Here is a 115,343-nt window from a genome sequence, read left to right as displayed (position 1 = left end):
GGTTTGCACAACAAGAAGCGGTGTTAAAAACATTAAACGAATCACAAAAATTAGAATTATATTTAGAGCATTTAGCAAAGTAGTCAATAATTTTTGTTAAATTTGCAGGATTAGGTATTTTACGGATTGGTATCATAGCCTATCGGTAAATGCCGCATAAAAAAGGGAGCTATTGCTCTAATGCCGTTCACTTAAGGTGAGCGGCATTGTTTTTTCGAGGGTATCGGCTTGGTTTTTTCTTAACGACTCTAGGGAAGGATCTTTCTCGCCTGGGCTCAAGTATTAAACTCTCACTCATTGAGTAGAAGTTTTGGAGTTGCCTCGGGATTGCTCCCGGTGACGAGTATGGAAGCCCTACTATTAGGCGCATGATATGAGCCAACGCCCCATTGAAGCTAAGTTGATACGGCAAGTAGTCTCCATTTAAAGTATTACACATCTGCACCATTTGATACCTGACCAAGTTATAGGTCAGCAGTATTCCCCAAAGCTCCTGTCTCACTAATTCAGGGAGTCGACTTCTTAGAGTGAGTCGGTTACCAAGCATGTACTGCTTTTGCTCACGATAGCCAAGTTCAATTTCCCAGCGATATCCGTATAAGTCTACGATATCTGACTTTGGGTAGAGCATTGGGTCAAGCATTGAGGTGAGGACATTGTATTGCTTACCATCTTTAACTCTCGTAACTAAACGCACAACGACTTCTTGCCCTAGCTCTGGCCACTTCTTACGTGCTTGCGGGTTACTCTTCAGTTTTATTAGTTTATCTTGACGACCGAAGGACTGAACAACTTCATAATTGAGTCCTTTTCTCATTGGGATAAGCCAATGTCGATTTATGCCTTTCGAGCTCCACGCTTGAAGTAGGCCAAGGGAGTAAAAGCCTTTATCGAAAAGGGTTAAGCTGTTATCTGGTGTGGTTTCTATCAGTTGCTCTGCCAGCTTCATTTCATTCACTGTGTAACAATCAAAAGCACTTCCAGTGATTAAATGGCTACTCAGTTCCATCTGGCATACCATGCGTACCTGTGGGTACTGTGTTTCTTTACCGTCACGGTTGGTAGGCTTTGCAAACGCTTCAGCGTTGTCTTTTGAATCCTCAGTTCGCCATACGACACCATCAACACCCAGAAGAGTGAGGCCGTTCCAGTTTGGTAAATTAGCCTGCTTAAACCAATGGTTTTGTGTGCACTCAAAAAGCGCTTTAGCGGCAGACTCACCGAGATTTTTTCTTCGCTGTGTTAATGCGCTTGGAGCCACAAATGGCTTGCCTGTGCGATCGACAATATCGAGCATATTTACAATGTCAGCCATGGACTTATCGTTATAGATTGCCATTCCAACCAGTAGCCATGCCATCGACTCTAAAGTGAGCTTTCGCTTTCTTAGAGTAACCGTATCAGTGAGTTCGTAAGCACTATTGATAAGTTCAATGGGCAAAAGGTCTGCGAGTGTTTCAACTTGATTTGGTTTGTAACTGTTAGTGATGTTGAGGGCTTGAGATACGTGCATAAAAAAATCCGATAAACAGGGTCTATCGGATTTTTACATATAGAGGGGATCATTCAACTGATCCGCCGATTAAAGTCTTAACTGATCGGCATTAGAGCTATTGCTCCCTTTTTTAAGTTATAAGCATGATTTAAAAACGTCTTTTTGGCACTCTTAGTTGCGAGTCAAATTCGTCAGGGAATAAAATAGTACCGTCATCTTGTTCAGTTGGAAAAACGGCAATCAGTAAGTCATCTTGTTCAAGACCTGGCGTCCAGCGGCTCAACCAATCTTTGACGGGTATCGCTTTGGGCTCGCAATCTTGCCACTCTCCGGTTGCCCAACTTTGTGCAAACTCACGGCTAGGCCAAACGGGTACGCAGTCATCGTCTTCATTGGTAAGCATTACACAGCCGTGCTCATCATTAAGGATCCAAATCTGTTTAAATTCGTGAACCATTTCAAACATATAAGCGAGTCGTTTTTTTGTACCAAGGGCAAGGATTTCGTCTAATTCTGTTTCAACACGTTTTGCAGTTGCATTATTCATGACAGGCTCACTCTTTTTAATTATACACAGCATTATCTTAATCATAAGGTGATAAATTAATATGACAAGTAATAAAGCGATTATCTCTGTGCAATGAATTTTGGTTAATGCGCCTTCACGGCTATTAACGTAAGCGGCAAGCCATTGGTGCATTCGCTGTTTATAAATTAGATAGTTGTTGGTTCGGTATGTGTTGATTTTGCACTTATCGATTTAGATTTAAGTAACTGAAATCGTTCACTGGAAGGTGGCACCAATGCAAAAGATAAATCATTTATCCACGAAGAATTAATATTAACAGTGACATAAGCAGGGTACACGTGCACTTTTTCTACAATAGTAATCGTGCTGATAACGCTGTGAGTTGGGTTGTCAGGAAGGGGCAAATTTTCGAGATGAGTAAACCTACAAGGTGGGATTATGGGGCAGGACAGTTAATTTAACACTGAGCTGTTCAATGAAGTCATGGTTACTTGCTGTGATTGTAAATATATATTTTCCAGGCTCAGTTGCTTTATGTGTATGTGTAATAAGAGAAAAGTGGTCTCCTAAATTGATCTGCTTTTTTGTAAGATAACTATTCGCTATTGGTGTGGCGACATAGTAGTTATTAATAGTGCGAGTGCCGTGAGTTAATTAAGAAGGGCACAATATAAATCATCGGCAAGCAGCTGTAGCGCTTTCGGATCGCTATTAGTGAGCGCATAAGTACGGATACCATAAATACCCATAACTAAAAAGCGCGCCAATTGCTGCGCGGTTTTACTGCTTTTAAATTCGTTGTTATCAAGGGCTTTTTGAATTTGTTCGGCAAGCGTATTTTCGTAGGCATTTAAGTTGCCACGTAGCACGCTGCAAATTTGTGGATCGTTGCCTTCTACCTCTGAAATACTCTTGGTGAGTAAGCACACTTTTGCTACTTCGCCTTTGATACACTCATCAACAATGAGGGACAGATAATTTTTAAGTGTCTCTAAAATAGGCTGTTTATTATGAAATAACGCTGTGAACTGTTGATTACGATCTTTTTGATATTGTTCTATTGCTCTTAAAAATATTGCTTTTTTATTGCCAAAGGCGCCGTACAGCGAACCGGGGTGAAGGCCAGTAACGTGCGTTAGTTTTTGCATGCTGGTTTTAGCATACCCAAACTCCATGAAGGCTAGCATGGCTTGTCTTAACACATAGTCATTATCAAATTCAGCGGTTCTCATTACGTCAACTTTTTGAGGTCATTATTTGCAGTCTACTTAATCTTGAACAAATATTCAAAAATAGCCTTGAATAATGATTCAAGAATCCCTATCTTGAATGTACATTCAAAAATAATTGAGACATCTATGGCTACTGATTTATTAACTCCCTTTAGGTTAAACGACACAATTGAACTGCAAAACCGTGTATTAATGGCGCCGCTTACGCGCTGTATGAGTGATGATGATTTAGTCCCCACTCAAGCAATGGTTGACTACTATGCACGCCGTGCTGATGCCGGTTTAATCATTAGTGAAGCGACAATTATTCGCCCTGATGCACAGGGTTACCCAAATACCCCAGGGCTATTTACCAGCGAACAGATTCAAGGCTGGAAAAAAGTCACCGATGCAGTGCATGCGAAAGGCGGCAAAATGTTTGCTCAGCTTTGGCATGTAGGGCGTGTGGCTCACCCTCATTTTTTTGGTGGTGATGTACTTGCTCCTTCGGCAATCGGTGTAGAAGGGTCTGTGCCACGCATGCGTGAATTAACTTACGTGACACCAAAAGCAGCAACCATTGAAGACATTCAAGGTTTAATTGCTGATTACGCTAAAGCGGCTGAAAACGCTATAGAAGCGGGCTTTGACGGAGTTGAAATCCATGGTGCAAATGGGTATTTAATTGATCAATTCTTACACTTTGCTGCCAACCAACGCGATGACCAATACGGTCAAACACCAGAAAATATGTCACGTTTCGCCTTAGAGGTGGTAGATGCTGTAATCGCAGCCATTGGCGCAGATAAAACAGCATTACGTTTATCTCCGGGTGCATATTTTAATATGAGTGAAGATAACCGCGATAAGGCCGTGTTTGATTATTTATTAACAGCGCTTGAAAGTCGCAATCTTGCCTATCTTCATGCGGGTATTTTTGATGACAGCATGCGTTTTGCAAGCCTTGAAAATAAAACGACATCTGAATACTTACGTAGTGCATATAAAGGTACATTAGTGGGTGTAGGTAGTTATACGTTTGAGTCAGCTAATCAGGCAATCGATAACAACCAATTTGACTTAATCGCGATTGGGCGCCCCTTTATCGCAAACCCAGATTACATTAGTAAAGTTACCCATGGTGAAGCATTAACACCTTACAGCGAAGAAATGCTGGCAGAACTTATCTAATCTGCAGATCGCTTAAATTGTCACCTAAGAGCGTACTTAGGTGACTCTTATACCTATCCCATCTAATTAAAATATCTTACACTGTGTCAATTAGTTAGTTTCAAGCAAGGACAGTGTAAAGTGCTGAATATAATTCAATCAAATCGCATGGAAGCACTGCAAGCGCGGTTTCACGCTCTTCTTAAAGTTAATCCGTTAACGAGTCCATTCAAAAAAGAAATTGTGCTTGTGCAGTCACCCGGTATGTCGCAGTGGCTAAAAATAGGCTTAAGTGAACATTTAGGCATTGCCGCACAGGTTGATTTTCCACTGCCATCTAGTTTTATTTGGCAGCTGTATCAGCAACTATTGCCCGATGTGCCCAGTGAATCTCCCTATAATAAAGCAAACCTTGCGTGGAAGCTGTTTGCTATTCTGCCTGATTGTATTGACGAGCCGTTGTATTTACCTCTAAAAACGTATTTAGATGGCGATACTGATGGCCAAAAGACCTTCGCATTATGTGAAAAAATCGCCGATGTGTATGACCAATACCTAATGTATCGTCCACATTGGATTGCCACGTGGGAGCAGGGCACAGATCAACTTGATGATGTTGATATAGGCATAGCACCTTGGCAGCCTGATCTTTGGCGTAGGCTGGTGGCGCACAGTAAACAACTTGGCCAAAGCCATTATCATCGTGCCAATATGCAAGACCAATTACTCGCTGCGCTTGAAACGATGGATAGCAGCTTATTACCCGAGCGTATTAGCTTATTTGGTATTTCGGCGATTGCCAGTAGTCAGCTTGAAGTGTTCCAAGCCATTGCGAAAAAAACGCAGGTGTTTCTGTTTTTCTTCAACCCAAGCGAGCACTATTGGGGTGACACTTTAGATGAAAAAACGGCTGCTAAAATTGCTGCAAAATATGCCAAACGTCCGCACCTAGATGCGCTTGAAGACCATGCAAAAAATCCCGACCATGAGTACTTTTTTATTGGCAATCCGCTGCTATCATCGTGGGGGAAATTAGGCCGAGATTACTTTGAGCAATTATTGCAGCTAGACGCGCAGTGGTTAGATGGTTTTGAGAATGAATTTGATGACACTTTATTATCGCAAATTCACGCTGAGATTTATCAATTAGCGTTTAAAGGCGAATCGCTTACACCCGATAAAGAATGGTTTATTAACGATGAAGGTAAACTGCCAATTAAAGCAGGCGATACCAGTATTGTGCTCAGTGACTGTCACACGCCACTGCGTGAAGTAGAGCGGCTTCATGATTACTTATTAAATTTGTTTAACCAAAACCCACACTTAACGCCGAAAGATATTATTGTGATGATGCCCGATGTTGGCACTTACAGCCCGTATATCGAGGCCGTTTTTGGTGGTGCAGAAGGTCGTCGTTTTATTCCTTATGCGTTAGCCGATTTAGCCATTGAACAAGAAAAGCCTGTACTGAGTTCATTTGCAAGTTTGGCCGATTTACCTTACTCACGGTTTGGTGTGTCTGACATTCTTGATTTACTGCAAGTCACACAAATCGCCGAAAAGTTTAACTTAGAGGCTCATGAATACGAACAAATTGGCTTTTGGCTTGAGCGAGTGGGTGTTAAATGGGGTTTAGATGCCGCGCATAAAGACAGTTTTGGTCTTCCTGCTATTGATTTAAATACCTGGCAGCATGGGTTAAACCGGTTACTGCTAGGGGTGGCACAACGTGATGAACACATGCCATTTTCGGGAATTTACAGTGCCGATGAAGTCGAAGGCATGGCGTTAAATACCCTTAATAAATTAATTGAATTTATTGATGTATTGGCTCGTTATAAAGAAAAACTACACGATGATGCACCATTAAACGAAAAAGCCGCGATTTTAAAAGCCCTGCTTGGCGAAATTTACAGTGATGAGGGCGAGCAAAGCTGGGATTTACTGGTACTGCAAAAAGTGCTTGATACGCTCATTAAGCATTACGAAAACGGTGATTACCAAGGGGATGTTTCGCAGCGTATTGTTAGCTATTTAGTGAAGCAAGGTATTCAAGAGAAAGGCGTAGGACAGCGCTTTTTAGTTGGGCAAGTGAACTTTTGTACGCTGATGCCAATGCGTGCCGTGCCCTTTAAAGTGGTGTGTATGCTGGGTCTGAACGATGCTGATTACCCTCGTACCGTGCAGCCCATTGGTTTTGACTTAGTGCCGTATTCAAAACGCCAAAAAGGCGACCGTTCGCGTAAACTAGATGACAGGTATCTGTTTTTAGAAGCCATTTTAAGCGCCCGTGAAAACTTATATATCAGTTATATTGGGCGCTCGTGTTTTGATAACCAACCAAGAATGCCCTCAACACTCGTCAGTGAGCTGTTAGAATACATCGCCCGTAGCTTTAAATTTGACGATGAAAAAGACTGTCACGCAGCACTGCCCGAGGCGCTGATTAATTATCAGCACTTGCAACCGTTTAATCCTGCCTATTATCTTAAGGCTAAGCAGCCTGCGGTAACGCAATTGCACAGCTATAACCCGGTGTGGATACCCGCTCAAAGTATTACGCCAGAGCCACAGCAAGACCTGTGTGTATCACCCGATCAAATTGTTGAGCTAAACCAGTTTATTCGTAGTGTGTGTCAGCCGCACGAAAGCTTTTATCAGCAGAGTTTGGGCTTAAGGTTGCCGCAATTTAATGATATTGCGAAAGATGAAGAGCCATTTAGCCTTGATGCACTGCGTCGCTATTTCTACTTAGATGAAATTTTAGAGGCCAGCATTCTTGAAACGCCACTTAATAAAGCGCAAATCATGCAACGCGGTGAGTTGCCCCAAGCGCATGTTGGCGATTTGGTGTTTGAAAGTATGCAGCACCGTGTTGATGCGTTAGCAGGGCAGGTGAAAGCCCATATTCAAGATGATGAGTTGCTGCCAATTGAAGTCAAAATAACTCTTGAAAATACCACCTTAGAGGGCTGGCTTAACCACATTTACGGGCAAAAACAGGTATTTTATCGTACCGCAAGCATTAAAGCCAAAGACGTGATTAAGGGCTTTATTCAGCATTTAGCTGCACAGATCATGGGCCAACATGTTGAAACCTTAATACTTGGTTTAGATAAACAAATTAGGTTTTCAGCGCTTTCACAAGACGATGCACGTGGTTATTTGAACGATTGGTTTATGCTCTATAAAGCATTACTTACACGGCCAGTGGCATTTTTTCCAGTAAGTGGCTACGAGTACATTAAAACAAATAAAGACATGGCAAAAGCGAATAATAAATTTGCCCCGCAATATATCGGGGTGGGTGAAGGAGAAAACCCCTATATTCGCCTAACCATTCGGAATCTAAAAGACTGCGAAGACGAGTTTATTCATTGGAGTGAGCTGCTTTTATCGCCGCTGGTTGAATTAGCGCAGGAGGCTGACCATGCAAACGCTTAATCCTATTAGCATGGAGCTTTGTGGGCAAAGCCTGATTGAAGCCAGTGCCGGTACAGGTAAAACGTACACTATAACGGGGTTGTATTTACGTTATTTATTGGGCTTACAAAAAGCGACGGACGAAGATGGCACTGCGCTTTTAAATACCCCGCTCAGTGTTGAACAAATATTGGTTGTTACTTTCACTGAGGCGGCTACTCAAGAAATAAAAGACCGTGTGCGCGCACGTATAATCAATGCCAGAGATGCACTGCTGGGCAAAAATCCTGAAGATGAATTAATTAGTCAAATTATCAATGAAGTTAATGACAAACACGCGGCGTTTGATTTACTCGACGCTGCGGCCAAATCAATGGACGAAGCGGCTATTTTTACTATTCATGGCTTTTGTCAGCGCATGCTCAAACAGCACGCGTTTGAGTCGGGTGTAGCGTTTAACTTAGAATTTATTTTAGATGAGCGAGAGCTCATTCAAGAAACACTCAATGATTTTTGGCGTGCCTTTGTATACCCACAGTCAAAAGCGCGCACAGAAGCGATTATTGATATTTTCCCGGTGCCAGCGTCGATGTATTCGCACGTGGTCAGCTTGCTCAGCAAACAAGGGGCGATTATTACCCCTGAATACAACCTTGATGAAATATGGCAAGCACGCGATAACTTTGTCGCAAAAGTACCTGCTTTTAAAAAGGCATGCCGTGACAGTGAATTTATCAATGCTGTAAAAGCGTCTGATCTGAGTGGTTCTAAAACGCCAGGCCGCAAAAACAGCCTTGCAGCGCTTGAAGAATATCTAAACAATGACGACACCTTTTTTGTATTTGGCACCAGCAAGTATTCGTTTGAAGTTTGGAGCACAGAGAATTTAAGCGACCCTGCGAATTATAAGAAAAACGGCAGTTTGCTTAGTCACGCAATGACGGCACAGTTTGATGAAATGGCCAAACTGAGTAGCCTTATTAATAACGGCTTGAATATTGCGATAGTGCAATATGCAACAAAATGGGTTGCGAATGCACTTATAAAACGTAAGCAGGAGCAAGGGGTTATCACCCCTGATGATTTGCTAACTAACTTGCATCAGGCACTTTGTAGCGACCAAGGAGACGTGCTAAGCGAAAAAATAGCGGCCTTATTTCCTGTTGCCATGATAGACGAATTCCAAGATACCGACCCAGTGCAATACGGTATTTTTAGCCGCATTTATAACGCCAAAAATACCACACTCGCTATGATAGGCGACCCAAAGCAGGCTATTTATGGTTTTCGTGGTGCAGATATTTTTACCTATATTGGTGCCAAAAAAGCGGTTGTTGCGCAAAAACAATACACATTAGACACTAACTTTCGCTCAAGTGAAGGGGTGGTCGAGAGTGTAAATCGCATTTTTTCTAAAAACGCTAATAGCTTTATTTATAACGATGCGATTCCGTTTCAAGCAGTTCATGCAAAGGGGAAGCCTGAAAACAAAGCGTTTTTAATCAATGGCGAAACCACCAATGCATTTGAGTTTTCAGTGTTTGTTGATGAATACGCTCAGGCTAATAATAAGCCAACCAGCAAAGGGGTTGCCCAGCAGGCGCTTGCCCAGCACTACACACAAAAAATCACACGCTTACTTAAGCAGGCGCATTCAGGTGAAGCCACAATTGCTGGCAAAGCGGTCACCGCTGCCGATATTTGTGTATTAGTGCGAGATAGAAACGAAGCACAACTGATGAAGTCGGCGTTGAGTGAGGCAGCCATTGCCAGCGTGTATTTGTCTCGCGATAGCGTTTTTCAGCAAGAGCTTAGTCATCATTTATTAAACTTTTTAACAGCGCTTCATGGTCAGTACGATGAATCATTATTGCGCGGCGTACTGGCAGGCCCCTTGTTTTGCTTAAGCTATAACCGTATTTATGCGTTACATGAAAACGAAAGCGAATGGCAAGAACATTTAAACTTTTTCGCTCAGCTTTCACATATTTGGCATAAGCAAGGTGCGATGGCGATGCTTGAGCGCTTACTGAGCCACAATCAACTCGCTGCACGCTGGCAGGGGCTTGGTTATAACGTGGAACGTTGGCTGACAGATTTTCGCCATTTAGGTGAAATCTTGCAGCAAAAGCAAATTGAACTAGAAGGCACTCATCGATTATTGCGCTGGTTTGCGCAAAAGGTCAGCCAACAAGAGGGTGAAGCGGTGCAAGTTCGTCTTGAAAGCGATGCCAATTTAGTAAAAATCGTCACGATGCATGCTTCAAAGGGCTTGGAATATCCGATAGTGTTTATGCCGTTTGCTTGTGGCTACCGTGAAACCAAAGAAGCGCTTTATCATCATAACGGAAAACTGGTTTACGACCTTGCTAACGGTGATGAGGCCTTACAAAAAGCAGAGCAAGAACGTTTAGCTGAAGACTTGCGTTTATTGTATGTGGCGTTGACCCGTGCTGTACATTTTTGCTCAGTCGGTGTGTATAACATCGCACAAGGGCGCAGTAATCGCCCTGGTATACAAAGTACCAGTATTGGTCATGTACTGTTTGCAGGGGAAGAAATTAAATCGGCTGATGAGTGGCACAGGTTATTAAGCGATTTTTGTGCTCAGTCAGCGCATATGCATTTTGAAGCTTTTACGCAACCCGATGAGGTCACTGTGCTTGACCTAACAAGCACAGATGCTGAGCAGTCATATCAAGTCAACACACTCGAAACCCACATTGAACGAGATTGGCGTTCAACCAGCTTTAGTGCATTAACCTTTAAAAAGCAGACTGATCATATTGAACTGGGGCGCAGTGATGAAGATCACGAAAAAGATGAATTTTTAGCGCAGCAAGCAGTGCAACTAACCCCCTATAGTTTCCCGAAAGGTGCGAAGCCGGGCAGTTGTTTACACGAAATATTTGAGCAATTGGACTTTACGGATCCCTATGCATTGAAACGACCTGACAACGAGCGTGACGACCATGCTCTTGATAAGGTAATAACAAAACTGTTTGCCAAGTATCACATTGATGATAGTTGGGAGGCAATGACCGAAAGCTGGATCAATGCCGCTTTAAAGTGTCCACTAAACGATAAAGGGCTTTGTTTATCGGCGCTTTCGCCTGAAGTGTGTTTAGTCGAAATGGAGTTTAATTTACCGTTATTATCGCTTTCAAGTGATAAGTTAAATCAAATTTTGGTAAAGCATTTTGGTTTACCGGGCAAACTCGACTTTACTGATGTGCAAGGTTTACTAAAAGGCTTCATCGATTTAATTTTTTGTTGGCAGGATAAGTATTACATTCTTGATTATAAGTCGAACTTTTTAGGCAACAGCGCAGCTGATTATCAACATGATCAGCTTGAGCAAGCGATGAGCAGTCACCAATATCATTTACAGTATTTGATTTACACTGTTGCACTGCATCGCTTATTACAACAACGTGTTAAAAATTACGACATAGAGACCCATTTAGGCGGCGTGTATTACACCTTTTTACGGGGCATGAGTGATGGCCAAGGGGTGTACTTTAATCAGCTTACAAAGCAGCAAGTACTTGAGCTGGATAGTTTATTTGCACGAGGAGCAATGTTATGAGTCAGATGACATTTGGCTTTGATGAACGTGAACCAGAGCAACCTCGCAAACACAAAGAACCGTTAAAGGAGCCTGTACAGGCATTAGAGGGGACTGAGGTTGAAATGAAAACACAGCCCTTACTGGACTTTTTGTTAGAGACGAAACGTATTCGCTTAGTGGATGTAAAACTTGCTGAGCTTTTAATAGGCACTGATACCTCCCAGAAAAATGAGGTGTTCTACCTTATTTTGTTGCTTGCCGTCGCTCAGCAAAGCCAGCATAGTTGCTTAGATTTAAACGCTATTAATTGGCAAAATCCGTTTGCAATTAGAGAACAGGCAGTATCGGAGGCAAGCATTGCTGCACCTGATATTATTTCGCCGTTTTCAGAAAACTATGACGCGCAGCAAGCTGAAACACAGCTCATGGCTGCAGCTTGTGTGGGTGATGACAAGCCACTGCTGCTGTTTGCTAATAAGTTATATTTTGCGCGATTAGCTCAGTATGAAACTGTGTTAGCGTCACGTTTGAGTCATTTGGCAGCAAAACCACTAAACATCGATGAAACGGCGTTAACTGCGCTTTTGACAGAGTATTTCCCTGATGAAGCTCACCGTGAAGACCCCGCAGATCCTATTAAAACGTTAAATTGGCAAAAAGTAGCGTGTGCCATAGCCGCCACCAAAGGCTTTAGTGTGATTACCGGAGGGCCAGGCACCGGTAAAACCACAACTGTCACCAAATTATTAGCTATTATGCAGTCGTTGTATGCCAGTGCACCGTTGACAATTAAGTTGGTTGCACCCACGGGTAAGGCCGCGGCTCGTTTAAGTGAGTCAATTTTGGGAGCGAAGCAAAAACTCAGTATGATCCCAAAAGACATCGCACCGCTTATTCCTGAAACGGCACAAACGATTCACCGCTTACTTGGCGTGATTCCGCACACGAATAAATTTCGCCATAACAAACGTAATCCACTGCATTTAGATGTGTTGATCATTGATGAAGCCTCCATGGTTGATTTATCGTTAATGGCAAAATTAATTGAGGCGCTGCCAAGTCATGCTCGGTTAATTCTGCTGGGAGATAAAGACCAATTAGCCTCAGTTGATACTGGCAGTATTCTCAGCGATTTATGCCAAGGATTAACACTTGAAAAAATGCCCGCCTACAGCCAAGCGCGGGCAGAGCAACTCAATCGGGTGTGTTTTAATAATCGCGCCGTGCTTTCACACAGTGAAGACAGTTACTTGTTAAGCGACTGTATTGCGTTTTTACAGCAAAGCTACCGTTTTGACGGCAAAAGCGGCATAGGTCAATTAGCGCAAGCTGTTAATACCAATAGCCAAGGGTTACTTGGGTATGTTGAGCAAACGGTGAACGAGGGCGGCTTTAGCGACCTTAAACTTAATTACAATGTGATTAACAAACCGATTGAGCATTTTGTTCAGTTAGCAGCCCAGCATTATCAGGCGTATTTAACACTGATACGCGAAGGTGCTGGGGTGGCTAAAGTGCACAATGCTTTTTCTGACTATCAATTACTGGCAGCGGTGAAAGAGGGCGATTATGGCGTAAACAGCCTTAATCTTAGAATTGAAAAAGCACTGTCACAACAAGGGCTTATTTCACCGTATCAGCGCCATTATCTGGGCATGCCCATTATGATCAGCCAAAATGATTATCAGTTAAAACTGTTCAATGGTGATATTGGTATTTTAATGCACGATGAGCAAGGTCAACTAAAAGCAATGTTTATTGATGAGCAAGAAAACATTCGTGCTTTTTCGCCAGCTCGTTTACCCGCTCACGATAAAGTGTATGCCATGACTATTCATAAATCGCAGGGCTCTGAGTTTGCGTATACAGCGATGATTTTACCGCCAATAAATCAAGCAAACCAAGGGATCAACAGACAGCTTGTGTACACGGGGATCACTCGTGCAAAAAACACCTTTGAGCTGGTGGCAGATAAAAACGTGTTACTAATGGCAATGAATAAATCAGTTACCCGAGCATCGGGTTTATTCGATAGGTTAAAACATGCAGCTAGTTAGCGTGACTGATGAGCATTTAACTAAGCTAATGGGTTGGTTTAACACAGAGGCGGACCTGCGTATTTGGTCTGGGCCATTTTTTAACTTCCCATTTGATGCACACAGCTTTAAACAAGATTTAAATCTTGATGAACTGAACTCATACGCGCTGGTAAATAATGAGGGCCAGATGTTGGCTTTTGGCCAATATTACTTACGTGAAGGATGCTGTCATTTAGGACGTTTGGTCGTGGCTTTGAATATGCGGGGGCAAGGGCTTGCAAAAATACTGATTAATTTATTAAGCGAGCAGGGCAAACAGCAATTGCACTGTAATACAGTGTCGTTGTTCGTATATACCCACAATACCTTGGCCATTGCAGCTTATAAAAAATTAGGTTTTCAAGAATCCAAGTACCCAGCCCTAATGCCTTTGGCAGATTGTATCTACATGGTTAAATAAAAAGAGCCGATTAGTTCGGCTCTTTTCACAAGATTATTATTTAATGTAATCAACTATTTAAGGTAATCAACCACTAATTGCGTCATGGCGTTGACACCCAGTTGTAATGCTTTCTCGTCTGCAAAAAAGTGTGGTGAATGGTTACTCGGCGCTGTTACGGCATCTTGACCTTTTGGCGTAACTCCTAAGAAAAAGAACATTCCTGGTGTTTCTAAGGCATAGTAACTAAAGTCTTCTGCCCCTGTTATTAATGGCGTTGTGATCAGGTTTTCTTTGCCAACCACACCTGCAAGTGTTGGTGTCATTTTCTTGGTTAATTCAACATCGTTCACGGTGACTGGGTAACCGTGATCAATGTGAACATGCGCTTCTGCGCCACCTGATTCAGCCACCATTTCGGCGGTTTTAGCTAAGCGTTTTTTAATATCAGCACGCATGTCTTGATCAAAAGTACGAATTGTACCGACCATTTCAACTTGATCAGGGATTATATTATTACGTACACCCCCATTAATGGCACCAAAGGAGACAACAGAAGGGGCTTTCGTTACATCAACTTGGCGTGATGCAATGGTTTGCGTTGCCATAATAATTTGTGATGACGCGACAATGGGGTCAACCCCATTCCAAGGACGCGAGCCATGAGTTTGGCGACCTTTTACAGTAATCGTAAACTTATCGGCGCTGGCCATTAGCGGCCCTTCACGAAAACCAATTTGCCCTGTGTTTAGTGAGCTGGTGACATGTAAACCAAAGATGGCTTCGGGTTTTTCTTTAAATAAGCCTTCTTTTAGCATTAGTTCAGCACCCCCTTCTTCGCCATCGGGTGCACCTTCTTCTGCAGGTTGGAATACAAATAGAATATCGCCAGCGAGATTATCTTTAATTTTTACCAAAGACTCAGCAGCAGCCATTAAGATTGCAACATGATTATCGTGGCCACAGGCATGCATAACACCCACGGTATTACCTTTATATTCAGTTGTTTGTGTTGATGCAAAAGGTAAATCAACTTGCTCTTTAACTGGCAGGGCATCCATATCTGCACGAAGCGCGATAAGTGGCCCTTTTTTGCCGCCTTTTAATTTGGCCACCACACCGGTGTGAGCTACGCCTGTTTGCACTTCTAGTCCTAATGAGCGAAGGTGTTTAGCAACATACTTTGCCGTTTCAAATTCACGATTGCTCAGTTCTGGATATTGATGCAGATGGCGGCGCCATTTTATGACCTTTTCACTGACACTTTTGTTGGCTGATTTAAGTTCTGTCTCTATATCACTGGCAAATGCAGGAGCAGACATAGCACTGAGCAGTAAGCTGGTCGAAAGTAGTTTGTTAAACATCCTGTATCCTCTTATTATAAGTAATTGCACTCATAACAATGTAAGTATAAATAATTGAATGAACAAGACCTTTCGATAATTAACCACGATAAATGGTTTAAAAATCGCAGCCAAGAGTTTAAGCAACACTTACTTAAAAACGCTAAATTAATCACGTGTAATGCAGGTGATGCCTTATTTTTGCGCGGTGATGAAAATACGGGTTTGTATTGTGTAATAAGTGGGGTGTTACGTGTATCGGGCGTAAACAAACAAGGTAAAGAAGCGGTGCTTAGTTTTGTAACAAGTGCCATGTGGTTTGGTGAAGTGGCGCTTTTTGATGGCGGCAAACGAACCCACGATGTGTATGCCCATACTTCAGTGCGCCTTATACATGTGTCTGAACGAGCACTCACTCAATTGCTGAACGAACACCCGATATACTGGCATGATTTTGGGGTGTTATTAACCGAGAAAGTGAGAAGTTTGTTTGATTCTTTAGAAGATCATGCGTTACTTACGGCAAAGCAAAAAGTCAGTAAGCGACTGTATATGTTGTGCCACTCATCGGGGCAAACTAGGTTGCCACTTTCTCAGCAACAACTTGCCGATATGACTTATTTAACACGGCAAACAGTGAATCAAATATTACAATCATTGCAAACAGAGTCAGTTATTAGTCTTAAATATCAGATAGTTGAAATAGAAAATTTAGATAAACTCTTAGCTCAATGTTAGCTTGGAACTAAAATTGCTACATCTTTTCAGACAAGTTTAAAGGACGATTACGTGTGGCTATTACTTTTCATAACCAATATAAAGCTTATCATTACTCAGGCACTAATAAACTTGAGCGAGCACTGGATGTATCAGAATCAAAATTGATGCCTCAAACGTCTTCTGATGCACAAAGTCTATTAAGAAAACAACCCGAACCAAGTTCATTTTTAGAGACAGCAAACGAAGCTTTTGTTTATCAGCGCTTAGGGGTAGATAAAGAGAAAATCGATGAAATCAAAGCGCAAATAGAAAAGCTTGCGGAACAAATGCAACAACAAGGTGCAGATACCAAAGCACTGCAAGAAAAAATGAATGAGTTGCAAGGCATGCTTGATGAAGAATATCAAAAAGGACGCGAGCGCATGGATATGCAGCCCGAAGCCGAAAAAGGCAAGGTCATCGATGCGCTAGTTTAATGCAGTTACTTTAAAATGTCGGCTAGATGACATTCTTAGTGGTAAATTTTCTGCTAATCTGAGTTTTGAACACAGTTTTGGCAGGAATAATAATGAAAACTCTCAAACAACAGCTGAGCAATTACGCCCTTTATCACCGTTCAAAACGCAATATCTATACACATTTTATTGGTATTCCCTTGATTGTGTTTGCCATTATTTGTTTATTACAACGCGCAACAATCATGCTTGAACCCGTTACGTTAACAGTGGCAAGCATTGTTATTGCGATTACGTGCCTGTATTACTTAATGCTCAGTGTTTCTATGGGGCTAATTATGGCTGTGTGCTTTGCTTTATTAAGCATTATTGCACAGCCTGTCGTTGTGCTTTCAACATCAATGTGGCTGGCTGTGAGTGTGGGCTGCTTTGTGGTGGGTTGGCTATTTCAATTTATGGGTCATTACTATGAAGGTAAAAAACCCGCCTTTGTTGATGACATTATTGGCCTCGTTATTGGACCCTTATTTGTTGTCGTAGAAGCCTTAATCATACTTGGTTTTTATAAAGATGTTGCTTATTACATTGAGCAACATGCAGGTCCACATAAAGCGTAATAACAGCAATAATAACAATAAGAAAAGGAACACACATGAATTTAAAAGATAAAATAGTTTGGGTTACGGGGGCATCATCAGGTATTGGTGAAGCACTGTGTGAACAATTGGCTGCAAAAGGGGCAATCTTGGTTTTATCTGCCCGTAATGAAGATAAATTAAAAGCACTAAATGCACGTTTAGGCGGAATGCATCATGTTGTGCCACTCGATTTAGCAGAGCCTGAGGCGCTGCTTAAAGAGATGCCTGCGGTTGTTGAACGTATTAAGCGTATTGATGTGCTAATTAATAACGGCGGGGTGTCGCAGCGCAGTTTGTTTTTAGAAAACGATTTCAGTGTGTATCGCCAGTTAATGGAGGTGAACTACTTTGGCCTTATTGCATTAACGAAAGTGGTCGTGCCGCAGATGGTTAAACAAGGTATGGGCATGGTGGTATCGATAAGCAGTGTGGCGGGTAAAGTTGGCTCTAAATTCAGAACCGGTTACTCGGGCTCAAAATATGCGGTTGTGGGGTTTATGGATTGTTTGCGTGCTGAACTGGCAGATAAAAATGTCAATTGTTTAACAATCTGTCCCGGATCAATCAAAACAGCCATTGCGCATAATTCGTTGGATGGACAAGGTAAACCACAAAATAAACCCGAAGAATCGATTGAAAATGGGATGGATGTTGGCAGAGCTGCTGCGAAAATGATCAAAGCCATAGAAGCGGAAAAGGATGAGGTTGTCGTTGGTGAAGGGATCAGCGGTTTAGCGCCGACAATTAAACGCTTTTTCCCTCGCTTTTTTAATCGACTAACGGCACGAATGAATTACCGGTAAAAGCAAAAACGTGACCGTGAATGATTATTAATAAAAAACACGCAATTAAATTGCGTGTTTTTTATACTGTGAGGTGAAATTATTTGCACTTTAATCGATAAAAGGCATGCGTTAGCTATGGTTAAACGGGGAGGTATTAGCATACAATGGAGAAAAAGTAGTCCAAACAAGAGAGAACAACAATGGCCGCATTTGGTACTGTATTTATGCCACACATGATCCAAGCACGCTTTGCAGACAACACATGGAGTGAAAGCGCGCTGGTCCCATCTGATAAAATCGAATTACACGCAGGTGCTCACGTATTACATTATTCAAGCACGTGTTTTGAAGGATTAAAAGCATTTCGTCACGAAGATGGCTCGGTCTATATCTTTCGTATGGACGCAAATATTGCCCGAATGAAGCAAAGCTCAAAGCTATTAAACTTGCCTGATTTTGATGAAAGTATGCTTGAGCAAATGATCAAAGACATTGTTAAAGAGTACGCAGACGAAACGCCAGCCCCTCCGGGTTCAATGTATATTCGCCCAACTCATATTGGTACAGAAGCGGCAATTGGTAAAGCGGCTGCGCCTTCAATGAGTTCATTACTGTATGTGCTTCTTTCGCCTGTAGGTGATTATTTTGCAGGGGGTGCAACAGCACTTCGTGTATTACTTGAAGAAGACGGCATGCGCTGTGCGCCTCATATGGGTATGGTAAAAAGTGGTGGTAACTACGCCAGTGCATTAGGGCCTATTTTACAAGCACGCTCTGAGCATCAGGCTGACCAAATATTGTTCTGCCCAGGTGGTGACGTACAAGAAACGGGTGCTGCCAACTTCATTCTTATTGATGGTAATGAAATTATCACCAAGGCACTTGATAGCACTTTCTTACACGGTGTTACGCGTAATAGTATTTTAACTATTGCCAGAGATTTAGGTATGACGGTGTCTGAACGCAACTTTACCGTAAGTGAATTACTAGAGCGTGCCGCTAAGCCTGGTACTGAAGCTGCGCTTTCAGGCACTGCTGCAGTGCTGACGTCTGTTGGTACACTTATTCATAACGACCAAGAGTTTAAAGTAGGCTCGGGCGAGCCGGGTGAGAAAGTGGTGAAGTTACGCCAAGCATTGAATAATATTCAATGGGGTAAATCACCGGACAACCACGGTTGGTTGACTAAAGTATAGGCACCCTTTTTATTGCAGGGCCACGCACTTGCGTGGCTTTTTTATTGGTATTTTACATTGGTTTACAGCCTAGGCTGTGTTTAACCGCAAATTGCTAGACTTTCTATTTCATTAACTCTATTTTCTGTTTGTTAACAATAACTAAAAAGTATGAAGATTATGATTAAGAAGACGCTTGCATGTGCAATTCTAATTGCACTGGCTGGTTGCAGTGAATCAACCACAACGAAGACTGAACAAACAGTAAAAACCGCAGAGGTAAAAGCTGCCGTGAATTATCCTGAAACTAAAAAAGGCAATGTTGTTGACGAGTATTTCGGTGAAAAGGTTGCCGATCCTTACCGTTGGCTTGAAGACGACATGAGCGAAGAGACGGCGCAATGGGTTAAAGCCGAAAATGAGGTGACATTTTCTTACCTAAAGAATATTCCTTATCGAGATGAATTAAAAACGACTCTCGAAAAGCTAATGAACTATGAAAAAGTCACAGCGCCGTTCACTGAGGGCGAGTACACCTATTTCTACAAAAATGATGGCCTACAAAACCAATACGTTGTTTACCGTAAAAAAGGTGACTCAGAGGCTGAAGTTTTCCTTGACCCAAATACATTCAGTGCTGATGGCACAACCTCTATGTCGGGATTAACGTTTACCGAAGATGGCACGCTAGCAGCGTACCAGATTTCAGAGGGTGGAAGCGACTGGCGTAAAATTATTATTATTGATACTGCCACTAAGCAGCCTATTGAAGAGGCGTTAGTTGATGTGAAATTTAGTGGTATTTCGTGGTTAGGAAATGAAGGTTTTTATTATTCAAGCTACGATAAGCCAAAAGGGAGTGAGCTGTCGGCTAAAACGGATCAACATAAAGTGTATTATCATAAGCTTGGCACTTCTCAAGCGGATGATCAGTTAGTTTATGGTGGCACAGAAGAACAAAAACATCGTTATATTGGGGCTGCTGTTACCCGCGATAATCACTACTTGATCATCTCGGCAAGTACCTCAACATCAGGTAATAAACTGTTTATTAAAGACTTATCTAATCCAGATAGCGAATTGGTGACAATTTTAGACAACACAGATTCTGATACATCCATTATTGATAATGATGGCAGTAAATTGTATTTGGTAACAAACTTAAATGCACCGAATAAACGTGTTGTGACAGTTGATGCGAATAATCCAAGCCCAGAAAACTGGCAAGATCTTATTCCCGAAACAGACAATGTATTGAGCCTGACTAAAGGGGGAAATTACTTCTTCGCTAAGTATATGGTCGATGCTATCTCGCAAGTTAAGCAGTACGATAAATCAGGTAAGTTAGTACGCGAAATCAGTTTACCAGGTGTAGGCACAGCCTATGGTTTTAGTGGCAAGCATGACGCTGACACGCTGTATTATTCTTTCACGAATTACACGACGCCGGGTAACACTTACTCATTTGATATTGAGTCAGGGCAATCGGATGTTTATCGCAAGTCGGGTGCTAAATTTAACAGCGACGAGTACGTGTCTGAACAAGTGTTTTACACATCGAAAGACGGCACGAAAGTACCGATGATTATTTCGTATAAGAAAGGCACTGAACTTAACGGTAAAAATCCAACGATTTTATATGGCTATGGTGGCTTTAATGTAAGTTTAACACCAAGCTACAGCCCAACAGTTGCAGCGTGGCTTGAGCACGGTGGTGTGTATGCAGTTGCTAATATTCGTGGCGGTGGTGAATATGGTAAACAGTGGCACATTAATGGTACACAGCTTAAAAAACAAAATGTATTTGATGATTTTATTGCGGCTGCAGAATATCTAAACGATAAAAAATACAGCTCGCCAGACTATTTAGCTGTGCGTGGTGGTTCAAACGGTGGCTTATTAGTTGGTGCGGTTATGACCCAGCGCCCAGAGCTATTCAAAGTAGCATTACCGGCTGTTGGTGTACTGGATATGCTGCGCTATCACACATTTACAGCGGGTGCAGGCTGGGCGTATGACTACGGTACTAGTGAACAAAGTAAAGAGATGTTTGACTACTTGAAAGGGTATTCACCTGTTCATAACGTAAAAGAGGGGGTAACGTACCCTGCAACGCTTGTGACGACAGGCGATCACGATGACCGTGTTGTACCTGCTCATTCATTTAAATTTGCCGCTGAGTTACAAGCAAAAGGTGCAAAACAGAACCCTTACCTGATCCGTATTGAAACTAACGCGGGTCATGGCGCGGGTACACCAACCAGTAAGATTATTGATCAGTACGCTGATATCTATGGTTTCACGCTTTATAATATGGGTGTTAAATCACTTTAATTTAATGAGTGGTAACAAAAACGCCGAGCAAAATTGTTCGGCGTTTTTTGTTTTAAACGATCGTTTTTAAACGCGTATTTTATAAATCGATTCCCAAAGCAAAAATCATTTTATAGTCTTCCTTTTCAGGCACCACGGCATTCTCGTCGGCAATCGGGTCTGCTAAGTAATCCCAAACCAGAGAGATATCAAAATCAATGTCGTCAGTAATATCAATCTCGAAACTTGCCATAGCGTATTGAGAATCTCCACCTGTATCACTTTTGGCCGTGAGGTAGCGATAATTGAAGGTAAAGTCGATTTTTTTAGTAAGTTCATGCTCAAAATTAGTGCCAATAAAGTAAGACATTGACGCATTACTTTTGTCTTCACCGGTGGTGACAGTATCAAATTCAGTTTTTTGATACGCAGGGCCAGTTGAAAAATCCCACTCAGTTTTGTCGGTATCCATCACGTAATAACCGACACCTGCGCCTACAGTGTATTTATTAGCGATGTTTTGAAAAGGGTCACGGTAATATTCAAAAAAGATAGGACGGAAATACATTTTTTGAGTGTAAAACCAGTCGAACGTGCCATTGGCTCTAATGTTGTTTTTAGTTACTTGTTCATCGCTGGTGGTACGGTAGCCTAAAAACTCGGCTAAAAAGCGACTCGATGCCGTACGGCGTTTAATATCGGCTCTGGCAGAGTATTCTGTTTGGTCTGTATTACCTCGCGATAAATCAGCACCCAAGGAAATTTTTACTGTCCACGCGCTGAGCTCACTGTCGATTGAAGGGGCAATCGACACTAAATCACGATAGCGATACTTTGCCGGTAAGTCACCGACCTTTACATAACCGCCTGATATATTAAGTGTGCCACTGAGTTCTGTGCCGTCGTTAAAGCGTACTGTGTGATGGCGGTCAGAGACAATCATATAGATATCTTCACGGTCAATTACGAGGGTGTCGAGTACATCACTGTCAAATTCAAGCTCTTTATCGTACATTGCGATAAGTTCACCTTTGAGCCATTCACCTGAGTTGAGCCTTACCCAGTCAAATTGACTGGCATCTTTAATGACGACACCACGCTCTTCTAACAGTGGATCAGGCAGGGATTCATTTGCGAAGCAAGTTAAAGGAGAGAGTAAAAGCGTGCTAATAAGCAGGTATTTTTTGAGCATTATTCCAATCCATGTTTAATAAAATGCGAAAGAAAGTTGTTATAGTAATTAGGTACTAATTAAATACTAGCTCAATATTTTACCCTCTTCAAAGTCCTTAAGCAGAGGGTAAAAATAGGCGTTGATAGGTTTTATATGCGTATTCGTCACTCATCCCCGATAAGTAATCGCAGATAATACGCATTGCATTATCACCTTGTTGGTGTGCATTTAGCCACATTTCTTGGGTGGTTTCTGGCAGTAAACGCATAGGATCACTTGCAAACGCACTGAACAGTTCAATGAGTAAATTTTGCCCTTTAAATTCAACTTGCTGCATTTTCGGTTCACGAATTAAACGTTTAAATACAAAGTGTTTTAACACATTAAGAATGCTTGCAAATTCGTCGGGTAAACTAACCGTGTATTGCAAGATTTCTGATTCGAAATCAGCATTTTGCACCACTAAATTGGCGTGAATTATAAAAGTATTAACAAGCTCACCGATGGCATCTTTTCGCTCATATTCATGGTGTGAAAAAAGGCGCGCCGTAATAGAGCTTAAATGCGTTGTTAACCATGGTGAGTTTAGTGCTTGTAACTGCGTTAATGCATGGTTTTGCCAATCAGCTAATGTGAGTACTTCTGTGGCGATAGCATCTTCCAGGTCATGAACAGCATAAGCTATATCATCGGCGAGCTCCATGATGGCAGAGTCAATCGATTTATAATGTGTTTTTGCTCTGAATTCATCAACGTTATAATGGCGACTTAAAATGTGCTGGTCGTTTTTTGATAGTGGCGCGACAATCCAATCAAACACATCTTTGTCGTCTTTGTATAAGCCTTTTGCAGGACGCCAGTGATCAGCTTTAATAAAGCTGCGCTGCTCAGAGAGCGGTGGAATGGTGTGCCATAAGTCATCAATAAAAGCGGGGTATTTTATAAAACCAAGCAAAGTGCGGCGTGTTAGGTTCATACCATAGCCATTGCTGTATGGCTCAAGCTTAGAAACAATTCTTAGGGTTTGCGCATTTCCTTCAAAACCACCGTGTTCACGCATCATGTAATTAAGGGCTATTTCACCACCATGACCAAAAGGAGGGTGCCCAATATCATGAGCAAGGCACAAGGTTTCAAGTAAGCTACCACTGGGGAAATGGCTAAAATTTGGGTGTTGTTTTTTAAGGTGGCGCAGTAGACCACTGCCTATTTGTGCGACTTCAAGAGAATGGGTGAGGCGAGTACGATAAAAATCGTTTAGGCCAATGCCCATTATTTGAGTTTTAGCTTGTAAACGTCTAAATGCTGCCGCGTGAATTATACGAGAGCGGTCAACCTGCCAGGCAGTGCGGTTGTCGTTTGGGCGATATTTTTGCTGATCAATGATACGCGCTTGCCAAGACTGGCACATAAATAGAACCTTATAATTACTCGCTCAGTTGCCCTTTAGTATACGCAAGCACTTGAAAATTGCGAGTAAATTGGACGTGATTCGCAGCAAGTCATGTTGAGTTAGGGCAAAAAAATACGCTGATATTCGCGAAAAAATTAGCTCTTTGATATAATCCGCCTTTGTGTGTGCGTGGCTTTACCGCACATGAGTTGTAGTTTATTTGAGAGAATACATGCTTAAGTACGTTTTTCGAGGTTTACTGACCGCTTTTTTTGCATGGGCGTTATTATCGCCTTTCATGAATCAAGATGTTGCAGTGGAGGAGGCCGACCAAACCGAGGCAACTCAGCAGGGTAAACAGCGAGTAATTAAAAAAGAAAAGCCATTACATAATGTAAAGCTGCCTGACTTTGCGGGCTTTACTGATGTAAAAGAAAAGAAACAGGCGTTTTTTGATTTTATTCGTCCCCATGTTGAAGCTGAAAACAAGAAAATTCTACAGCAGCGTGCCAGCTTAGAAATTGCACGTATGATGCTAGAATATAATGAGCCTCTGACGAGTAAGCAGCTGTCTGATATTAAGAAAATTCTTACCAGTTATAAATTACCAACAAGTATTGATGTATTGTCTTTGACACAAGCACTGCGTCGTGTTGATATCATTCCAAAAGAACTTGCCTTAATGCAGGCGGCGAATGAGTCAGCATGGGGAACATCGCGTTTTGCGCGTATTGGCTTAAACTTTTTTGGCCAATGGTGTTATAACAAAGGCTGTGGCATGGTGCCACGACGTCGTGCAAATGAGGCGGCTCATGAAGTGACGGCATTCAAATCTGTTCGTGCTGCTGTAAGCTCTTACTTTAAGAATATTAATACCCATACGGCGTATAAAGATTTACGCACAATCCGCGCAGATTTACGTCGCCAACAAAAACCGATTGAAGCGACAAAACTAACCCAAGGGTTGTTATCGTATTCTGAGCGACGTGAAGCATACATAGAAGAATTAAACACGATGATTAATCAGAACAGAGCATATTTTGATGAATAAAGTCTTTTTATTGTTAAAAGTGGTGGGTGTGATCAGTGCATTAAGCGTTACGAGCTTTAAAGCAACTGCCAGTGAGTTTGTGATTGCATATGACGGTTTTTACGACCGTTTAAAAGTCGTAAACAAGGGGGAGTTTCAGTACGCACAAGTTAACTTTTATTTAAGTGATATTGCCACTAACGAAGTATGTACGATTAAGTCAGGTAAAATTCTAACCGAAAAACAAGAGTTCGATTTAACGTACACCGACAATGCACAGCTGTTATTGCCTTTTGATAAGCAGTTAGACACGGATAAAGCCGTGATTGTCGTACAGCCTAAAAACCCTCAGCATGATTGCCAATTAAAGCTGCAAATTGAAGCAACAGAGCTTAGTAACTTTGCACTAACAAAAGCGAATTTATTTGAGCTTAACCAAGAGTTTGATGAGCTTTTATCTGATTTGTCGGGCTTTTTTGTTAGCAAACTAATGTGGTTTTTACTACCTGAGCAACAAGGAGTCGTACTTAAATTTGACGCTCCTGCAAATATGTCGGGTGAGGGGGTTAGCTGTAAAGAAAACCGCTGCACGATTAAAATCACTGATGAGTGGCAAGATGATAAGACTCTGCTTAATAGCAGTGCAAATCTTATTAGTGCAACGCCGTGGATTGTAAAATAGCTGAGTCATCTTTTTTATAGCATAGCTAATTATTCAAAAAAGGATCTTTACAGGTCCTTTTTTTGTTGCTTTTAAATTACGCTTTAATGATTTATACCATTTTGCAAAAATACTTAATCATTTTGAGTGATTAAACCAGTCGCTACCTACGTTAAAAATTTCTGATTTACGACTGCATGGATGCAGGAGGTAGAGCAATCCAGGAGCAATTGCCGAGAACAACTAAATAACTAAATTTTTGCCTTGTTATCAACGCGGTTTTATTGCCTCAAAATAGACCACTTAATTAAGCACAATGGTATTAATCTGAAAAATCTATATCTAACACTATCTCTTAAATACAAACAAAGCATGTCACATAAATTGATTTGATGGATAAGGACGTTCGAATGTATATCAATGAGGCATCTAAACTGTCTGGGGCAACACAAAGAGCAATAAGGCTCTATGAATCAGTGGGCTTACTGACTGTTTCTAGGGTTGGAAAGTATCGAGTTTATAATCAAGAGAATATTTATTTAATCAAATTAATAAAAGAGGCTCAAACTCTGGGAGTTGCACTGTCAGATATGGTTGCTTTGAAGGGAGAAAACGAGGATTTTGATTGGCAGGCTGTCAGCCATTGCCTTATTCAAAAGCAAGCTGCAGTCGAAGAAAAGATAAAGGAGCTTGAACTTCAAAGAGAGCGCATTAAAAATTACCGAATTTCAATTGATAAGTGTATTCAAGAACTTGACTCTTACCCTTAGGTGAGAGTTTACACTGTGTCCTCACCCTAAATGGATATGTCAGTGTATGAAAAGAATATTAGTAATCAATGCTAACCCCAAACTAACCAGCCTGTGTAAATCTTTAGCGGAACAGTATGCAGCAGTTGCCATAAAAAAACATGACGTTAAGTACGTGAATATCGGTGACTTGAATTTCGAAATCAATTTAGCCGAAGGCTATGACAAAGTGATTGATTTAGAGCCTTGTTTAGCAGATCTCCAAGAGAAGATTCTGTGGTCTGAGCATATTGTGATTGTTAGTCCTGTTTGGTGGGGAACCATGCCTGCTAAGTTTAAAGGGGCGATTGATAGAGTTTTTTTACCGGGGTTTTCGTTTAAATATGTCGAAGGTAAATCAATACCGAAAAAGTTATTAAAAGGACGTACATCAGAGTTATTAATAACGTTAGATACCCCTGCTTTTTGGTATAAATACATTCAAGGGAATGTTATCTATAAGAATTTTAAACATTGTATTTTGGACTTTTCTGGCATTAAAAATAAAACCACTACATACTTTGGGCCAGTTATAAATTCCAGTAGCAATAAAAGAAAAGTCTGGCTTGAGAAAGCAGCTCGATTAGGAGCGAAAGTTAGTTAGATAATTTTTTACCAAAAATAAAAAGGAGAGCTTCTTTGCTCTCCTAATAATTAGTTAAATGTTTTTTTAAACCATTAGCTTAGGTTAATTGTCACAACGTCACTAATGTGTTCGTCATCAAGCGCAGGCTGTTTTGGGATATTTGGCTTATCAAGGGCGATATCGCCACCATCAATTACATCACCTGTTTGCAGGTCTTTAAAATTGAATAAGTCTTTATCAGCTAAGTGCGACGGCACGACGTTTTGCATTGCCGTGAAAATGCTTTCAATACGACCCGGATGCTGTTTATTCCACTCAGCAAGCATGGCTTTTGTGTGTTTACGCTGCAAGTTTTCCTGAGAGCCACATAAGTTACATGGAATAATAGGGAATTCCATACGCTCTGCGTATTTTTCGATATCGACTTCTTTACAATATGCCAGTGGGCGAATCACCATATGCTCGCCGTTATCGCTCATTAATTTAGCGGGCATACTTTTTAATTTACCGCCGTAGAACATATTTAAGAACAACGTCTCTATCATGTCATCGCGGTGGTGACCAAGGGCAATTTTAGTCGCGCCCATTTCTTTCGCTGTACGGTATAAAATACCGCGACGAAGGCGTGAGCACAGTGAACAGGTTGTTTTACCTTCAGGAATAATATCGGTAACAATGCTGTAGGTGTCTTCTTCAACTATTTTGTATTCAATACCGAGTTTATCTAAGTATTCGGGTAAAACGTGCTCAGGAAACCCTGGTTGCTTTTGGTCTAAGTTAATCGCGAACAAATCAAACTTAACGGGTGCGACACGTTGTAGATGCTGTAATGTATCTAATAGGGTGTAGCTGTCTTTGCCGCCTGATAAACAGACCATGATACGATCGCCATCTTCGATCATATTAAAGTCCATAACGGCTTGGCCGGTTAATCGACGTAAGCGTTTTTGTAACTTATTAAAGTTATATTGCGCTTTAGCTTCTGCTGAGTGAGACACTACGCCCCCTTATAAATACATGGGTAAAATAAAGGGGCGTATTATATTTGAAGCGCGGGTAAACAACAATTATTTGTTTCCCGCAACGATGAGAATTATTTTGCTAAAGGGCTCACGTAGCCATCTGGTTTTAGAGCCAATACGTCGCAATCTAGGCTATCAATTACATGCTCAGCTGTATTACCAACCAATGCAGCACTTAAACCGGTGCGGCCTACAGTGCCAATAACCACAAGCTCGCTGTTAAGTTTTGCAGCAACATCAGGAATCACATCTTCAGGAAGACCTTCTTCAATGTGGCATTGTGCTTCATCAATTTGAAAACTTTTTGCTAGTTCTAAGGTTGATTCAAAATGATGCTTTTTAACCGATTCGTTGTATACACCCGGGTTAAACTCAGGAATTTCGATAGCAATATTTACCGGTGTAGCAGGGTAGGCATTCACTAAATTAAGCTGCGCATTAGCAAGGTCACAAATAAAGCGTGCATCATTGATAATACGTTTGTTCAGCGCAAGGTGTTGCTCATTTTCACTGACTGCATTCACTGCTGCGAGTATGTTGCCATGTGCAGGCCACTCTTTTTCTTTAACTAATAACACCGGTGCAGGGCACTTACGAATGAGGTGCCAATCTGTCGGTGTAAAAATCACTGATTTAAGGGTGTCATGCTGATGTGTGCCTTTAACCACAAGATCATAACCGTCATTGATCACCGTATTAATAATGGCTTCGTAAGGGCGATTGTGCCAAACAACACAACTATCAATTGATAATTCAGGGTAAAGGGCGATTTGTTCATTTAACCAGACTTGACGGTCTTTGATGACAGCTTCGCGCATGGCTTCACGCTCATCAGAAGAAAGCATTGTGGTCATTTCGTAGGAGAAGTCATAAATACTAAGAAAAGCAGTGATGGTTGCGCCTGACTTTTTGGCTAGGTCAATTGAGCGGCTTAAACTATGCTGCTGTTCCTTGGTGGGATCTATTACTGCTAAAATTCGTTTTATTGCGTCCATATGCTGCTCCTTAACTGTTCTGCAAAAAGGTATACCTTGAGTGTAACCTAAATTCTGAGCAGTTAAAGGGGCAAGCAATAGAAAGTTGCGCTATATCAAACTCTATTTACATTTAATCGCGGCTGTTGAAGCAAGCGCCTGTTGATCTAAAATGGTAATAAATTTACCTTCAACTTTGATAATGTCGGCTTTTTGAAAGCGGCTTAGCAAGCGGCTAATTGTCTCGACAGTTAAACCAAGATAATTACCTATTTCGCCACGAGTCATTGTAAGACGGAACTCTTTACGCGAAAAACCACGTTCACCAAATCGTTCTGCAAGGTTGTAAATAAAGCTGGCTAAACGCTCTTCTGCTGATTTCTTATTAAGCAGTAACAACATTTCTTGGTCGTAATTAATTTCGTTACTCATCAAGCGCATAATTTGTTGGCGTAACTTTGGTAGTTTACCTGCCAATTCATCTAATGTATCGAATGGAATTTCGCATACCATTGATGTTTCAAGCGCTTGCGAAAAACTTTGATGAGACATTTTATTGATAGCATCAAAGCCAACGAGATCACCGGCTAAATGAAAGCCTGTGATTTGCTCATCACCTTGCTCCGAAAGCGTATAAGACTTAAATGAACCTGAGCGAACTGCATAAATTGCATTTAGCTTTTCACCCGACTCAAATAAAAAGTCGCCTTTGTGAAGAGGCTTTTTACGCTCGATAATCTCATCAAGACGATCCATTTCTTGGCCGTTAAGCGAAAATGGTAAACACAGCTGACTAATACTGCAATTATTACAGCTAATAGTGCATAAGCCTTTTGACTTGTTTTGTGAAAAGTCCATACATCAAATCCATTCTAATAAGTTAACAACTCGTAAGGTTAATGAACGAGCCTGTCAGTTGCTATAATTAATAAGTATACACCGTACCATATTATTACGCTTCCTAGAATAACCCTAGTCCAAACATGGTTTAAAAAAACGTTTATTTTTTGACTCGCGAGGCCAACACTGACCATCGCTGGAAATGTGCCTAGGGCAAAAAATAGCATAATCCCTGCACCATGAAGCGCAGAAGGGCTCGTCAGGGCCCATGTCAGTGCAGAGTAGACTAATCCACACGGCAGCCAACCCCAAAGCGCACCATAAAGCAGGGCTTTAGGGGTTGTATTAACCGGCAATAAATAGCGATTTAATTTTGCTAAATGCTGCCACACGAGCGTTTTCCCAAGTTTTTCTAACCACTGTAATGTGGCAGCCAAACGCATAATATAGATGCCCACAAGTAGCATAAAAATGCCACTCAAAAATGATAAAGCGAGGGCGATACTGGTGTTCTGTGCTGCAAAGCGACTGCTGATACCCGCGACTAAAGCACCCGCTAACATATAACTCAGCGCGCGCCCTACATTGTAGGCAACAGAAAAGCTCACAGCACGATTTTTGTCGGCGGCAAGCTGTAAGCTACTTGCAATGCCACCACACATCGCTAAGCAATGGCCACTGCCAAGTAACCCCATAACAAATGCACTAATGAAAAGGGGATCAATCATTACTTTTGTTGTGCTGCTCTTTGTCATCTTCAAACAGGATACTGTGGCCCTGTTTATTTAAATCTGAGAATTGTTCACTTTTTACAGCCCAAAAAAATACACCAATAGCGATTATTACAAACAAAATCGCAATCGGGATTAACATGTAAATGATACTCATAGTTTTAATAACCTTAATGAGTTGGTAATAACCAAAATGGAGCTTGCAGACATGCCAATAACAGCCATCCAAGGCGCAACGAGCCCCAATGCTGCTAAAGGTAAAATCGAACCATTGTAAATAAGTGATAACGCCAAGTTTTGTTTCACAATTCTGCGCGTTTTTTTCGAGACGCTAAGCAGATGCTCAATGGCGCTTAAATCACTATTGAGTAATACCACATCGGCACTGTTTTTGGAAATATCTGCCCCAGTTTCCATCGCAATTGATAAGTGTGCACTTGCAAAAACTGGGCTGTCATTAACGCCGTCTCCAACCATAGCAACCACAGCGCCTTTACTTGCAAGGGCATCAACATGCGTTTGCTTATCTTGTGGGCTGCAGCCAGCGTGAACAGTGTCGAGATTTAGTTGTTTAGCCAATCGCTCCCCACTGTTTGAGGCATCCCCAGTTAACATATGGCACTTTATGTGTTGCGCATGAAGGTTTTTAATGAGTTTATCGGCATTATTACGCAAACTATCCGATAGGTAGAAGCGTGCAACAATCTGTTTGTTTACATATAAAGTGGCTTGGGCGTCTGCCTTATCGGTTTCAAACCAGCCACTTTTACCAATCGCAAAGTGCTCATTATTAAGGTTAGCAGTGATACCTTTGCCTGGTTCAATAGTGACATTTTCGAATGGATTGACGCTATTGTTAAACCCTGCAAAGGCATTGGCAATCGGGTGCTCGGAAAAGCTCTCTAGCTGAGCAGCAAGAGTTAATGCTTCAGCTTCTGAGTACGTATTATCTATTAACTCAATGCGCTCAATTGTAAAACGACCTTGTGTGAGTGTGCCTGTTTTATCAAAGGCGATATCACTTAGTTGAGGGAGTGTCTCTAAGACGTGGGCTTGTTTTATTAATATACCGCGTTTAGTTAAGCTTGCCACGGCGCAAGTGAGTGCCGTAGGAATCGCTAAGCTGAGCGCACACGGGCAGGTTGCAACCAATACAGAAATGGTGATCCAAAATGCATGTTCAGGATCAACTTGATACCAGCCAATAGCGGTGATTGAGGCAAAAAGCAATAAGCATGCGACAAACCATTGTGCCACTTTATCCGTTATCTCAACAAGTCGTGGACGCTTAGTTAGGGCTGTATGTTGCAATTTTATAATTTGATTAATAAGGGTGTTTTGGCCAATTTTATTAATCTCAATGCTGATCACGCCATCGTGGTTAATGGTGCCAGCAAATACTTGATGATTAACAAATTTATTAACGGGTTGATGCTCGCCTGTCATCATCGCTTCATCGACCGTTGTTTTACCTTTAATAACTATCCCGTCAGCGGGGATTGTTTCACCAGCTTTTATAAGTACCACGTCGCCCAGTTTGAGTTTTTTAGCGGCAATGATTGATTCTTGATGGGTGTTATCAATAATGCGTGCGGTGAGCGGGAGTAGTTTTTGTAGGTTTGCTGTGAATTCGCTGGCTTTTAATCGTGCTCTGAACTCTAAATACTTACCCAACAATAATAGAAAGGTAAACATACAGATTGATTCAAAATACACTTCGCCAACCGACATAATGGTTGCATAACAACTTGCGCCATACGCGCCAAAAATAGCCAAAGAGACGGGTAAGTCCATATTCAGCTGTTTTGCTCTTAATCCATTAATTGCATTCGTTAAGAAGGGTAATGCACTGTAAAGAATAACCGGCGAAGCAAGTACGAGGCTTATCCAGCGAAAGTATTGTTCAAAATTTTCTTCCATGCCAGAAAACATGCCAAAGTACATTGCAAAAGCAAACATCATTACCTGCATAGTCATCAGGCCGGCGACACCTAAGCGGCGAATATAGGCCTTTGCAGCTTGTTGCTTTTGGCTGGCTTCTAAGTCGGCTTGAAAGGGGTAGGCTTTGTAACCTATTTCATGTAATGCAGTAATTATTTTACTCAGTGGGGTGACTGATTTATCCCACTGGATCATGGCACGATTTGTTGAGGTATTTACATCTACGCGTCTGATGGCTGACAAATTAAGTAACTGCTTTTCAATAAGCCAAGCACAGGCGGCACAGGTAATCCCTTCAACGGTCAGTAAAACCTCAGATAACTCATGGGAGGTGGCAATAAACTCATCTTGAATATCTTCGTTATCGTAACTTTTTATAAGCTCTAATTGCTCTGGAACTAGTTGTTCAACTTTCCCAGAGCGAACAGTTCTAAACTTATAGTAATCGGTCATGCCTTGGGCAACGATATTCTCGGCCACTGTTTGGCAGCCAATACAACACATAGGCTGTGCCTTCCCATCTATTACGACAGTTGCATTAAAGCCTTTTGGCACACTTTCAAGACAATGAAAGCAATTATCAGACATGAGCGTTAACTACTTATATTCAGGGCTAATCGAAATTGTTTTAGCTGTTGGAAGAATAATATCTTCTTTTAGTTTCCAACTGTTATCGACAGGTTCAATAAATACGGTATACGCACCATCAACATGAGCATCGAGCAGGGCTGTAAAGTCACCATGAGCATTTTTCATTAAGCTTACATCAAAGTCGTTAGCTTTAATGGTGCGATGATAAAATGACATTTTTAAAGAATGAACATTACTGGCATCACCTTTAGTAAAAACAAACGTGACTTTGTCATCAGTAACGTTTAAATCACCATGTAAATAAAGCGCTTTGGCTTTATTAAATTTACTAAGCTCTAAATTGATTGCTTTTCCTTTTTTATAATAATCATCAACAACCATGTCAGGTCCGTTGCCTATTGCCATATAGATAAGACCCGCACAACCGATGATAGCGGCAAGTGGAAAAGAGATTAAAAACCATGGCCAGAAATTTTTATACCAAGGAGTGGGATTCATAGTACTTACTACCTCAAAAAACGTTGTACGCATTTTATCGGATCTAAAAGCAAAAGACTAAAAAAAAGCCTCCAGATGGAGGCTTTTTTGATCTTAATTAATCTATTGAATTAAAAGATTAATTGTATATACATTTTATTAACCGCGCGGTTATTTTTCTTGTGACAGACTGTAAACGTACGCTGTTAAAAGATGTACTTTGTCTTCACCAAGAATGTCTTTCCATGCTGGCATCACACCTGCACGACCATTTCTCAGTGTTTCTTCAACAGCACGTTTAGAACCACCGTATAACCAGATATTGTCGGTTAGGTTAGGCGCACCAAACGGTAAGTTGTGAGCAACCGAACCTTTGCCGTCAGCACCGTGACACGCAGCACACATTGCAAATTTAGCAGCACCAGCTTCAGCGTCTTTTTGGTTAACTGTACGACCCGAAAGGCTCAGTACGTGAGCAGTCATTTCTTTAATGCCTTGCTCGCCAAGTGCATCACCCCAAGGTGGCATTGCTGCAACACGGCCGTAAAGAAGCGTTTCTTTAATTTTGTCTGGTGAACCACCGTATAACCAATCGTTATCCGTTAGGTTAGGGAAGCCTTGACCACCACGCGCATCTGAACCATGGCATTGAGCACAGTTTTGAGAGAACAAACGTTGACCAATCTCAAGCGCTTTTTCATCTTTTACAAGTGATTCAATGTCTTGTTTCGCGAACGACTCAAAGATTGGGCCAAAACGCTCATCTGCTGCAATAAACTCTTGGTCTAACTGAACATTCTCACCATTGGCTAACGCTTCTTCAGTAGCCATTTTAGACTCTTCTAAAGACGTAATACCTTGGTTTGAACTTGTCCATTTACCTAAACCTTCCCAGTTACCTAAACCCGGGTAAGCCGCTAAGTAATAAACTGACCAAACGAATGTTGCAAAGAACATGTAAGTCCACCATTTTGGTAGTGGGTTATTCAGCTCTTCAATGCCATCAAATTCGTGACCACAGCTTTCGCCTTCTTTAACACCTGTGTAGTTTTTTAAGTTCCACAGAAGTAGGCCGAAGATGATAGCAAGACACGCAAGGGTTAATACAATAACCCATATACTCCAAAAGCTAGTCATTTCTCAGACTCCTTTTCCTCGTTAGAGATTGTGTTGTTGTGTTTTTTTTCATCTTCAAATATGGCATTAGCTGCGTCATCAAAACGACGTTTGCTACGCTTACTATATGCCCATACAACAATCACAATAAACAGTACTAAAATTACCAGAGTTAAAATGCCTCTGTATGTTCCGTAATCCATAATAATTACTTCAAGTGTGTGCCAAGCTGTTGTAAGTAAGCAATTAGAGCTTGCATCTCAGTTGCGCCTTCACCATTGTTCATGGCTTCAATTTTCGCAATGTCAGCTTGTAACTCTTCATCGCTTCCATAACCTTTACCGTCGTAACGGGTGCTTGCTTTATCAATTCCGAAGCTATCACGGAATATTTGAAGCTTTTTAAGAGTATGGGTCGTATCGACTCTGTTTTCGTCTAACCAAGGAAACGCTGGCATATTTGATTCTGGAACCACAGCACGTGGGTCCATTAAATGCGCATGATGCCAATCGTCTGAGTAACGCTCACCAACACGTGCTAGGTCTGGACCAGTACGTTTAGAACCCCATTGGAATGGGTGATCCCATACTGATTCACCAGCAACAGAGTAGTGACCATAACGCTCAACCTCGTCACGGAAAGGGCGAATCATTTGTGAGTGACAGTTGTAACAACCTTCACGTACATAAATATCACGACCTTCCATTTCTAAAGCTGTAAGAGGGCGTAGGCCATCAACAGGCTTAGTCGTATCATCTTGGAACATCAACGGTGTAATTTCTACAAGTGCACCGAAGCTGATCGCAAAGACAGTCAAGATAGCCATAAGGCCAACATTTTTTTCGACTATTTCATGTTTGTTTTGTGAATTATTATTGCTCATCATCCTACTCCGTTATGCTAATTGTGCGTCAGCGTCTAATTGAAGCGAATCTTTCTTCGCAGCAATTGTACGGTAAACGTTGTAAGCCATAATTAGCATGCCCGTTACGATGAATACACCGCCAAGGAAACGCATGATGTAGAACGGATACGATGCTTCTAGTGATTGTACAAAGCTGTACATTAACGTACCGTCTGAGTTTACTGCACGCCACATAAGACCTTGCATTACACCTGAAATCCACATTGCTACGATGTATAGAACAACCCCTACAGTGTGTAACCAGAAGTGTGTATTAACCAGTTTAACACTGTACATACGACCCTGAGAGAATAGTGCAGGGATTAAGTGATAAATTGCACCGATTGAAATCATCGCAACCCAACCTAGCGCACCTGAGTGAACGTGACCTACTGTCCAGTCTGTGTAATGTGAAAGTGCATTAACAGACTTAATAGCCATCATTGGACCTTCAAACGTAGACATACCGTAGAAAGACAGTGAAACAACTAAGAAGCGAAGTACTGGGTCAGTACGAAGTTTGTGCCATGCACCTGATAACGTCATGATACCGTTAATCATACCACCCCATGATGGGACGAATAAGATAACTGACATAACCATACCTAAGCTTTGCGTCCAGTCTGGAAGCGCAGTGTAGTGAAGGTGGTGAGGACCTGCCCAGATGTATAAAGAAACAAGCGCCCAGAAGTGAACAACCGATAGACGGTAAGAATATACAGGGCGACCTGCTTGTTTTGGTACGAAGTAGTACATCATACCTAAGAAACCAGCAGTTAATAAGAAGCCAACAGCGTTATGACCGTACCACCACTGAACCATCGCATCTACTGCACCCGCATAAATAGAGTATGATTTAGTTAGTGACACTGGAATTGCCATGCTGTTTACAATGTGTAATACGGCAACAGTAATAATGAAACCAGCATAGAACCAGTTTGCAACATAAATGTGCGATACTTTACGTTTGATTAGTGTACCAAAGAATACAACGGCGTAGGTTACCCAAACTACCGCGATAAGAATATCAATTGGCCATTCAAGTTCTGCGTATTCTTTTGAGCTCGTGATACCTAACGGTAAGGTAATCGCGGCAAGTACGATAACAAGTTGCCAACCCCAAAAGGTAAAGGCCGCTAGTTTATCTGAGAAAAGACGCGTTTGACACGTACGTTGTACGACGTAATAAGACGTCGCAAAAAGTGCACTTGTACCAAATGCGAAAATTACTGCGTTCGTATGTAACGGACGTAGTCGAGAGTAAGTTAACCATGGTGTATCAAAGTTTAGTGCTGGCCAAGCTAATTGGGCAGCAATCAGAACCCCAACACTCATGCCAACGATGCCCCAAATCACTGTCATAATAGCGAATTGGCGTACAACTTTATAATTGTACTCAGTTTGTGATGCTACTGTTTGGCTCATTTTCTGGCTTCCGCTGCAATTAATGCGTTTTAGAAATGAATTACCCACTTAGTAATAAGTGGGGCCTACTATTACTTCACAAGCGTGTTACCCAAAGCTAGCTGTAGATGATAGCTTCAGAAAACAAACTCGAGAAACCCTTATTTTGCGATGGAAATGATAAAATTTTTGACCTTAAAAAGATAGGTCAATTGCATAAAATTATGACATCAATCAAATTTTCCCGCTTTGTTGGTTATTTTTTGTCAGTCATTGTATTTTTATTAACTTATTCTACTTAGCCTAGTTGTTTTTCATAGACGAGCGGACTAGTATCCGCTTTTATTTTATACAGGTAAGTTGAGTGCGAACTACAATAACCAGCTACATTTTGTTTTTGAGTGTTTTCATAGTTGCTTGTGACAGGCAAAGTATAGATGAGCCACAGACAAGTGCAACGTGCGAAAAAAATACACATTGTCAGTTTGCGAACGGTGTGGAAATTTGGTTGCCCAATTCAGTCATTAGCCCAGAAACTCCCTTTTCAATTAACCTTAAATTACCTCCAAATGCGTATAACGTTTCGGCAAAACTAGAAGGGGTTACGATGTATATGGGGTATATCCCTTTACAGTTTACCCAAAAAGGCAGTTATTGGTCGGCCCAGACGATGGTAGGAGTGTGCTCCGAACCTGTGATGACTTGGAAAATGACAGTCGTTTTTACCGATACGCAAAACCGTCAACAGAGTGTTTTTTATTACTTTGACTCTCGCCATGCTGTGTAAATAAGGTTGAGCATTAACAGCCTCCTCATTGCCTTATAATAGGTAATAGCTTTTTACGTTTGCCACTTATCTTGAATAACACGCTCTCACTGCTTTTTTGCATGGAAATTTAATCCGTGTGAACAAAATACAAAAACCATCCTCTAATACCTTGTTTAAAAGCTAACTTTGCCAATTTAGTTATTTTTTGTGAATAACTATGGTTAGCAGACATATTGACCTATTACGGTTTTTATAACGTTGTGTGATCAACTTGTAAAATTTTCATTTAAAGACAAATATCCATCACAGTTACACTTGATTACAAAGTGTGTGTAATTGATTTCAATCGTGTTTTTTTTGTTTTAAACATTTTGTACCTGTTTGTTTTGTATTGGTTTTTTATTGTTAACATTGATACATAGTGAAACCTTATTACCCTAAATGGGTACGTAATTTTTGGGGTGTTTTTTATTTAATCTAACATTCAGTTTTCGTTCAGTTAACTGCGCCTAAGTTGCCCTCCGCTGACTCGTGATTCTAATAATAACGAGCGCTACCTAACTAAAGGTAAATTTCCAACAAGTAGGGTTTCACATGAAAAAATCAATTCTTGGTTTAGCTGTTGTTTCAGCAATCCCAATGTTCTCAAGCATGCAAGTATTAGCTGCTGATAATGCAGCAGAGTCTATTGAAAAAATTCAAGTTACGGGTTCTCGCATTAAGCGTTCTGACATGGAAAACGCAAGCCCAGTAACAATTATCGGCGCAGACGATATTAAAGCGATGGGTGCAACAAGCATCGATAGCGTACTACAAAAAATGACTGCCACTGGCGGTGCGATGACTAACCCAGGTATCAACAATGGTTCTGGTGGTAATGCACGTATCGATTTACGTGGTCTAGGTAGCAGCCGTACATTGGTTCTTGTTAACGGTCGCCGTATGATTGCATCGGGTACTGGTGCAGCTTCTACTGTTGACTTAAACACAATTCCTGTATCAATGATTAAATCAGTTGAAGTGCTTAAAGATGGTGCTTCTGCAGTTTATGGTACTGATGCGGTAGCAGGTGTTGTTAACATCATTCTTAAAGATGATTTTGAAGGCCTAGACATGAACGCAAATACTGCGATCACTGGCGAAGGCGATGCAACAGAAAACTCAGTTGACTTCACTGTTGGTACATCATTCGATAAAGGTAATATCGTAATCGGTATGCAGTACACTGACCGTGGTAAAGCATCTCAAGCTGACCGTAGCTTCTCTGAGTGTCCACTAGCTGAAGGCAGCAATGGTCTTTACTGTACTGGTTCATCTTACAACGAAGGTGGTCACATCTGGAATGGTAACGGTGAGAAAGGTCTAACGGTTAATGCTAAAGGTGAAGATACACCAGTATCTCTTATCGACGACAGCGGTGTAACGGGCCGTGGTGGTGAATATCACCGTTATGGCAATGCTGATGCATATAACTACTCACCAGCAAGCTACCTTTATACGCCAATGGAGCGTTTAAACCTGACTGGTTTAGCAACTTATGAATTATCAGATAATACATCTCTATTCACTGAGTTTACTTACACGAAGCGTTGGTCAGAGCAACAAATGGCACCACAGCCAGTATGGTTTGACTTTGAATACACTGAAAACATGGGTAATTCACTTCTTAGCCAAAGCTATGATCAACGTGTTGATCTAGATGGTGACGGTTACTTAGATAAAAATGCTGATGGCAGCTACGTGACTCAAGAAATGAACTACAAATATGGCGACAAGATCTCTTACGGTCGTCGTATGTCTGACACCGGTGCTCGTTTCTTCGAACAGTCTGTAGATACAGTTCGTGCTGTTGTTGGTGCACAAGGTTTTGTAGGCGACTACTCATGGGATGTATCTGCTAACTTCGGTCGTAACGACTCTGTAGATAAGCTAAGCAACCTTCACAACATGGGTGCTATCCAAGATCAAATTACTGCGGGTACTTTTAACCCATTAGACCAAGCAGCATGGGTATCTGAAGATTTCCGTAAAAATGTTTACACAGAAGTAAACAATGGTGGTAGCCAATTATTCATCCTAGCAGCATCAGTATCTGGTGAAATGTTTGAAATGCCAGCAGGTTATGCTGCATTCGCTGCAGGTGTTGAGCGCCGTCAAGAGAAAGCATGGTACACACCAGACTCTCTAACAGCACAAGGTCTTGCAAATGACCCTATGGTTGAGCCGACAGCAGGCGGTTTTGATGTAAATGAAGCATATATTGAATTTGCATTACCACTACTAGCTGATGCACCATTTGCACAAAATGTTGAACTAAGCGCAGCAATCCGTGCGTTTGATTACAGCACATTCGGTTCAGATGAAACATGGAAACTAGGTTTAACATGGAAAGCAAACGATGAATTAATGCTACGTAGTGTTGTATCAACAGCATTCCGTGCGCCAACTGTATCAGAGCTTTACTCAGGTAACTCACCATCGTTTGAACAGATCACTTTCCCAGGTGCTCAGGACCAAGCTGAAGTAACTGTTGGTGGTAACTCTCTACTTACTCCAGAAGAAGCTGATACGTTCACTGCTGGTATCGTGTACGAGCCAGAGTGGTTTGAAGGCTTCAGCATGACACTTGATTACTACAAAATTGAAATTGAGAATGCGATTGCGTCAGTTAATGAGCAATACATTGTTGATCAGTGTTTAGCAACGTCTGACAATGCTAATACAGTGCTATGTCAATCAGCGAATATCAGCATGGATAGCACGGGTCGTGTTAAATTCAACAACCAATTACAAAACATTGGTTCTGAGAAGACTTCTGGTATCGACTTAAACCTAACTTACAGCTTTGAAGCTGCAGGTCTTAACTGGAAAGCGGGTCTAGATACTACTTACCTAGACGAGTACGTTGTAACAGTACTTGATGATACGACTGATTACGCGGGTCTTATCACTTCTGGTTCTGGTGGCTACGCTGATATCAAGTCTAACTTTACATTATCAGCACGTGGCGAAAGCTGGGATGCAACATACAAGGCACGTTATATCGCAGGAATGGATAGCTACCTATGTAAAAGTGATCCATCAAGCTGTTTAGCACCTACAACACCATCAGTTGTTTATCATGACATCAGTGGTTCATACTTACTATCTGATACAGTGACTCTATCTGCAGGTGTTAATAACTTGTTCGATAAAGAGCCACCTTACTACACAGGTAACAATGACTCTAACACTGACCCGTACACATACGATGTACTAGGTCGTCGTTTCCACGCTGGTGTGAACGTTAAGTTCTAATCTAGTTTGAAATGATTATTAAGGCCCGGTTTTTACTGGGCCTTTTTTATTGTCTGAAAAGCTATCTCGGCGTAAACTTACAGTGTAAAAGTAAACAACGAGGTGATATTGCTTAAACAAGACGAAAACCTATCTTTTATTATCGAACCTGAGCTAAGTCCCCGCGCAGAGCAGCGTCTCGATCTGTATTTTTCTATTCCAAATGAAATGAGTGTCAACCCACAAACACTCAGTGAAGAAGCGTACTTCAACAACCACTTTAAGTCGCACCTAGCTTACAATGCGAACAATATTCACTTGCCACTGGTGCGAAGTCGGTTTGTGAGTAAAAACAAAGGTGAGCAACAAGATTATAGGCAAAACCTAAATTTATATTGTTATCAGGTTCGTCTAGCACTCAATGCAGATATTAAAGACACCCTAAAACATAACGAAGCTGACGAGTTTTACCCTGCGGCGATGGAGTTGTGTGAGCAAACTGAAGGGTTACTTAAAAAACTACGTCGTTATACCCCAGATGATGAAAAGTTGCTGCCATTTTATAAAAATGCCGATAACTATTTAAGCTGGCATGTTGAACAATCATTTTTAAAGTTATTAGACGAAGGGCCGCGCAGTAGCGATTTTGCAAAAGAGCGTGGTGAGTTGCTCGATTTCTGTAAAGCAGAAAACAGCTACCGAGAAGAACAAGAGTATAATTCGCAATCAACCCTTGAAGATGCAAACCGCATTACAAATAAAATGCGTTTATTACAACGCTTAATTGAGCATGGCGTTATCTTAAATCGCACCACACGGCATCTTAATAGTTATCTAAAGCGAATGGTTAAAGGCACTGTCACTGCCGTTATAATGGCTTTTGTGATGCTGGTTGTACTTAATGCACGCTCAACCTTTACTGAAGTGACAGCGACATTAATTTTGATTTTAGGGGTGATCTACGGGCTGCGTGAAATATTTAAAGAAGATATAACACGTATTATTTGGCGTGCCATTGTGAGAGGCAGGCCGAAATGGCGTTTTCAGTTTAAGAACAGTATTACAAAAGACAGGATCGCCAGTCAGTACATCTGGCTCGAATACACCTCGTTCAAGCGGATCCCAAAAAAAGTGCGTCAGATATTTTCTAAGCGTCGCCATCAAAATAAACAAGCAGCACAATGGTTACACTTTGCCAGTGAAACACACGTCAATGCAAAAGAGTTTTTGCCCGGGTATGATACGTTGCAACAAACTGTTAGCTTTAGCTTAGCGCCGTTTGCGCGTTACTTAAAACGTGGTGAGGGGAAACTCTATCATCTCGACAGTAATAAAATATCAAAGCAGGCAGTTGAGAGGCGTTACCAATTAAATTTGGTGTTAGTTTTTTCAGAAAATGAGCACGAAACTAGGTATGAACGCTACAAAATTACGTTAAATCGCAGCAAAATTATTAATATAGAGCTGATCCACAGCCAATTAGATAAGAGTGAGTAGGGTGGCTATATGCCACCCTTGCAGGATTATTTAGCGTCTAAACCTGTTTTACTATAAAGCGATACTTTATCTGAAACCAAAGTGATTTCGATATTTTTATCATTATCACCCCAGATACAGTTCGTATGCAGTGTTTTCTCTTCGCACTTATCAGCCGAGCCTAAGATAGCTTCAACTTCTGCTTTATCCATACCGATTTTTATTTTTTCATAGTTCTCAAGGTTTACTTTAGAGCAGCCTGCTAATGTTAACACTGCAGCGGCAGCAGCAATTGCCATATATTTTTTCATAATAGATTCCATTAATGGTTGTAGCGTCTTATTTGCACGATCATGCCCATACGAGGATGATCGAAATAATGTATTTCGTTGCTGATCACACGCTTAAATTGTGAAAAGCGGGCTTTTTCATAATCACCGGTTTCTAAACGTTGACTAATATCAAAATCAGCATTTATAAAAAGGTAATGACGAACGTAAATTTTCATTAAACCATCTAATTCCCAATCAGGCGTTTGTTGCAAACTCTCTGGAATATATTGCTCTGATGGAGTTACTAGGCTAATAAAGTCATTGTTATCTGGTTCAATAGCAGGTGAACTTGCTGCTAAATGTTTGCCTGCAAATAACCGAATACTTTGAGCGCGTGATTCACTCATTTCAGGAAAACGCCAACCGGTGTGTAATAACGGTGTTAAACCTTTTCTATCAAGCTGGTTTTTCTGTTCAGTAAATTGCAGTTGCTCAGGCGCCATTAAATAAATTTCGTCGGTGTCTTCACGTGGTTCGACAGGGGGAGAAACTGGTAATTCGTTGTAGCTTGCTAAAAAATCAACGCTGTCGTCACAGACATTCGAATGTGGGTTTGAATTAATCAATTCATCAGTAAATGACTGTGAACGAAAACGACTATCACCGTTAATACAAGCTTGTTTAGCGTGCGCTTTGTAGACAGGTGATAATAAGTCTTTCGAACGTTTTGCATTGATTTCATCATGTTTTAACGAGAAATCTTCTTGTAAGTAGGGCGCTGGACGTTGTTTATAAATAAGCACTTCTATTTCGAACCAGCGTGCTGCAAACGATGAGCTTGTAAATAAGCAACAAAGTAAAATAAAACTATTTCTAAACAACATTAATGGCTAACCTTTTTTTCGAAATCTGCAATCATTGCAGTGACCATTTTCAAGCGTTCACGAGGGTTCGCCTCGCTGATCGCAAAACGCAATTTATTTGCGCCGTCCATTTTATATATATGCGGAGCACTTTGTATCAAACCTATAATGAAGCTAGGGTTAACCTTTGTATGCTGGCTAAACTCAAAATAGCCGCCTTTCGGGTTTGCTTCAATCTTTTTGATGCCAATATTGCTGGCTTGCAATTTCAGTTGTTGCAAACTAAATAAGTTTTTAGTGGCATCTGGGAGTAAACCAAATCGGTCTATTAACTCGACCTGTAGCTCGTCCATGTCATTGAGATTAGCACAGCTTGCGATGCGTTTATAGATTCCTAAGCGTGCATTTACATCATGAATATAATCATCCGGTAATAAGGCTGGCAGTTTTAAATCAACCTCAGTCTGTTGACCTAGCAGGTTCTCCAGTGTTGGTTCTTTGCCTTCTTTTAGTGCGTTAACGGCTTGCTCAAGCATTTCCATATAAAGGCTAAAACCGATGCTCTGCATTTGCCCTGATTGATCATCACCGAGTAGCTCACCCGCGCCACGAATTTCTAAATCATGCGTCGCTAACGCAAAGCCAGCGCCTAAATCTTCTAAAGACTCGATGGCCTCAAGGCGTTTTACTGCATCTTTGGTTAATGACTTTGGATTGCCTGTTAATAAATACGCGTACGCTTGGTGGTGACTTCGACCGACGCGGCCGCGAAGCTGATGCAGCTGAGCTAGGCCAAGCTTGTCGGCTCTATCCATTATGATGGTATTTGCAGTCGGAACATCAATGCCGGTTTCAATGATTGTTGTACACACAATCACATTGTATTTTTGGTGATAAAAATCACTCATGATTTGCTCAAGCTCGCGTTCACGCATTTGGCCGTGTGCAGTGGTAACGCTCGCTTCTGGTACCCACTCAGTAATTTCTTCAGCAACACGGTCGATAGTTTCAACATTATTGTGTAAGAAATAAACTTGGCCGCCGCGCTTAATTTCACGCAGAATAGCTTCGCGAATGAGCTCAGCATCACGTTGTCTTACAAAGGTTTTAACGGCCAATCGTTTAGCCGGTGGTGTGGCGATAATCGATAAGTCGCGCATGCCGCTCATTGCCATATTCAGTGTACGCGGAATCGGGGTGGCGGTGAGGGTTAAAATGTCGACATCGGCGCGCAGTGCTTTTATCTTTTCTTTTTGACGAACACCAAAGCGATGTTCTTCATCAACGATTAATAAGCCTAAGTCTTTAAATTTAATGTCTTGCTGAATTAATTTGTGAGTACCTATGACAATATCTAGCTTGCCTTCGGCCATTTTATCCAGTGTTTCTTTTTGTTCTTTTGTCGAATTAAAACGCGATAAAACACCGACTTCTATTGGCAAATCAGCGAAGCGATCTTTAAAGTTTTCAAAATGTTGCTGTGCAAGTAACGTGGTCGGGACTAGCACGGCGACTTGCTTGTTATCATTTACGGCAACAAAGGCAGCGCGCATGGCAACTTCTGTTTTACCAAAACCCACATCACCACACACTAATCGGTCCATAGCCTGTTTACTTTGCATATCGCCCAGTACAGCTTCGATGGCGTTGCGTTGGTCGTCTGTTTCTTCAAATGGAAAGCTGTCGCTAAATTGGCGATAAGCACTGCCGTCAAGCTTAAACATATTGCCAGGTTTAGCTTGGCGTTTTGCGTAAATATCTAACAGCTCAGCAGCGACATCGCGTACTTTTTCTGCGGCGCGTTTTTTCGCTTTTTCCCATGCATCTGAACCCAGTTTATGAAGTGGGGCACTTGCTTCCTCTCCACCTGAATAACGGCTCAACATATGAAGTGCAGAAACGGGCACATAGAGTTTGGCTTCGTTTGCGTAGATGATCGTAACAAACTCGGTAATCACCCCCGCAGCATCAATGGTTTCAAGACCTTGATAACGACCCACACCGTGATCAAGGTGCACAATTGGTTGACCTTGACGCAGTTCTGCCAGATTGCGAATTAATGCATCTTGGCTTGCTTCGTATTTATGTTTTCGGCGTCTGCGCTGAGACACCTTAATACCTAATAACTCTTGCTCTGTAATGATGGTTAAACGGGGTTTACCATCCAGTACCACACTTTGCTCAAGGGGCGAGACGATTAAACCCACATCACTAGAGCTTTGGGTAAAGTCGGTGAATGAATTAAATTCTTTAAACTTTAAACCACTTGGTTTTAACAGTGTCAGCAGCGATTCACGTCGTCCGTCAGACTCTACAGACAGTAGCACACGGCCTTTTTGTTTTTTTTCACTGGCAACATAGTCAATTAGGCCTTGATACGGCTCATGCAATTTATGATCAATACGTACATTGGGTAAATCGTTGCTGGCTAAATTTGTGTGTCCTGCTTTCGTACCAAGCTTTGCCTGTGATAAACGTATTCGCGCGTAGTGTGCAAACTCACCAAACAGTTCATTGACACTTTGATAAAGTTTTATAGGCTCAAGAAGCGGTCTAAGAGGGTCTACACGGCGGTTTTCATAGCGTACATTTACATCATGCCAAAACTGCTCAGCGGCATGCTCAATATCACCAAAGTGCATGAAAGTGGTATTGTTGGGAAGGTAATCGAAAATTGTCGCTAGTTGATCGAAAAACAGCGGCATGTAATATTCAATCCCCGCAGGCCAAGTGCCTTTGGTTACCTGCATGTAGATAGAATCTTGCTCGGAGCTGGCACCAAATTGTTCACGATAATTAATTCTAAACCGTTCTATATCTGCATCGTTTGTCGGGAATTCGTGGGCCGGTAAGAGCTCTATTTTATCGACTTTTTCATCAGAACGTTGGCTTTCTACGTCAAACAAGCGGATGCTGTCTAGTTCATCGTCAAAAAAGTCTAATCTGAATGGGTGAGGACTCCCCATCGGGTATAAGTCAACAATTGAGCCACGTATTGCATATTCACCATGCTCCATCACTTGTTGAACATGTAAGTAGCCTGCTTGCTCAAGGTTATCACGTAGGGTGTGAGTATCTAGCGTGTCACCCACCGTAAAATTAAGGGTTGAACCATAGATAAATGACGCGGGAGCAGTGCGTAGCATCAAGGTCGACACGGGCACAATTAACACGCTTTGTTGTTCTTTTTTTAAGGTGTTAAGAGTGGCAAGACGCGCAGAGATAATATCCTGATGCGGTGAAAAATGATCATAAGGTAACGTTTCCCAGTCAGGGAAGACCATGACTGGGTTTTCAGGTAATAAAAATTCGAGTTCAGTTTCAAGGCGAAGGGCGCTTGGTGTATCTGGGGTGACAATCACAACAAGTTCGTTATGTTGTTTCACACCTTCGGCTATTGCGATACTCAGCCCGCTGCCGGTTAGTTGTCCCCAGTGAATTTTATCTTTCTCAGATTTTACCCAAGGCAATGCTGCCCATTGCGCAAACGCCATTTACTACTCCTTTAAACTGTGTTTAGTCTCGATAAATTTTTGTTAGATCCTGATAGTGGTCGATGCGACGATCACGTAGGTATGGCCAAATACGGCGAATGTTTTCGCTGCGTTGTTGGTCAAGTTCAACAACAAGTAACTGCTCGTCGCTGTTATTTGCGTGTGCAAGGATTTCACCTTGAGGGCCTGCGATAAACGAATTACCCCAAAACTGAATACCCTCGCTTTGCGCACTTGGATCACTTTCATGGCCAACGCGGTTACAGCTAATAACGGGCACACCATTGGCAACAGCATGCGCACGCTGTGAAATAACCCAGGCGTCTTTTTGACGCGTTTGCTCGTCTTTATCATCACGAGGATCCCAGCCGATGGCTGTTGGGTAAATTAAGATTTCAGCTCCCGCCATCGCCATTAAGCGAGCGGCTTCAGGGAACCATTGATCCCAACATACTAGCACACCGAGTTTACCCACTGAGGTTTGAATTGGTTGAAACCCTAAATCCCCCGGTGTGAAGTAAAACTTCTCGTAAAACCCCGGATCATCCGGAATATGCATTTTACGGTATTTACCCGCAATGCTGCCGTCTGTTTCAAGTACAACGGCGGTGTTATGGTAAAGGCCTGTGGCACGCTTTTCGAATAATGATGACACGATCACCACATTTAACTCTTTTGCTAGCGCACCCAGTGTGTCTGTACTTGGGCCTGGAATTGTTTCTGCTAAATCGAAAACATCAACGTCTTCTGTTTGGCAGAAATATAAACTGCGGTGTAGTTCTTGAAGAACAACCAGTTTAGCGCCTTGGCTTGCTGCATCACGAATGCCTGCAATTGATTTTGCCATGTTTTCTTGGGCGTTATCAGAATTAGATTGCTGAACAAGGGCAACCTTTAAATGCGTTGGTTTAGTCATTGTTTGCTCCTGCTAAAAAGCCGCGCGGTAATTGCATCGTAATGCAGTGTAAACTGCCAAACTGATGGATAATTGGTAAACAGTTAATACCCAGTACGGTGTGTTCTGGGTAGGCCATTGCAATTTGAGCTAATGCCAGTGAGTCATGTTCATCACCGTAAATTGGCACAAGCACTGTTTTATTGATGATTAAATAATTGGCATAAGTGGCGGGTAATCTGTCACCGTCATCGTTAAACACCGCTTTAGGCCAAGGAAGAGCGATAAGCCTGTAATCTTCACCTTGGTGTGTTTTAAACGTGTGTAACTGTTTTTCCATCGCGTCTAATGCAGCAAAATGCTCATCATTTTCGTCATCACACTTAACGTATACAAGCGTATTGTTTGGTGCAAAACGCACTAACGTATCAATGTGGCTGTCTGTGTCATCACCTGCTAAATAGCCGTGATCAACCCATAAAAACGATTCGGCACCTAATTGTTCTTTAAGGATTTGCTCGATGTCTGTTTTAGATAACGATGGATTACGATTCGGGTTTAGCAAACATTCACTGGTCGTCAACAGCACACCGTGCTCATTAATTTCAACGCCGCCACCTTCAAGCACTAAATCACTTTGCTGATAAGCCGTGTTTGGGTTTGCTAGTTGCTTTACGAGCACTTGATTAATATGGTTATCAAGCTGGCTTTCGAATTTATTGCCCCAGCCATTAAAAATAAAATCCATGATTTTTAAATCAGCTGCGTTATCAAGGTTCGCACAGGTTAACGGTCCATGGTCGCGAGCCCATGTATCGTTGCACGGGGTAACGACAAAGTGAATACGGTGTGCATCAACACCCGCGTCGGCCAGTAGGGCACTTATGTGGTTTTTAAGTGCGTCGTTATGAGCGACAATCACCACATCTTGTTGTTGGCTAATTGCTTGACATAGGGCGACGTAAACGGGTTCTACAACCGTTAAAATTGCAGCCCAATCGGTATCTTGGTGCGGCCAAGTGAGCATTACAGCATCTTGCTCAGCCCATTCAGGTAAAAGTCTAAATTTCATGAAGGTATTAAACAAACAAAGGTGGGGCTAGTTTAGCATTTTAGCCATAGATGTCAGCTTTTTGTGCGCGATAAAGCAGGATTTTTAACTGCTTTGCGACGTGTTTTCTTGTTGACGTTTTTTAAGCTGGCGAGTTTGTGCATGTAATGCTGCCCGAACGACTAAATCTTGGTCTGCATCGCGAATGGCAATGAATAATAAAGTGTATTGGTATTTATCATCATCGCGTTTTTCAATCGCAACTAATTCGGTATAACAATATATCGCTGATGCTTCATGCTGCAAAAATAGTTTGGTTCTAAACGTTTGCCCTAATTCGAATACCTCAGTCGATGTGAGTTTTACGCCACCGCCACCATAACTATCACAATAATTTGCGTTATCTTCGGGCTGTTCAGAGGCCAGAATGTGGCTCATAATCAAGTCTATTTTACGTGATTGAGCTTGTAAAAATATGGCCAGCTCTTGAGCTATGTCACCTAAATTACGCAGTGGGCGTAATGTACTTTGCTCAAGTTCATTCACTTCATTTGCAAGCTTAAATAGGGCGGGAATATCGGCTTCAAGTTCAGCATGCGTTTTCGGCACAACATGTGGCTCAACAGCGTATAAGTTCACGCGGTTGCTTTCTTCTATCTGAAAGTATTGCTCAAATTCGCTTAATTTTTGATTTTTCATGCTGTACTCCACACATATTTAGTTAATATTAGCGCCGCAAAGCACAAATTACCAGTAATGAAATACTGACAAATGACTTATAAAAAAAGGGCAAACTTATTGTTTGCCCTTCGTTTTTTATAAGTTGCCTTCTTGCGTATCGACATGCTCTTGCTTATGGTGCGCAGCAATTTCATCAGCAAGCTCTTGCCTTGAACGTTTTTCAGTTAACTTACGCTCAGTCAGCCAATAAAAGAACAGCGGTACAAAGAACACTGCGAGGAAGGTAGCCGCCATCATGCCGCCCATTACGCCTGTACCAACGCTGTGACGGGCTCCAGCACCCGCACCTGAGCTTAACACCAATGGTACAACCCCCAATATAAAGGCTAATGAGGTCATAATAATGGGTCTAAAACGTAAGCGAGCTGCTTCCAATGCAGCAGTACTTGCGCTCCACCCTTGTTGATGTTTCATTAGCGCATACTCAACGATTAATATGGCATTTTTACTCGCTAAACCGAGTAGGGTGACTAAGCCAATTTGGAAGTAAACGTCGTTAGTCATGCCTACCAGCCAAACAGCAATCAATGCACCAAACGTACCAAAGGGTAATGCTAGCATCACTGAGAGCGGTAATGACCAACGTTCATACAATGCTGCCAGAATTAAAAACACCATGATCACAGCAAGCCCTAGTGCAATACCCGTTGTCCCTGAACTGCGTTTTTCTTGGTACGCAGACCCTGTCCATTCGTAGGTCATGTTCGGGGGGAGCACTGCGTTTGCGATCCGTTCTACTTCGGCAATTGCTTGGCCTGAGCTATAACCTGGTGCTGCATTACCCATTAGTTTTACGGCTGGTAAGTTATTGTAGCGGTTTAAGTTCTCAGGGCCTCGGCTGTACTCAATTGTTGTAAACGCTGACAAGGGCACCATATTGCCTAGGTTGTTTTTAACATAGATACGTTTGATGTCATCAGGTTTCATTCTAAATTCAGCATCCGCAGACATAAGCACTTGCCATGCACGGCCAAACTTATTGAAGTCGTTTACATAATAGGTGCCTAGGTTACCAGCCAGTGCGGTAAAGGCATCGTCTATTTCAACCCCCATTGCACGAGCTTGCTCGCGGTCAACATCAACACGCAGTTGCGGGGCATCTGGGCGCCACAGAGTTTGAAGGCCACTAATGATAGGGCTCTTTTGTGCTTCTGCTGTCATTAACTGCATCGCTTGTTGCAGTTTATCAGGGTCACTGTCACCTTTGTTTTGAATATAAAACTCAAAACCCCCTGTATTTCCCAGACCAAAAATAGCGGGGGGATTAAAGGCAAGTACCAGCGCTTCTTTTATCCCTGCTGTTTTCATAAACAATTCTTGAACAAGCGCTTTCGTGTCGACCTCGCGTTCATCCCAATGTTTTTGAGTGACAAACAAGGTTGCAGCGCTGTTTTTATACCCGCCACCGATAAAGTCAAACCCCGTAAATGCCACGACGTTTTCGTTGGCAGGGTTTGATTGCACCGCTTTAACAACTTGTTGAGTAACGTGCTCTGTACGCTCAAGCGATGAACCATCGGGTAAGAAAATAGCCGAAATGTAATAGCCCTGATCTTCGTCTGGTACTAATGAACCGGGTGTGTTCTGCCACAGTCCAATTGTGGCAGCAATCATTGCTGTCATGAGTATTAAGCCGAGTAATCCACGACGAACCATAAATCCGACGGCACCGACATAACGGCTCGTAATTTTTGTGAAGGTTGCATTAAACCATAAGAAAAACCGCGCGGTTTGTTTATGCTCTTGTTTTAAGATTAGGACGCACAGTGCAGGTGTCATGGTTAGCGCAACTACGCCCGATAAGCTCACCGCAATAGAGATGGTGATCGCAAATTGACGGAACAATTCACCGGTTAAGCCGCCTAAAAATGCAATAGGCACAAACACAGAACACAGCACTAAAACGATTGCAACAACAGGGCCACTGACCTCACGCATTGCTTTAATTGCCGCTTCGCGTGCACTTAAGTGTTCTTCGTGCATAATACGCTCAACGTTTTCGAGTACCACAATGGCATCATCAACCACGATACCTATCGAGAGCACCATACCAAATAACGTCAATGAGTTAATCGAATAGCCAAGCATGTACATGCCGGCAAATGTTCCAAGCAGAGACACAGGCACAGCAAGGGTGGGGATTAATGTTGCGCGCCAGTTTTGCAAAAATAAATACACCACTAAAAATACCAATACCATGGCTTCGAGCAGTGTTTTAACAACTTCACGAATAGAGACTTCAACAAAGCGTGTCGTGTCGTAAGAAGTTAAATGTGAGAGACCGGTTGGAAACTGGCTTTTCATCTCTTCGATTACAGTATTTACTTCGTCTGCGACATCAAGTGCATTCGCGCCGGGTTGTAAGAAAATACCCAACAGGACCGCTTCTTTACCGTTGATTGTGCCTTTAAAGTTGTAATCTTTGGACCCGAGCTCAACACGCGCGACATCCTTTAAGCGTAAGCTACTGCCATCTGGGTTTGAACGAATAATAATGTTTTCAAACTGTTCAGGCTCAGAGAGTCGGCCTTGTGCCGTTACACTATAAACAAGCTCTTGTGGTGAGGATGCAGTGGGGGTAGCGCCAATTTTACCTGCGGCATATTGGGAGTTTTGAACGCGAATCGCTCCGGCCACCTCTTCGACAGTCACGCCTAATTGACTCATAACATCAGGACGCAACCAAATGCGCATAGCGTAGTCCTTGGCACCAAAAATCTGCACACTCGTAGTGCCAGGAATACGTTTTACACGGTCTAGCACGTTCATGGTGACATAGTTTGATGTCCATAAACTTGAGCGAGAACCATCCGGTGAATAAAAGGCATGCACTTGTAAAAAGCTGGATGAGCCTTTTTGAACAACCACACCTTGACGGCGTGTTTCTTCTGGTAAACGCGCTTCAACTTGTTTAACACGGTTGTTCACATTTACTGCGGCTTGGTCTACGTCTGTGCCAATTTCAAATGTGACTTCAATAGTAGTTGAACCTGCACTCGTCGAGGTTGATGACATATACATCATGCCTTCAACACCGGTGATCGCATTTTCAATTGGGGCAGCAACTGTTTGCTCAAGTACGTCTGCAGACGCACCTGGGTATGCAGCTGTTACTTGAACGACTGGGGGCGCAATTTCAGGGTATTGGGCAATGGGTAAACTGCGCATGGCAGCAAGACCTGCCAATACGATGACAATAGATATAACAAACGCAAAAATAGGTCTGTCTATAAAATAACGAGAAAACATAAGACTCCCTGTGTTTATTCTGCGTGGTTTGAATTTGCAGCCGATTGGCCAACATTCACTGGCATACCAGGGAAGAAAATACGCGCCATTCCATCAACTATCACGTTATCGCCTTCTTTAAGGCCACTTTTAATCAGCCAAAAGTTCTGATATTGCTCGTTATTTGGTTGTTTAACCCATTCTCCTACCGTTACGGGAGCCGGCAGGGCAACATCCATGCCTTGCTCATTTTTACTGACAACGTACACAAACTTACCGGTGCCGTTATCCAGTACAGCACGCTGTGGCACAATGATCGCATTTTTACGCACGGCACCACTTAACTCAATACGGACGAATTGACCAGGACGTAATTGAAAATCAGGGTTTGGAATAATCGCTTGAAATTCACTGGTGCCTGTATTTGGGTTAATACGCACATCTGAGAAGTTAACTTCACCTGTTTTGCCGTACACAGAGCCGTCTTGAAGTTTAATTTTTGTTTGCCAATGGCCTTGTTCAGGTAAGGTCAGAGAGCCATTTTGAACATCTTGACGCATTTGTAACTGCTCTCGCTCAGATAAACCAAAGCGGATACGGATTGGATCAAATTGTGTCATTTGTGTAAGCAATAAATCAGGCCCCGATACAAAGGTCCCTTCTGAGACAAATTCACGACCCATTACACCGGCAACCGGGGCTTTAACTTGTGCATATTCAAGGTTCAACTGCGCTTGTTTTAGGGCAACTTTCGCCGCCTCGAGATCTGTTTTTGCAATGTCGTAGGCTGAACTCGCATTATCGTAATCGCGTTGCGACACAGATTTTTCTGCGCGTAATTTAGCTAAACGTTTTACATCTCTGTTAGCTTGTACTAACGCTGCATTGGCTCCATCAAGTGCAGCTTGAGCACGGTCAACCGCTAATTGATAAGGTTCAAGGTCGATAGTAAATAAAGAGTGACCTTGTTCAACACGTTGACCTTCTTCAAAATTACGTGATTCAAGAATTCCCGCAACGCGAGCACGAACTTCGACTTCTTTTGAACCAGACAACGTAGCAGGTAATTCGATAGTAAAGGGGGCATCTTGCGGTGTCATTGTCATAGTTGCTACCGCGGCAGGGTGCATTTGACCCTGTTGCTGCTGAGGTGCTTCTGAGCAACCTTGTAATAGTAAAGGTGCAGTTACAAAAAACAACGCAGATAATGATAATTTGGCAGACGCGAAAGGCAGGCGCATGTTTACTCCACAGTCCAATTGTTAAGTAGGTAAGCATAGAAAATAGCCTATACACTATCGAAAGGCGATACTATGCAGAAATTAAGCGCGTTTAGTTTATACCCAAATTAGCGAAAGGTACACCCTTTAGTTTACTTTTTACAGGTGCGATAAGCAGAGAATTAAATGCTATCTTCACAAAGAGATAGCGCACATACAGTGTACTCTAATTGCGGGTTAGTGTTTAAATAATTTAGCCAGTTCATCCATACCAATTTGCTTAACGAAGTGAGCTATTTTGAGGCGATAAACGTCGTTGCTAACGAGGCAAAATAGTCGTTATTTAGGTGTTCTCGGCAATTGCTCCTACATTGCTCTATCTCCTGCATCCATGCAGGCGTAAATCAGACGTGTTAGCGCAGATAGCGACAGGTCAATCCCTCAGAATGATTCAGTATTATGACAGATTGGTATAATTGTATTGACTTGATAGTCTGGTTTTTTGCCTGTCGGCACAGTGGCTCACAGGAGGCTATATTAAGTTGTTTTGTAGTTTAGCAACTCGTAAAAACAGACTTTGTATGAGTTTATGAAATCTTTGTTTACGTGAGGAACAAAAATTTAACAAATACGCTTGTATTTATAATGAAAACTCGTACCCTAAAGTAATAAAAATAATAAAGGTGAGTTAGGGATGACGAAACACATTGGGGTAACATCAACGTTTGCTGAAATATCTAATAAACTAAGGCGCTTTGTATCTCGCATTGTGAGCCCAGATGATGTCGAAGACATAGTGCAAGAAACCTTTATTAAAAGTTATGAGGCTGATCTCAAGCAAAATATTGAATTTACGCACAGTTATATGCTTAAAACAGCGAAGCACTTAGCACTTAATCATATAGCTAAATGGGATAATAAATACAAAGATTCATTGGATGAACAGCAGCAAGTTGAACGTCATATGCGCACAATGGCGTTGGAAGATGAAGTCACCTCTAAAGAGCGATTTTTGTTCTTTTGCCGTGTAACAAATGAATTGAGCCCACAAGTTAAAAAGTGTTTTATCCTTAAAAAAGTATATGGTTTGAGCCAAAAGGAAATTGCCAAAGAAATGAACCTAAGTACGAGCACTGTTGAAAAACATATCGCTAAAGGATTGTTACATGCGCACCGTGCGATGAAAGCCCACGATATTCAACAAAACAATTACCCTGAAACAAACACATTTACAGCCAAAGAGGTGAATAAATGAGTAATGTTCACCCATTTACCTCACACGACATGATTCAAGCGCAGGCAAGCCGTTGGATAAGCGCGATTGACCGTGGCTTGTCAGATGAAGAAGTTAAACAATTACAAGTTTGGGCAAGTCAAAGCCGAGCGCATCAGGATGCATTGTTTGAGTTAGCACAATTATGGGATGAAATGAGTGTGCTAAATGAATTAAGCAGCTTGTTTCCACATAAAGCGCCTACAAAACAAAGTACTTCATTTGGGATGGCTACCGCTGCGAGCTTTTTAGTGGTGATGCTACTTGGTTGCATCATCTTAATCTATTCAAGCTATTGGCATTCAGCTGAAAACGATCATGCTAAATTTACAAAAATTTACCGAACAAAAGTCGGCGAACAAGCCACCTTTGTCCTGCCAGACAGTACTATTGTTCAGTTAAATACCAACACAAATCTTGAAGTTGCATACACAGGTAATCGTCGCCAACTCATTTTGAATCGAGGTGAAGGACGATTTAATGTTGCAAAAGATGCGAGTCGTCCATTCACTGTGATAGCGGGTGATAAATCGTTTACGGCATTAGGCACTGTGTTTAACGTGCAGCGGAACACGGCATCAGATCTAGAACTCGTTGTAACAGAAGGCAAAGTGATGATTGCCGACCCCAGTACTCAGGTTGATGCCACTGATTTTAATCGTCTTAAAGATGCAACAGACACCAGCAACGATATTAAAAAACTTAAAGCGAATGTTGTTGTTTCAGGTGAAAAAGCATTGATTAAACACAGTAAAACAGAGCCAATAAAACAATTATCAGCAGATGATGTGCAACGTGATTTAGCGTGGCAACATGGCATGCTTATTTTTAATGGTGAGCCTCTCAGCGACGCATTACAGGAAGTGAGTCGATACACCGCAACACGCTTTGAACTCCTTGACCCTGAACTCTCAACATTGAAAGTGGCGGGAGTATTTAAAGCTGGCGACATTAAAGGCTTACTTGATTCTTTGGCCGCTAACTTAGCTGTTGAACATCAACGATTAGGTGAACATCGTGTTACTTTGACCTTAGCGACTAAAAGTTAATATTGCCTATGAGAGCACACTTATTTCATGCAGTTAATGGTGCAGACGCTGCTTGTCATAAAAAATTAAACACAAAAAAATTAAATTTATGTAGTGGATTTTTCTTTCTCAACTGTTTGGTTAAGTTGCGCAGTAAACATGTGTATTTGTTACCAGCGGCCTGTTTTGTTTATGGACTGAATGTAAGTCAAACAGTCATCGCTGCTGAAAAACAAATGCTGCAATTTGATATTAAAGCGCAACGAGCTGATTTGGCTTTGATTGAATTTGCAAAGCAAACCGACCAAACAGTCATATTTTCGTTCGATTTAGCAAAGCAATATCAATCGCAATCTGTGTTTGGTTTTTACACCAAATTAGATGCGTTAGATGCCATGCTAAAAGGCACTGAGCTCGATGCGGTTGTTGATCAAAATGGTTTACTGAGTATAAAACTCAAACAAATCAATAGGAAAGATAACAACATGAAAAACCTTTCAGGGATCAGCGCTGCAGTCGTGCCGTTACTGCTTGCTTCGAATACACAGGCGGTAGCTGCTGATCAAGCTGCACAGGAAAATATTGAGAAAATAGCTGTCGTGGGTAGCCGTGTCGCAGGGCGTTCAGTTGAAGATTTACCTGTACCGGTAGATATTTTAAGCGCAGAAGCACTGGAAAATACAGGTCAAACTGAGGTTGGCCGTATGTTGCAAGCCATTGCGCCTTCATTTAACTTTTCCAGCTCGTCTATCAGCGATGGTACAGATGCGTTAAGACCAGCAACATTGCGCGGTTTAGGGCCCGATCAAACGTTAGTTCTGATTAATGGTAAGCGCCGTCACCAGGCAAGTATTATTCATATCAATACCTCTGTTGGTCGTGGTACGGCCGGTACAGACATGAATGCGATTCCCGCTGCATCCATCAAACGTATTGAAGTCTTGCGTGATGGTGCCGCAGCACAATATGGTTCAGATGCGATTGCGGGCGTTATCAACATCGTATTAAAAGACGCAGAAGAAGGCGGTAAAGCGGCGATTAATTATGGTGAGTACTCAGAGGGCGATGGCGAAACAGTTAATATCGATTTTAATAAAGGGTTTGCGTTAGGCGACGAAGGGTATTTAAATACGACGATTAATTATCGAGATCGTGCGCCAACAAACCGTGCAGGCTTACATGGTTCATGTCAATTTTATGGCTGTACTGAGCTTGAAGATGGCACATTACTCGCGGGCGATCCTCGTGAGCTAACAGCCCCGCGCGATACTTTTAGAATTGGTGATGCAGATTCACAGCAATTTGCCCTTACAGTTAATACAGGCTATGAACTTGCTGGTGGTGAGCTTTATGGTTTTATTACTTATTCGAACCGTGAAAATGAATCAGCTGCATTCTTCCGTCATAATGCCAATGCAAGTGGTAACCCTGTTTTACAAGATGGCGATGCAACCATTCCTATGGGGTTTCTACCAAAAATTAACACAGTAATCGATGACGTGTCCTACAATGTTGGTTTCAAAAAATCATTTGATAATGACGCGAGTATTGATTTGTCATACACCTATGGCGAAAACAGCATCGATTACACCACAAGCGATACGATTAATGGCTCGTATGCTAATTACCTTCGTTATGAGCAAGGCTTAACGGCTGACGAAATTCGAACTACGATCCCGCGCTCGGCGTATGCCTATGGTCTTGAGTTATCACTACAAACACTCAATCTTGACTACACCAAAGATTACGAGCACTTTTCGCTGGCGTTGGGTGCTGAGCTTCGTACCGATGAATTTCGCATCCTAGAGGGAAGTGAGTATGCGTATCGTGATTACGATACAGTTGATGGGGTAAGTATTTATGCAGGCCTTAATGACGGCATAGGAAGTGTTGATGCTGCAAGTGGTGCTCAAGGGTTTGGTGGGTCCGATCCGGCCTCGTCAGTGGATGAGTCACGCGATGTAATTTCATTTTATTTAGACGCCGAAACGTATGTAATTGATGATGTGATTATCTCAGGTGCACTTCGTTACGATAACTATAAAGGTTTTGGCGATACCGTTAACTTTAAACTGGCGGGTAACTGGTCAATCACTGAAGATGTTTCGTTACGTGGGGCTGTGAGTACAGGATTCAGAGCGCCTTCAATGCAGCAGTTGTACTTTAATAACGTAAGCACACAGTTTGTTGTTGGACCAAATGGTGACTTAATTGCAGAGCAAGTGGGCACCTTTAGAAACGACAGTACGCTGGCGCAATCTATTGGTATTCCTAAACTTAAAGAAGAGAAATCGCAAAATCGTAGTTTAGGGATTGTTTACAACGTCACAGATAACATCAACCTGACTATTGACTACTATGCGATTGATATCGATGACCGTATTGTGATCAGTAATCGTTTAGGGAAAGGATTATCCGAGACATTAGATGCAGCGTTAGAAAGCGCTGGCGCGGGAGCTGGACAGTTCTTCTTAAATGGCGCTGATACAGAAACCGAAGGGGTTGATTTAGTCGCAACGTGGAATACCGAGGGCCTTGGTGGAACACTTGATTTTACTTTTGCTGCTAACTTTACAAAAACGGATGTCGTTGATTTATTCACCCCTGCAGGCAGTGGGCTTGAAACGATTCCGGTTGAAGATGTGTTTTCTGCGCAAGAAACATCGATTATTGAAGAGTGGCAACCCGAAGACCGCATTAACTTAAGTGCACTTTACCGACTAGAAGACTGGACGGTCAATTTATCACTTAATCGTTACGGTGAGTACACGGTAGAAGATGGAGGTCGCCAAACGTATGGCGCTGAAATCTTAACTGACGTAAAAGTTAACTACTTCTTTAACGAAAATCTGTCGTTTAATATTGGTGCAAACAACTTATTTGATGTTTACCCCGATAAGAATACCATTGGTAATTCGCGTTCGGGTACCATTGTTGATGCAAATGGAAACACTATTGTTTCAAGCCCGGGTGTGTTCACTTATTCACGTCGCTCAGCACCCTTTGGCTTTAACGGTGCGTACTACTACGTAGGCGCAGAATATAAGTTCTAAAAATCCTATCGATTCCTTTATTATTTAACCTTCAAAGGGCCGTTAGGCCCTTTTTTAGTTATAGAGACGTGCTTATAGAGATTGGAACATCTTGATATTGTTTTATTTTATCAAGCAAGGTGACTAAGGTTTTGTGGCTGCTTTGCTCACTTGCAGTTACTTGCACCTGTGTCATTTCAAACTGTGCGGCAAATAACGCGAGGTTAGCTATAATTTGCTCTGGTGTTATAAGTCGGTTTGCAAAGTAAATACTGTCGTTTTCAGTAATAGTAAATTGCGCTTGTTTTTTTGGGTTTTCAAGAGTTGGTTTTGCTAAAGGGCGATTGACTTCTATAGCGCGCTCTTTAACAAATGAGGTTGTAACGATAAAAAATATCAGCAATATAAATACAATATCGAGCATCGGGGTCATATCTACATCAGCGTTTGCAGTGGTTTTTTTAGGTTGTTTCACCATAATTAGGTCCTTGTTGTTTTTGACCAAGCCACAAAATTTACGATTAAGTGGACTAGCCATAGTCGTGTTAAGAACACGGATTATTTTTAAAATGCTGGGCGCCACAGCCATTTTTCGGATCCTAAATTTAAAGTTAGCAGCTTTTAAAAATACTGTAGTTAAATAAATATTCTAAGTTTATTAAATGTTTGTAGCGTTTTTGTTGGTAAAAATATTTATTAACTTTGATGAAATCATTTCGAGGTTTGTCAGGTCATTGTTGTTGGAACTAAGTTTAAAGGATGGATAAATGCTAAAAATTAAGTCTTTAGTTTGTGCTATGTGCCTTGTTTTACCGACAGCAAGTTTTGCTGAGCAATCAGTTAACGGGCAAGATTTCATAAATTTATTTGAGAAGCTTTCAGGTAAGCAGCCCGGAATTAGAAAAGGTCACGCCAAAGGTGTATGCGCTGTGGGCACATTTACACCTAATCAAGCAGCAAAACAGTATTCAATCAGTCCTTTATTTAACGCACCGTCAAAAGCAAATATTCGTTTTTCTATGGGTGGGGGTAACCCTAATGCTGATGAAACATCACGTTCTCCGCGAGGAATAGGGGTGCAGTTTGTGCTAGAAAATGGGGATGTGCACAATATTGCAGGGCTAACTACGCCAGTATTTGCAGGTAACAGCCCTGAAGCATTTTTTGGTTTGCTAAGTACCTTAGTACCTGACGAAAAAACAGGTGAAATCGATTTTGCAAAAGTGAAAGCATACAGAGAGCAAAACCCGAGTACGTTAGGACAATTTAATTGGCTACAAAGCCATAACCCGCCAGCATCGTATGTGTCTTCACGTTATTTTGGTGTGCATACCTTTTACATGGTTGATGAAAAGGGCACTAAGCAAGCTTTTAGATGGACCATGGTGCCAGAAGCGCAAGAACAAGTACTAACTGAAGAACAAATGAAAGCATTACCTAAATCATTTCTTGCTAAGCGACTTGAAGAGGATTTAGCGAAAGGGAAAGTTCATTACCGTTTTCAAGCTGAATTAGCCGAGCCGGGTGATGCATTAACGGATCCTTCAGTGCAATGGCCTGCTGATCGCAAAACAGTTAATTTAGGAAAGCTCACGATAGAATCCACGGGTGAATCAGGGTGTGATTTAACTAATTACGACCCAAATCTGCTTTCACAAGGCTTTATGCCAAGTGAAGATGAAGTGTTAAAGCTGCGCTCAACTGCTTATGCTATTTCATTTTCAAAACGTATTACTGGGCAATAACGTTCTTTAAATTTTCAATATGAAGCCCAGTTATGCTGGGCTTCATATGATTAGCAGTTAATGCTTTTTCATTTTACTCATTTCGGCATGACAGCTTTGAATAGTTAGCAGGGTTTTTGATAACGCTGCTTCACAGTCGTGGGGTTGAGGTTTTTTGAGCGCACTTTTTATTTCTGCGAGTGTTTTGTCTTCGACTTCTTCAAGCTCACTGACGTAGGTTGCATCTTTGTCTGCACCGAGTTTAGTGATTAAAGATGTGTAAGCTTTACGAGCTTCTACCGCAAAGTCTGAGCCATTTTCACGGTGACCTGTTTGGTTGATGGCGTATGGCTGTAAACGTTCAATACTTACTTTACGGGCATCGATCATGCGCTGAAATAACGCGACGATACTGGGGTCTGAAACTTTTTCCTGTGCTTTTTCATAAAAATCGATACCACTATTCATAACTTGAATGATATCTGCAATATGATGAACGTCATGTCCTTGATGTGTTTGCATAATGACCTCTCTAATAATATAGACTGAATTAAAACAATGCTCTCTACATGAAGCAAAGCATGTTCCAATCCCTAACATAAAAGTATTATCATTAATAATCAGAGTGTTACATTTTTATTTTGAGATAAAGAGAGTTTGGTACGCCCATATAAAAAGGCGTACCAGCAATAATTACAGGTTAATAGGTAAAATATTACTTAAGCTCATTGGCCACTTCAGCTACTTTTTGTCTAAGCCAAATATGGCTGGCATCACGGTGTAAAAGAGGGCTCCAAATCATGTCGAGTTCAAAAGGCGGAATAGGGAAAGGTGGCTCAAGAATTTTTAATCCCGGATCATCTAAATAAATATTCGCCGCTTTTGATGGCAGTGTGGCCACTAAATTCTGCTCTTTAGCCAGGTGAATGGCGACATGATAGTTTCGAGTAAAGGTTGCAATATTCCGGTGCTTACCAAAATGAGCAAGCGCTTCGTCTACCCAACCTAACTTTTGGACATCTTTTGGATCCATACCTACGCCAACACCAAAACCTGTTTTACTTACCCAAATATGGCGCGCTTTTAAGTAACTATCGAGACTGAAGTCTTTAATAATAGGGTTGTCGGCTTTTACTAAGCAGCAAAAACTGTCTTTCCAAATTTGTTTGTAGTGAAACGATTGGGGTAAGTTTTCAAAGCGGTTAATTGCCATGTCGACCTTGCCGTTTTCAACGTCATGAAACGTAACGTCACTGGGGGTCAGGATATCAAGCGTGGTGTCAGGCGCTTCTTCGTGTAACTTACTAAGTAGTTTGGGCGCAAGGGTACTGGCCGCATAGTCACTGGCCATAATACGAAATACACGTTTGCTTTGAGATGCTTCAAATTCACGGTTAGGAGCGAGTGTTTCTTCTAACGTCATTAAAATACCGCGTATGACAGGTTGTAGCTCTTTAGCACGCTCTGTCGGCACCATCCCTTCACTGGTGCGTACCAAAATCGGATCATTAAATAAATTTCTCAGGCGCTTTAAACCGTTACTCATTGCGGGTTGTGTAATGCTTAACTGATTAGCCGCTTTGGTTACATTGCACTCTCTGAGTAATGTATCTAGGTAAACAAGTAAGTTTAAATCTATTTTACTTATATTCATTCTGTGTCCTTGGTGTTTACCAATAATGGATAAATCGTTGTGCAGCAGGGTAAGGGTAAATGTGGCTTACCACGCCTTGCTTAATATTATATTGAGCTTGTCGCCAATAAGCGGGGTCTTCAAGCTCTGGGTGTGTACTTAATAAATAGTGTTTGTACACAGGGTTAGCCGTAACAAAGGTGCACAATTGCTCAGGAAATACGTCTTGCGGTGCCACTGAATAACTTTGCTCATTCGTTAAGTAGTCATCGTATGACTTGGCTTTTGGTAAGGCACGAAAGTTCATATCAGTTAAATATTGCACTTCATCGTAGTCATAAAAAATAACGCGGTTATGCTTACTTACCCCAAAGTTTTTCAATAGCATGTCGCCTGGAAATATATTCACGGCTATCATTTCTTTTAATGCTTGACCATATTCTTCAATGGCTTCAAATGCTTGTTGTTCACTGGCATTTTCAAGGTATATGTTTAATGGTGTCATGCGCCGCTCAATATATAAGTGTTTTATGATCAGCCAGTCACCTTCAATAATCATTGAAGAGCCGATTGTTTTATGCAGCTCTGCTAACAATTTACTATCAAAACGACTCAGAGGAAATACGACGTTAGAATACTCTATAGTATCGGCCATGCGTCCGACACGATCATGACTTTTAACTAATTGATAGCGTTTAAGCACGGTATCGCGCCCAAACGGTTTGCTTTCGCCAAAGGTGTCTTTAATCACTTTAAACACATAGCCAAAGGATGGCAGAGTAAATACCATCATCACCATACCCGGTGTGCCAGGGGCAATAACTAATTGATCGTTTGAGTTATTTAAATGCTGTAAGAACTCACGATAAAACTCGGTTTTACCTTGCTTATGAAAGCCAATTGCATTGTAAAGCTCTGCCAATGTTTTGTTGGGCATTAATTGATTTAAAAAACGAACTAATGCAGAAGGAGCATGCGTTTCAACCATAAAATAGGCGCGGGCAAAACCAAAGATAACCCGCATTTGTGATGATTTCGTCAGCAACGCATCAAGGTATAAGCCTTTATCCTCATGGTGTAAAACAGCAATGATAAAAGGTTGTACGCCACTTTCAGACACCACTCGGCCAACAATGTAAGCGGCTTTATTTCGGTAAAAAGGGGCTTGAAGGATATCAAAGCGCATGTGCCACGCTTGGTGGTGTGTATCGGGAGCTTGCTTATAAAACGCCTTAACCAACAATCGAATATCACGCTCAAGGTCCACAAAAGGGGCTTTGAAGTCAAATTGATTAATAATTTTACGTATTGTGGGTCTTAGCCCATCTACGACAGGAAAATAACTGCGATATTCAGCTTCCATTGGGAGGGCGGGAGCATCTGCGAGAGTGGCTTTTACAAATATAAAGTCGTTATTAAAATAGCGGCGGTGAAATAAGCGACAAAAAACGGAGTTATAGAAAGTTTCAGCCAGCTCGGCTTGTGGGTGAAAGCTTAAAAATTGTTGGTATATTTGTTTGGTTTCGAGCCAGCAAGTCTGATTGAGCTCAATAATTTGTTGTTCATTCAGCGATTTTAGCTTGGTAATGGTTTCGTTAACCCGATCATCATAATGGCTAATTCTGAGCTTACTAATTTCATTAATTTTTTGCCAATCTCGGTTGGCAAATGCGATAGGAGCTTTGGCTGTTATTGCTTGGAAGAGTTTATAGTGATTACGAAAGCCAGATAAAATTAACTCCGCAATATGTTGTGGCTGCATACAAACTCCTTCGAAACGGCTGAAATGTCGTGTTTAGAGCATTAACTCTATCCGTGTTAAGAATATGTTATTTATTAGTGAAACCCAATAGTAAAGTTAATTAATTATAGCGTGCTAATTTTTTTTCTAAGTCAGCCAGCTTTTTATTAGCCTTTTTTACGTCTCGTTGGTATTGCTTATTGATACTGTTTAGCTGCTTTTGTATGTCTTTGCTGATTTGCTTGCTTTGTGAATCAGACAAAATGCGGTTAAGCCGTTGCTCTTGTTGGTACTGCGCTCTATCACGTTCGCGACTTAAAATGTCTAAGCGATGTTTTTGACTACGAATTTCGGCTTCTAATCGCTTTATTATCTGTTCTCTTTCCAGTTCATTAAGTTGTTTAACATAATTATCAGGTGCTTGTATATCAGGATCAGTTACTGTAATGCGGTGTTTAGTTGCGCGATTCCCACAAGGAAATTGGCTAAATACGGTGCCTTTGTCAGTTACACATTTATAGTATTCCGCCGCTGTAAGTGCGGGAGAAAAGGTAATGAAAAGAGAGGAAAATAACGCGGTGATTGTGGCTTTCATGACATCCGTGTCCTTACTTTAATACGTGTTATTAAATATAATAAAGCCAGCTCGTATAGCAAATAATCAAAAGGGCTAAGGTGTATAGCGTTTTAGTTTTTTAATGCTTTGCACTAAAAAGGGTACATCAAGTCGCTGCTCTATTGCAAAGCCCTGAGCTGCAGAGATGTTTTTAAAATTACCATCCGAGTCAATTAAAGTAATTCTATCTTTCTTAAATGCAATAAACACATTTTGAGAGTAGTTTACGCCGGTATCATCATGGCGTTTATATAAATTACTGCCTAGCATGCTTTGTTTCGCGAGCGTTTGGCAATTTAAATAATGCCCAACACTGGTGGCTATTATGTCACTTGGTTGAATAAGCCCGTCTGTTTGCACAACTTTTTTATCTGAGCTGTACAGGCGAGACGTAGTCACAATGCCGTTGCTATGCTGAGCAAGGCTAAATGCGAAAACAGCGTGTGCATTATTACGCACTGTGGTTGTTTCATCTGCGCTGACAAGTCTTATTGATGAGTCTTCATTGGTTGAATTGATAAATTCAAATTGTTCGAAGCCCTCTACCTGTAATGAGCGAGATTCGCTTAACCAAACAGGCGACTGCTGTTTTTCAAATATAGGTGATTTGTAAAAAGCCGGTAAGCCATAAACAAGGCTAAATAACGTATCTTCAACTTCAATAGGTTGTAAGAATAAATCAGTTTTACGTAAATTTGGTTGAGTATTTACAAAGCTTTCAAGGGCGTCGTTGTTTGAAAATACTAAAATATCGATTTTTGCTGTAGTTTCATCAACACATTGTGCTGGAGGCGTCGGTGCTAAATAATCAATATTGTGCGGATCTAGCCTAACATCATGAGCTTCTTTATAGCTGTCAAGGTCAAGTAAATCGTTTTTAGCCAGCAGGCTTTTTGCAGTTGTTGGGTACGATAATGGCAGTACATTATCTTGCTTAGTAATATCAAATTTTAAATTAGCATCGGCCCAAATATGAATACTGTGACTAAGAGCAAAACACACTAAGATTGTGCTCGTAGCATAACGTGCGAATTTATACTGTTTTAAGCGTGCCAGATGATGCCAAGTGTAATTACTGACTAATAACTGGAAAGCTAAAATGAGTAGTACGATACCGCCCGCAAAAATAGTCGTGAGTGCAGGGGAGTCTGTAAGACGATGCCACAATAACGACACAATCTCAGGTAAAGCTGATGAATTCAAATGATAGCCTAGGTTGAAATAAACGTAGGCATCAAGTGTCAGCAGTGATGCACCAAAGGTCGCAATTACAGCGGCCATCCCCCGAATATGTCGAGGGTAAGGAAACACCAAACTCAGCGGAAATATCGTCAGAACAAAGGCAATAAACGTAATAAAGCTTGTGTGGCTTAACCAAGTTACAAAACATGTACAGGTAACCCACAAAAGTAGTGGGGGCACTGTCGGCAAATAAATAACTTAAGCTGATAAACAGCAGTAAACCTATATTTGCGAAGGTGAACCAATGGCCCCAACTAAGAAGCTGACTTACTTTTGATGAAAATTGACTTTGTTGCGATAAATTCATAAATCTTATTTAACCGACTGCGCTAATGCTTTGGCAAAGTTGTCGGCAACCGCTTGTCTTTTCTCTGAAGGTACATGCTCTTTTAAAATATGCGTGATAGAATTTCCTAAACACATAAGGCTTAAATCTACAGGCGCTTTATGCTCTGTAAGTACATCAATCAGCTGATCAACGATTTGTTCTACTTGCTCATTAGAATATTTTGATATGATAGGCATCAGTTGGTTCGATAAAAAGAGTTATATTCCCGTATTTTAACACCAGAGGCGTGAAAAACAAAGATGACAATAGATGTTAAAAAATTAGTCGTTCATTATGTAGACAAAAAAGACGACGATACTGAAATTCATTTACGCAATGATGAAATGGTTGTTAACGACAAAGTCGCTGTATTCATAGAACAGCTTCACCATGCTTACAATGGTAAACCGGGTAAAGGGTATTGTGCATTCAGTGGCGAGAAAACAGTGTTGTAGCTTCTGCAATGCAGAGCTATCGAAACAATGAGCTGGGCTTTTGGCATATGACTGAGCAGGCCACAAATGTATTAAAAGAAGAGCTAAATAAGTATGCGTTTAACGAAACTGGTTATTTAGTTTTTTGCCATTATCAATATGTTGCAAGTGATTATGTGTTAATTGCGCTGATCAATATTAAAGAACATTATTCAATTACTTCGGAACTTGATTTAGCGTCATCGCGTCACTTAGATATCTCACGCATGCAATTAGCTGCGCGTGTCGATTTGACAGCCTGGGACACGCAAGCGGAAGATAATCGCTATATTTCTTTTATTAAAGGGCGTGCGGGGTCGTAAGGTTGCGGATTTCTTTTTAGACTTTTTAGGTTGTGAAGAGGGTATTGACCCTAAACAACAAAGCCAAGTAATGCTTAACGCCGTTGAAGACTACTTATCAGAGCAACAGTTTGATAAATCAGAAAAAGATGAGCTTCGTAAACAAGTTTTTGATTACTGTAATGACTGTATGACCACAGGTGAAGATGCCAACGTTAAAGAATTATCGGCGACATTATCTAAAAGTGATGACAGCCCATTTGACAGCTTTTGCCAAGAACAAAACTATGATTTGGAAGACTCGTTCCCTGTTGATAAAAAGACGGTAACGAGCATGGTTAAGTTCTCTGGTATGGGTGGTGGCGTAAGTGTGAGCTTTGAGCGCAAACACCTAGGCGAGCGCGTTACATATAATGAAGCAACAGACACACTTGTGATTAAAGGTATTCCACCTAACCTAAAAGACCAACTGCAACGCTTTATGGAGCAAGAAGAAGGTTAAATAAAGTCATGCGTTAAGGCATTAGACAGTTGGGTAAACCTCGACAAAATTGACAGACTTTTGGCCCAGTTACTGCTGGGCTTTTTATTGTTTAATAATTAAGGCTTGCAGTAAGACAGTTTATTATTAGGTATTAATCTTTTAGGGTATTATCGGTCAAGATTGGTAAAAAGCTGGCGTATACGTAAGGATGAATAGGGACTTTTCTAAGGCGTTTCACTACAAAAAGTGGGCAAATACTCAATTGCTTGATTTAGGAGAACAGCAGTTTTCAGGGCTTCCAGAAAGTGATGCAACCTTTTTCGTCAGAATCTTAAATCACACAACTGTCGTCGATAGCCTGTTTATTAGCCGAATTTTGAGAGAACCTGAAAAATACAGTGATGATAATACCGTTGAAACACCAACATTTTTAGAGTTGCGCGAGAGGGTAGATGAAAATGACTCATGGTTAGTTCAGTATTCTAAAACAGTACAGCAAGAAGAACTAGAGCGGGTTGTTTCATTTAAATTTGTTGATGGTGATACAGGGCAGATGTCAGTGGCAGAGATTCTAATCCATTTGTTAACTCATGGCAGTAATCACAGAGGTATGGCATCTAGGGTACTTGCGGCAAATAATTTAGAGAGACCTAAGGACACATTCACTCGCTATCTGCATCAATTAGAGCCATTAAGAAGATTTATAGTATAGCCTCTTTTTTATGGGGCGTTATATGCAAAACCTCAAGACGACATAAAGCGTATATCCAGAGTTTAATTGTCACTGAAAGTGAAGATAACAGAGATAAATGAGATGAGTCTTTTGATTTATTCGACCCTCAAATTAAATTTACGAATAGGGATTTTATGACTTACAAAGCAATTAATTTTAAAGAGAAGTTTTCTAAATTTACTGAACATTGGTCACCGCGAGTAATTGCAGAAATGAACGACTATCAATTTAAACTCGCTAAAGTTGAAGGTGAATTTGTTTGGCACGATCACCCTGATACTGATGAAGTGTTTATTGTTATTGAAGGCGAGCTAGAAATCGAATTTAGAGATGGCATTGTAAATTTAGAGTCGGGTGAAATGTTTGTAATCCCTAAAGGGCTTGAACATAAACCCCACGCGAAGACTGAATGTAAAATTATGCTTGTTGAGCCGAAAGGCGTGGTAAATACCGGTGAAGCTGGTGGTGAACTGACCGCAGCGAATGATGTTTGGGTGTAACAAACAAGTCTGATGGTGTCAGATTTGAATCAGCAGCAATTACAAACCCTGAAAAAGGCAGCACTGCGCAGTGTGTGGGTGTTTTTGCTATTAAATAGCAGTCTGTTGCTGTTGTTTTTCTTAGGTAATACAGAGTTTGTGTTTATCGCTTTAGTGATACAGATTAGCATAGTTGTTATTTGGCAATTACCCGTATTTATATTTCACGTAGTTTATAAAAAACAGCCAATATTAATATCGATCTATAAAGCATGGGCGTCATATCGTTACGTTATAGAGCAAGTGCAATGGCCTTAGTATTTAATTTATATAAAAGAAGCGTGTAATGATGGTAACTGCATTTGTAGCAAATTTGCAGGTGGCACAGTCGCGAACCTTGCAGGCGTTGTATTAAATGCGGATAAGCTTTCTGATGCTGAAAAATATAATTGCCTAATTATTAATATTTATCTGTAACAGAGACAAAATAACCGCTAATCTACTGAGATGATTACGACGTATTCTAAGAAAAGGTTTTGAGGTGTAAATTTCTTTTAATACTGCTCTTTATTTTGAGCACATTTAACCCATTTTTTAGCAAGTTGTTAAAATGAAAATGTTAGTTAGGAGAACTAATGCCACACTTTATAATGGACTGCTCTGAAAGTATCCTGAAATCCCATCATGAAGAATGTATTATTGAACAAATCTATCATGTCGCTAATTCTACAGGATTATTCGATGAAGGTGATATTAAGGTAAAAATTAATCCATTTCAAAAGTATTCCGTGGATAATATGAGAAGGTTTTATCCCTGTTTTTTCTCAAATTGATTATTCCATTATTTAGTTTTAGTTAGAAAAGGATGTCTAGCCTATGTATCAACTTTATTTTTCTCTTGCTCTAATATTTATTATTTTTAGTTTGCCCATTTATATTTACTATATAACATTAAAACTTGAACAGTTCGAAGATAAAGGTTCTAGTTTTTTCTCTTTATTTTTTGCAGAGCCAAGCTTGAGGGTAGTACTAACAGTTTTGTGCTTTCCGTTTATAGGCATTATAAGTGTTCTAAGCACAATTAAGACTTTATGTAGACGGAAGCCTGTTAAACCATCTTTGTTATTTTCTGCAATAGTCTCATTACTGTGGTTGGCATTTTTACTTGCAGGGCTTGTGCAATATTTAGGTGAATAGAAGTTAAATAAGCACGAAAATATTTAAAATTTTTATTCGCTTTTTAATGCTATTGTTTTTCTATTATGACTATTGAGTTGTTTACAAGGGATTTTAAAAGCATGAATATATTTCTTATTATTGCAGGTGTATTAAGTGGAATCGTAGCAATTTTGCATCTTGGATGTATTTATTTTGGCGCACCGTGGTATCGCTTTTTTGGTGCGGGGGAACAAATGGCGCTACTATCTGAGCAAGGTAGTATAAAACCAACCCTTATAACCAGTGGCATTACACTCGTGCTCTCAATGTGGTCAATGTATGCGTTTTCTGCTGCTGGGATTATTTTCAAACTCCCATTAACGCGTTTAGCGCTTATATTAATTACGTTCATTTATATTGCCCGGGGCATCGTCGGTTTTTTGTTTGTAAAGTCACCCCAAGGTCGAACTCCCGAGTTTTGGATTTGGAGTTCAATTATTTGTTTATCTTTAGGTGTTGTTCATCTAGTAGGACTGAAACAACAATGGGCTAGTTTGTAGGCAAATTTAAATAAAGTCATTATGATTGCAGCACATATCCAAAGTACCATCTCGTCAACAGATAAGGTGAGACAAGTTGCACTGCGCAAGATTTGATAGTGCTGTTTGAGAATAAGGCGCAAAGCTATAAATTACAACTACGGATATTCAACGTCTATACCGGTACTCTCTATATCAGTACTCTTTATATCGGTGATATCTATATTGGTACTGACTATAACAATACTATCTATATTGACACAATCTGTAGCTTTGATTCGTTAAATCTAAAAAGAGAGTTGTGTGAATGAAAGTAGAAGCATTTTTAGTTAACTCGTTTACTGCAGATGGAAGCGGAGGTAACCCTGCCGGTGTTGTATTCAATGCGGATAAACTTTCTGATGCGGAAAAACTGACTATTGCGAAAGCCGTGGGCTTTTCAGAAACGGCCTTTGTATCAGACGATGAAGAGGTCGATTTTTCGGTGTCATTTTTTACCACAACAGAAGAGGTCGATTTTTGTGGTCATGCTACGCTTGCTGTATTTTCGACTCTATTCAACCAATGTGTGATAGCTGCGGGTAATTACACGCAGAGAACCAAAGCGGGTCTACTCGGAATAACGATTGCCAATGACGGTCAAGTTACGATGGAGCAAACCCTTACCTAAATACCTCGGCAGCTTTGCGTATCATGAGGTCGCTGGATTATTGGGGGTTGATGAAGCGGTTTTAGCATCAACGGCTTTACCGATAGACGTAATCACAACAGGTTTACCCGATATTATCGTTCCTGTACCACGGGGCTATCTCGATAAAATTGAAGTTAATAACGCTGCTCTCAGTGATTTTTGTAAACAACATGAAGTGATTGGTGTGCATGCATTTGAGCTTTACGATGCGCATGAAAAGCTGACTGCAAGTTGTCGAAACTTTGCACCTTTAGTGGGTATTCCAGAAGAATCAGCAACAGGGAGCGCGAGTGGTGCGCTTGCTTGTTACTTAACTAGGCATCTTTATTCTGAACACATTAATCATTTCAAATTTGAACAAGGACGACTTATGGGATGTGCCTCACATATCTCAGCATGCGTTAGATCAGACAAACAAGGTGTGAGTCAGGTGTTAGTGGGTGGATACGCCAGTGGCTTCGGAACCCAAATAATCGAAATATAGTGTATATATCTAAAACAAAAAAGCCGCGTTATTTTCATAACGCGGCTTTTTTCATATAACAGCTAGACTAGTCAGCCGATAATGTTTTAGCCATATCAGCACGGGCTTTACCGGCAGGTTTAATTGAACCTGCGCGTAAACCACTGTCTGGAATAGCTTCACGTTTATCGTGTGCCATAGCACCTGGTGTTGGTACTGGCTCGCTGTCTGCAACTGGTGCAGGTTTTGCCATTGCAGCGCTTGCTGAACCCTTAACTAACACTGTTCTTTCATTGTTAGGTGCTTGTTCAGCTTGCACTGGTTCGTCAGCTTTAACAGGCTCTTCAGCTTTAACAGGCTCTTCAGCTTTAACAGGCTCTTCAGCTTTTACTGGTTCGTCAGCTTTTACTGGTTCGTCAGCTTTAACTGGTTCTTCAGCTTTTACTGGTTCGTCAGCTTTAACTGGTTCTTCAGTTGTTACTGGTTCTTCAGCTTGCACTGGTTCTTCAGCTTGTACTGGCTCTTCAGCTTTTACTGGTTCTTCAGCTTTTACTGGTTCTTCAGCTTTTACTGGTTCGTCAGCTTGTACTGGCTCTTCAGTTTTAACTGGTTCTTCAGCTTGTACTGGCTCTTCAGTTTTAACTGGTTCTTCAGCTTTTACTGGTTCGTCAGCTTGCACTGGTTCTTCAGTTTTTACTGGTTCTTCAGCTTTTACTGGCTCTTCAGCTTTAACTGGCTCATCAGTGTTAGCTGATTCAGGCGCTTCAACTGGTTTCTCAGTTTGCGCTTGTTTAGCTTTTAATTCAGCTTCATATTCAGCAGCAGCTTGATCCGCAACAGGAATAAAGGCAGGTGTGTCACCTTTATCTTCATTTTGCTTTTCATCTTGCTCAGGACGACGACGGCGTTGTCCAGCTGCACGAAGGTGACGAGGTGAACGACGTGAGCGTGTGCGCGGCTGTGCTTGTTCATCATCAGCAACTGACTCAGCGTTTACATTTTGCTCCTCAACCGGTGTGTTGGTTTCTTCTGTTTTAACCGATTTAACGTCAGCTTTTGCAGGTTTTTCTGCTTTAACCTCAGTCTGTGCAGGCGTTTCAGATTTAACCTCTGGTACTACATCGTCTTTCGCTTCTTTCGCCTGTTTGGCAGGTTTTGCTGCTTTGTCTGTTTTCTCAGCCTGAACAGTATCACTGCTCTGAGTTGATTTTACTTCCTCGGCATTTTCGTCTTGTAAACGCACTTTCTTACGAATATTACGACGTTGACGGCGAACCTTAGGTTTAGTCTCTTTCGGTTGCTCCGTTTGCGTTTCTTGAACTGCCTCTGTTGACGTTGTTTCTACGTCATCAGTACGCTTTTCATTTCGCTTTCGGTTAGTCGAATTGCGACGGCGCTTATTACGGTTTTCGTTACTTTCTTTTTGCTCAGGAGCTGAAGTAGTGGCCGGTTTCTCTTCTTTCGCTTCAACGTCTGAAGGACGCTTATTACGAGAGTTATTACGACGACGTTGGTTATTGCTTCTGCGACGGTTGTCGTTATTACGACGGTTGTTGCTGCGCTGTTGTGCCGCTTTTTTCTCTTCTTGCTCTTTTTCAGTCTCTTCTTCAGAGTTGCTGAAGAGTGATTTAAACCATTTACCAATGGCTGCAAATAAACCACCGTCACTTTTCTTAACGTCTTGAGCTGGTTGTTCAGCTTTTGGAGCAGCTTGTGGCGCTGGGTTTGTTGGCATAACAACACCCTTTAACACAGGCTCTTCACGAACCGGTGCTGTGGGTGCTTTAGCCATTTCAAATGCTTCTGGCTCTGGTGCAACGACTTGCTCATAGCTAACAGTTTCAATCGTTTCATCTTTGCGTAAACGAACTACTTCATAGTGCGGTGTTTCCATGTGTTGATTTGGAATAATGACCACATCAACACTATGGCGTTTTTCAATACGGTGCACACTACGGCGTTTTTCATTTAATAAGTAAGCAGCTACCGCAACAGGTACTTGTGCGTTTACTTGCGATGTATTGTCTTTGATTGCTTCTTCTTCGATTAAACGAAGGATAGACAATGCAATTGATTCGTTTGAACGAATAGTGCCTTGACCATTACAACGCGGACACGGACCTTGGCTTGCTTCACCTAGAGATGGACGCAGGCGTTGACGCGACATTTCAAGAAGGCCGAAGCGTGAAATTTTGCCTATTTGTACGCGAGCACGGTCTGGACGTGCAGCATCTTTCAGGCGATTTTCAACTTCACGTTGGTGGCGAGGTGGTGTCATATCGATAAAATCGATAACAATAAGACCACCTAAGTCACGTAGACGTAATTGACGTGCAATTTCATCAGCGGCTTCTAGGTTCGTGTTAAGCGCGGTCTCTTCGATATCACCGCCTTTGGTTGCTTTTGACGAGTTAATATCGATAGAGGTAAGCGCTTCTGTTGGATCAATAACGATTGAACCACCAGAAGGTAAGCGAACTTCTCGTTGGAACGCTGACTCAATTTGGCTTTCGATTTGGTAATGTGTGAATAATGGCACATCGCCTTGATAAAGCTTAACACGGCTCATGAAATCAGGGCGGAAGCGTTCAATATGCGCTTTAGCTTCTTCAAAAACACGGGCTTTATCAATTAAAATTTCACCAATATCACGACGTAGATAGTCACGGATAGCACGGAAAATAACGTTACTTTCTTGGTGAATTAAGAATGGAGCAGGGCCGCTATCTGCAGCTTGTTGAATGGCATCCCAGTGAACTAAAAGCGCTTTTAAGTCGTAGTCTAGTTCCTCGAATGATTTGCCAACACCCGCAGTACGGACAATGAGCCCCATACCTTTAGGAAGTTCTAAACGGCTTAGCGCTTCTTTTAGTTCAGTACGCTCATCACCTTCAATACGACGTGAAATACCGCCGGCACGAGGGTTATTTGGCATAAGCACTAAATAGCTGCCAGCTACGCTTATAAAGGTTGTTAGTGCCGCGCCTTTTTGGCCACGTTCTTCTTTATCAACCTGAACAATTACTTCTTGGCCTTCTTTGATTACGTCACGAATATTCGGACGACCTTGGAATGTATAGCCTTGTGGGAAGTATGTGCGTGCAATTTCTTTAAGTGGAAGGAAACCATGTCTTTCCGCGCCATAATCAACAAAGGCTGCTTCTAGTGATGGTTCGATACGGGTAATTTTACCCTTGTAAATATTGGCTTTTTTTTGTTCGTGACCTGGGCTCTCTATGTCTAAATCATACAGGCGCTGGCCATCAACCAGTGCAACGCGCATTTCTTCTTGCTGCGTCGCATTGATTAGCATACGTTTCATATTGTTACTCTACTAATTTCTGTCGCTGACATGACGATATCATTTCGTCTGTTCAGTGGTTTTTGACGGTTATTCTTGTGCAATCTCACGACTGGTTAAAATCAAAAACCGACGTTGTTCGCTTACATTGAGCGTGTCTATGGTGTGGCTGACAATAACATGTTGTCACGTTATTAAATTCTTTTTGGTGCCAAAACTGCCGCGTCTTTCACGGTTTTAATTTACGAGTTCTGTTCCGAAGTCGACCATGTTCAAATTTTAATTCAATGTCTTGCTACAACAGCTTACTCTGAATGACGTTGTTACGTCGTCACTATCAGACAATTTATCTTGTTCAATTGCTTTTTCTATTCATTAATCAGCATTCGTGCTCAAATTATGCAGGCAATATATTACGCGCATCGCCGATAATTGAACGCTCGTGTTGGCTGGGTAATTATAAAAGCTTTGGAAAACTTAGCGCGGATCTGTATGATCGGCAACCCAGAATATGCATCACGAATGTTTTAATGTGGTAAAAAGCACCGTTGTTACTTGCAAACTTTATGTTCGCAGCGGTGATTATCCCACTATTACAACCGCGTTAGCAACTAAATTATTTACTTAAATCAGTGATTAGGCAATGTCAGAAAAAACCGGCTTACAAGTATCATTTGTTACCATAGGTGAAGACCACTTAGGTCAACGCATTGATAACTTTCTTATTACTCACCTGAAGGGTGTGCCTAAAAGTGCAGTTTATAAAATTCTTCGTAAAGGTGAAGTGCGAGTAAATAAAAAGCGCATTAAACCCGTTTATAAATTACAACTTGATGATGTTATTCGTATTCCGCCCATAAAAGTGGCCGAAAAAGATGAATTTGTGCCGAAAAAGCTAGATAAGGTTAAACAGCTTGAAGAGGCCATTTTATTTGAAGATAAATACTTGATGGTGATTAATAAGCCGTCAGGAATGGCGGTGCATGGCGGCAGTGGTTTAAGTTATGGCTTAATCGAGGCACTGCGAGTACTTCGCCCAGAAGAGCGCAGCCTTGAACTGGTTCACCGTCTTGACCGTGATACTTCAGGCTGTTTACTTATTTCAAAGCGCCGTTCTGTGCTTACACACTTGCATCAGCAGTTGCGTGAAAAAACCATGGAAAAAAATTATTGGGCACTGGTTGATGGGCAATGGGATGCGAAAACTAAAAACGTCACTGAAGGCTTACGTAAAAATACTTTAAAGTCTGGTGAGCGCGTGGTGCGTGTAGACAATACCGAAGGTAAACCGTCGCACACACGTTTCCGTGTTCTAGAGCGTTATGCAGAGTGTTCACTGGTGCAAGCGTCGCCGGTGACTGGGCGTACTCACCAAATCCGTGTTCATACGCAATGCAAAGGTCACCCAATTGCGTGTGATGATAAATATGGTGTGGCTGAATTTGATCAATACGTTAATAAGTTAACGGGGTTAAATCGGTTGTTTTTACATGCGCATGATTTACGCTTTATCCACCCTAAAAACGAAACAACGATGCATGTTGAAGCGCCGTTAGATAAAGCTTTAAGTAATTGTATTAAAAAGTTACGTGCTGATAATGAACAGGTTTAAACTCGCTATTTTTGATTGGGACGGGACAGTCATGGATTCTGTGCCAAAAATTGTGACCTGCCTGCGAAATACTGCGCGAGATTTAGGTATTCCAGTTCCATCAGAGCAACAAGCGAAAGATGTAATAGGTTTGTCGCTAACCAAGGCCACTGAAGTACTTTTTCCTGCTTATTTGCATTTAAACGATGAACTCGTTGCAGGTTATAAAGCACAATATCGTGAATTAGATGCCACACCTACACCTTTGTTCGCAGATGTAGAACCTGTATTAACGCAGTTAAGAGACGCAGGTATAGAGCTCGCTGTGGCTACTGGTAAAGGACGTGAAGGTATTGATAGATTACTTAATGAGTCGGGCCTCGGTAAGTATTTTATGAACGTAAAATGCTCAGATGATGCTATGTCAAAGCCTTCCCCTGATATGCTGGAGCAAATTTTGCGCGAGCAGGGCATAGCGAAAAGTGATGCCGTGATGATTGGCGATAGCCAATTGGATATGGCGATGGCGAATGCCGCTGGTATTGCCTGTATTGGTGTGAGCTTTGGTGCCCACAGCAAGGCGCAGTTGCAACAACATGCGCCGATTACTGTCGTTGATTCGTATTTGCAGTTACTTAGCGTGTTGACATCTCATGCTGAAGAGTCAGTACATCAACACCAAACTCAGCCAGTACTTTAGTTAATGTGATCAGTGGCAGGCCAATAAGTGTATTTGGGTCATCGCCACTGAGCTTGTCAAATAAGCAAATACCTAATCCTTCACTTTTAAAGCTGCCAGCACAATTGTAAGGTTGCTCAGCATCGCAATATGCGCCAATTTGCTCAAGTGTTAGTGTTCTAAAAGTCACGTCGAATGGCACAACCGTCGTGATTGCGTTATTTGATTCTATATCGAAGACACTCAAACCCGTTAAGAATCTCACAGTATGGCCGCTAAATGCGGATAATTGCGCAACGGCGTTTTCTTTATTGTGTGGTTTACCTAGTATTTTATTGTTGAAAACGGCCACCTGATCAGAGCCTATCACTAAGCCATTGGTAAAATGTTCAACTGCGACACGCGCTTTTTGCTCACTTAGTCGCTTAACAAGTTGCGAGGGCGTTTCATTTTCTAGCGCTGATTCATCGATATCAGGTGAAAAACTTTCAAAAGGTAGATTTAATTTAGTTAATAATTGCTGTCTAAATGGTGAGCTTGACGCTAATATAAGTGTTGGTTTCATAAAATATTCTGGGTATAAAATGTCTTTTGGCAAGGATAAGCCACAATGAATCCGAAAACAAAGCAGAAGATCGTTAAAAACCGACTAAAATTGGTTTTTTACTTTGACTAACCAACTAACTATCTATATGATGCAGCCCCTATGCAAAAGGTGAAAATTCCCATCACTCTTCATCCCAGCAAAGCAGCACAACATCGTTTAACGTATGACGGTATTGTACCGCTTGAAAAACTTTCTCGTTTAGAGCAAGTTGTGCAGGAAGAAGCAGGTGAAATAGCGGTAAAGATTCATTGCAAAATTGATGACCAGGGTTTAGTAGTGATAAGTGGTAATTTATCAGTACATGTAACCGTAACTTGTCAACGCTGCAATGGTGAATTAGGGTTGGATTTGGATCAAGACTTTGTGTATTCGCCAGTCGGTTTGGATGCAGAGTCAGATCATCTTCCTGAAGGTTACGATGAAGTAGAACTGGACGAAAATGGCGAAATCAACGTGTTTGAGTTAATCGAAGACGAACTGATTTTGGCAATTCCTATAGTGCCTACACACAACGAAGCCTCGTGCAGTTATTCATCAGAGCCTACAAGCTTTGGTAAATTATCAGCAAAAGATGACAAACCAAATCCATTTGATATTTTGAAACAACTTAAGAAAGATTCTTAGGAGAAGACTAATGGCTGTACAAAAAAGCAAAAAGTCTCGTGCAAGACGCGGCATGCGCCGTTCACACGATGCGATCAGTGGTCCAACTTTAACTGTAGACCAAGTTTCTGGTGAGACTCACCGTCGTCACCACGTAACTGCTGACGGTTACTATAAAGGCGTTAAAGTAATTTCTAACTAAGAGATTGCTATATGCTGACCAATCTAACCATAGCGTTAGATATGATGGGGGGCGATTACGGCCCCCGTTCATCTATCCCCGCCGCCGTAAGAGCGGTAAATGCTAATACCAACTTAAGACTGATCTTATGTGGTAATCAGCAAGTTATTCTTAAAGAACTTGAAGCACTTGATTCGCTTTCTCATCCGCGATTAATCATTCGTCATTGTAGTGAAGTTGTTACTAATGCGTGTGAACCCGCTTCAGCTGTTCGTTCAAAAAAAGATTCCTCAATGCGAGTTGCCCTTGATTTAGTTAAATCGGGTGAAGCGCAAGCCTGTGTAAGCTCGGGTAATACTGGCGCGTTATTTTTTATGGCGCATTATGTATTAAAGATGCTACCGGGTGTAAAACGACCAGCCCTTATTTCAGCTGTCCCTACTGAGCGAAAAGATCCCGTTTATCTATTAGATTTAGGGGCCAATGTGCATTGCGATGCGCAAACACTTTATCAGTTTGGCATTATGGGCTCTGTGGTCGCAGGACAAGCGCTTGGCTGTGATAATCCTCGCGTTAGTTTATTAAATATTGGCTCTGAAGATATCAAAGGGCATGAGGGAATAAAGCAAGCTGCACAACTAATGCAGCAATGTAAATATCTCAACTACACAGGTTACAGTGAAGGTAGCGATATTTTCAGTGGTAAAGCCGATGTGATTGTGTGCGAAGGATTCGTAGGTAATGTGGCATTAAAAACCTGTGAAGGGATTGCCAAACTTATCATGCATAAATTAACGAAAGCCTTACACAAACATTTTTTATACAAATGTTTGGCGTTTTTATTGCGTCCGGTGATAAAAAAGCTCTACAAGCGGGTGAACCCCGACCAGTATAATGGCGCAAGTCTGGTAGGATTGCGCGGTATTGTTGTTAAAAGCCATGGTAATGCCTCTGCAAAGGCGTTCCATGCTGCTATAGATGAAGCCGTGCGGGAAGTCGAACGCCAACTACCTGAAAAAATCGCTGCGATTTTTGAGCAAACACATCCAACAATAAAGTAGTGCAGCATTTAAAAAGCTTGTTATGCTGCCTACAAAAGAATTATTTTTTTGTTTAATGATAAGAGCAAAGTATGGCACATAAAATTGCACTCGTATTTCCAGGTCAAGGCTCACAAACTGTGGGCATGGTATCTGAACTTTTAGCCGATTCTGATATTGTTAAAGCAACATTTGCAGAAGCATCAGACGCGCTTGGCTATGATCTAGCTGCACTTGTACTTAATGGTCCAGAAGAAGAATTAAATCAAACCCATCGTACACAACCGGCCTTGTTAACTGCCAGTGTGGCAATTTACCGCCAATGGTTAGCAGCAAACCCTGATGCAGACGTTGTTATGGCTGGCCACAGTTTAGGCGAGTATTCAGCGCTTGTTTGTGCAGGCGTTGTTAGTTTAAGCGAAGCCGTCAAGCTTGTTGAAAACCGTGGTTTATATATGCAAGAAGCAGTACCAGCGGGTACCGGTTCTATGGCAGCTATTATCGGTTTAGGTGATGATGAAATTAAAGCCGCATGTGAAGCATCGGCTAATGGCGAAGTGGTTTCACCAGTTAATTATAATTCACCTGGTCAAGTTGTTATTGCAGGCCACAAGGCCGCGGTAGAACGCGCATCAGAAGCGTGTAAAGAAGCAGGTGCAAAACGTGCCTTACCACTTGCTGTGAGCGTGCCTTCACACTGTGAATTAATGAAACCTGCGGCAGAAAAATTAGCCGCTGATTTAGCCGCTTTAACATTTAATACACCTAAGTGTGATGTAATTAATAATGTTGACGTTAAAGCAGAGCAATCAAGTGAAGCAATTAAAGATGCGCTAGTACGTCAACTTTACAGCCCAGTACGCTGGACTGAAACTGTACAGGCCCTTGTAGCGCAAGGCATTACACAAAGCTATGAATTTGGCCCAGGCAAAGTATTAACGGGTCTGGCTAAACGTATTGATAAAGCAATGGTATGCGCAGCGGTAAACACGCAAGCTACGATTGATGAAGCGAAATAAGTAGGAATAGAATGACAAATTTATTTTCTCTTGAGGGCAAAGTTGTCCTTATCACAGGTGCTAGCCGCGGTATAGGTAAAGCGATTGCGAATACCTTAGTGGCACAAGGTGCAAAAGTTGCGGGCACAGCGACAAGCGAATCAGGTGCTGCAAAAATCAGTGAGTACTTAGGCGATAATGGTAAAGGTTATGCGTTAAACGTGACTGATCCAGAGTCGATTGAAGCAACACTTGCTGCGATCAAAGCTGATTTAGGTGATATTGATGTATTAGTAAATAATGCGGGTATTACGCGCGATAATTTACTTATGCGAATGAAAGACGGCGAGTGGGATGACATTATTGACACCAACTTAAGCTCTGTTTTCCGTTTATCTAAGGCTGTTTTACGTCCTATGATGAAAAAGAAAAATGGCCGTATCATCAACATTGGTTCAGTTGTAGGCACGATGGGTAATGCGGGTCAAGCAAACTATGCTGCAGCAAAAGCAGGTGTGATTGGTTTTACTAAATCACTTGCACGCGAAGTGGCGTCTCGTGGTATCACGGTTAACGTTGTAGCGCCTGGATTTATCCAAACAGACATGACTGATGAGCTGACCGATGAGCAAAAAGCAGCCACGCTTGCAAATGTGCCAGCGGGTCGTTTAGGTCAGCCTGAAGAAATTGCAGCCGCAGTGTGTTATTTAGCATCTGACGCAGCTGCGTATGTATCGGGTGAAACATTGCACGTAAATGGCGCGATGTACATGGTTTAATGAATGTTAGCACCAAAGTGCTAACAAAAGATTATCGAAAAATGTTGAATTTTTTGTGATCTTGCTTTAAACATACTTGAATTCGCTATGAAAATAAGCGATAAATGAACAAATACCAATCAAGAGGTTTGACCAGATAAGTAATTATCAGCAAATCCTTGAATCACAGAATTATGCGGCGTAAACTACGCCGCAATCTGAAAATAACGCATTGGCGTATTTAATAAAGGAAAGAAGAATGAGCGACATCCAAGAACGCGTAAAGAAAATTATTATCGAGCAACTAGGTGTTAAAGAAGAAGAAGTAAAACATGAAGCTTCTTTCGTTGACGACTTAGGTGCTGATTCACTTGATACTGTAGAACTAGTAATGGCTCTTGAAGAAGAGTTCGACACTGAGATCCCAGACGAAGAAGCTGAAAAGATCACTACAGTTCAAGCTGCAATCGATTACGTTACAGCTCACGCTGAGTAATCAATCGCATTTTGATTTTAAGGGCAGCTTTAGGCTGCCCTTAGTCTATCTAAAGAATGATACTGAATATTTTGGTATACACCCCACCTAAAATAATTTCCTTATTGGAGGCAACCCGTGGCTAAACGTCGAGTCGTCGTAACTGGCTTAGGAATGTTGACACCGCTAGGTAATGATGTTGAATCTACTTGGCAAGGTTTGTTAAACGGTAAAAGTGGTATTCAAACTATCACGCATTTCGATACCTCAAGTTTCGGCACCAAATTCGCAGGTTTGCTGAATGACTTTGATGCATCAGCTTACATGTCACCGAAAGATGCAAAAAAAATGGATTTGTTTATCCAATATGGCATTGCAGCGGGTGTACAAGCACTACAAGATTCTGGCTTAGAAATCACTGACGAAAACGCGACACGCGTTGGCGTCGCAGTGGGTTCGGGCATCGGTGGTTTAACGTTAATCGAAGAAAACCACGTAAAACTATTAAACAGTGGTCCGCGTAAGCTTTCTCCGTTCTACGTACCGTCGACCATCATTAACATGATTTCGGGTCACTTATCGATCATGCATGGGCTACGTGGTCCTAATATCTCAATCGTTACGGCCTGTACAACAGGTTTGCATAACATTGGCCACGCAGCGCGTATGATTGCATACGGTGATGCTGATGCGATGGTTGCGGGTGGTGCTGAAAAAGCATCTACGCCAATTGGTATGGGCGGATTTAATGCAGCTCGTGCATTATCAACACGTAATGATGATCCACAAGCCGCATCTCGTCCGTGGGATAAAGACCGCGATGGTTTTGTTCTGGCCGATGGTGCAGGTGTTATCGTACTGGAAGAGTATGAGCATGCAAAAGCGCGTGGTGCAAACATATATGCAGAGCTTGTAGGTTTTGGTATGAGTGGTGATGCTTACCACATGACCTCACCGCCAGAAGATGGCGCTGGGGCAGCACTTGCTATGGAAAATGCGTTGAAAGATGCACAAGTAAATGCTGACCAAGTGGGCTACATTAACGCGCATGGTACTTCAACGCATGCAGGTGATAAAGCTGAAACATCGGCTGTTAAATCAATTTTTGGTGATGCAGCAAAAGATGTGATGGTTAGTTCGTCTAAATCAATGATGGGTCATTTGTTAGGTGCAGCGGGCTCTGTTGAGTCTATTATTACTATTTTGTCTTTACAAGACCAAAAAGTAAGCCCAACAATTAACCTTGATAACCCTGATGAAGGGTGTGATTTAGACTATGTACCGCACACGGCACGTGACGCTAAATTGGATTATGCACTGTGTAATTCGTTTGGTTTTGGTGGTACTAATGGCTCGTTGCTATTTAAAAAGGTATAATTGCCGGTAACAACGGACTAAATTAAGAAGAGCCCAGTTGTTTAACTGGGCTTTTTTATATGAGTAAATTTAAACAAACAATAATTATAACCAACGACCACACCATGGTCAGCTTTCAAGATCGTGGTCTTAACTATGGTGATGGCTTCTTCACGACGGCTCGCATTAATGATGCCAGTATAGAGCACTGGCCATTACATAAAGCCCGTTTAATAGAATGTGCAGCGCGCTTAGCATTCCCAACTTTAGATTTCATGGCAATAGAAAATGCCTCGCTTCAGGCCATAGGCGATATGCAATCAGGCATTTTAAAAATTGTTATTACCCGCGGCAGTGGCGGCCGAGGTTACGGCTTACCTGAAGCGCCTTCGATTCAAGTTCTTATCACGGTATTACCTGCTGTTGCACATTATAAAACATGGCAAGAGCAGGGGGTTTCACTCGCTATAAGCAGTATTAAACTTGCACATCAGCCTGTGCTTGCCGGTTTAAAAACCTTAAACCGCCTCGAGCAAGTGCTCATTAAAAATCAAATGAACACACTTAATTGCGACGATGTTGTGGTGCTTGATATTAATGACAATGTAATAGAAAGCTCTGCTGCTAATTTATTTGCGATAAAAAATGAACAGATTTTTTCGCCACAATTAAATAACTGTGGGATTACTGGGGTTTACCTAAAATCGTTATGTGCTAAGTTAGCAATTGAGTTTAAACAAATTAGCGTAGAAGAGTTATTAGCGATGGATGCGGTTTTTATGTGTAATAGCTTAATGGGTGTTGTGCCTGTTGCAGCCATTATGGATACACAGTTTGACATTACTCGAAGTAAAGCATTATTAGCGACCCAGTTTGCCAAGGAGAATGTGTGATAAAAGTCATTGTTAGCGTGCTTTTATTAGCATTGCTATGTTGTGGTATTGGCTATCAACAACTTCAAGCAGCATTGAGTATGCCATTAAATGTTACTAACAGCACTCTGTTTAAAGTGGACCGCGGAACAGGATTTAATCAATTATGCAAACAGTGGCAAAGTAAGCAATGGCTTGACAGTTGTTTTAAATTTCAGGTGCTTGCAAAGTTAGACCCGACCTTAACGGATTTAAAAGCAGGCTTGTATGAGCTTGATTCTACCTCTGTAATCGATAATATTCGCCGCATTAATCAAGGCGCTCAAGTCAGCTTTAGTTTTACTATTATTGAAGGGCAACCACTGAGAGAAGTAATTACCAACATTGCTAAGCAAACTCATTTAAAGCAAGACCTTGATGAAGAGAATTTAGCAAAGCAAATTAGCAATAAAGATGAAAATTTAGAAGGTTGGTTATTCCCTGATACGTACCACTATCATAGTGAAGACACGGCCAGCAGTGTATTAAAGCGTGCCTACTCTAAAATGCAAACAGAGCTCGATAATGCGTGGCAAAATAGAGCACACGATTTAATCTTGAACTCACCGTATGAGGCACTAATACTTGCCTCAATTATCGAGAAAGAAACAGGGCTTGCAAGTGAAAGGCCCTTAATATCGGCTGTTTTTACGAATCGGTTAAAGAGCAATATGCGCTTACAAACAGACCCAACGGTAATTTACGGCATCGGAGCCGACTTTGATGGTGATATTAAACGTAAAGATTTAACCACTTACACACCGTATAATACGTATAAAATTAAAGGGCTGCCGCCAACGCCGATTGCCATGCCATCGCGAGCGGCATTACTTGCAGCGGTGAATCCGCCTGAGTCAGAGTATGTTTATTTTGTGGCGAAAGGCGATGGGAGCCATCAATTTTCAAAAACATTGAAAGAGCATAATCGTGCTGTGCAGCAGTACCAATTAAACAAATAACCAGAATAGAGTCATATGACAGCGAAATTTATAGTGATTGAAGGTCTTGAAGGGGCTGGAAAATCAACGGCAATCGCCGTGTGCCAAGCTTACCTACAGCACAAGCAGGTTGAATTTATTAATGTACGTGAGCCAGGTGGTACCCCTGTGGCGGAAGCACTACGTCACATTGTAAAACAGGCCCATGAAGAGCAAATAACGGGTGAGACAGAATTGCTTATTATGTACGCTGCACGGTCTCAACTTGTTGCGAATGTTATTAAACCTGCAATCGATAAAGGGACCTGGGTACTGGGAGACCGTCATGATCTCTCATCGCAAGCCTACCAAGGGGGTGGTCGTGGTATTGAGCAATCAAAACTCTCGTTTTTTGCTGATATGGTTTTAAAAGGCTTAAAGCCAGACTTAACAATATATTTAGATATTGACCCTGCTGTGGGACTTGCACGTGCGAAGGGACGCGGAGAACTTGATCGAATTGAACAAGAAGCGCTCGGCTTTTTTGAACGTACACGTGAGCGTTATTTGGCACTTGCTGAACATGATCCCAGTATTCAAACTGTTGACGCAAATAAAGCGATGCCTGAAGTGCATGCTGCCATCACCACGGTACTTGATACCTTTTTTGAGAGTTTAAAATAATATGCCATTGCCTTGGCTTGAACCCTTACAACAGCAGTTAGCACAGAGCTACTCTCAGCATCGTTTTCACCATGCGCAATTGTTTAATGGTGATAAAGGGGTTGGCAAGCAGCGCTTAGTAGAGCAGTTAGCTGATGGTTTGTTATGTGCCTCAGCCAATAATTTGGTTGCCTGTGGTCATTGTAAAAGTTGTTTGTTAAATCAAGCAGGCACGCATCCCGATAAACGGGTGGTTAAAGTAGACGGGCAAACGATCGGTGTTGATGAAATTCGTGATATTACCGATTTTATAAACCATTCAGCTGCTCAAAACGGTAATAAGGTGGTTGTACTTGAGCAGTGCCATAAAATGACCACAGCCGCTGCCAATGCGCTATTAAAAACGCTTGAAGAGCCAAGTTTACACCGCTACCTATTATTAACCTGTGAACAAATCGCGCAATTACCTGCGACCATACTCAGTCGTTGTGCTGTGCACGAAGTGAAAGTTAATATAGAAACTACGACACAATGGTTAGCCTCCCTAGATATTCCTAATTATTCTTGGTTAGGTTTGTTTTCGCAACAACCACTCCTTGTAGAACAATGGCAAAATGAACAGCAATTAGAGTCTATTGATACACTCTATAAATTTGCAACTGAGATAAAAGACAGCCATAATTTCAGTGCGTTAGTCGACATACTGAATAAAGATACAAGTTTGGTTAATGTCTTTACTTTGTTTTTAACTGAGCATCTAAAAACGCAATTAGTATTGGGAATGGATTTTTTCAGCTATCAAAAAGCGCAATCTGCAATTTCTGAGTTTATTTATAACAGCTCACATGTGCTTGGTTTGAATATGCCGCTGGCCATTTCGCAACTAGCGTTTTCTTTACGTGAAAGCCATAATTAGGACATATTGTGCAAGAATTATTAGTAGATATCGAAGATTTAGAAGAATTATATCGCTGTTACATGCCTTTCATAAAAAATGGTGGTTTGTTTGTACGTACTAATATGCGGTTTGAAATGGGGCATTCATTGGCTTTAAAAGTGACATTACCAGATGCTTTAGAAGATGACGTAATTACTGGGAAGGTTGCTTGGATAACCCCACAAGGTGCACAAAGCTCGAATCCGCCAGGTATTGGTATAAGCTTTATCGACGATAAAACCAATTTAAATGCCAAGATCGAAAAACTGCTGGGTACTATGTTAAACTCTGACAATCCGACGTATACCATGTAAAAAAGTAGTACCATGATTGTAGATTCTCATTGTCATTTAGACCGTCTTGACTTCGACAAACTCGACCTTAATTTAGACCAAGTACTTGAAAACGCACGTGCAAAGCAAGTCGAACACTTTTTATGTGTTAGTGTGACTTTGGAGCAGTTTCCAAGCATGCTTGAAAAAATTAAAGATTATCCAGATGTATCCGCTTCGTGTGGCGTACACCCTCTTGATCAAAAAGATGCACTTGATAAACACCAACTGATCAACCTTGCTACTCACGATAAAGTCGTTGCAATTGGTGAAACAGGTCTTGATTATTATTACTCAAAAGAAACGCATATCGTTCAGCAAGAGAGCTTTGTTGGGCATATAGACGTTGCTAATGAGCTTAACAAACCCCTTATCATTCACACTCGAGATGCGCGTGAGGACACAATTAACCTGATGCGCGCTCATAATGCTGAAAAATGTGGTGGTGTACTGCATTGTTTCACTGAAGATTGGGATATGGCAAAGAAAGCGATTGATATGGGCTTTTATATTTCGATTTCGGGCATTGTTACATTTAAAAATGCCGTTGAACTAAAAGACGTTGTGAAGAAAATCCCATTAGATCGGCTCTTAATCGAAACAGATTCGCCTTATTTAGCCCCTGTACCATACCGTGGAAAAACAAACCAACCCGCGTATGTAGAAGACGTTGCGTATTATATTGCTGAGTTAAAAGGGCTTACTTTTAACGAATTGTCTAGCGCCACGACAGATAATTTCTATTCACTGTTTAAGCAAGCAAAAAGGGCTTAACAATGACCGGCGTATCAAATTTACCTCAACTTATTATGGGGCCTATGGTACGCCGTGCAGATCCTCATCAAGTTTGTTTTCAGTTTGTAACAACCCGAAACAGTGATTATAGAATTGAGTTTGAGGGCCTTGAATCTACCTGTCAGCATGAGGTCATTCAATTAGGCGAGGCTCTCTTTCTTTACTATGTCATTGTTTTACCAACCTCACAGCCATTTGGGGTTGATTCACTGATCTATTATTCACTTCATGATCGTGATAAAAGCCTCGATTTATCTGCATTTTGCTACGAACGTGCCGATTTTCCTGCATTTGTAATTCCTAATAGACTCGATAAAATCTTACATGGTTCGTGCCGTAACCCCCATCATCCTGCTAAAGATAGTTTGGTGGCAGCCGACACGTGGCAAAATGAGCAGCGACAATCGCTAAACGCGGGTGCTGATTTACTTTTGTTATCGGGTGATCAAGTATACGCAGATGATGTTGCAGGGCCGATGTTACTGGCGATAGAAAAAATCATAACGCTGTTTGGGATCTTTAAAGAGCCGCCGCTTAAGCTCAATTTACCCGCTTGTTTTAGCGAACAGCTTTATAGTCGCCATCTTTATTTACCTAAAGTGCCTTGGCAAAATCGCAGCAAATGGGGAGTCGGTTATTGGCTAAAAAAAGATGAGCCTCATTTTTCTAGTTTAAAAGCTGAAAATCATTTAGTACATTTTCAAGAGTTCATTGCACTTTATATACTTAACTTTAGTGCTGTTTCGTGGCAGCTAATTGATTTTGCACAGACAGATTGCCCAACACTGCCGCCTAAACACGCCACGCAATTTCAGCTTGAAAAGGATGCACTCCTTGGCTTTGCGGATGGGTTGAATAAAACACAGCGGTTGTTTGCTAATGTATCAACCCTGATGATGTTTGACGACCATGATGTCACAGATGACTGGAATTTAACGGCAGGGTGGGAGCACGCTATCTATCAACACCCAGTCAGCCGACGAATCGTTAATAACGGCTTAATAAGTTATTGGTTAATGCAAGGAATTGGTAATGATGCGGGTGAAAAAACGCTGTCTTTGTTATCTGCGTTCACAAAAAGCTTTGACGGCCAAACATGGCAGTTCAAAGAGTTCGATAAGCTGATCCTCAATTTCAATTATTGGCATTACGAGCTCAATACCATTCCTAAAGTGGTGGTGCTTGATACGCGCACCCATCGCTGGCGTAATGAGCAAAACTTTAATGAGCCTTCAGGTTTACTCGACTGGGAACGCTTAACCGAACTTGAAGAAAGTTTACTTTCGCATGATAAGGTTATTATCGTTTCTCCAGCGCCCGTATTTGGGGTGAAATCAATAGAAGCGATTCAGGCTATGTTTAATTTTTGTGGTCAGCCTTTATTAGTTGATGTTGAAAACTGGATGGCTCACGAAGGCTCTGCTAAAAAGTTACTCGATACATTTCGGCGTGAAGATACACCGAAAGAAACATTAATTCTTTCTGGCGATGTCCATTATTCATTTTGTTTTTCTGTTCAAAAGCGCTTTGGGAAACATAAAAACCGTATTTGGCAATTAACGGCCAGTGGTATTAAAAATGAGTTCCCGCGAAAACTTATTAACGTACTCGATAAGCTTGATTCAATTTTATATGCCCCGAAAAGCCCCCTTAACTTTTTTACTAAGCGCTGGCAGATGGAAGTTGATAAACATCAAACTAAAGGCGACGGGCAAAAATACCTTGTAAGTAATGCGGCTATCAGCTTGATTGAACTTAATGACGGGTTGCTTGCAAAGTATGAGCTTATTCACGCTGATAACCAAATTACTGAATTTGATTTAAATGATCATTAATCAATTTCTTGTCGGTTAGCTTTTACATATTTAGCCACGTTACTCACGGTATCAAGCCAAAAACCATTGTCTGGGTTTTGTAAATACACGATAAGCTTCTCAAGTGCTTCGCTGTCTGTGGTGTACTGACTGCTTTTACCCACCTCATGCCCCGCAAGAATAATCCAGCTGTTGTTTGTACGGTGCTGTTCAAGCATGGTTTTTATTTGTTCAAAGGTAAGGCCATCAATCGCTAAGCTAGTAAGCTGAGTAAAATCAGTAAAATTAGGGTTGTTGGCGGTTTCATCTAGCCAAGTTCGACCTGTTTTGAAGTGCTTGGCAATAACAGGCACATAACTTTTTGTGTTAGCACCACGCCCTACAAATGTGTTTCCACACGGATATGCGAACGAGGTTGGTTCAATGCCCAGCGTATGCTTGATATAGTCTTGCGCTTTTAGAATATCTTGTTCTATGTCTTTGAGCGTAATTTGCTCAAGAGAACCCCCCTGTTTACGCAACCACTCAAAATTGCCGGTGCATAAATGGCTGGTAGTGTGGTTCGCTATCTCATGCCCAGACTTTACTGCCTTTTGCCATTTTTCAACGCGTTCTTTGACATTAAAAGGGGAGACATAAAAGGTGGCCTTAACCTGATACTTGTCTAATAGTGCTAACCCTGTGTCTACCTGACTGTGTCTGGCATCATCAAAGGAAATACTAATGGCGTTCTTTGCCTTATTAGGATAGCTAAAGCCTTCGTATTGGCTGTTTTTCGCAATACTTTGGAAGCTAATAAAAACGGGAAATAATACACACAGCGGTTTTAACATGGAGGATCCTTTTTAGTTATTTTATTAATGAAATCAAAAAGGATTATGTTTGGCTATGCGACTTTTGAATAAAAAACGCCCAGAACGAATCCGCATTGTTCTGGGCTTAGGGGGTGGCTCTTGCGAGCCTGCGCTAACTTTAAAAAAACACCTTCTAAATTCAGTAGGGAGAAGTAGAAAGTACTTTTAAGTGTAGTTAATGAGATGAAAATTGCACTATAAATGTACAAATTTTATACTGGTTTAAAATCAAGTTGTTACCTTTGTTTACCCAAAGTAGAACCGTGTTTATGCAGCGTTTATTCGCATGTTATACCCATGTTATCAACTGGGTATTTTGCACGAGATCGCGTGGTAAAGAGTTTTTAATTTTATTTTTTTGCCATTTACCTAAACCCACGGGACAGCCACACAGCAATAACACAACTTCACCATTGTCTTGAACCGGTTTTTCAAGACGGATATCTTTACCATTGAAGTAATCATTTGCTTGAGAAGCTGTCATTTCATAAGTGTTTTTAGCGCAATCTTGGCCAAATACTGTGGCAAACTCATGCGTTAAGCGCACACCCCCTTTATGGATCACACCAATTTGGATTCCTAAGCGGGAATATTTGATTTTATCTTGAAGTGCATTAAAGGATTCAGGAAATAACCAAAGTTCTTTGTCACGCTGCATTAAGCTGCCTGGCAGTGATTTTAGACCGAACTGTTTTTTAATTGTTTGCATAAATGCTTGGCTTTGTTTTTTATCAAACGCCGTAAATGGAAAAGCCCCTTTTTTGACTTTTTGATTCGGGTTATCAACTGAAGCTACTTTTTTGAATTTTGCGATAAAGAAGCCTTCGCTATCGTATGTTTGTGGCCATACGTGTAAGTAGCCCTCAGGGGTTGTCGCCTTATTTGCCCCTTCGAATAAACAATCAAGTGGCTGTACTTCAACACAGTTAGGAAATGTGTCTAATAAATACTCACAAACATGCTGGTTTTCAAGTGGGGTTAGGGTACAGGTTGAATAAACGAGTGTACCGCCAGGCTTCAATGCATAAAATGCACTTTTAATGAGTGCTTTTTGAACCGCTGCAATATCGATGTTAGATTCAATGGACCAATTTTTAAGGGCGTCTGCATCTTTACGAACGGTGCCTTCACCAGAACACGGTGCGTCGAGTAAAATGCTATCAAAGCATTCATACATGTAATCACCAAAGATCACACCATCAAAATGTGACAGCGCACAGTTACCCACGCCCATGCGTTTAAGTGTGGCAGCCAGTACTTTTAAGCGTGATGACGACAATTCATTCGCGACTAAAACCCCTTGATTATTCATCATGGCGGCAATTTGTGATGTTTTAGAACCCGGCGCCGACGCCATATCAAGTACCGCATCGCTGTGCTGTACTTCTGTTCTAAGTGCAACCGGGGGGAGCATTGAGCTTGCTTCTTGTACATACATAGCGCCACTTAAATGCAAGTCAGTATTGCCTATGGCAAGAGCGGATTCCTCTTCGCTTGGTCGCGTTAACCAAAACCCTTCTTCGCACCACGGAATGGCCGTTAACTCCCAGCCTTTGCGTGCGCATTGGCGCTGAAACTCTTCAACAGACATCTTTAATGTATTAACGCGTACAGAGCGTCTGAGCGGGCGCCTACAGGCAGCAATAAAATCGTCTAGGGATAAATGTGCAGGAAGGTAGCTTTTTACATCATCAATAAATGAATCGGGAATAAATGTATTAGCGTCCACGAAAGGGCTCTCAAGTCACGTGATAATGTGCTGATCATATCATTTTTGATGTGTACGGGGGACTTTTTTATAGTTTTACACGTATGACTAAACTGTCGACACTTCACCCCTATAAACACTGTTTATGGTCAATATTTTCAAAAGATATCACTTTATGTCGACATTTGGTTGTTTTTTTAGGCTGTTTTCATGGTCTGAAGGTTGACAGTTTATACGATAGCGCGCATAGTGACGTTATTAATTGTCGACAATCTAAATTCAGCACGTTTAAAGAAGTGACTATGACAGAGCAAAAAGCCAACGATAACTATAACGATATCACGATAACGACAGCGTCAGACCAAGTGTTTGTCGACATGCGCCGTGAAATAGTTCAAGGCACTATTGAACAGGGTAGTAAAATTTCTGAGCCTGAACTTGCGAAGCGTTATGGTGTTAGTCGCGCTACATTACGTGAAGCACTTAATCGTTTAGAAAGTTGCTACTTAGTTGAACGTAAAGCAAACGTGGGTTGTCGTGTTGTGGCACTGACTGCTGAGCGACTTATTGAAGTGTATCAGGTTCGCAGTGCGCTTGAAGGGCTTGCGTGTCGTTTAGCTGCCGACAATATGGAGCCACAAGAAGTGCAAGGTTTAAAGCAGTTACTTAATCAACACTTGCAAACACAACGTGTCAAAGAAGGTGAATCTTACTACCAAGAAGCGGGTGACCTTGATTTTCATTATCGCATAATCAAAGGCTCTAAAAACGCACACTTAATTCATCTTTTATGTAATGAGTTGTATCAGTTAATCCGTATGTACCGTGTACAAATGGGCATGGCGGGGCCTCGCGTATCAAAGGCTTTTGATGAGCATCTTGCAATTATTAATGCCATTGAAAATCATGATGGGGAGTTAGCTGAAATGCTAATGAAGCGCCATATAAGTGCATCTCAGGCCAATATACAGACTAAGTTTGATTTACACGCGGCAAAAAAATAGCCGAGTTGTCGTCAAACCGTCACAGATTAATTTTAAAAATTAGACACAGCCAAAGAGCTGTGACCGTTCAAAGATAGGAGTTATCCAATGTCAGCAGGATTAAAGTTCAAACAGGCGATAGCCAACAATAAGCCACTGCAAGTGGTCGGCACTGTCAATGCGTATTGTGCCATGATGGCTGAAAAAACAGGCCACCAAGCGTTATACCTCTCAGGCGCTGGTGTGGCTAATGCATCATACGGCATGCCAGATTTAGGCATGACCAGCCTAGACAACGTACTTGAAGATATTCGTCGAATTACCAGCGCTACCGACTTACCGCTTCTTGTTGATGCCGATACAGGCTGGGGCGGGGCATTTAACATTGCGCGTACAGTTAAAGAAATGACGAAAGCGGGCGCGGCGGGTTTTCATATTGAAGACCAAGTAGCACAAAAGCGCTGTGGTCATCGTCCAAATAAAGAAATCGTTTCTAAAGATGAAATGGTTGACCGTATTAAAGCCGCGGTTGATGCAAAAACGGATAGCGATTTTTACATTATGGCGCGTACTGATGCATTCCAAAAAGAAGGCCTAAATGCAGCTATCGACCGTGCAGCAGCCTGTGTTGAAGCGGGCGCTGACGCAATCTTTGCTGAAGCAGTTCATGATTTAGCCGATTATCAAGCGTTTGCGAAAGCGTTAAATGTGCCAATCCTTGCGAATATCACAGAATTTGGTCAAACACCGATTTATACCAAAGAGCAGTTAAGTGAAGTGGGTGTTGAAATGGTGCTTTACCCATTAAGTGCATTCAGAGCCATGAACAAAGCAGCACTTAACGTGTATGCATCTATTCTTAACGAAGGCTCACAACAAAGCCAAATCGATAATATGCAAACACGTGCTGAGTTATATGAGTTTTTAGACTATCACTCATATGAAAATACACTTGATAACCTTTTCTCAGCTAAAAAATCATAACGACAACATTGAAGGAGAACACTCATGGTAGATAAAGCATTAGGCGGCGCAGGTTTACGTGGTCAAGTAGCAGGTGAAACAGCTCTGTGTACGGTAGGTAAGTCAGGCTCTGGTTTAACGTATTGTGGTTATGATATTAGTGAACTGGCTGATAAAGCCCAGTTTGAAGAAGTCTCTTTTTTACTATCGCGCGGTGAATTACCAACAACCGCAGAACTTACTGAATATAAAGCTAAGTTAAAAACACTTCGTGGTTTACCAGACGCACTAAAAACAGTACTAGAAAATATTCCTAAAGATGCACACCCTATGGATGTTATGCGTACGGGTTGCTCTATGCTAGGTAACCTAGAAATGGAGCAAGATTTTAGTGAAGCCAATGATGCAATCGACCGCATGGTGGCTGTATTCCCAAGCATTATTTGTTACTGGTACCGTTTTAGTCATGACGGTGTACGTATTAATACTGAAACAGATGATGATTCGGTTGGCGCACATTTCTTACATTTGTTACATGACAAAGCGCCATCGGCATTATTTGAGCAAGTAATGAATGTTTCGCTCATTTTATACGCAGAGCACGAGTTTAATGCATCGACATTCACAGCGCGTGTGTGTGCTTCAACTTTGTCTGATATTCATTCATGTGTGACAGGTGCAATTGGTAGTTTGCGTGGTCCACTGCATGGTGGTGCGAATGAAGCTGCGATGGATATGATTGAAAGCTTTACGAGCGCCGATCAAGCTGAAGAAGCATTAATGGGCATGCTTGAGCGCAAAGATAAGATTATGGGTTTTGGTCATGCCATTTACCGCGAGTCTGACCCACGTAACGTGATCATCAAAAAATGGTCTGAAAAACTGGCAGCAGAAGTGGGTGATACTGTGTTATACCCGGTATCTGTTCGTTGTGAAGAAGTTATGTGGCGCGAGAAAAAATTGTTCTGTAACGCTGATTTCTTCCATGCATCAGCGTATCACTTCATGGACATTCCAACGAAGTTATTCACGCCTATTTTCGTGATGAGCCGTGTAACAGGTTGGACTGCTCATGTTAAAGAGCAGCGTGCTAATAACCGTATTATCCGCCCAAGCGCTGATTACACGGGCCCAGAAGCACGAAGCTATACGCCAATTTCTGAGCGTTAATAACACCAATCAAACCAATGACAGGGGCGGCCAAGCCGCCCTTTTATAAAAGGGCATAAAAACACTAAAAACAAGCCCAACTTCCTTCATCGTCACCAAGTACAAGTAGAGTCATCATGAATACAGAATTTAGAAAACCATTAGCAGGCACCGGCGTTGATTATTTTGATACTCGCGCTGCTGTTGATGCTATTAAGCCAGGCAGCTACGCCACACTTCCTTACACATCACGCGTATTAGCTGAAAACTTAGTTCGTCGCTGTGAACCTGAAATGTTAAACGATGCACTTTCGCAATTAATTGAACGTAAACGTGACCTAGATTTTCCGTGGTTTCCTGCACGTGTCGTGTGTCATGACATTTTAGGCCAAACAGCGCTGGTTGATTTAGCCGGTTTACGCGATGCAATTGCCGCGAAAGGCGGCGATCCTGCGAAAGTAAACCCAGTGGTACCTACTCAATTAATCGTTGACCATTCATTAGCAGTAGAACACGCAGGTTTTGAACCCGATGCGTTTGAAAAAAATCGCGCCATTGAAGATCGTCGTAACGATGATCGCTTTCACTTTATAAACTGGACAAAAACGGCATTTAAGAACATTGATGTTATTCCACCGGGTAACGGCATCATGCACCAAATCAACTTAGAGAAAATGTCGCCTGTTATTCAAAAACGTGATGGCGTTGCATTTCCAGATACCTTAGTCGGCACAGACAGCCATACTCCTATGGTTGATGCATTAGGCGTTATTGCTGTGGGCGTGGGCGGGCTTGAAGCTGAAAGCGTCATGCTTGGCCGTGCTTCGTACATGCGCTTACCTGATATTGTTGGTGTTGAACTTACCGGTAAACCACAACCAGGCATTACTGCAACCGATATCGTACTTGCGATCACGGAGTTTTTACGTAACGAGAAAGTTGTTTCAACTTACCTTGAGTTTTATGGTGAAGGGGCTGATGCACTGACGTTAGGTGACCGTGCAACGATTTCAAACATGACACCTGAATTTGGTGCCACAGCAGCTATGTTCTATATTGACGACAACACACTTGATTACTTGCGTCTAACCGGCCGCGAAGAAGAGCAAGTTAAGCTGGTGGAAACCTATGCAAAAGAAACTGGCTTGTGGAGCGATAGTTTAAAAACGGCTGAATATGAACGTGTTTTAACGTTCGATTTATCATCCGTTGGCCGTAATATTGCGGGCCCATCTAATCCACACCGTCGTGTTGCAACCAGTGACCTTGCTAAAGCAGGGATCACAGGGGTTGTTGAAAATGAAGCAGGCTTAATGCCTGATGGTGCATGTATTATCGCAGCAATTACGAGCTGTACTAATACCAGTAATCCGCGTAACGTGATTGCTGCTGGTTTACTTGCGCGCAATGCGAACGCGAAAGGTTTATCACGTAAACCGTGGGTTAAAACCTCTTTGGCACCAGGTTCTAAAGCGGTTAAATCATACCTTGAAGAAGCCAATTTATTACCAGAGCTTGAAAAGTTAGGCTTTGGCATTGTGGCATTTGCATGCACAACCTGTAATGGGATGAGTGGCGCGCTTGATCCTAAAATTCAACAAGAAATTATTGACCGTGACTTATACGCAACTGCTGTGTTGTCGGGTAACCGTAACTTCGATGGTCGTATTCACCCTTATGCCAAACAAGCGTTCCTTGCGTCACCTCCCTTAGTGGTTGCTTATGCCATTGCAGGTACTATTCGTTTTGACATCGAAAAAGACGTATTGGGAATCGATTCACACGGCAACGAAATCCGCTTAATGGATCTATGGCCATCAGATGAAGAAATTGATGCAGTGATTAAACAAAGCGTTAAACCTGAACAATTTAGAAAGGTTTACGAGCCTATGTTTGATTTAAGTGTTGATTATGGTGAAGACAATGACCCACTTTATCAATGGCGTCCGCAAAGCACTTATATTCGTCGCCCGCCATATTGGGAAGGTGCATTGGCTGGTGAGCGTAGTTTAACTGATATGCGTGCATTAGCTGTATTAGGTGACAATATTACGACTGATCACTTATCACCCTCGAATGCAATCTTAGCATCAAGTGCTGCGGGTGAGTACCTTGCTAAAATGGGCTTACCCGAAGAAGACTTTAACTCGTATGCTACTCACCGAGGGGATCACTTAACTGCTCAACGTGCAACGTTTGCAAACCCTAAACTATTGAACGAAATGGTTAAAGAAAATGGTGAAATAAAGCAAGGTTCTTATGCTCGTATTGAGCCTGAAGGTAAAGTGACCCGTATGTGGGAGGCTATCGAAACCTACATGGCGCGTAAACAACCACTCATCATTGTGGCGGGTGCTGATTATGGTCAAGGTTCATCACGTGACTGGGCTGCAAAAGGAGTTCGTCTTGCTGGTGTACAAGTTATCGCTGCAGAAGGCTTTGAGCGAATTCACCGCACAAACCTTATTGGTATGGGTGTGTTACCACTTGAATTTAAAGCGGGCACAACACGAACTACATTAGGCATTGATGGTAGTGAGACCTTTAGCGTTAAAGGCGAGCCAACACCTGGTGCGACATTAACTCTGCTCATTACACGCACAAGTGGTGAGGTGGTTGAAGTACCGATGACCTGTCGCTTAGACACAGCCGAAGAAGTATCAATATACTCAGCTGGTGGTGTACTTCAGCGCTTTGCTCAAGACTTTTTAGAGTCTGAGGAGCATTAATTATGGCCTTTAAACCACAAATTAAAGTGCCTGCTACTTATATGCGTGGCGGCACCAGTAAAGGGGTGTTCTTTAATTTAACTGATTTACCTGAACCTGCCCAAGAGGCAGGTGAAGCACGCGATAATTTACTTCTGCGCGTTATTGGTAGCCCAGATCCATACGGTAAACAAACGGATGGTATGGGGGGAGCTACATCAAGCACCAGTAAAACCGTTATTTTATCGAAGAGCAGCAAGGACGATCACGATGTTGATTATCTTTTTGGTCAAGTTGCTATCGATAAGGCATTCGTTGATTGGAGTGGTAACTGCGGTAACTTAACCTCTGCAGTGGGCGCATTTGCGGTGAGTAATGGCTTGGTTGATGCCAGCAAGATTCCAGATAACGGCGTTGTAGAAGTTAAAGTTTGGCAAGTAAATATTAGTAAAACCATCATTGTACATGTCCCCATTACCCATGGTGAAGTTCAAGAAACAGGTGATTTTGAACTAGATGGTGTGACATTCCCTGCAGCCGAAGTAAAGCTTGAGTTTATGGATCCGGCTGATGGTGAAGGCGCGTTATTCCCAACGGGTAATCTCGTTGATGAACTCGACGTTCCGGGCGTTGGAGTACTATCTGCGACCATGATTAATGCGGGTATTCCTACTGTATTTATTAATGCCAGTGAAATCGGTTATGACGGTACTGAGCTTCAAGATGCTATCAATAGTGATGCTTCAGTCCTTGAAAAGCTAGAAACAATTCGTGCCTATGGTGCGCTAAAAATGGGTTTAATTCAGCACGTAGAGGAAGCGAAAGCACGCCAGCATACACCCAAAGTTGCGTGGGTTGCACCCGCTAAAAGCTACCATGCATCCAGTGGAAAAGAAGTAACAGCCGACAATATTGATTTACTCGTTCGTGCTATGTCGATGGGTAAACTGCATCATGCCATGATGGGCACGGCAGCGGTTGCTATTGGCACTGCAGCTGCGATACCCGGCACCTTAGTAAATCAAGCTGCAGGTGGCGGACAGCGCCATGAAGTAAATTTTGGGCACCCATCGGGTACGTTAAAAGTGGGAGCCGCAGCAGAACGAGTTGGTGAAGATTGGCAAGTAACAAAAGCCAGTATGAGCCGCAGTGCGCGAGTACTCATGGAAGGGTGGGTAAGAGTGCCAGCTTAACAGCTTTCAGTTACAAAAAGTTACATTGTAAATGTGAATAATTGTAAACAGGGATAACGCCTTATGGCACTGTTTTTAGTTATTCACATTTCTTTTTGTAATTTACGGAGGGTTTTTATGTAACCTAATGAAAATCAATGTCTTATTTTTTATTTCTTAGATGAAATACTCTGTGTATTTCTGCATTTTATATTCCATTTTCTTATGAATGTCATAAACATCCGTTATTTTGTCACGCCATAAAAAGGAATTATGCCTGCATAGTTTCTTGGTTACGTTTAATTAATGTTTGATAATAAATTGTAACCTAGTATTTTATTACTGCTAAGCTACAGAAGTAGCCATTAAGGAGAATAACGACAATGCGAATTAATAAATTTACCCCGATAGCAGCTTCTGTTGCTTTATCACTTGGGTTAACGGGTTGCAATTGGTTTGACGACGACAATAAAAAAGAAACAGTCAAGCCGGTTCAAACATTTGAAGGTTCAGCTTCTGCAAGCTTTGGAACAGAAGTAACAGGTCGAGCTGTAAAAGGCTCATTATCAAACGCAGCGGTCGTTGTCAAAACGATGAATGATGCAGGAGAGATGATACCGGTTGCATTTCGTTTAGCAGCTTCTGCAGACGAATCGTTTACAGCAACTGCTAACACACAAGCTGAAGCTGATGCGATGGCAAAAGCAAAAGTTCTTGCTGCAAACCCAGAGTCAGTTTTAACGGCAATGAATGGTGGTTACTCACTATTTGTTGAAGATGATTTTACTGGACCATTATATATCACAGTTACAACCTCATCTGAAGGTGATGACAGTATGGTCAAATGTGACTCTTTCACAGGATGTGGCGACTACGATACAGCACCAGGTGTATCAGAAGAAGCGGGCATGGAAAATAATGGTGATAGCAACATCGATTTCGGCGAGTGGTATAAAGACGATGTAACATTGCAAGTTGTTAAATTTATAAGTGCTCCTGCTGCAGCGGCATCTGTTCGTGGTATGAGTTATGCTGACGGCGAAAATAAGTCAACTCAGTATTTTGCTAATTTAACGTTGTTTACCAGTATTGCTGCAGAGCTTCTACTTGAAGGTGCGGGTAACGGTGAAGCAATTTCTGAAGACGCAATCTCTCAAGCAAGTCTAAAAACATTAATTCAACTACTTGGTCCTGATACTGCCATTGAGGCTGCAGCCTTGTTAGCTGATATTTCAACAGGTGGTGCGGTAGATTTTACCGAACTTGAAGACGGTGATTCATTAGACGCGGGTACATTAGCGCTAATTCAAACTGCTATATCTCTACAATCAATGGCTGGCACGGGTACAAACGGTTCGCTTAATGAACTGATGTCACAGCTTGCTAAAGGTGTTTCTGATGGCAAAGTCGCCGATAATGATGATGATACTGTCAAAGCGGTTGCTGCGGCATTACAACAATCGGTAATTAATACGAGTTTAATTTTTGCAGCCCTTGTAACAGGTGAAGGTGTTGACGAAGCTTTTGCCGCGGTAGCTCAAAGCTTAGGTATAACGGACCCTGACGCTATCGCAAAACTAAAATCGAAAGCAACGAAAGCTGTTGAAAAAGTAGTAAAAGACGCTAAAAAAGCAGGCGCTGATGATGAGCTTAAAGAAACAGCTAAGAATGTAAAAGATGCGCTAAGTAAGATTGGTTGTTCTGGTGAAGAATGTGATGCTGGGGATGACTTTGATTCGAAAGCTGCACAAAAACTAAATGAAAAAGTGATTGAAGCCCAAGCTGATCTAGATGCTGTGATGGCTCTTATTGATACTGCGCAAGCGTCACTTGCCGATGTTACTGAATTAGGTGATGCAGGACTTGAGACCAATGAGCAAGTAATAGCATATAGTTCAGCGGTATATTTACTAAATGGTAATGTAGATACTTACACGGTATGGCAGAAGCAATTAAAATCAGTTAAATCTAAGATGAATGGTATTGCGAAAGCAGCTGCGGCATTTGCAGCTAAAAATAGTGATTACCAACAACTTGCAGATCAAGCTGCAAGTGTCCGTGATGCGGTAGCACAGGAATACGACAACGTTGTGTCATTGATTGCAAGTATCGAAGCTGAAGTTGTACGAGCAGATGAAGCGGTATCGGCATTAGGTTTAGAGTTTGAAGTAACGAAAGCGAATGCGGTAGCTGCAGCAGCTGCTGCACTTGAAGCCGCAACGGTTGCAATGACAGCTGATACAACTTTGGCTACTGCGATGATCGCCGTTGAAGCTGCTGATGTATCAAACCTTGAAAGTGCGACTGCGGCTTTAGAGGCAGCAGAACAAGCAATAGCGGCTGCAACAGACTCGCAAATGAAAGCTGCGGCTTCAATTTCTGCGTCTAATTTATCAACAGATGCTGCCACAGCATTCAAGAAAGTCGCCACTGAAGCTGATGATATTGCAATGGCAGATGCGCAACTCGAAACTGCAGCAGCTGAACTTAAGTCAGCCGCTATGTATGCAGAAAACGCAGATGATGCACTATTAGCAGCACAAGCGCTTTATGATACTGCTATGGATGCAATTGCTAAGTTCACAGTATTAGTCGACGTGAAAGCGGGAACAGAGACTGTTACTCAAGCAACGATTCTTACGAAGTCAGGCGGTAAAGCACTTTTTGATAAAGCTGAAGTAATCTACGACATTCTAACAGAAGCTTGGGACTTAGGTGACGAAGCCGACAATGTACAGTCTACTCGTTTCCCTGAATGGACATACAGCTTTGATAAAGATGCGTTAGAGTTATCGTTGTCTAACGACACAACATCTGAAATGATCAGTGTTAATGGTGTTATTGAAACAGATACACTTGTGTTCGCATTTGGTGGTACAGTTACCACCGAAGATGGAGTCACCGTTATCGTTGAAACGCTTGAGGATACAGCGCAAGCAACGCAAGATTGTGTTGATGTAAAAGACGGTAAGATCGCTGCAGATTTATCTGATTCATGTTTGATTGTTAAATTTAACGATGAGATATCTTCAGATACATTAGTGGATGGTGAAGTTGAAACTATCGAAGCATGGTCTCGAGTTCAAGTAACTGATGGCGATTCTGGCTTTACGGGGATGTTAAGTTTAGAAGGCTCTGATCTAACTAGTCTTGCTAATATTAAAGCATCAGGTATGACCGGTGACACTGAATTTACGGCGATGATTGGCTTAGACAGTGCTGTTGATGAGATGGAAACATACATGGTCAGCGTAGAGCTTCATAACGATATTGCTTATATGATGTCACTCAGTGCTGTTGAAAGTGCTGACTTCTCTGGTTCTGTTGATGCATTATATTCAGGGAAAATGATGAAGTTTGGTACAGTGACTGAAATTACCAATGGTATCTCTATAGAATATATTGATGGTGAAGTTATTGACTACACTGATATTAGTTTTTTAGACATGACTAAGTAATAACGCAGTATAAAAAAGAGGGGAGCTTGCTCCCCTTTATAATAATAAGTGGATAAACTATGAAAAAAACACTACTTGTTATGGCTATAACAAGCTCTTTATTTTCTTCCTTTACAGCTGCCGCAGAGCCAACTACTTTTTTCACCACCCTAGATGCAGAAGTTTACACTGAATCTCAACCTGTAAAGTCTTTTATAGATGACTTTGATGCTCCTTTAAAAAGCGGAGATAGTGCGTTTACTTTTAATATTTTTGAGTTAGGTATTAAAACCCGAAATTATACAGTGGGTGTACAAAGTCGATTTGATTACTTGCTTGAATTTGATCCTGATACCGCACGATACTTACACACAGAAAAAAATGATCTGCCGTTTGAAGAACGTGATTATCGTTATTTTTTAGACGGCAAACAAGCAACTACTAATGGTGTTTTTGTCGCTTATGATTTTAAATTTTTAGATAATAATGCGCTGACAATTACCCCCAAAATCACCATTTTTTCAAGTGCACATTTCCAAGACGCCAAGGTCGATGGCACGGTGTTTAGTGATGAAATTCAAGGAGCTTTGGAGGTTGATTATTATTACTCTAAGGACCTACTTTTTAAGCGATTTACTTCAGATGAAAACCCGACCGGTTTAGGCTATAGCTTCGATCTAAATATTAATTGGCAAATTACACCAGAGCTGGAGTTGAATGTACAAGCTCAAGACCTCGCGTATGAAACAGAATATAAAGAGGCGGGTTTTGTTCAAGGCTATACAACCGAAGTGCCATTCACTGAAAGTGAGAGTGGTAGCATCATTACTGAGCCTACAATAAGGCTTACTACCTCAGCGAATGGTCATGAGGTTGATCATACATTTGAAATGCCAGTACGACTAAAAGCATCATTAAATTATCGTATTAACAACGCATTCTCTGCGCATTTAATGGCTAAACAAATAAAAAGTGACACGTTTACTCAAGTAACTGGACGCTATCATTTTGCAGATACATGGAAACTACTTGGTGGATATGAGAGTAACAGCCAGGCATTTTTAGTCGGAATCGAAAATGAATATATAGGGTTAACTTTGCAAACTGATAGCTTAGATTTAGACGAAGCATATTATGCAAATTTGAATTGGTTTGTTAGAGTGAATTTCTAAGGATAAAGCATGGTAAAAAGAATAGCGCCCTTAGGCATTTTTTTATTTTTGGTAGGATGCGGAGGCTCATCAGAGCAAAACATCGTACCCGAACAAGTCGTGATTAAAACTACCTCGACAGCAAACTTCTACATTGCGCCATGGCAGTCAAATGCTGGCACGCTGATACTTACAAATAACGCAAGTGGTGAACGACAAACGTTTGAAACTTCAGATCTCAATAGTTTAGATATCTCACTAACGAGTCTAGCAAATTATTCAGTTGAGTTTGTATCAAATGATGACTTTGTTTTGTGTCCAAGTTATGAAGGGTGCGGCAGAACGTATCGTGACAATCCTGATGACATAAACGCAAATCGTCAAATTGATTTTGAAGAAGTTTTACCGCTTTCGTTAGATTACAGTGCGTCATTTTTTGCAGCTCCTGGTGAAAATAGGCTCTTTTTATCGCCAGTCAGTGCCGTAATTAGCGCTCAAAAGTTAGATGTTACATCACAGAGCGTTAGCGCAACTCCATTTTATCATTTAACACATAGCCAATTGAATGATTCATTAGAAGCTGAACTATTAACTAACGCGTTAAGTTTTGGAGTCATTTTAAAGCGTGCGGCTGAATTAGAAGCAAACTTATCGCAACCTGAGCTTATTGAACTTGAAAGCCAGGCGCAAATTTCACGCTTCCCTGAGTACGCGCAGTATGCAAATCGTTATATTCGTGAAAATTTATTGAATGTAAAAGGAAATCAACTTATTCAAACGGTTGTGGGGAATTTAAAGCAACGTTTAGTTGGATTAGGCAAGGTTTCTGAACTTTCAGCATTGGATGAACAACCTCCCATACTTCAATCGCGCGAATTATTGGATGATATTCGTAATGTTATCGGCGTCGTAAGGTTACAAGAACAACAATACAGCGCTGAGTTGTCGTCACATTTAAATGGCTTCACGAATGCATTGGATGATGATTCACAGTCGGTTGTAGTTGCATTAGCAAATGTACTATTTGATGTTCTCTCAAATGTATCGCCCGCAGATGATACCTTACCGGGACTTTATACTGTAAATGGTCTTACAGTGCAGTATCAACATTCCCCTTATCGATGGTCAATTTCAGGGCAATACGATGGCATCGATGTGAATATGGATATAAACGTTCCTCAATGGCGGATTAGTAGTCTACTAGGAAATCAAATAACAGGCGTTATGAGCGCCCAAATGAGCAGCAATGAGACTCAGTTATTGGTTGATGTTAGTGAGTTACTGTTATCGTTTGATGGAACGGATGATCCCTTTACAATTTTAAGTGAGGATTCTACTGGTGAAGGGACTCTTAATACAGATATTACCTTAGTAAAAAAAGACAGCGAACTTGTAGGAAATCTAAACTTGACACTTAATCGCTTTGTGTCACCGTTTGAAGAATTGCTTACTATTGTATCTGACTTTGATCTTGATGGTGAGTTTTCAACCGCGTCGAAAACAACATCATTTAATCTTCAGGCTATTGAGGCTACGCCTTTTATAAATGAGGAAACTGAAAATCTTGTTTTCGCATTACATTTAGGCACGCCACTAAATGGTGCTACAGATTTTGAGTTTGGCTTTGTTGGTAAGTTAACTGCTTTAGCGCAGTTGACGAATACAGATATATTTATCAAGCAGAATAGCCGAGCACTGGATATTAACCTACGAACTGTTGGTAATAATGTAAACGCGGTTATCAAAGGTGCTGATGGCCGATGGTTAGATTTGAAACAAAAAGGACGTAATTTTAGTGGTGGACTTTATTTTGGAGATACCCAGATTGGTGATGTTACTACTGTGAGGGGGGCACCCGGTATCTTGTTCCCTGATGGTACGTTTGAATCATTATTTTAAGTTAAGAAGCGGCATTCATGCCGCTTTTTCGACTCCATAGCATTGCTGTTTCATCTTTTTAATGAAGTTTTCAAATTGGCCGCTTTGTCGTTTTTGCTTGATCTCGTCATTTAAATCTTTCAGTACTTTTTGCCAGTGTGGTGTTGATTTACTAATAGAAAAATAGAGGGGCTTATATTCAAGTTTTGGTTCAAGCGCAACCAATGATTCAATGATTTGTCTTTTGCCATTAATCGATAACTCTGATTTATAAACACTGGCTTTAAGCACTTCAAGATCTGCAACAATGAGACTAACGCGATTGCTTAGTAGTAGGTGGATAAGTTGGTACTCATTGTTTGCAACGATGGTGTCAATTTGTTTATTATCAATCATTTCATCAAGTTGCTGAGTGTTTTTGTAAGATCTGACAACGCCAATCACCTGGTCTTTAACAGAGTTTAGGTCGCCATTAAAACGAATTTGGTTTCCTTTCAAGGCAACAAATGAGAGGTCCCCACCAGGAATCGGCTGGCTGAGAGCTAATAACTCGTTGCGTGTCTTGTCTAAAAAGTTATCTGAAATAACCGTACTTTCAATAAAGTATTCAGGGAAAAGGATGTCTGCTTTGCCAAGCTCTGCTTCCCTCACTGCCCGTGCCCACGGGTAGAAGCCGATATAGACGCCATAGCCTTTTTTAAGCAAAGATTGAATTGTAAACTGGTAAAGCCAGCCTTTGTTACATAAGTTTTCATCGATATAGGGTGGCCAATCAAGCGTAACAAGCCTTAATACATGTTCGGCATTTACGTTGTAACCATAGCCGTCTTTGTAGCGTATCGCATTTTTGGTAATGACTTCTCCATCTTTTTCATAGGTCACGGGTGTAAGCATTGCAACCACTTGAGTAGAGAAGAAAAAAAAGAGCATTACTAATAATTTCATATTTTTTCTAAGCATTTGTTATGTATATAAAGCTTAGCCTCTTGTTGCAAATATACAACATCGAAAAGTAACCGTGTAAATAGAATATACGCTTAATCGAGTTGGCAGAATTAAAAGCAGGGAATAAAGGGCCGATGCACCCGTTTTTAATCACTGCTATCAGAGGCTGAACTAGGGCGAGCATTCGTATCGAGTAAATTGAGTCCACTTTTAAAATTAACGTTGTTTTTGTTACAAAACGATCACGTAAAAAATTATAATATTATAACGTCAAGAAGATTAGGAATTATGATGATATTTAAAAGGATATTGGGTGTATTATTTTTTGTTGTTTGCGGTGTATTTACTCAAAGTAGTTTAGCGAATATACACGCTGGGAATGAAGTCTTTATCACGAAAATAGATGAAGGCGTTTGGTTGCATACCTCTTTTTATGTTTATCCTAACGGGACAACATTCCCTTCGAATGGTTTGATTGTCAGGGAGGGGCAAAGTTTAACCCTGATCGACACAGCGTGGGGAGAGTTACAAACACAACAGTTATTAAGCGTCATTAACACAGAAATAAACTTGCCGATAACCAAGGCACTTGTCACTCATGCACATGCAGACCGAGCTTCAGGGGTTGATGTATTAGAAGCGCGTGGTATCAAAGTGTATTCTCACCCTTTGACGCAGCAATTGACAATAGAGCAAGGGACTGCTGTGCCAAACAATGTGATAGCCGAACTTGCGACAGTCGGTGCACAGGTGAAATTTGGCTCATTGAATGTGTTTTTCCCAGGCCCAGGTCATGCGATGGATAATATAATGGTATGGTTACCAGATAAACGTATCTTATACGCAGGCTGTGCGGTTCGTGCATTACAGTCTAACTCTGTAGGGAATATAGCCCATGGAGATATTCATTCATGGCTGAAAATTACTCAGCAGTTGAAGAATGATTACCAAAAATTACGAATAGTGGTTCCCGGACACGGTGAAATAGGCGGGGTTGACTTATTGAGCCACACCGAAAAACTCATTCTCAATCAACTTAAGTAACGTCAAAACGTTGGGTTTTTAATAAAATTGTTAGGAATATTTCGCAATGATTAAAAGCCCAAAGGCCCCGTTTATCCCCCTTTTTTTTACGCGTTAGAAAACCTAAATTCTGTCGCTAACCCTCTTTTATCTGAATCCAGTCTCGCTTTGTATTGTTTGAAACTCGCTTTGCCGAATTTGACTAGTAATGAAAAATGCTCCTTTAGATACTGTTAATTAAACGTAAAGACTTTAACACTAGAACACACATTAAAAAGGTCGAATATGCACACAATAAATAAAAAAGCTGTTGCTATCGCTGTCGCATTAGCATGCTCATTACCGGTATATGCACAAAATAATGATCAGCAAGATTCAAAGTCTAAAGACGTTGAACAGCAGAATAGTGGGTTAGAAATTATCTCAGTAACGGCAACAAAACGTAAAACCAAATTGATGGAAACACCGGTGGCCATCACTGCACTTACAGAGGCTGAGCTTAAAAAAAATGGTGTAAATAACATAAAGGATATAGCGAACTTGGTGCCTAGCTTAGATATTTCTACAGCAACGGATCAATCTGCTCCTGTTATTTCAATGCGAGGCGTGCGTTCAACTAACTTAACTGAGTTAGGGGACCCTGCTGTTGGTGTTCATTTAGATGGTATTTATTCACCAAGAATGCAAGGTGCGCTTGCTCTGATGTATGATATTGACCGTGTTGAGGCGCTTCGTGGACCACAAGGTACTTTATTTGGCCGAAACTCGACGGTGGGAAGTATCAATGTGATTTCCGCCAAGCCTGAATTTGAAAACCAATATGGGCAGTTGAATATTGAAGCGGGCAAGTTTAATAGCCGCAGTATTGATGGCCTTATCAATATTCCAGTAACTGAAGAGTTTGCAGTTCGTTTTTCAGCTAAAGGCCTAAAGCGTGACTCTTACCTAGAGGGGTACTATGACCCTAACCAATATGACACGCGCCGACTTTCTGATGAGGTTTTAAATGCCCCTGTAATCTCTGAAGATTCATACCAAGGTGTTGGACAAACAGTGACACAAAGAGAAAACTGGTGGATTGATGGCGCAGGAACCGATCCAGAGGCTCAAAAAGTTCGTCAGTTAACAGCTGCAGATAAAAGTGATTTCTACAATAACGCAGATGAATATTCTTTCCGTATAAGTACACTTTGGGAGCCGTTGGATGGCAATTTTTCAAACCACACCGTTTTCCAAAAATATGTAAACGATAGCAATAATAACCTTGATTTAGTTAACTGCGATAAGTTACGTGGAAGGCCCGCTGAAATGGGAGGTGATTGTACGAATTTCCTACCGAGTGATAACACGTATCAAGCCGTAGTTAATGTGCCTGGAAAGTTGAATCTAGACATAACATACCTTCGTAATACCTTTAACTACACCATAAATGATCAATATGATCTGGTGTGGTTAGTGGGATATGAAGATATGGAAAGGTCTTCAGCACAAGATAGCGAAGTTGGTTTAGACCCTTGGGATGGCGCTACTTATTTCCTAGATGGCACCGGAGCAGAATCATTTTCTACAGAATTACAACTGCAATCAGATGAATACGGCGACTTTATTTGGATTGTGGGTGCCAATTATTTTCATGAAAAAACAACCACAGTTGGTTATTACGATAATCCAATGGATGATAAAGCATTTTGGGACCAGCCAGACCGTTCAACAGATGCGTATGCTTTGTTTGGCCAAGGCACTTATAAATTAACTGAAAAGTTGCATGCGACATTTGGTTATCGCTTTAGTGATGAAACGAAGCAGGATAAAGGCGGTCGTACCTATCGTTGTTCAAATGCTGATGGCTGTGCTGTTGGTTGGTTAAATAGAACAGAGCTTAACAATCAACCTGTCGATTATTATGAAGATCCGTCTATTTATGCGTCGTACTTTGAAAACGACAATAAAGGAAGTTGGCAGCATCATGATTTTCGTGTTGGCTTAGATTATGACATCTCCGAAGAAACAATGCTCTATGCCTACCTTGCAAGCGGATTTAAAGCGGGTGGTATTGGTGATGTTTACGAAGTGGTTAATGATAGAACGGGTGAAGTAACTCGGTTTGAAACAAAGTTTGATCCCGAAGAAGTGCTGACCTGGGAATTCGGCGCAAAGTCTAGCTTTTTTGATAATTCATTGAACCTAAAAGCTGCATTTTTCTATACAGATTATACAGATATGCAGTATGCGTCAGTGGGATCAATTGGTAATGTTGAGCGCTTGTCTGTTGTTGAAGATGAGGATGGGGCACCTGTAATCGGTGAAGATGGTCAGCCAATTCTTGATTATCAGAATCAGCCTGTGATTGCTTATTATACTCAAAACGTTCCGGGCTCTACGATTAAAGGTCTTGAGTTTGAATTTGATTGGAAACCTTATCCAAATGGGCGAATTACTGGTTATGTGACCTGGACTGAGGCAAAAATTACGGAAGATTGGCACACTAAATGGGATTATGATTCTGAGTATTTGTTTAATATTTCTTATGAAGAATCTAAAGACCCTGAAAATACATTGCTAACGACTAACCTTAGAGGTAATAACTTAGCAATGACGCCAAAATACACGGCTAACATTAGTTATACACATACCTTTGATCTGGGCGAATATGGATTTATTCATGGTTGGTTTAATGCCAGCTGGAAAGATAAAGCGTATACCACCGTGTGGAATCTCGATAAGCATTTGGATGATATGGACTTTGCAGTTTCAGACGAAGCAACTAAATACATAGACGATAGCCGCGATGCCTTTGCTGTATACAATGCCTCTTTAAAATACGAGCCAAAAGAGAAAAACTGGTATGCAGAAATGTTCATCAATAATGCATCTGATGAGACGATTCAATACTGGAACAATACCAGCAAAGGTATTCCTAAGGGCAGCTTTGGCATGCCTAGGTATTATGGTGTAAGAGCTGGATTTTCATTCTAACCCCTCTATTTTACGCTCCCATATTTTTAATATGGGAGCCAAATTATTTAAGGCATAACAATGAAAAAACTGTTTCTTAGTGCATTATTGGGCTGCACATCTTTAGTCGCTACCCACGCGAATGCTAATTATTTTAAAGATAATTTTTCATGGGGATATGATAGCTCTGTTTGGACTGCACGTACTGGCAGTAATGGCACACCCTTTGGTTGCGCATTTAAAACTGATTTACTAAATCCCAGTGAGCATGGTTTAACGTTGTCATTAGCACAAGGCTCATGTTCAGAACTACAAAGCAACCATTTTTATGGGTACGGTAAAGTTCAGGGAAGATTAAAATCTGGCAATGTGGCGGGCACTGTTTCATCAATTTTTACCTATACATCGTGGTGGGATAGCCCTGGCCGAGCGTGGCAAGAAATTGATATTGAATTGCTTCCTTCGTTAGGTAATGTTGTTCATACAAATGTGATTTATCAACCGCAAGGTGGTCAATACCAAAGTTGGGAAAAGGATATTGACTTAAGTCAGTATGGGCTAGATTACCGAGAAAACTTGCTGACTATTGGCTTTGATTGGTCAAGCAATGCCATTCGCTGGTATTTATTCGATGCCAATGGCCATGAGCAAACGATCCGAACGGTGTATAAAGAAAACGGAGATGGTCATTTAGCAGAGAATGAAATTCCAGCTTACGCGTGGCCCATCGATAATAGCAAAATTATGATTAATCATTGGCATGGTGATAATTCTGTCGAAGCAAATTATTTCCCAGGTCAATATTATGGCGCTTCATCTTGGGTATATTACGATTTTATTGAATACATACCGCGTTGATTTTCTCTGTAATTAATTGTTCTTATAGGTTTTTGATGTCTAAATTTAAATTTTTAAAGTTACTGTTTTGCCCACTCTTTTTAACCGGCGTTGTTCATAGCCCATTGTCGTATGGTGTAGAAACGGGCAGTGTAAAATGGCCAAATGTTAATACGAAACTAAAACGCGATCCTGCAGTTGAAAAGCATATAGATAAACTGCTAGCCACGATGACAATTGAGCAAAAAGTAGCACAAATGGTTCAGCCAGAGATTGGCTATTTAACGGTTGAGCAAATGCGTAAGTATGGCTTCGGTTCATATTTAAATGGTGGGAACACGGCCCCTTATGGCAATAAACGTGCTTCAATGGACATGTGGTTAAAGTACGCTGATGAGATGTATCTCGCTTCAATGGACGCATCTGTCGATGGTATTGCTATTCCGACTATTTGGGGTACCGATGCCATGCATGGCCACAGTAATGTTTATGGCGCAACGTTGTTTCCACATAATATTGGACTTGGCGCAGCTAGAGATACTGATTTGATTAAGCGAATCGGTCAAGCGACAGCTAAAGAAGTTGCTGCAACAGGAATTGAATGGAGCTTTGCACCAACCGTTGCTGTAGTAAGGGATGACCGTTGGGGGAGAACGTATGAAAGTTATTCAGAAAATCCAGATTTAGTAAAAGAATATGCTGCAGAGATGGTGATTGGTATCCAAGGAGAAATCGGCAACGACTTTTTGAAAAATACCAAGCGAATTGCAACAGCCAAACACTTTGTTGGTGACGGTGGTACAGAGCGCGGTATAGACCGTGGCAACACCATTATCGACGAGCAAGGATTAAAAGTGATTCATAGTCCGGGCTATTTTTCAGCCATTAATGAGGGTGTGCAATCGGTCATGGCCTCTTTTAATAGTTGGAATGGTCAACGCGTCCACGGTGATAAGTATTTATTAACAGAGGTACTGAAAAACCAAATGGGCTTTGATGGTTTCGTTGTTAGCGACTGGAATGCGCATAAATTTGTTGAAGGGTGCGATCTTGAGCAATGTGCTGCTGCCATAAATGCGGGTGTTGATGTCATAATGGTGCCTGAACACTTTGAAGCTTTTTATCATAATACGGTTAAGCAAGCGAAAGAAGGTGTGATACCAGAGGCTAGAATAAATGATGCGGTTAGACGTTTTCTGAGAGCTAAAATTAGATGGGGAGTGTTTGCAAAGGGTAAACCTTCATTACGACCTGAGTCGCAACACCCTGAATGGTTAGGTGCTCAACCACATCGAGAGTTAGCTAGAGAGGCAGTGCGAAAGTCTCTTGTACTACTTAAAAATAACAATAATGTACTGCCAATTAATGCTAAAAGTCGCGTTCTCGTTGCCGGAAACGGTGCTGACAATATTGCTAAGCAAGCTGGTGGATGGAGTGTCTCATGGCAGGGAACGGACAACACCAATGATGACTTCCCCAATGCAACCTCTATCTTTGCGGGTCTAAAATCACAAATTGAAAAGGCGGGTGGTGACGTTGAGTTTGATGAATTTGGTGATTATTCTGTTAAGCCTGATGTCGCGATTGTCGTAATTGGTGAAGAACCTTATGCCGAATGGTTTGGTGACATTGAGTACCTAGAGTATCAATATGAAACCAAAAAAGATTTAGCATTATTGAAGACGCTTAAGGCAAAAGGTATTCCAGTTGTTACTGTATTTTTAACGGGTCGTCCACTTTGGGTAAATAAAGAGCTGAATGCATCAGATGCTTTTGTGGCTGCGTGGTTACCGGGGTCAGAAGGTGAAGGTATTGCTGATATTTTATTAACCAATGAAAAAGGCGCTATTCAGTATGATTTCACAGGGAAATTGAGTTTTTCTTGGCCAAAATATGATAACCAATATTCGTTAAATATTGGCGACGAAAATTACCAACCATTATTTGAGTATGGTTATGGTTTAACATACGATGATACGGTTAACTTACCTGTGTTAACCGAAAAAACGACACCGAGGAAAGTGGCAAGTACAGATTCGAAAGCGTTGTTTGTAAGAAGTTTATCTGACAACTTAGTGTGGACTCTTCAAGCTGGCCAAACTGATAAAGTCATTACCAAAAATTCATCGGCTACAAGTACTGATGGTATGAGTTTGTTGATGCAATCGGTGAATTTATCTTATCAAGAAGATGCGCGACAATTTATTTGGCGTTCTGGAACAGATAAAGCGACATTTGCTTTAGCGTATCAAAAACCAGAAAAAATGAGTGAGATGTATCAGTCAGGTTACTTAACACTGAAGATGCGAATTAATAAGTCACCCGGTGAACATACTGATTTACAGGTTATGTGTTCTCAGAAACAGTGTTTACGGAAGGTTAGTTTTTCTTCATTTGATGCGATACTGAGTGATAAAAAATGGCATACCTTGGCAATACCGTTAAGCTGTAACGTTGAGGGTACTGAGTCGAAAGCGATAACTGAGGTTTTGAAAGTTGAAGCAAACGAAGCGAGTATCGCCTTCGCAGACATTGGTTTAACGATTAAACCTAACAGTGATGCTGTTGTGGTAAAATGCAGTAATTAAATTTGGAGCAAAGCAGTGGGGTTGATAGCCCGACTGCTTTGCTTTTTGGATAAATGATTTGAATACATCGAACCCTCGTAGCCAGTTATTTTGGTTATTTCAAATTTGCGGTTGGCTAGTTTACGCGATTCTGACCGAACTCATGATCAAAGTTCCCAGTAATGAACCATGGGCTATTCACATCCCTCATCTGATAATTGATACGTGCTTTGGCTTTTTAATTACTCTTTTTCTAAGAAAGGTTTTCACCTATCTTAGTTTACTCGAATTTAAGTTAAAAGTTGCATTGCATATCGTGGTCGTTATCTCTGCAACCTTAATTTGGACCCAAATAAAGTGGGTCACTTTACAATGGTTCTATGGTAACTTTTGGCTGCCAATGAGCTGGTTTGATTTTGGTACTTGGACATCCGCCTCATTGACAATGTTGTCGACATGGACTGCCTTTTATTATGGTATTAAGATTTATTTAGATAACTTAGAACAAACACAAAAAGCGGCTGAGGCAACACATTTAGCAAAAGAGTCCCAGCTAAAAATGCTTCGTTACCAGCTTAATCCTCATTTTATGTTTAATAGTATCAATGCGATTTGTACATTAATCCTAAAAAAGGAAAGCTTAGAAGCCGTTAAAATGCTTGAAAAGTTATGTGATTTATTGCGACACAGTTTGTATACCGACCCGCTTGAAAAAGTCACAATTAAAGAAGAAATCGCTATTCTTCGTACATATTTAGACATCGAGAAGTGTCGTTTTGCCGATAAACTATCTGTCAATATCTCAGTTGAAGAAGGGTGTAGTGAGCTACTTATTCCCTCTATGCTAATTCAGCCATTAGTTGAAAATGCACTCAAGCACGGTATGGCAGCTG

General features: G+C 41.4%; 92 protein-coding genes and 3 pseudogenes (2 of these 95 only partly in view). 58 read left to right on the top strand and 37 right to left on the bottom strand.

The window, feature by feature from the left end:
* Window positions 1-83, top strand: partial view of a pectate lyase family protein gene (locus IT970_RS09160; RefSeq protein WP_196857249.1) — the final stretch only. The gene continues 1,330 nt to the left of window position 1, outside the view; only the last 83 of its 1,413 coding nucleotides appear in the window; its start codon lies off the left edge, out of view; the stop codon is at window positions 81-83.
* A gap of 104 nt (window positions 84-187) precedes the next feature.
* Here IT970_RS09160 and IT970_RS09155 read toward each other — a convergent pair whose 3' ends face one another.
* The 3 genes from IT970_RS09155 to IT970_RS09145 all read right to left on the bottom strand — a co-directional run bounded on the left by IT970_RS09155 (window position 188) and on the right by IT970_RS09145 (window position 3,256).
* Window positions 188-1,513, bottom strand: a complete 1,326-nt coding sequence (locus IT970_RS09155; protein WP_196857248.1) for an IS4 family transposase — start codon at window positions 1,511-1,513, stop codon at window positions 188-190.
* A 130-nt stretch (window positions 1,514-1,643) separates the two neighbouring features.
* Complete coding sequence (locus IT970_RS09150) at window positions 1,644-2,042, bottom strand: DUF2750 domain-containing protein (protein WP_074989413.1); 399 nt, start codon at window positions 2,040-2,042, stop codon at window positions 1,644-1,646.
* A 632-nt stretch (window positions 2,043-2,674) separates the two neighbouring features.
* Window positions 2,675-3,256: a TetR/AcrR family transcriptional regulator gene (locus tag IT970_RS09145; RefSeq protein WP_074989412.1), complete on the bottom strand. Its 582-nt coding sequence runs from the start codon at window positions 3,254-3,256 to the stop codon at window positions 2,675-2,677.
* A 126-nt stretch (window positions 3,257-3,382) separates the two neighbouring features.
* On the opposite strand from IT970_RS09145, the gene IT970_RS09140 reads away from it, so the two are divergent.
* The 5 genes from IT970_RS09140 (at window position 3,383) to IT970_RS09120 (ending at window position 13,898) form a co-directional block, all read left to right on the top strand.
* Entirely contained in the window at window positions 3,383-4,426 is a 1,044-nt protein-coding gene (locus IT970_RS09140) for an alkene reductase (protein ID WP_065978515.1), read from the top strand.
* A gap of 120 nt (window positions 4,427-4,546) precedes the next feature.
* Window positions 4,547-7,849: an exodeoxyribonuclease V subunit gamma gene (gene recC, locus IT970_RS09135; protein ID WP_196857247.1), complete on the top strand. Its 3,303-nt coding sequence runs from the start codon at window positions 4,547-4,549 to the stop codon at window positions 7,847-7,849.
* Window positions 7,836-11,417 carry an exodeoxyribonuclease V subunit beta gene (recB, locus tag IT970_RS09130; protein ID WP_196857246.1) on the top strand — a complete coding sequence of 1,194 codons (3,582 nt, stop codon included), beginning with the start codon at window positions 7,836-7,838 and terminating at the stop codon, window positions 11,415-11,417. Before recC ends, recB begins: the two co-directional genes overlap by 14 nt.
* Window positions 11,418-11,422: 5 nt before the next feature.
* Entirely contained in the window at window positions 11,423-13,456 is a 2,034-nt protein-coding gene (gene recD / locus IT970_RS09125; protein ID WP_083633640.1) for an exodeoxyribonuclease V subunit alpha, read from the top strand.
* Window positions 13,443-13,898 carry a GNAT family N-acetyltransferase gene (locus IT970_RS09120; protein ID WP_196857245.1) on the top strand — a complete coding sequence of 152 codons (456 nt, stop codon included), beginning with the start codon at window positions 13,443-13,445 and terminating at the stop codon, window positions 13,896-13,898. The genes recD and IT970_RS09120 overlap by 14 nt, the downstream gene beginning before the upstream one ends.
* Window positions 13,899-13,951: 53 nt before the next feature.
* Here IT970_RS09120 and IT970_RS09115 read toward each other — a convergent pair whose 3' ends face one another.
* Entirely contained in the window at window positions 13,952-15,241 is a 1,290-nt protein-coding gene (locus tag IT970_RS09115; protein ID WP_036967817.1) for an amidohydrolase, read from the bottom strand.
* Window positions 15,242-15,295: 54 nt separating this feature from the next.
* Here IT970_RS09115 and IT970_RS09110 point away from each other — a divergent pair, with 54 nt between their 5' ends.
* The 6 genes and pseudogenes from IT970_RS09110 to IT970_RS09085 all read left to right on the top strand — a co-directional run bounded on the left by IT970_RS09110 (window position 15,296) and on the right by IT970_RS09085 (window position 21,327).
* Entirely contained in the window at window positions 15,296-15,958 is a 663-nt protein-coding gene (locus IT970_RS09110) for a Crp/Fnr family transcriptional regulator (protein ID WP_065978513.1), read from the top strand.
* Window positions 15,959-16,011: 53 nt separating this feature from the next.
* On the top strand, window positions 16,012-16,416 hold the full coding sequence (locus IT970_RS09105) for a hypothetical protein (protein ID WP_065978512.1): 405 nt from the start codon (window positions 16,012-16,014) through the stop codon (window positions 16,414-16,416).
* A 92-nt stretch (window positions 16,417-16,508) separates the two neighbouring features.
* Window positions 16,509-17,012, top strand: coding sequence for an Mpo1 family 2-hydroxy fatty acid dioxygenase (locus IT970_RS09100; RefSeq protein ID WP_196857244.1), 504 nt, complete (start codon window positions 16,509-16,511; stop codon window positions 17,010-17,012).
* A 35-nt stretch (window positions 17,013-17,047) separates the two neighbouring features.
* Window positions 17,048-17,836 carry an SDR family oxidoreductase gene (locus tag IT970_RS09095; RefSeq protein WP_196857243.1) on the top strand — a complete coding sequence of 263 codons (789 nt, stop codon included), beginning with the start codon at window positions 17,048-17,050 and terminating at the stop codon, window positions 17,834-17,836.
* Between the two features lie 176 nt (window positions 17,837-18,012).
* A pseudogene (locus IT970_RS09090) lies at window positions 18,013-19,014 on the top strand (branched-chain amino acid aminotransferase); the annotation flags it as partial.
* A gap of 159 nt (window positions 19,015-19,173) precedes the next feature.
* Complete coding sequence (locus IT970_RS09085) at window positions 19,174-21,327, top strand: prolyl oligopeptidase family serine peptidase (protein ID WP_196857788.1); 2,154 nt, start codon at window positions 19,174-19,176, stop codon at window positions 21,325-21,327.
* 79 nt (window positions 21,328-21,406) lie between these two features.
* Here the strand turns inward: IT970_RS09085 and IT970_RS09080 are convergent, their stop codons facing one another.
* Window positions 21,407-22,498, bottom strand: coding sequence for a DUF481 domain-containing protein (locus tag IT970_RS09080; RefSeq protein WP_196857242.1), 1,092 nt, complete (start codon window positions 22,496-22,498; stop codon window positions 21,407-21,409).
* 97 nt (window positions 22,499-22,595) lie between these two features.
* Window positions 22,596-23,891, bottom strand: coding sequence for an anti-phage deoxyguanosine triphosphatase (locus IT970_RS09075; RefSeq protein WP_036967839.1), 1,296 nt, complete (start codon window positions 23,889-23,891; stop codon window positions 22,596-22,598).
* Window positions 23,892-24,105: 214 nt separating this feature from the next.
* Here IT970_RS09075 and IT970_RS09070 point away from each other — a divergent pair, with 214 nt between their 5' ends.
* The 4 genes from IT970_RS09070 to IT970_RS09055 all read left to right on the top strand — a co-directional run bounded on the left by IT970_RS09070 (window position 24,106) and on the right by IT970_RS09055 (window position 26,956).
* Window positions 24,106-24,924, top strand: coding sequence for a glucosaminidase domain-containing protein (locus tag IT970_RS09070; protein WP_196857241.1), 819 nt, complete (start codon window positions 24,106-24,108; stop codon window positions 24,922-24,924).
* Window positions 24,917-25,585, top strand: coding sequence for a DUF2987 domain-containing protein (locus IT970_RS09065; protein WP_196857240.1), 669 nt, complete (start codon window positions 24,917-24,919; stop codon window positions 25,583-25,585). Before IT970_RS09070 ends, IT970_RS09065 begins: the two co-directional genes overlap by 8 nt.
* 389 nt (window positions 25,586-25,974) lie before the next feature.
* Window positions 25,975-26,334 carry a MerR family transcriptional regulator gene (locus IT970_RS09060; RefSeq protein ID WP_196857239.1) on the top strand — a complete coding sequence of 120 codons (360 nt, stop codon included), beginning with the start codon at window positions 25,975-25,977 and terminating at the stop codon, window positions 26,332-26,334.
* Between the two features lie 46 nt (window positions 26,335-26,380).
* A complete protein-coding gene (locus IT970_RS09055; RefSeq protein ID WP_196857238.1) occupies window positions 26,381-26,956 on the top strand; it encodes an NAD(P)H-dependent oxidoreductase in 576 nt (191 codons plus the stop codon).
* 74 nt (window positions 26,957-27,030) lie between these two features.
* Here IT970_RS09055 and ttcA read toward each other — a convergent pair whose 3' ends face one another.
* The 11 genes from ttcA to ccoN all read right to left on the bottom strand — a co-directional run bounded on the left by ttcA (window position 27,031) and on the right by ccoN (window position 36,959).
* On the bottom strand, window positions 27,031-27,936 hold the full coding sequence (gene ttcA, locus IT970_RS09050; RefSeq protein WP_196857237.1) for a tRNA 2-thiocytidine(32) synthetase TtcA: 906 nt from the start codon (window positions 27,934-27,936) through the stop codon (window positions 27,031-27,033).
* Window positions 27,937-28,031: 95 nt separating this feature from the next.
* Entirely contained in the window at window positions 28,032-28,955 is a 924-nt protein-coding gene (gene uspE / locus IT970_RS09045; RefSeq protein WP_036967857.1) for a universal stress protein UspE, read from the bottom strand.
* Between the two features lie 102 nt (window positions 28,956-29,057).
* A complete protein-coding gene (locus tag IT970_RS09040) occupies window positions 29,058-29,792 on the bottom strand; it encodes an FNR family transcription factor (RefSeq protein WP_036967860.1) in 735 nt (244 codons plus the stop codon).
* Between the two features lie 38 nt (window positions 29,793-29,830).
* On the bottom strand, window positions 29,831-30,502 hold the full coding sequence (locus IT970_RS09035; RefSeq protein WP_196857236.1) for a sulfite exporter TauE/SafE family protein: 672 nt from the start codon (window positions 30,500-30,502) through the stop codon (window positions 29,831-29,833).
* Window positions 30,495-30,662 (bottom strand): cbb3-type cytochrome oxidase assembly protein CcoS, encoded by a 168-nt coding sequence (gene ccoS / locus IT970_RS09030; RefSeq protein WP_036967866.1) that lies wholly within the window; start codon window positions 30,660-30,662, stop codon window positions 30,495-30,497. The genes IT970_RS09035 and ccoS overlap by 8 nt, the downstream gene beginning before the upstream one ends.
* Window positions 30,659-33,034: a heavy metal translocating P-type ATPase gene (locus IT970_RS09025; protein WP_196857235.1), complete on the bottom strand. Its 2,376-nt coding sequence runs from the start codon at window positions 33,032-33,034 to the stop codon at window positions 30,659-30,661. Before IT970_RS09025 ends, ccoS begins: the two co-directional genes overlap by 4 nt.
* Window positions 33,035-33,043: 9 nt before the next feature.
* Entirely contained in the window at window positions 33,044-33,535 is a 492-nt protein-coding gene (locus tag IT970_RS09020) for a FixH family protein (RefSeq protein WP_065978504.1), read from the bottom strand.
* Between the two features lie 150 nt (window positions 33,536-33,685).
* Window positions 33,686-34,651 (bottom strand): cytochrome-c oxidase, cbb3-type subunit III, encoded by a 966-nt coding sequence (gene ccoP / locus IT970_RS09015; RefSeq protein WP_196857234.1) that lies wholly within the window; start codon window positions 34,649-34,651, stop codon window positions 33,686-33,688.
* Window positions 34,648-34,833 (bottom strand): cbb3-type cytochrome oxidase subunit 3, encoded by a 186-nt coding sequence (locus IT970_RS09010; protein ID WP_010373992.1) that lies wholly within the window; start codon window positions 34,831-34,833, stop codon window positions 34,648-34,650. Before IT970_RS09010 ends, ccoP begins: the two co-directional genes overlap by 4 nt.
* Before the next feature lie 5 nt (window positions 34,834-34,838).
* Window positions 34,839-35,513: a cytochrome-c oxidase, cbb3-type subunit II gene (gene ccoO / locus IT970_RS09005; protein ID WP_036967880.1), complete on the bottom strand. Its 675-nt coding sequence runs from the start codon at window positions 35,511-35,513 to the stop codon at window positions 34,839-34,841.
* 12 nt (window positions 35,514-35,525) lie between these two features.
* Window positions 35,526-36,959 (bottom strand): cytochrome-c oxidase, cbb3-type subunit I, encoded by a 1,434-nt coding sequence (ccoN, locus tag IT970_RS09000; protein ID WP_036967883.1) that lies wholly within the window; start codon window positions 36,957-36,959, stop codon window positions 35,526-35,528.
* Window positions 36,960-38,301: 1,342 nt separating this feature from the next.
* Here ccoN and IT970_RS08995 point away from each other — a divergent pair.
* On the top strand, window positions 38,302-41,004 hold the full coding sequence (locus IT970_RS08995; RefSeq protein WP_075593483.1) for a TonB-dependent receptor: 2,703 nt from the start codon (window positions 38,302-38,304) through the stop codon (window positions 41,002-41,004).
* Between the two features lie 108 nt (window positions 41,005-41,112).
* On the top strand, window positions 41,113-42,480 hold the full coding sequence (locus IT970_RS08990) for a hypothetical protein (RefSeq protein WP_196857233.1): 1,368 nt from the start codon (window positions 41,113-41,115) through the stop codon (window positions 42,478-42,480).
* Window positions 42,481-42,506: 26 nt separating this feature from the next.
* Here IT970_RS08990 and IT970_RS08985 read toward each other — a convergent pair whose 3' ends face one another.
* From IT970_RS08985 to IT970_RS08950, 8 genes are all read right to left on the bottom strand, one after another.
* The gene (locus IT970_RS08985; protein WP_036967891.1) at window positions 42,507-42,770 is read right to left on the bottom strand and encodes a lipoprotein; all 264 of its coding nucleotides are present in this window, start codon (window positions 42,768-42,770) and stop codon (window positions 42,507-42,509) included.
* A gap of 11 nt (window positions 42,771-42,781) precedes the next feature.
* Complete coding sequence (locus IT970_RS08980) at window positions 42,782-43,615, bottom strand: CsiV family protein (protein WP_036967893.1); 834 nt, start codon at window positions 43,613-43,615, stop codon at window positions 42,782-42,784.
* A complete protein-coding gene (gene mfd / locus IT970_RS08975; protein ID WP_075593486.1) occupies window positions 43,615-47,088 on the bottom strand; it encodes a transcription-repair coupling factor in 3,474 nt (1,157 codons plus the stop codon). The genes IT970_RS08980 and mfd overlap by 1 nt, the downstream gene beginning before the upstream one ends.
* A 22-nt stretch (window positions 47,089-47,110) precedes the next feature.
* Window positions 47,111-48,004, bottom strand: a complete 894-nt coding sequence (locus IT970_RS08970) for a carbon-nitrogen hydrolase (protein ID WP_036967897.1) — start codon at window positions 48,002-48,004, stop codon at window positions 47,111-47,113.
* Complete coding sequence (locus IT970_RS08965) at window positions 47,997-49,055, bottom strand: agmatine deiminase family protein (RefSeq protein ID WP_118844375.1); 1,059 nt, start codon at window positions 49,053-49,055, stop codon at window positions 47,997-47,999. Before IT970_RS08965 ends, IT970_RS08970 begins: the two co-directional genes overlap by 8 nt.
* Window positions 49,056-49,139: 84 nt before the next feature.
* Window positions 49,140-49,733, bottom strand: a complete 594-nt coding sequence (locus tag IT970_RS08960) for a PilZ domain-containing protein (RefSeq protein WP_196857232.1) — start codon at window positions 49,731-49,733, stop codon at window positions 49,140-49,142.
* Window positions 49,734-49,850: 117 nt separating this feature from the next.
* A complete protein-coding gene (locus tag IT970_RS08955; RefSeq protein ID WP_036967904.1) occupies window positions 49,851-53,024 on the bottom strand; it encodes an efflux RND transporter permease subunit in 3,174 nt (1,057 codons plus the stop codon).
* Between the two features lie 14 nt (window positions 53,025-53,038).
* A complete protein-coding gene (locus tag IT970_RS08950) occupies window positions 53,039-54,244 on the bottom strand; it encodes an efflux RND transporter periplasmic adaptor subunit (RefSeq protein ID WP_065978498.1) in 1,206 nt (401 codons plus the stop codon).
* 673 nt (window positions 54,245-54,917) lie between these two features.
* Between IT970_RS08950 and IT970_RS08945 the strand changes: the two genes are divergently transcribed.
* The 3 genes from IT970_RS08945 to IT970_RS08935 all read left to right on the top strand — a co-directional run bounded on the left by IT970_RS08945 (window position 54,918) and on the right by IT970_RS08935 (window position 59,577).
* On the top strand, window positions 54,918-55,478 hold the full coding sequence (locus IT970_RS08945; RefSeq protein WP_074989402.1) for an RNA polymerase sigma factor: 561 nt from the start codon (window positions 54,918-54,920) through the stop codon (window positions 55,476-55,478).
* A complete protein-coding gene (locus IT970_RS08940) occupies window positions 55,475-56,545 on the top strand; it encodes a FecR family protein (RefSeq protein ID WP_196857231.1) in 1,071 nt (356 codons plus the stop codon). Before IT970_RS08945 ends, IT970_RS08940 begins: the two co-directional genes overlap by 4 nt.
* Window positions 56,546-56,670: 125 nt before the next feature.
* Entirely contained in the window at window positions 56,671-59,577 is a 2,907-nt protein-coding gene (locus tag IT970_RS08935) for a TonB-dependent receptor plug domain-containing protein (RefSeq protein WP_442960255.1), read from the top strand.
* Between the two features lie 58 nt (window positions 59,578-59,635).
* On the opposite strand, the gene IT970_RS08930 is transcribed toward IT970_RS08935, so the two are convergent.
* Window positions 59,636-60,034: an ExbD/TolR family protein gene (locus IT970_RS08930; RefSeq protein ID WP_036969180.1), complete on the bottom strand. Its 399-nt coding sequence runs from the start codon at window positions 60,032-60,034 to the stop codon at window positions 59,636-59,638.
* Window positions 60,035-60,323: 289 nt separating this feature from the next.
* Here IT970_RS08930 and IT970_RS08925 point away from each other — a divergent pair, with 289 nt between their 5' ends.
* Window positions 60,324-61,301 carry a catalase family peroxidase gene (locus IT970_RS08925; RefSeq protein ID WP_051501756.1) on the top strand — a complete coding sequence of 326 codons (978 nt, stop codon included), beginning with the start codon at window positions 60,324-60,326 and terminating at the stop codon, window positions 61,299-61,301.
* A gap of 57 nt (window positions 61,302-61,358) precedes the next feature.
* Here IT970_RS08925 and IT970_RS08920 read toward each other — a convergent pair whose 3' ends face one another.
* From IT970_RS08920 to IT970_RS08895, 6 genes and pseudogenes are all read right to left on the bottom strand, one after another.
* Complete coding sequence (locus IT970_RS08920) at window positions 61,359-61,802, bottom strand: ferritin-like domain-containing protein (protein WP_036967916.1); 444 nt, start codon at window positions 61,800-61,802, stop codon at window positions 61,359-61,361.
* Between the two features lie 193 nt (window positions 61,803-61,995).
* Window positions 61,996-62,934, bottom strand: coding sequence for a LysR family transcriptional regulator (locus tag IT970_RS08915; RefSeq protein WP_036967919.1), 939 nt, complete (start codon window positions 62,932-62,934; stop codon window positions 61,996-61,998).
* Between the two features lie 16 nt (window positions 62,935-62,950).
* Window positions 62,951-64,675, bottom strand: a complete 1,725-nt coding sequence (aceK, locus tag IT970_RS08910; protein ID WP_196857229.1) for a bifunctional isocitrate dehydrogenase kinase/phosphatase — start codon at window positions 64,673-64,675, stop codon at window positions 62,951-62,953.
* A 100-nt stretch (window positions 64,676-64,775) separates the two neighbouring features.
* The gene (locus IT970_RS08905; RefSeq protein WP_036967925.1) at window positions 64,776-65,249 is read right to left on the bottom strand and encodes a DUF4124 domain-containing protein; all 474 of its coding nucleotides are present in this window, start codon (window positions 65,247-65,249) and stop codon (window positions 64,776-64,778) included.
* 75 nt (window positions 65,250-65,324) lie between these two features.
* A pseudogene (locus IT970_RS08900) lies at window positions 65,325-66,819 on the bottom strand (DUF3413 domain-containing protein).
* 5 nt (window positions 66,820-66,824) lie between these two features.
* Window positions 66,825-67,037 (bottom strand): DUF1414 domain-containing protein, encoded by a 213-nt coding sequence (locus tag IT970_RS08895; protein ID WP_036967930.1) that lies wholly within the window; start codon window positions 67,035-67,037, stop codon window positions 66,825-66,827.
* Between the two features lie 63 nt (window positions 67,038-67,100).
* Here IT970_RS08895 and yejK point away from each other — a divergent pair.
* From yejK to IT970_RS16085, 7 genes and pseudogenes are all read left to right on the top strand, one after another.
* Window positions 67,101-68,117, top strand: a pseudogene (gene yejK, locus IT970_RS08890) (nucleoid-associated protein YejK).
* A 190-nt stretch (window positions 68,118-68,307) separates the two neighbouring features.
* Window positions 68,308-68,811, top strand: coding sequence for a DinB family protein (locus IT970_RS08885; RefSeq protein WP_180310894.1), 504 nt, complete (start codon window positions 68,308-68,310; stop codon window positions 68,809-68,811).
* A gap of 155 nt (window positions 68,812-68,966) precedes the next feature.
* Window positions 68,967-69,332: a cupin domain-containing protein gene (locus IT970_RS08880; protein WP_196857228.1), complete on the top strand. Its 366-nt coding sequence runs from the start codon at window positions 68,967-68,969 to the stop codon at window positions 69,330-69,332.
* Between the two features lie 24 nt (window positions 69,333-69,356).
* Window positions 69,357-69,629 (top strand): hypothetical protein, encoded by a 273-nt coding sequence (locus IT970_RS08875; protein WP_180310893.1) that lies wholly within the window; start codon window positions 69,357-69,359, stop codon window positions 69,627-69,629.
* 980 nt (window positions 69,630-70,609) lie between these two features.
* A complete protein-coding gene (locus IT970_RS08870) occupies window positions 70,610-71,029 on the top strand; it encodes a hypothetical protein (RefSeq protein WP_180310892.1) in 420 nt (139 codons plus the stop codon).
* Between the two features lie 286 nt (window positions 71,030-71,315).
* The gene (locus IT970_RS16090) at window positions 71,316-71,678 is read left to right on the top strand and encodes a PhzF family phenazine biosynthesis protein (protein WP_269216510.1); all 363 of its coding nucleotides are present in this window, start codon (window positions 71,316-71,318) and stop codon (window positions 71,676-71,678) included.
* On the top strand, window positions 71,641-72,183 hold the full coding sequence (locus IT970_RS16085; RefSeq protein ID WP_269216509.1) for a PhzF family phenazine biosynthesis protein: 543 nt from the start codon (window positions 71,641-71,643) through the stop codon (window positions 72,181-72,183). The genes IT970_RS16090 and IT970_RS16085 overlap by 38 nt, the downstream gene beginning before the upstream one ends.
* Window positions 72,184-72,250: 67 nt before the next feature.
* Here IT970_RS16085 and rne read toward each other — a convergent pair whose 3' ends face one another.
* Window positions 72,251-75,484: a ribonuclease E gene (gene rne / locus IT970_RS08860; protein WP_196857227.1), complete on the bottom strand. Its 3,234-nt coding sequence runs from the start codon at window positions 75,482-75,484 to the stop codon at window positions 72,251-72,253.
* Between the two features lie 622 nt (window positions 75,485-76,106).
* Here rne and rluC point away from each other — a divergent pair.
* Together rluC and IT970_RS08850 are read left to right on the top strand one after the other, a co-directional pair.
* The gene (gene rluC / locus IT970_RS08855) at window positions 76,107-77,075 is read left to right on the top strand and encodes a 23S rRNA pseudouridine(955/2504/2580) synthase RluC (RefSeq protein WP_036967959.1); all 969 of its coding nucleotides are present in this window, start codon (window positions 76,107-76,109) and stop codon (window positions 77,073-77,075) included.
* On the top strand, window positions 77,062-77,754 hold the full coding sequence (locus IT970_RS08850) for an HAD family hydrolase (protein WP_196857226.1): 693 nt from the start codon (window positions 77,062-77,064) through the stop codon (window positions 77,752-77,754). Before rluC ends, IT970_RS08850 begins: the two co-directional genes overlap by 14 nt.
* On the opposite strand, the gene IT970_RS08845 is transcribed toward IT970_RS08850, so the two are convergent.
* Window positions 77,690-78,298, bottom strand: coding sequence for a Maf family protein (locus tag IT970_RS08845; RefSeq protein WP_036967964.1), 609 nt, complete (start codon window positions 78,296-78,298; stop codon window positions 77,690-77,692). The two genes, IT970_RS08850 and IT970_RS08845, sit on opposite strands and share 65 nt — an antisense overlap.
* A 141-nt stretch (window positions 78,299-78,439) precedes the next feature.
* Between IT970_RS08845 and yceD the strand changes: the two genes are divergently transcribed.
* The 14 genes from yceD to IT970_RS08775 all read left to right on the top strand — a co-directional run bounded on the left by yceD (window position 78,440) and on the right by IT970_RS08775 (window position 90,141).
* Window positions 78,440-78,964, top strand: coding sequence for a 23S rRNA accumulation protein YceD (gene yceD, locus IT970_RS08840; protein WP_036967966.1), 525 nt, complete (start codon window positions 78,440-78,442; stop codon window positions 78,962-78,964).
* 10 nt (window positions 78,965-78,974) lie between these two features.
* Complete coding sequence (rpmF, locus tag IT970_RS08835) at window positions 78,975-79,145, top strand: 50S ribosomal protein L32 (RefSeq protein WP_036967969.1); 171 nt, start codon at window positions 78,975-78,977, stop codon at window positions 79,143-79,145.
* 11 nt (window positions 79,146-79,156) lie between these two features.
* On the top strand, window positions 79,157-80,185 hold the full coding sequence (plsX, locus tag IT970_RS08830) for a phosphate acyltransferase PlsX (protein WP_036967971.1): 1,029 nt from the start codon (window positions 79,157-79,159) through the stop codon (window positions 80,183-80,185).
* A gap of 71 nt (window positions 80,186-80,256) precedes the next feature.
* Window positions 80,257-81,183: an ACP S-malonyltransferase gene (fabD, locus tag IT970_RS08825; protein ID WP_036967973.1), complete on the top strand. Its 927-nt coding sequence runs from the start codon at window positions 80,257-80,259 to the stop codon at window positions 81,181-81,183.
* 11 nt (window positions 81,184-81,194) lie between these two features.
* Window positions 81,195-81,941: a 3-oxoacyl-ACP reductase FabG gene (gene fabG / locus IT970_RS08820; RefSeq protein ID WP_036967976.1), complete on the top strand. Its 747-nt coding sequence runs from the start codon at window positions 81,195-81,197 to the stop codon at window positions 81,939-81,941.
* 238 nt (window positions 81,942-82,179) lie between these two features.
* Entirely contained in the window at window positions 82,180-82,416 is a 237-nt protein-coding gene (gene acpP / locus IT970_RS08815; RefSeq protein WP_016707440.1) for an acyl carrier protein, read from the top strand.
* Between the two features lie 117 nt (window positions 82,417-82,533).
* A complete protein-coding gene (gene fabF / locus IT970_RS08810; protein ID WP_036967982.1) occupies window positions 82,534-83,772 on the top strand; it encodes a beta-ketoacyl-ACP synthase II in 1,239 nt (412 codons plus the stop codon).
* Window positions 83,773-83,831: 59 nt separating this feature from the next.
* On the top strand, window positions 83,832-84,644 hold the full coding sequence (gene pabC, locus IT970_RS08805; RefSeq protein WP_180310884.1) for an aminodeoxychorismate lyase: 813 nt from the start codon (window positions 83,832-83,834) through the stop codon (window positions 84,642-84,644).
* The gene (gene mltG / locus IT970_RS08800; RefSeq protein ID WP_074989391.1) at window positions 84,641-85,621 is read left to right on the top strand and encodes an endolytic transglycosylase MltG; all 981 of its coding nucleotides are present in this window, start codon (window positions 84,641-84,643) and stop codon (window positions 85,619-85,621) included. The genes pabC and mltG overlap by 4 nt, the downstream gene beginning before the upstream one ends.
* A 15-nt stretch (window positions 85,622-85,636) precedes the next feature.
* On the top strand, window positions 85,637-86,263 hold the full coding sequence (tmk, locus tag IT970_RS08795) for a dTMP kinase (protein ID WP_196857225.1): 627 nt from the start codon (window positions 85,637-85,639) through the stop codon (window positions 86,261-86,263).
* Window position 86,264: 1 nt separating this feature from the next.
* Entirely contained in the window at window positions 86,265-87,158 is an 894-nt protein-coding gene (locus IT970_RS08790; RefSeq protein ID WP_118844363.1) for a DNA polymerase III subunit, read from the top strand.
* Between the two features lie 8 nt (window positions 87,159-87,166).
* A complete protein-coding gene (locus IT970_RS08785; protein WP_036967997.1) occupies window positions 87,167-87,493 on the top strand; it encodes a PilZ domain-containing protein in 327 nt (108 codons plus the stop codon).
* A gap of 12 nt (window positions 87,494-87,505) precedes the next feature.
* Window positions 87,506-88,285, top strand: coding sequence for a TatD family hydrolase (locus IT970_RS08780; protein ID WP_196857224.1), 780 nt, complete (start codon window positions 87,506-87,508; stop codon window positions 88,283-88,285).
* Window positions 88,286-88,287: 2 nt separating this feature from the next.
* Window positions 88,288-90,141: an alkaline phosphatase D family protein gene (locus IT970_RS08775; RefSeq protein ID WP_196857223.1), complete on the top strand. Its 1,854-nt coding sequence runs from the start codon at window positions 88,288-88,290 to the stop codon at window positions 90,139-90,141.
* Here IT970_RS08775 and IT970_RS08770 read toward each other — a convergent pair.
* Complete coding sequence (locus tag IT970_RS08770; protein WP_196857222.1) at window positions 90,138-90,953, bottom strand: polysaccharide deacetylase family protein; 816 nt, start codon at window positions 90,951-90,953, stop codon at window positions 90,138-90,140. The two genes, IT970_RS08775 and IT970_RS08770, sit on opposite strands and share 4 nt — an antisense overlap.
* 310 nt (window positions 90,954-91,263) lie before the next feature.
* The gene (gene rsmF / locus IT970_RS08765) at window positions 91,264-92,703 is read right to left on the bottom strand and encodes a 16S rRNA (cytosine(1407)-C(5))-methyltransferase RsmF (RefSeq protein ID WP_196857221.1); all 1,440 of its coding nucleotides are present in this window, start codon (window positions 92,701-92,703) and stop codon (window positions 91,264-91,266) included.
* 281 nt (window positions 92,704-92,984) lie between these two features.
* Between rsmF and IT970_RS08760 the strand changes: the two genes are divergently transcribed.
* From IT970_RS08760 to IT970_RS08725, 8 genes are all read left to right on the top strand, one after another.
* Window positions 92,985-93,686, top strand: a complete 702-nt coding sequence (locus IT970_RS08760) for a GntR family transcriptional regulator (protein ID WP_036968009.1) — start codon at window positions 92,985-92,987, stop codon at window positions 93,684-93,686.
* An 87-nt stretch (window positions 93,687-93,773) separates the two neighbouring features.
* Entirely contained in the window at window positions 93,774-94,649 is an 876-nt protein-coding gene (prpB, locus tag IT970_RS08755; protein WP_036968012.1) for a methylisocitrate lyase, read from the top strand.
* 24 nt (window positions 94,650-94,673) lie between these two features.
* Window positions 94,674-95,798: a bifunctional 2-methylcitrate synthase/citrate synthase gene (gene prpC / locus IT970_RS08750; protein ID WP_196857220.1), complete on the top strand. Its 1,125-nt coding sequence runs from the start codon at window positions 94,674-94,676 to the stop codon at window positions 95,796-95,798.
* Between the two features lie 116 nt (window positions 95,799-95,914).
* Window positions 95,915-98,506 (top strand): Fe/S-dependent 2-methylisocitrate dehydratase AcnD, encoded by a 2,592-nt coding sequence (gene acnD / locus IT970_RS08745; protein WP_036968020.1) that lies wholly within the window; start codon window positions 95,915-95,917, stop codon window positions 98,504-98,506.
* Window positions 98,507-98,508: 2 nt separating this feature from the next.
* A complete protein-coding gene (prpF, locus tag IT970_RS08740) occupies window positions 98,509-99,678 on the top strand; it encodes a 2-methylaconitate cis-trans isomerase PrpF (protein WP_196857219.1) in 1,170 nt (389 codons plus the stop codon).
* 362 nt (window positions 99,679-100,040) lie between these two features.
* Window positions 100,041-103,115 carry a hypothetical protein gene (locus tag IT970_RS08735; protein WP_196857218.1) on the top strand — a complete coding sequence of 1,025 codons (3,075 nt, stop codon included), beginning with the start codon at window positions 100,041-100,043 and terminating at the stop codon, window positions 103,113-103,115.
* A gap of 59 nt (window positions 103,116-103,174) precedes the next feature.
* Window positions 103,175-104,266 (top strand): hypothetical protein, encoded by a 1,092-nt coding sequence (locus IT970_RS08730; RefSeq protein WP_075593509.1) that lies wholly within the window; start codon window positions 103,175-103,177, stop codon window positions 104,264-104,266.
* Window positions 104,267-104,275: 9 nt separating this feature from the next.
* Window positions 104,276-106,144: a hypothetical protein gene (locus IT970_RS08725; protein WP_196857217.1), complete on the top strand. Its 1,869-nt coding sequence runs from the start codon at window positions 104,276-104,278 to the stop codon at window positions 106,142-106,144.
* A 15-nt stretch (window positions 106,145-106,159) separates the two neighbouring features.
* Here IT970_RS08725 and IT970_RS08720 read toward each other — a convergent pair whose 3' ends face one another.
* Window positions 106,160-107,068, bottom strand: coding sequence for a substrate-binding periplasmic protein (locus IT970_RS08720; RefSeq protein ID WP_196857216.1), 909 nt, complete (start codon window positions 107,066-107,068; stop codon window positions 106,160-106,162).
* A gap of 288 nt (window positions 107,069-107,356) precedes the next feature.
* On the opposite strand from IT970_RS08720, the gene bla reads away from it, so the two are divergent.
* The 5 genes from bla to IT970_RS08695 all read left to right on the top strand — a co-directional run.
* Window positions 107,357-108,112: a subclass B1 metallo-beta-lactamase gene (gene bla / locus IT970_RS08715; protein ID WP_196857215.1), complete on the top strand. Its 756-nt coding sequence runs from the start codon at window positions 107,357-107,359 to the stop codon at window positions 108,110-108,112.
* Window positions 108,113-108,376: 264 nt separating this feature from the next.
* A complete protein-coding gene (locus tag IT970_RS08710) occupies window positions 108,377-111,067 on the top strand; it encodes a TonB-dependent receptor (RefSeq protein ID WP_036968029.1) in 2,691 nt (896 codons plus the stop codon).
* 60 nt (window positions 111,068-111,127) lie between these two features.
* Window positions 111,128-111,904: a family 16 glycosylhydrolase gene (locus tag IT970_RS08705; RefSeq protein WP_196857214.1), complete on the top strand. Its 777-nt coding sequence runs from the start codon at window positions 111,128-111,130 to the stop codon at window positions 111,902-111,904.
* Between the two features lie 35 nt (window positions 111,905-111,939).
* Complete coding sequence (locus IT970_RS08700; protein ID WP_196857213.1) at window positions 111,940-114,471, top strand: glycoside hydrolase family 3 protein; 2,532 nt, start codon at window positions 111,940-111,942, stop codon at window positions 114,469-114,471.
* Window positions 114,472-114,613: 142 nt separating this feature from the next.
* Window positions 114,614-115,343 carry the 5' portion of a sensor histidine kinase gene (locus tag IT970_RS08695; protein WP_206770745.1) on the top strand. Its footprint extends 242 nt past the window's final position, so 730 of the gene's 972 nt are visible here — the first part of the coding sequence; its start codon is at window positions 114,614-114,616; its stop codon lies off the right edge, out of view.

The organism is Pseudoalteromonas sp. A41-2 (assembly GCF_015767615.1).
Classification (GTDB): domain Bacteria; phylum Pseudomonadota; class Gammaproteobacteria; order Enterobacterales; family Alteromonadaceae; genus Pseudoalteromonas; species Pseudoalteromonas lipolytica.
This window is presented reverse-complemented; position numbering and strand designations above follow the sequence as displayed.

Bases quoted from the DNA above. Each gene is read 5' to 3' on its own strand.
- IT970_RS09155 (WP_196857248.1), bottom strand. From the start codon at position 1,513: ATGCACGTATCTCAAGCCCTCAACATCACTAACAGTTACAAACCAAAT.
- IT970_RS09150 (WP_074989413.1), bottom strand. From the start codon at position 2,042: ATGAATAATGCAACTGCAAAACGTGTTGAAACAGAATTAGACGAAATC.
- IT970_RS09145 (WP_074989412.1), bottom strand. From the start codon at position 3,256: ATGAGAACCGCTGAATTTGATAATGACTATGTGTTAAGACAAGCCATG.
- IT970_RS09140 (WP_065978515.1), top strand. From the start codon at position 3,383: ATGGCTACTGATTTATTAACTCCCTTTAGGTTAAACGACACAATTGAA.
- recB (WP_196857246.1), top strand. From the start codon at position 7,836: ATGCAAACGCTTAATCCTATTAGCATGGAGCTTTGTGGGCAAAGCCTG.
- recD (WP_083633640.1), top strand. From the start codon at position 11,423: ATGACATTTGGCTTTGATGAACGTGAACCAGAGCAACCTCGCAAACAC.
- IT970_RS09120 (WP_196857245.1), top strand. From the start codon at position 13,443: ATGCAGCTAGTTAGCGTGACTGATGAGCATTTAACTAAGCTAATGGGT.
- IT970_RS09115 (WP_036967817.1), bottom strand. From the start codon at position 15,241: ATGTTTAACAAACTACTTTCGACCAGCTTACTGCTCAGTGCTATGTCT.
- IT970_RS09100 (WP_196857244.1), top strand. From the start codon at position 16,509: ATGAAAACTCTCAAACAACAGCTGAGCAATTACGCCCTTTATCACCGT.
- IT970_RS09095 (WP_196857243.1), top strand. From the start codon at position 17,048: ATGAATTTAAAAGATAAAATAGTTTGGGTTACGGGGGCATCATCAGGT.
- IT970_RS09085 (WP_196857788.1), top strand. From the start codon at position 19,174: ATGATTAAGAAGACGCTTGCATGTGCAATTCTAATTGCACTGGCTGGT.
- IT970_RS09080 (WP_196857242.1), bottom strand. From the start codon at position 22,498: ATGCTCAAAAAATACCTGCTTATTAGCACGCTTTTACTCTCTCCTTTA.
- IT970_RS09075 (WP_036967839.1), bottom strand. From the start codon at position 23,891: ATGTGCCAGTCTTGGCAAGCGCGTATCATTGATCAGCAAAAATATCGC.
- IT970_RS09070 (WP_196857241.1), top strand. From the start codon at position 24,106: ATGCTTAAGTACGTTTTTCGAGGTTTACTGACCGCTTTTTTTGCATGG.
- IT970_RS09065 (WP_196857240.1), top strand. From the start codon at position 24,917: ATGAATAAAGTCTTTTTATTGTTAAAAGTGGTGGGTGTGATCAGTGCA.
- IT970_RS09060 (WP_196857239.1), top strand. From the start codon at position 25,975: ATGTATATCAATGAGGCATCTAAACTGTCTGGGGCAACACAAAGAGCA.
- IT970_RS09055 (WP_196857238.1), top strand. From the start codon at position 26,381: ATGAAAAGAATATTAGTAATCAATGCTAACCCCAAACTAACCAGCCTG.
- uspE (WP_036967857.1), bottom strand. From the start codon at position 28,955: ATGGACGCAATAAAACGAATTTTAGCAGTAATAGATCCCACCAAGGAA.
- IT970_RS09040 (WP_036967860.1), bottom strand. From the start codon at position 29,792: ATGGACTTTTCACAAAACAAGTCAAAAGGCTTATGCACTATTAGCTGT.
- IT970_RS09035 (WP_196857236.1), bottom strand. From the start codon at position 30,502: ATGATTGATCCCCTTTTCATTAGTGCATTTGTTATGGGGTTACTTGGC.
- ccoS (WP_036967866.1), bottom strand. From the start codon at position 30,662: ATGAGTATCATTTACATGTTAATCCCGATTGCGATTTTGTTTGTAATA.
- IT970_RS09025 (WP_196857235.1), bottom strand. From the start codon at position 33,034: ATGTCTGATAATTGCTTTCATTGTCTTGAAAGTGTGCCAAAAGGCTTT.
- IT970_RS09020 (WP_065978504.1), bottom strand. From the start codon at position 33,535: ATGAATCCCACTCCTTGGTATAAAAATTTCTGGCCATGGTTTTTAATC.
- ccoP (WP_196857234.1), bottom strand. From the start codon at position 34,651: ATGACTAGCTTTTGGAGTATATGGGTTATTGTATTAACCCTTGCGTGT.
- IT970_RS09010 (WP_010373992.1), bottom strand. From the start codon at position 34,833: ATGGATTACGGAACATACAGAGGCATTTTAACTCTGGTAATTTTAGTA.
- ccoO (WP_036967880.1), bottom strand. From the start codon at position 35,513: ATGAGCAATAATAATTCACAAAACAAACATGAAATAGTCGAAAAAAAT.
- ccoN (WP_036967883.1), bottom strand. From the start codon at position 36,959: ATGAGCCAAACAGTAGCATCACAAACTGAGTACAATTATAAAGTTGTA.
- IT970_RS08995 (WP_075593483.1), top strand. From the start codon at position 38,302: ATGAAAAAATCAATTCTTGGTTTAGCTGTTGTTTCAGCAATCCCAATG.
- IT970_RS08985 (WP_036967891.1), bottom strand. From the start codon at position 42,770: ATGAAAAAATATATGGCAATTGCTGCTGCCGCTGCAGTGTTAACATTA.
- IT970_RS08980 (WP_036967893.1), bottom strand. From the start codon at position 43,615: ATGTTGTTTAGAAATAGTTTTATTTTACTTTGTTGCTTATTTACAAGC.
- mfd (WP_075593486.1), bottom strand. From the start codon at position 47,088: ATGGCGTTTGCGCAATGGGCAGCATTGCCTTGGGTAAAATCTGAGAAA.
- IT970_RS08970 (WP_036967897.1), bottom strand. From the start codon at position 48,004: ATGACTAAACCAACGCATTTAAAGGTTGCCCTTGTTCAGCAATCTAAT.
- IT970_RS08965 (WP_118844375.1), bottom strand. From the start codon at position 49,055: ATGAAATTTAGACTTTTACCTGAATGGGCTGAGCAAGATGCTGTAATG.
- IT970_RS08960 (WP_196857232.1), bottom strand. From the start codon at position 49,733: ATGAAAAATCAAAAATTAAGCGAATTTGAGCAATACTTTCAGATAGAA.
- IT970_RS08955 (WP_036967904.1), bottom strand. From the start codon at position 53,024: ATGTTTTCTCGTTATTTTATAGACAGACCTATTTTTGCGTTTGTTATA.
- IT970_RS08950 (WP_065978498.1), bottom strand. From the start codon at position 54,244: ATGCGCCTGCCTTTCGCGTCTGCCAAATTATCATTATCTGCGTTGTTT.
- IT970_RS08945 (WP_074989402.1), top strand. From the start codon at position 54,918: ATGACGAAACACATTGGGGTAACATCAACGTTTGCTGAAATATCTAAT.
- IT970_RS08940 (WP_196857231.1), top strand. From the start codon at position 55,475: ATGAGTAATGTTCACCCATTTACCTCACACGACATGATTCAAGCGCAG.
- IT970_RS08930 (WP_036969180.1), bottom strand. From the start codon at position 60,034: ATGGTGAAACAACCTAAAAAAACCACTGCAAACGCTGATGTAGATATG.
- IT970_RS08925 (WP_051501756.1), top strand. From the start codon at position 60,324: ATGCTAAAAATTAAGTCTTTAGTTTGTGCTATGTGCCTTGTTTTACCG.
- IT970_RS08920 (WP_036967916.1), bottom strand. From the start codon at position 61,802: ATGCAAACACATCAAGGACATGACGTTCATCATATTGCAGATATCATT.
- IT970_RS08915 (WP_036967919.1), bottom strand. From the start codon at position 62,934: ATGAATATAAGTAAAATAGATTTAAACTTACTTGTTTACCTAGATACA.
- aceK (WP_196857229.1), bottom strand. From the start codon at position 64,675: ATGCAGCCACAACATATTGCGGAGTTAATTTTATCTGGCTTTCGTAAT.
- IT970_RS08905 (WP_036967925.1), bottom strand. From the start codon at position 65,249: ATGAAAGCCACAATCACCGCGTTATTTTCCTCTCTTTTCATTACCTTT.
- IT970_RS08895 (WP_036967930.1), bottom strand. From the start codon at position 67,037: ATGCCTATCATATCAAAATATTCTAATGAGCAAGTAGAACAAATCGTT.
- IT970_RS08885 (WP_180310894.1), top strand. From the start codon at position 68,308: ATGAATAGGGACTTTTCTAAGGCGTTTCACTACAAAAAGTGGGCAAAT.
- IT970_RS08880 (WP_196857228.1), top strand. From the start codon at position 68,967: ATGACTTACAAAGCAATTAATTTTAAAGAGAAGTTTTCTAAATTTACT.
- IT970_RS08870 (WP_180310892.1), top strand. From the start codon at position 70,610: ATGAATATATTTCTTATTATTGCAGGTGTATTAAGTGGAATCGTAGCA.
- IT970_RS16090 (WP_269216510.1), top strand. From the start codon at position 71,316: ATGAAAGTAGAAGCATTTTTAGTTAACTCGTTTACTGCAGATGGAAGC.
- IT970_RS16085 (WP_269216509.1), top strand. From the start codon at position 71,641: ATGACGGTCAAGTTACGATGGAGCAAACCCTTACCTAAATACCTCGGC.
- rne (WP_196857227.1), bottom strand. From the start codon at position 75,484: ATGAAACGTATGCTAATCAATGCGACGCAGCAAGAAGAAATGCGCGTT.
- rluC (WP_036967959.1), top strand. From the start codon at position 76,107: ATGTCAGAAAAAACCGGCTTACAAGTATCATTTGTTACCATAGGTGAA.
- IT970_RS08850 (WP_196857226.1), top strand. From the start codon at position 77,062: ATGAACAGGTTTAAACTCGCTATTTTTGATTGGGACGGGACAGTCATG.
- IT970_RS08845 (WP_036967964.1), bottom strand. From the start codon at position 78,298: ATGAAACCAACACTTATATTAGCGTCAAGCTCACCATTTAGACAGCAA.
- yceD (WP_036967966.1), top strand. From the start codon at position 78,440: ATGCAAAAGGTGAAAATTCCCATCACTCTTCATCCCAGCAAAGCAGCA.
- rpmF (WP_036967969.1), top strand. From the start codon at position 78,975: ATGGCTGTACAAAAAAGCAAAAAGTCTCGTGCAAGACGCGGCATGCGC.
- plsX (WP_036967971.1), top strand. From the start codon at position 79,157: ATGCTGACCAATCTAACCATAGCGTTAGATATGATGGGGGGCGATTAC.
- fabD (WP_036967973.1), top strand. From the start codon at position 80,257: ATGGCACATAAAATTGCACTCGTATTTCCAGGTCAAGGCTCACAAACT.
- fabG (WP_036967976.1), top strand. From the start codon at position 81,195: ATGACAAATTTATTTTCTCTTGAGGGCAAAGTTGTCCTTATCACAGGT.
- acpP (WP_016707440.1), top strand. From the start codon at position 82,180: ATGAGCGACATCCAAGAACGCGTAAAGAAAATTATTATCGAGCAACTA.
- pabC (WP_180310884.1), top strand. From the start codon at position 83,832: ATGAGTAAATTTAAACAAACAATAATTATAACCAACGACCACACCATG.
- tmk (WP_196857225.1), top strand. From the start codon at position 85,637: ATGACAGCGAAATTTATAGTGATTGAAGGTCTTGAAGGGGCTGGAAAA.
- IT970_RS08790 (WP_118844363.1), top strand. From the start codon at position 86,265: ATGCCATTGCCTTGGCTTGAACCCTTACAACAGCAGTTAGCACAGAGC.
- IT970_RS08780 (WP_196857224.1), top strand. From the start codon at position 87,506: ATGATTGTAGATTCTCATTGTCATTTAGACCGTCTTGACTTCGACAAA.
- IT970_RS08775 (WP_196857223.1), top strand. From the start codon at position 88,288: ATGACCGGCGTATCAAATTTACCTCAACTTATTATGGGGCCTATGGTA.
- IT970_RS08770 (WP_196857222.1), bottom strand. From the start codon at position 90,953: ATGTTAAAACCGCTGTGTGTATTATTTCCCGTTTTTATTAGCTTCCAA.
- IT970_RS08760 (WP_036968009.1), top strand. From the start codon at position 92,985: ATGACAGAGCAAAAAGCCAACGATAACTATAACGATATCACGATAACG.
- prpB (WP_036968012.1), top strand. From the start codon at position 93,774: ATGTCAGCAGGATTAAAGTTCAAACAGGCGATAGCCAACAATAAGCCA.
- prpC (WP_196857220.1), top strand. From the start codon at position 94,674: ATGGTAGATAAAGCATTAGGCGGCGCAGGTTTACGTGGTCAAGTAGCA.
- acnD (WP_036968020.1), top strand. From the start codon at position 95,915: ATGAATACAGAATTTAGAAAACCATTAGCAGGCACCGGCGTTGATTAT.
- prpF (WP_196857219.1), top strand. From the start codon at position 98,509: ATGGCCTTTAAACCACAAATTAAAGTGCCTGCTACTTATATGCGTGGC.
- IT970_RS08735 (WP_196857218.1), top strand. From the start codon at position 100,041: ATGCGAATTAATAAATTTACCCCGATAGCAGCTTCTGTTGCTTTATCA.
- IT970_RS08730 (WP_075593509.1), top strand. From the start codon at position 103,175: ATGAAAAAAACACTACTTGTTATGGCTATAACAAGCTCTTTATTTTCT.
- IT970_RS08725 (WP_196857217.1), top strand. From the start codon at position 104,276: ATGGTAAAAAGAATAGCGCCCTTAGGCATTTTTTTATTTTTGGTAGGA.
- IT970_RS08720 (WP_196857216.1), bottom strand. From the start codon at position 107,068: ATGAAATTATTAGTAATGCTCTTTTTTTTCTTCTCTACTCAAGTGGTT.
- bla (WP_196857215.1), top strand. From the start codon at position 107,357: ATGATGATATTTAAAAGGATATTGGGTGTATTATTTTTTGTTGTTTGC.
- IT970_RS08710 (WP_036968029.1), top strand. From the start codon at position 108,377: ATGCACACAATAAATAAAAAAGCTGTTGCTATCGCTGTCGCATTAGCA.
- IT970_RS08705 (WP_196857214.1), top strand. From the start codon at position 111,128: ATGAAAAAACTGTTTCTTAGTGCATTATTGGGCTGCACATCTTTAGTC.
- IT970_RS08700 (WP_196857213.1), top strand. From the start codon at position 111,940: ATGTCTAAATTTAAATTTTTAAAGTTACTGTTTTGCCCACTCTTTTTA.